The organism is Pseudomonas corni, from assembly GCF_057128765.1.
The window spans coordinates 57,941-173,283 of record NZ_JBSKHW010000003.1; the positions used below are offsets into that span (position 1 = coordinate 57,941).

Annotated in this window: 85 protein-coding genes (1 of these 85 cut by a window edge); 51 read left to right on the plus strand and 34 right to left on the minus strand. The window is 60.0% G+C overall.

Going from position 1 to position 115,343, the window contains the following annotated elements; translation table 11 throughout:
- Nucleotides 1-340 precede the first annotated feature (340 nt).
- The 4 genes from ACWKV9_RS07435 to ACWKV9_RS07450 are packed head-to-tail and all read right to left on the minus strand — an operon-like array spanning nucleotide 341 to nucleotide 5,276.
- Entirely contained in the window at nucleotides 341-1,366 is a 1,026-nt protein-coding gene (locus ACWKV9_RS07435) for an ABC transporter substrate-binding protein (protein ID WP_483835447.1), read from the minus strand.
- A gap of 9 nt (nucleotides 1,367-1,375) precedes the next feature.
- Entirely contained in the window at nucleotides 1,376-3,487 is a 2,112-nt protein-coding gene (locus tag ACWKV9_RS07440; protein WP_483835448.1) for a TonB-dependent receptor, read from the minus strand.
- Between the two features lie 11 nt (nucleotides 3,488-3,498).
- Nucleotides 3,499-4,263: an ABC transporter ATP-binding protein gene (locus tag ACWKV9_RS07445; protein ID WP_483835449.1), complete on the minus strand. Its 765-nt coding sequence runs from the start codon at nucleotides 4,261-4,263 to the stop codon at nucleotides 3,499-3,501.
- Nucleotides 4,260-5,276 (minus strand): FecCD family ABC transporter permease, encoded by a 1,017-nt coding sequence (locus ACWKV9_RS07450; RefSeq protein WP_483835450.1) that lies wholly within the window; start codon nucleotides 5,274-5,276, stop codon nucleotides 4,260-4,262. The genes ACWKV9_RS07445 and ACWKV9_RS07450 overlap by 4 nt, the downstream gene beginning before the upstream one ends.
- Nucleotides 5,277-5,853: 577 nt before the next feature.
- Here ACWKV9_RS07450 and ACWKV9_RS07455 point away from each other — a divergent pair.
- Nucleotides 5,854-6,462, plus strand: a complete 609-nt coding sequence (locus ACWKV9_RS07455) for an SCO family protein (RefSeq protein WP_483835451.1) — start codon at nucleotides 5,854-5,856, stop codon at nucleotides 6,460-6,462.
- Nucleotides 6,462-6,941: a copper chaperone PCu(A)C gene (locus ACWKV9_RS07460; RefSeq protein ID WP_483835452.1), complete on the plus strand. Its 480-nt coding sequence runs from the start codon at nucleotides 6,462-6,464 to the stop codon at nucleotides 6,939-6,941. Before ACWKV9_RS07455 ends, ACWKV9_RS07460 begins: the two co-directional genes overlap by 1 nt.
- 328 nt (nucleotides 6,942-7,269) lie before the next feature.
- Here the strand turns inward: ACWKV9_RS07460 and ACWKV9_RS07465 are convergent, their stop codons facing one another.
- The 4 genes from ACWKV9_RS07465 to ACWKV9_RS07480 all read right to left on the minus strand — a co-directional run bounded on the left by ACWKV9_RS07465 (nucleotide 7,270) and on the right by ACWKV9_RS07480 (nucleotide 11,270).
- Nucleotides 7,270-7,815, minus strand: coding sequence for a GNAT family N-acetyltransferase (locus ACWKV9_RS07465; RefSeq protein WP_483835453.1), 546 nt, complete (start codon nucleotides 7,813-7,815; stop codon nucleotides 7,270-7,272).
- Between the two features lie 51 nt (nucleotides 7,816-7,866).
- Nucleotides 7,867-9,228, minus strand: a complete 1,362-nt coding sequence (gene cysS / locus ACWKV9_RS07470; protein WP_483835454.1) for a cysteine--tRNA ligase — start codon at nucleotides 9,226-9,228, stop codon at nucleotides 7,867-7,869.
- Between the two features lie 203 nt (nucleotides 9,229-9,431).
- A complete protein-coding gene (locus tag ACWKV9_RS07475) occupies nucleotides 9,432-9,797 on the minus strand; it encodes a response regulator (protein ID WP_483835455.1) in 366 nt (121 codons plus the stop codon).
- 63 nt (nucleotides 9,798-9,860) lie between these two features.
- Nucleotides 9,861-11,270 carry an ATPase domain-containing protein gene (locus ACWKV9_RS07480; RefSeq protein ID WP_483835704.1) on the minus strand — a complete coding sequence of 470 codons (1,410 nt, stop codon included), beginning with the start codon at nucleotides 11,268-11,270 and terminating at the stop codon, nucleotides 9,861-9,863.
- Nucleotides 11,271-11,584: 314 nt separating this feature from the next.
- On the opposite strand from ACWKV9_RS07480, the gene ACWKV9_RS07485 reads away from it, so the two are divergent.
- From ACWKV9_RS07485 to ACWKV9_RS07495, 3 genes are all read left to right on the plus strand, one after another.
- Entirely contained in the window at nucleotides 11,585-13,015 is a 1,431-nt protein-coding gene (locus tag ACWKV9_RS07485) for an iron-containing redox enzyme family protein (RefSeq protein ID WP_483835456.1), read from the plus strand.
- Nucleotides 13,012-13,995: a methyltransferase gene (locus ACWKV9_RS07490; protein WP_483835457.1), complete on the plus strand. Its 984-nt coding sequence runs from the start codon at nucleotides 13,012-13,014 to the stop codon at nucleotides 13,993-13,995. Before ACWKV9_RS07485 ends, ACWKV9_RS07490 begins: the two co-directional genes overlap by 4 nt.
- A gap of 313 nt (nucleotides 13,996-14,308) precedes the next feature.
- A complete protein-coding gene (locus ACWKV9_RS07495; protein WP_483835458.1) occupies nucleotides 14,309-14,845 on the plus strand; it encodes a S1 family serine peptidase in 537 nt (178 codons plus the stop codon).
- A gap of 11 nt (nucleotides 14,846-14,856) precedes the next feature.
- On the opposite strand, the gene ACWKV9_RS07500 is transcribed toward ACWKV9_RS07495, so the two are convergent.
- From ACWKV9_RS07500 to ACWKV9_RS07520, 5 genes are all read right to left on the minus strand, one after another.
- On the minus strand, nucleotides 14,857-16,035 hold the full coding sequence (locus ACWKV9_RS07500) for an HlyD family type I secretion periplasmic adaptor subunit (RefSeq protein WP_483835705.1): 1,179 nt from the start codon (nucleotides 16,033-16,035) through the stop codon (nucleotides 14,857-14,859).
- Nucleotides 16,036-16,064: 29 nt separating this feature from the next.
- On the minus strand, nucleotides 16,065-18,224 hold the full coding sequence (locus ACWKV9_RS07505; protein ID WP_483835459.1) for a type I secretion system permease/ATPase: 2,160 nt from the start codon (nucleotides 18,222-18,224) through the stop codon (nucleotides 16,065-16,067).
- The gene (locus tag ACWKV9_RS07510; RefSeq protein ID WP_483835460.1) at nucleotides 18,221-19,648 is read right to left on the minus strand and encodes a TolC family outer membrane protein; all 1,428 of its coding nucleotides are present in this window, start codon (nucleotides 19,646-19,648) and stop codon (nucleotides 18,221-18,223) included. Before ACWKV9_RS07510 ends, ACWKV9_RS07505 begins: the two co-directional genes overlap by 4 nt.
- Before the next feature lie 107 nt (nucleotides 19,649-19,755).
- On the minus strand, nucleotides 19,756-33,576 hold the full coding sequence (locus tag ACWKV9_RS07515; RefSeq protein WP_483835461.1) for a BapA/Bap/LapF family large adhesin: 13,821 nt from the start codon (nucleotides 33,574-33,576) through the stop codon (nucleotides 19,756-19,758).
- A 591-nt stretch (nucleotides 33,577-34,167) separates the two neighbouring features.
- Nucleotides 34,168-34,977, minus strand: coding sequence for a phytanoyl-CoA dioxygenase family protein (locus tag ACWKV9_RS07520; RefSeq protein WP_483835462.1), 810 nt, complete (start codon nucleotides 34,975-34,977; stop codon nucleotides 34,168-34,170).
- Between the two features lie 533 nt (nucleotides 34,978-35,510).
- Between ACWKV9_RS07520 and ACWKV9_RS07525 the strand changes: the two genes are divergently transcribed.
- The 8 genes from ACWKV9_RS07525 to ACWKV9_RS07560 are packed head-to-tail and all read left to right on the plus strand — an operon-like array spanning nucleotide 35,511 to nucleotide 42,958.
- Nucleotides 35,511-36,362, plus strand: a complete 852-nt coding sequence (locus ACWKV9_RS07525) for a transporter substrate-binding domain-containing protein (RefSeq protein ID WP_483835463.1) — start codon at nucleotides 35,511-35,513, stop codon at nucleotides 36,360-36,362.
- 9 nt (nucleotides 36,363-36,371) lie between these two features.
- On the plus strand, nucleotides 36,372-37,019 hold the full coding sequence (locus ACWKV9_RS07530) for an amino acid ABC transporter permease (RefSeq protein ID WP_483835464.1): 648 nt from the start codon (nucleotides 36,372-36,374) through the stop codon (nucleotides 37,017-37,019).
- A complete protein-coding gene (locus tag ACWKV9_RS07535) occupies nucleotides 37,016-37,675 on the plus strand; it encodes an amino acid ABC transporter permease (protein ID WP_483835465.1) in 660 nt (219 codons plus the stop codon). Before ACWKV9_RS07530 ends, ACWKV9_RS07535 begins: the two co-directional genes overlap by 4 nt.
- 50 nt (nucleotides 37,676-37,725) lie before the next feature.
- Nucleotides 37,726-38,508 (plus strand): amino acid ABC transporter ATP-binding protein, encoded by a 783-nt coding sequence (locus tag ACWKV9_RS07540; RefSeq protein ID WP_483835706.1) that lies wholly within the window; start codon nucleotides 37,726-37,728, stop codon nucleotides 38,506-38,508.
- The gene (locus tag ACWKV9_RS07545) at nucleotides 38,505-40,889 is read left to right on the plus strand and encodes a xanthine dehydrogenase family protein molybdopterin-binding subunit (protein WP_483835466.1); all 2,385 of its coding nucleotides are present in this window, start codon (nucleotides 38,505-38,507) and stop codon (nucleotides 40,887-40,889) included. The genes ACWKV9_RS07540 and ACWKV9_RS07545 overlap by 4 nt, the downstream gene beginning before the upstream one ends.
- On the plus strand, nucleotides 40,886-41,716 hold the full coding sequence (locus ACWKV9_RS07550) for an FAD binding domain-containing protein (protein ID WP_483835467.1): 831 nt from the start codon (nucleotides 40,886-40,888) through the stop codon (nucleotides 41,714-41,716). Before ACWKV9_RS07545 ends, ACWKV9_RS07550 begins: the two co-directional genes overlap by 4 nt.
- Nucleotides 41,713-42,192 carry a (2Fe-2S)-binding protein gene (locus tag ACWKV9_RS07555; RefSeq protein WP_483835468.1) on the plus strand — a complete coding sequence of 160 codons (480 nt, stop codon included), beginning with the start codon at nucleotides 41,713-41,715 and terminating at the stop codon, nucleotides 42,190-42,192. Before ACWKV9_RS07550 ends, ACWKV9_RS07555 begins: the two co-directional genes overlap by 4 nt.
- A 22-nt stretch (nucleotides 42,193-42,214) precedes the next feature.
- Nucleotides 42,215-42,958 carry an SRPBCC family protein gene (locus ACWKV9_RS07560; RefSeq protein ID WP_483835469.1) on the plus strand — a complete coding sequence of 248 codons (744 nt, stop codon included), beginning with the start codon at nucleotides 42,215-42,217 and terminating at the stop codon, nucleotides 42,956-42,958.
- Nucleotides 42,959-43,452: 494 nt separating this feature from the next.
- Here ACWKV9_RS07560 and ACWKV9_RS07565 read toward each other — a convergent pair whose 3' ends face one another.
- Complete coding sequence (locus ACWKV9_RS07565; RefSeq protein ID WP_483835470.1) at nucleotides 43,453-43,968, minus strand: MarR family winged helix-turn-helix transcriptional regulator; 516 nt, start codon at nucleotides 43,966-43,968, stop codon at nucleotides 43,453-43,455.
- Between the two features lie 413 nt (nucleotides 43,969-44,381).
- On the opposite strand from ACWKV9_RS07565, the gene ACWKV9_RS07570 reads away from it, so the two are divergent.
- The 13 genes from ACWKV9_RS07570 to ACWKV9_RS07630 all read left to right on the plus strand — a co-directional run bounded on the left by ACWKV9_RS07570 (nucleotide 44,382) and on the right by ACWKV9_RS07630 (nucleotide 60,208).
- Nucleotides 44,382-45,647: an amidohydrolase/deacetylase family metallohydrolase gene (locus tag ACWKV9_RS07570; protein ID WP_483835471.1), complete on the plus strand. Its 1,266-nt coding sequence runs from the start codon at nucleotides 44,382-44,384 to the stop codon at nucleotides 45,645-45,647.
- A gap of 14 nt (nucleotides 45,648-45,661) precedes the next feature.
- Nucleotides 45,662-47,245: an oxalurate catabolism protein HpxZ gene (gene hpxZ, locus ACWKV9_RS07575; RefSeq protein WP_483835472.1), complete on the plus strand. Its 1,584-nt coding sequence runs from the start codon at nucleotides 45,662-45,664 to the stop codon at nucleotides 47,243-47,245.
- Nucleotides 47,246-47,425: 180 nt separating this feature from the next.
- Complete coding sequence (locus tag ACWKV9_RS07580; RefSeq protein WP_483835473.1) at nucleotides 47,426-49,033, plus strand: gamma-glutamyltransferase family protein; 1,608 nt, start codon at nucleotides 47,426-47,428, stop codon at nucleotides 49,031-49,033.
- Between the two features lie 654 nt (nucleotides 49,034-49,687).
- Nucleotides 49,688-50,401 carry a TetR/AcrR family transcriptional regulator gene (locus tag ACWKV9_RS07585; RefSeq protein WP_483835474.1) on the plus strand — a complete coding sequence of 238 codons (714 nt, stop codon included), beginning with the start codon at nucleotides 49,688-49,690 and terminating at the stop codon, nucleotides 50,399-50,401.
- Nucleotides 50,402-50,615: 214 nt separating this feature from the next.
- Complete coding sequence (locus ACWKV9_RS07590; protein ID WP_483835475.1) at nucleotides 50,616-51,674, plus strand: Rieske 2Fe-2S domain-containing protein; 1,059 nt, start codon at nucleotides 50,616-50,618, stop codon at nucleotides 51,672-51,674.
- Nucleotides 51,661-52,620, plus strand: coding sequence for a PDR/VanB family oxidoreductase (locus ACWKV9_RS07595; RefSeq protein ID WP_483835476.1), 960 nt, complete (start codon nucleotides 51,661-51,663; stop codon nucleotides 52,618-52,620). The genes ACWKV9_RS07590 and ACWKV9_RS07595 overlap by 14 nt, the downstream gene beginning before the upstream one ends.
- A gap of 89 nt (nucleotides 52,621-52,709) precedes the next feature.
- On the plus strand, nucleotides 52,710-53,945 hold the full coding sequence (locus ACWKV9_RS07600) for an FAD-dependent monooxygenase (RefSeq protein ID WP_483835477.1): 1,236 nt from the start codon (nucleotides 52,710-52,712) through the stop codon (nucleotides 53,943-53,945).
- A gap of 194 nt (nucleotides 53,946-54,139) precedes the next feature.
- Complete coding sequence (locus ACWKV9_RS07605; RefSeq protein ID WP_483835478.1) at nucleotides 54,140-55,360, plus strand: ABC transporter substrate-binding protein; 1,221 nt, start codon at nucleotides 54,140-54,142, stop codon at nucleotides 55,358-55,360.
- A 251-nt stretch (nucleotides 55,361-55,611) separates the two neighbouring features.
- Nucleotides 55,612-57,558: an ABC transporter permease gene (locus ACWKV9_RS07610; RefSeq protein WP_483835479.1), complete on the plus strand. Its 1,947-nt coding sequence runs from the start codon at nucleotides 55,612-55,614 to the stop codon at nucleotides 57,556-57,558.
- Entirely contained in the window at nucleotides 57,555-58,337 is a 783-nt protein-coding gene (locus tag ACWKV9_RS07615; protein ID WP_483835480.1) for an ABC transporter ATP-binding protein, read from the plus strand. Before ACWKV9_RS07610 ends, ACWKV9_RS07615 begins: the two co-directional genes overlap by 4 nt.
- Nucleotides 58,334-59,107, plus strand: a complete 774-nt coding sequence (locus ACWKV9_RS07620) for an ABC transporter ATP-binding protein (RefSeq protein WP_483835481.1) — start codon at nucleotides 58,334-58,336, stop codon at nucleotides 59,105-59,107. The genes ACWKV9_RS07615 and ACWKV9_RS07620 overlap by 4 nt, the downstream gene beginning before the upstream one ends.
- Nucleotides 59,108-59,351: 244 nt before the next feature.
- Entirely contained in the window at nucleotides 59,352-59,681 is a 330-nt protein-coding gene (locus ACWKV9_RS07625) for a hypothetical protein (protein ID WP_483835482.1), read from the plus strand.
- A gap of 155 nt (nucleotides 59,682-59,836) precedes the next feature.
- The gene (locus tag ACWKV9_RS07630) at nucleotides 59,837-60,208 is read left to right on the plus strand and encodes a histone-like nucleoid-structuring protein, MvaT/MvaU family (RefSeq protein WP_483835483.1); all 372 of its coding nucleotides are present in this window, start codon (nucleotides 59,837-59,839) and stop codon (nucleotides 60,206-60,208) included.
- 351 nt (nucleotides 60,209-60,559) lie between these two features.
- On the opposite strand, the gene ACWKV9_RS07635 is transcribed toward ACWKV9_RS07630, so the two are convergent.
- Entirely contained in the window at nucleotides 60,560-60,991 is a 432-nt protein-coding gene (locus tag ACWKV9_RS07635) for a nuclear transport factor 2 family protein (protein ID WP_483835484.1), read from the minus strand.
- 202 nt (nucleotides 60,992-61,193) lie between these two features.
- Between ACWKV9_RS07635 and ACWKV9_RS07640 the strand changes: the two genes are divergently transcribed.
- Nucleotides 61,194-61,388: a hypothetical protein gene (locus tag ACWKV9_RS07640; protein ID WP_483835485.1), complete on the plus strand. Its 195-nt coding sequence runs from the start codon at nucleotides 61,194-61,196 to the stop codon at nucleotides 61,386-61,388.
- 36 nt (nucleotides 61,389-61,424) lie between these two features.
- Here the strand turns inward: ACWKV9_RS07640 and ACWKV9_RS07645 are convergent, their stop codons facing one another.
- The 5 genes from ACWKV9_RS07645 to ACWKV9_RS07665 all read right to left on the minus strand — a co-directional run bounded on the left by ACWKV9_RS07645 (nucleotide 61,425) and on the right by ACWKV9_RS07665 (nucleotide 65,998).
- Nucleotides 61,425-62,528 (minus strand): catalase family protein, encoded by a 1,104-nt coding sequence (locus ACWKV9_RS07645; RefSeq protein WP_483835486.1) that lies wholly within the window; start codon nucleotides 62,526-62,528, stop codon nucleotides 61,425-61,427.
- A 129-nt stretch (nucleotides 62,529-62,657) separates the two neighbouring features.
- Nucleotides 62,658-63,947 carry an Nramp family divalent metal transporter gene (locus ACWKV9_RS07650; RefSeq protein ID WP_483835707.1) on the minus strand — a complete coding sequence of 430 codons (1,290 nt, stop codon included), beginning with the start codon at nucleotides 63,945-63,947 and terminating at the stop codon, nucleotides 62,658-62,660.
- A gap of 108 nt (nucleotides 63,948-64,055) precedes the next feature.
- Nucleotides 64,056-64,718, minus strand: coding sequence for a glycosyltransferase family 2 protein (locus tag ACWKV9_RS07655; protein ID WP_483835487.1), 663 nt, complete (start codon nucleotides 64,716-64,718; stop codon nucleotides 64,056-64,058).
- 164 nt (nucleotides 64,719-64,882) lie between these two features.
- Nucleotides 64,883-65,446: a type 1 glutamine amidotransferase domain-containing protein gene (locus tag ACWKV9_RS07660; RefSeq protein WP_483835488.1), complete on the minus strand. Its 564-nt coding sequence runs from the start codon at nucleotides 65,444-65,446 to the stop codon at nucleotides 64,883-64,885.
- Nucleotides 65,447-65,596: 150 nt separating this feature from the next.
- A complete protein-coding gene (locus tag ACWKV9_RS07665; RefSeq protein ID WP_483835489.1) occupies nucleotides 65,597-65,998 on the minus strand; it encodes a hypothetical protein in 402 nt (133 codons plus the stop codon).
- A gap of 190 nt (nucleotides 65,999-66,188) precedes the next feature.
- Here ACWKV9_RS07665 and ACWKV9_RS07670 point away from each other — a divergent pair, with 190 nt between their 5' ends.
- On the plus strand, nucleotides 66,189-66,518 hold the full coding sequence (locus tag ACWKV9_RS07670; protein ID WP_483835490.1) for a hypothetical protein: 330 nt from the start codon (nucleotides 66,189-66,191) through the stop codon (nucleotides 66,516-66,518).
- A gap of 1 nt (nucleotide 66,519) precedes the next feature.
- On the opposite strand, the gene ACWKV9_RS07675 is transcribed toward ACWKV9_RS07670, so the two are convergent.
- Complete coding sequence (locus ACWKV9_RS07675) at nucleotides 66,520-67,170, minus strand: DNA-3-methyladenine glycosylase I (protein ID WP_483835491.1); 651 nt, start codon at nucleotides 67,168-67,170, stop codon at nucleotides 66,520-66,522.
- 46 nt (nucleotides 67,171-67,216) lie between these two features.
- Between ACWKV9_RS07675 and ACWKV9_RS07680 the strand changes: the two genes are divergently transcribed.
- A complete protein-coding gene (locus ACWKV9_RS07680; RefSeq protein ID WP_483835492.1) occupies nucleotides 67,217-68,068 on the plus strand; it encodes a CAP domain-containing protein in 852 nt (283 codons plus the stop codon).
- Between the two features lie 112 nt (nucleotides 68,069-68,180).
- Here ACWKV9_RS07680 and ACWKV9_RS07685 read toward each other — a convergent pair whose 3' ends face one another.
- Nucleotides 68,181-69,077, minus strand: coding sequence for a LysR family transcriptional regulator (locus ACWKV9_RS07685; RefSeq protein ID WP_483835493.1), 897 nt, complete (start codon nucleotides 69,075-69,077; stop codon nucleotides 68,181-68,183).
- A 212-nt stretch (nucleotides 69,078-69,289) separates the two neighbouring features.
- Between ACWKV9_RS07685 and ACWKV9_RS07690 the strand changes: the two genes are divergently transcribed.
- The 6 genes from ACWKV9_RS07690 (at nucleotide 69,290) to ACWKV9_RS07715 (ending at nucleotide 77,459) form a co-directional block, all read left to right on the plus strand.
- Nucleotides 69,290-70,615 carry an MFS transporter gene (locus ACWKV9_RS07690; protein WP_483835708.1) on the plus strand — a complete coding sequence of 442 codons (1,326 nt, stop codon included), beginning with the start codon at nucleotides 69,290-69,292 and terminating at the stop codon, nucleotides 70,613-70,615.
- Nucleotides 70,612-71,886 carry a glucarate dehydratase family protein gene (locus tag ACWKV9_RS07695; protein ID WP_483835494.1) on the plus strand — a complete coding sequence of 425 codons (1,275 nt, stop codon included), beginning with the start codon at nucleotides 70,612-70,614 and terminating at the stop codon, nucleotides 71,884-71,886. The genes ACWKV9_RS07690 and ACWKV9_RS07695 overlap by 4 nt, the downstream gene beginning before the upstream one ends.
- Before the next feature lie 598 nt (nucleotides 71,887-72,484).
- On the plus strand, nucleotides 72,485-74,437 hold the full coding sequence (locus ACWKV9_RS07700; protein ID WP_483835495.1) for a putative bifunctional diguanylate cyclase/phosphodiesterase: 1,953 nt from the start codon (nucleotides 72,485-72,487) through the stop codon (nucleotides 74,435-74,437).
- Nucleotides 74,438-74,573: 136 nt separating this feature from the next.
- On the plus strand, nucleotides 74,574-75,500 hold the full coding sequence (gene coaA / locus ACWKV9_RS07705) for a type I pantothenate kinase (RefSeq protein ID WP_483835496.1): 927 nt from the start codon (nucleotides 74,574-74,576) through the stop codon (nucleotides 75,498-75,500).
- Between the two features lie 160 nt (nucleotides 75,501-75,660).
- Complete coding sequence (locus ACWKV9_RS07710) at nucleotides 75,661-76,881, plus strand: MFS transporter (RefSeq protein WP_483835497.1); 1,221 nt, start codon at nucleotides 75,661-75,663, stop codon at nucleotides 76,879-76,881.
- A 35-nt stretch (nucleotides 76,882-76,916) separates the two neighbouring features.
- The gene (locus ACWKV9_RS07715) at nucleotides 76,917-77,459 is read left to right on the plus strand and encodes a DinB family protein (RefSeq protein ID WP_483835498.1); all 543 of its coding nucleotides are present in this window, start codon (nucleotides 76,917-76,919) and stop codon (nucleotides 77,457-77,459) included.
- A gap of 177 nt (nucleotides 77,460-77,636) precedes the next feature.
- Here the strand turns inward: ACWKV9_RS07715 and ACWKV9_RS07720 are convergent, their stop codons facing one another.
- Entirely contained in the window at nucleotides 77,637-79,340 is a 1,704-nt protein-coding gene (locus tag ACWKV9_RS07720; RefSeq protein ID WP_483835499.1) for an acid phosphatase, read from the minus strand.
- Nucleotides 79,341-79,476: 136 nt separating this feature from the next.
- A complete protein-coding gene (locus ACWKV9_RS07725) occupies nucleotides 79,477-80,238 on the minus strand; it encodes a substrate-binding periplasmic protein (protein ID WP_483835500.1) in 762 nt (253 codons plus the stop codon).
- A 165-nt stretch (nucleotides 80,239-80,403) separates the two neighbouring features.
- On the opposite strand from ACWKV9_RS07725, the gene dnaX reads away from it, so the two are divergent.
- The 5 genes from dnaX to ACWKV9_RS07750 all read left to right on the plus strand — a co-directional run bounded on the left by dnaX (nucleotide 80,404) and on the right by ACWKV9_RS07750 (nucleotide 90,344).
- Nucleotides 80,404-82,554 carry a DNA polymerase III subunit gamma/tau gene (dnaX, locus tag ACWKV9_RS07730; RefSeq protein WP_483835501.1) on the plus strand — a complete coding sequence of 717 codons (2,151 nt, stop codon included), beginning with the start codon at nucleotides 80,404-80,406 and terminating at the stop codon, nucleotides 82,552-82,554.
- 67 nt (nucleotides 82,555-82,621) lie between these two features.
- Entirely contained in the window at nucleotides 82,622-82,948 is a 327-nt protein-coding gene (locus ACWKV9_RS07735; RefSeq protein ID WP_268800472.1) for a YbaB/EbfC family nucleoid-associated protein, read from the plus strand.
- Between the two features lie 267 nt (nucleotides 82,949-83,215).
- The gene (locus ACWKV9_RS07740) at nucleotides 83,216-84,244 is read left to right on the plus strand and encodes an NADP-dependent oxidoreductase (protein ID WP_483835502.1); all 1,029 of its coding nucleotides are present in this window, start codon (nucleotides 83,216-83,218) and stop codon (nucleotides 84,242-84,244) included.
- An 83-nt stretch (nucleotides 84,245-84,327) separates the two neighbouring features.
- The gene (recR, locus tag ACWKV9_RS07745; RefSeq protein WP_483835503.1) at nucleotides 84,328-84,930 is read left to right on the plus strand and encodes a recombination mediator RecR; all 603 of its coding nucleotides are present in this window, start codon (nucleotides 84,328-84,330) and stop codon (nucleotides 84,928-84,930) included.
- A 122-nt stretch (nucleotides 84,931-85,052) separates the two neighbouring features.
- The gene (locus tag ACWKV9_RS07750; protein WP_483835504.1) at nucleotides 85,053-90,344 is read left to right on the plus strand and encodes a dermonecrotic toxin domain-containing protein; all 5,292 of its coding nucleotides are present in this window, start codon (nucleotides 85,053-85,055) and stop codon (nucleotides 90,342-90,344) included.
- Between the two features lie 51 nt (nucleotides 90,345-90,395).
- On the opposite strand, the gene ACWKV9_RS07755 is transcribed toward ACWKV9_RS07750, so the two are convergent.
- The 4 genes from ACWKV9_RS07755 to ACWKV9_RS07770 form a co-directional block, all read right to left on the minus strand.
- Nucleotides 90,396-91,547, minus strand: coding sequence for an acyl-CoA dehydrogenase family protein (locus ACWKV9_RS07755; protein WP_483835505.1), 1,152 nt, complete (start codon nucleotides 91,545-91,547; stop codon nucleotides 90,396-90,398).
- Nucleotides 91,544-92,647: an enoyl-CoA hydratase/isomerase family protein gene (locus tag ACWKV9_RS07760; RefSeq protein WP_483835506.1), complete on the minus strand. Its 1,104-nt coding sequence runs from the start codon at nucleotides 92,645-92,647 to the stop codon at nucleotides 91,544-91,546. The genes ACWKV9_RS07755 and ACWKV9_RS07760 overlap by 4 nt, the downstream gene beginning before the upstream one ends.
- 641 nt (nucleotides 92,648-93,288) lie before the next feature.
- The gene (egtB, locus tag ACWKV9_RS07765) at nucleotides 93,289-95,436 is read right to left on the minus strand and encodes an ergothioneine biosynthesis protein EgtB (RefSeq protein WP_483835507.1); all 2,148 of its coding nucleotides are present in this window, start codon (nucleotides 95,434-95,436) and stop codon (nucleotides 93,289-93,291) included.
- A gap of 62 nt (nucleotides 95,437-95,498) precedes the next feature.
- On the minus strand, nucleotides 95,499-95,861 hold the full coding sequence (locus ACWKV9_RS07770) for a DUF427 domain-containing protein (protein ID WP_483835508.1): 363 nt from the start codon (nucleotides 95,859-95,861) through the stop codon (nucleotides 95,499-95,501).
- Nucleotides 95,862-96,051: 190 nt separating this feature from the next.
- Here ACWKV9_RS07770 and ACWKV9_RS07775 point away from each other — a divergent pair, with 190 nt between their 5' ends.
- The 3 genes from ACWKV9_RS07775 to ACWKV9_RS07785 all read left to right on the plus strand — a co-directional run bounded on the left by ACWKV9_RS07775 (nucleotide 96,052) and on the right by ACWKV9_RS07785 (nucleotide 99,760).
- Nucleotides 96,052-96,594 (plus strand): hypothetical protein, encoded by a 543-nt coding sequence (locus ACWKV9_RS07775; protein ID WP_483835509.1) that lies wholly within the window; start codon nucleotides 96,052-96,054, stop codon nucleotides 96,592-96,594.
- Between the two features lie 296 nt (nucleotides 96,595-96,890).
- Entirely contained in the window at nucleotides 96,891-98,567 is a 1,677-nt protein-coding gene (locus ACWKV9_RS07780; protein WP_483835510.1) for an MFS transporter, read from the plus strand.
- Nucleotides 98,564-99,760: an HlyD family secretion protein gene (locus tag ACWKV9_RS07785; protein WP_483835511.1), complete on the plus strand. Its 1,197-nt coding sequence runs from the start codon at nucleotides 98,564-98,566 to the stop codon at nucleotides 99,758-99,760. The genes ACWKV9_RS07780 and ACWKV9_RS07785 overlap by 4 nt, the downstream gene beginning before the upstream one ends.
- 123 nt (nucleotides 99,761-99,883) lie before the next feature.
- On the opposite strand, the gene ACWKV9_RS07790 is transcribed toward ACWKV9_RS07785, so the two are convergent.
- Nucleotides 99,884-100,609 (minus strand): dienelactone hydrolase family protein, encoded by a 726-nt coding sequence (locus ACWKV9_RS07790; RefSeq protein ID WP_483835512.1) that lies wholly within the window; start codon nucleotides 100,607-100,609, stop codon nucleotides 99,884-99,886.
- A 210-nt stretch (nucleotides 100,610-100,819) separates the two neighbouring features.
- On the opposite strand from ACWKV9_RS07790, the gene ACWKV9_RS07795 reads away from it, so the two are divergent.
- The 8 genes from ACWKV9_RS07795 (at nucleotide 100,820) to ACWKV9_RS07830 (ending at nucleotide 110,461) form a co-directional block, all read left to right on the plus strand.
- The gene (locus ACWKV9_RS07795; RefSeq protein WP_483835513.1) at nucleotides 100,820-101,740 is read left to right on the plus strand and encodes a LysR substrate-binding domain-containing protein; all 921 of its coding nucleotides are present in this window, start codon (nucleotides 100,820-100,822) and stop codon (nucleotides 101,738-101,740) included.
- Nucleotides 101,741-101,936: 196 nt separating this feature from the next.
- Nucleotides 101,937-103,130 (plus strand): CaiB/BaiF CoA transferase family protein, encoded by a 1,194-nt coding sequence (locus ACWKV9_RS07800; protein ID WP_483835514.1) that lies wholly within the window; start codon nucleotides 101,937-101,939, stop codon nucleotides 103,128-103,130.
- Nucleotides 103,127-104,065: a hydroxymethylglutaryl-CoA lyase gene (locus ACWKV9_RS07805; RefSeq protein ID WP_483835515.1), complete on the plus strand. Its 939-nt coding sequence runs from the start codon at nucleotides 103,127-103,129 to the stop codon at nucleotides 104,063-104,065. The genes ACWKV9_RS07800 and ACWKV9_RS07805 overlap by 4 nt, the downstream gene beginning before the upstream one ends.
- A 99-nt stretch (nucleotides 104,066-104,164) precedes the next feature.
- Complete coding sequence (locus ACWKV9_RS07810; RefSeq protein WP_483835516.1) at nucleotides 104,165-105,502, plus strand: MFS transporter; 1,338 nt, start codon at nucleotides 104,165-104,167, stop codon at nucleotides 105,500-105,502.
- 220 nt (nucleotides 105,503-105,722) lie between these two features.
- A complete protein-coding gene (locus tag ACWKV9_RS07815) occupies nucleotides 105,723-106,184 on the plus strand; it encodes an REP-associated tyrosine transposase (RefSeq protein WP_483835709.1) in 462 nt (153 codons plus the stop codon).
- 91 nt (nucleotides 106,185-106,275) lie between these two features.
- The gene (gene ku, locus ACWKV9_RS07820; protein ID WP_483835517.1) at nucleotides 106,276-107,190 is read left to right on the plus strand and encodes a non-homologous end joining protein Ku; all 915 of its coding nucleotides are present in this window, start codon (nucleotides 106,276-106,278) and stop codon (nucleotides 107,188-107,190) included.
- 68 nt (nucleotides 107,191-107,258) lie between these two features.
- Nucleotides 107,259-109,868, plus strand: coding sequence for a DNA ligase D (ligD, locus tag ACWKV9_RS07825; RefSeq protein WP_483835518.1), 2,610 nt, complete (start codon nucleotides 107,259-107,261; stop codon nucleotides 109,866-109,868).
- 251 nt (nucleotides 109,869-110,119) lie between these two features.
- Nucleotides 110,120-110,461, plus strand: coding sequence for a carboxymuconolactone decarboxylase family protein (locus tag ACWKV9_RS07830; protein WP_483835519.1), 342 nt, complete (start codon nucleotides 110,120-110,122; stop codon nucleotides 110,459-110,461).
- A 124-nt stretch (nucleotides 110,462-110,585) separates the two neighbouring features.
- Here the strand turns inward: ACWKV9_RS07830 and ACWKV9_RS07835 are convergent, their stop codons facing one another.
- The 5 genes from ACWKV9_RS07835 to ACWKV9_RS07855 all read right to left on the minus strand — a co-directional run.
- Nucleotides 110,586-110,921: a hypothetical protein gene (locus ACWKV9_RS07835; RefSeq protein WP_483835520.1), complete on the minus strand. Its 336-nt coding sequence runs from the start codon at nucleotides 110,919-110,921 to the stop codon at nucleotides 110,586-110,588.
- 351 nt (nucleotides 110,922-111,272) lie between these two features.
- Nucleotides 111,273-112,349: a nucleoside hydrolase gene (locus tag ACWKV9_RS07840; RefSeq protein ID WP_483835521.1), complete on the minus strand. Its 1,077-nt coding sequence runs from the start codon at nucleotides 112,347-112,349 to the stop codon at nucleotides 111,273-111,275.
- A 138-nt stretch (nucleotides 112,350-112,487) separates the two neighbouring features.
- Nucleotides 112,488-113,801 (minus strand): MFS transporter, encoded by a 1,314-nt coding sequence (locus ACWKV9_RS07845; protein WP_483835522.1) that lies wholly within the window; start codon nucleotides 113,799-113,801, stop codon nucleotides 112,488-112,490.
- A gap of 127 nt (nucleotides 113,802-113,928) precedes the next feature.
- Nucleotides 113,929-114,576, minus strand: a complete 648-nt coding sequence (locus ACWKV9_RS07850; protein WP_483835523.1) for an N-carbamoylsarcosine amidohydrolase — start codon at nucleotides 114,574-114,576, stop codon at nucleotides 113,929-113,931.
- Between the two features lie 150 nt (nucleotides 114,577-114,726).
- Nucleotides 114,727-115,343, minus strand: the 3' portion of a protein-coding gene (locus ACWKV9_RS07855) for an alpha/beta fold hydrolase (RefSeq protein ID WP_483835524.1). The gene runs 202 nt beyond the window's last position; 617 of the gene's 819 nt are visible here — the last part of the coding sequence; its start codon lies beyond the right edge, outside the window; the stop codon is at nucleotides 114,727-114,729.

Sequence of the window (115,343 nt, forward strand, 5' to 3'; positions counted from 1 at the left end):
TAGGAGCGAACTTGTTCGCGAGGCGTCGTGTCTGACACACCGCGTTGCCTAGCTCGCCAACAAGTTGGCTCCTACAGGATTTGCGTTGTTCATTAACCTGTCGGCCTTTGGCACGAACTCGGACCTGTAGGAGCGAACTTGTTCGCGAGGCGTCCTGCCTGACACACCGCGTTGCCTGGCTCGCCAACAAGTTGGCTCCTACAGGGTTTGCGTTGTTCGTTAACCTGTCGGCCTTCGGCATGAACTCAGACCTGTAGGAGCGAACTTGTTCGCGAGGCGTCGTGTCTGACACACCGCGTTGCCTAGCTCGCCAACAAGTTGGCTCCTACAGCGCGCGGTGCTACTTAACGGGCGGCAGGCCCTGGAGGATGAGTCGGGCATCGGCCTTGCTCAACGGGTAATCGAAAAACCGCTGATAGAACTCCACCGTTTTGGCGACCATATCCACATCCCCAAAAAGCTCAGGATGCAGCTGTTGCGCGGCCCATTGAATTTGCAACGCGACCTCGGTGCCGTAGCGATCCCACGGGAACACCCCGGCCGGATTATGCAGCACATGCCCGGATTGCACGGCCTTGAGCTGCGCCAGCAACGGCGCTTGGGCAGCCTGACTCAAATCACCCGCACCCGCCGCCAATATCACCACGTCAGGCTGCCAGGCCAGCAATTGTTCGGCGGAGACCACTTGCATATTGCCTTGAAGCCCCGTCGCAGCATTACGCCCGCCAGCGATGGTGATCCATTCGTCAATCAGCGTGTGGCTGCCATCGACCTTCAGCGGATTGACCGAAGCAATGTGCAGCACCCGCGGTCGTTGCTCGGTGGTCAACCCGACGACTTTGCTCTGTACGCTGGCAAGCTGTGTTTTCAGATACTGGTTGTAGGCCTCGGCACGCGCAGTCGGCTGCGCGCCGCCCAGTGCTTGAGCTGTCGCGAGCATCGAACGTTGCAGACCGGCCAAATCCGTGTAGCCCATGCGCATGACCGGCAGGCCCACTTGCTGATACGCCAGCGCCTGTCGATCCCCGGTGGAGGTAAACACCAGATCCACGCCGTCGGCCAGCAGCTCCTCGACATTGAATGCCGTGCCCTCGACGCTGATCGCCTGATTCAGGCTCGGCAGCACCTTGAACATCCACGGCTGACTGCGTGCATGGTTGACCGTCGCGACGATGCGCGGCCCCGCACCCAAGGTCATCAGCAGCACGTGGTGGGCATACCAGGCGTCGGCGATGCGCATCGGGTCACCGGGTACAGCGATCGATTGACCGCTGTCATCCACCACGCGCCGAGCGCTGTCGTCGTCAGCGCTTGCGGCCAGGCTGATGACTAACAGACAACCCGTCAGCCAGTGTTTCAGACCCATAACCACCACTTACAAGTCCACCTGAATCGACGCCTGCAGCATGCGCGGCGCGGCGACCGATGCGCTGGCATGTCCTGCGCCGGTGTAGCCGTTCAAGCCGCCGGGGACGATGTTGGTCCAGTAATGCTCGTTGCCAACGTTGGTCATTTCCAGACGATAAACCGTGTCCCGCTTCATCAGACGCGTGCTGTAACTGGTGCCGATGTCGAAGGTCTCGTAGCTGCCGACCCAGTGATCGTTGCTGTCATCAGTGGGGCGCGGGCCGACATAGCGGGCGTTGAGGTTAACGGCCAGGCCGGGCACCTGATCGATGCGGTATTCAGTCAAGAGGCTTGCGGTCACCCGCGACAGGCCGACGATGCGCGTGTCTTCAGTGCTGGCGTTGCCAGTGGACAGCAGCTTGGGGTCGAGCCAGGTGATGCCGCCGTACATTTTCAGGTTTTGCGTGACGTTGCCGTCCGCCAGGAACTCCAGGCCACGGTTACGCTGATCGCCAGCGATGGCATACACATTGTCGGCCTGGGTGTAGGCGAAGGGCCGCTTGATCTGGAACGCAGCCAGCGACAGATTCACTCCGCTGACTACCCACTTGCTGCCCAGCTCCCACATGCGGCTGCGGTAGGGCGCAAGGATGCTGCCGACGTTGCTGCTGCCCGCTGCGGCGCTGTCGCCTTGTTGCAGGCTGTCGGCATAGGTGAGGTAAAAAGTCAGGTCGTCGACCGGCTTGTATAACAGGCTGCTGGCGGTGCTGATCCCGGAATCTTTCGAGGAAGTGTGCACGCCGGCCAGGGTGTAGTTGTCAGCGGTCAAACGGCTCTGGCTACCACCGAGCATGACGCTCCACTGCGGAGTGAACGTCAGCGTATCGCCGAAGATGAACGAGCGCTGTTTGGCGTTGGCCGAGTGATAGCGATCGGTGAAGTCCGGGTAATTCGGTTCAGTGAAGTTGGCCGGATTGCTCAGCGACGCGCTGCCCAAGGTCTGGGTGCCGCCCGCCACAGGGTTGTAGTTGTCCCAGTCGAAACCGGTCAGGCCGAAGGTCAGCTCGTGCTGGATCGGGCCGGTGTACACCTTGCCGTTCAGGTTGGCCAGGTAGCTGTTGATGGTGAAGCGGCTGGCCGTGGCGCTGGACACCGAGGTGCGATAAGCGCCGCTGTTGTCGATCAGGGTGTTGGTCACGCCGGTAGATTCGCGGTCAGCGATCTGCCTCAAGGCGCCGACGTCGAGTTTCCAGTTGCCGTCGAAGTCGTGCTTGAAGTGCGCGCTGGCGGTGTCGGTGGTGTTGTTGTCCCCGGCGAAATTCTGTCCCAGGTTGCTGCGCGTCGCATCGGGCGCGTTGGGCAGCGTGACGCCAGAGGCCACGGCGAACTTGCCTGGCAGGCCCTTGGCGAGATAGTTGTAGTGACTGAAATTGGTCTCGATGACGCTGTCGTCGCTGATCTGGAGATCCGTCGCCAGGCTCACCAGTTGCCGCCGAAGTGTGCTGCCGGGCGCGTAGCTGTGGCCTTGCTCGTCGGCGACGTTGAGGCGGTATTTGATCCTGCCTTCGGGGTCGAAGGGGCCGCTCAGATCAGCCGCTTTCAACCAGCTCAAGCCGGTGCCGACGCTTGCCGTCACACGGTTGCGGGTGAAGTCGGTCGGGCGCTTGGACAGCAGATTGAAGGTGCCCGCCGGGTTCGCCGGACCGTACAACGAACCGGACAGCCCGCTCAGCACCTCCACGCCGCCCAGTTGTTCGGCCGGGTAGTCGGTGGTCGACACCACATTGAGCCCGTCAAGCCGGCTGTTCTGCACCACGCTGCCCTGCAAGCCGCGGGTTTGCGGGCGGGCACCGTCGGCCTGCACCGAGGGCAGATAACGGATGATGTCCTTGAAACTTTTGAGCTGCTGGCTGTCGATCAGATCACGGGGCACCACGCTGATGGAGTAGGGCGTGTCCTGCAGACGCCGCTGACCCATGGGGCCTACGGTGGCGGATTTGTCCCGTGCCTGTTGCGCGATTGAATCGTCGGGGCTGACATCGATCGGCGCCAGTTGCAATTCTTCGGCGTGGGCCAGTTGTACCGAAACGCCTAGCAACAGCGGCGCAAAAACAAGGTGGGGCGGGAGTGCACGTCTCATCGAAAGAAGGCTCAGCAAGGGATAAAAAATCGGTGTCCGTCGGCATCGATCTGCCGCACGGTAACGTCGTAAAGACGCTGCATCAGGTCGCTGTCGATGACGGCGCGCGGCTCGCCATCGGCAATCAAACGGCCTTCATGCAGGACCAGCACGCGGTTGGCGCAAGCAAGCGCCTGCTCGGGTCGATGGCTGCTCGACAACACGCTCAGGCCTTGATCGGCGAGGCGTTGCAGCAGGTCCAGCAAGCGCAACTGGTGGCCGTAATCGAGGCCCGTCACTGGCTCGTCGAGAATAACCAGCCGTGCCTTTTGCACCAGAGCGCGGGCGATCAGCACCAACTGACATTCCCCGCCGGACAGTTCGGTGTAAGTCCGCGATTGCAGGTGTTCGATGCCCAGTTCGGTAAGCGCCTGCGTCACCGCCTGTTCATCGGCAACGCCCGGCGCACGCCCAAGACCTGTGATCGGCAATCGGCCCTGAGCGACGATCTGCGCGACGCTGAACGGGAAACTCGGCACATGAGTTTGTGGCACGTAGGCCAGTTGTCGGGCGATGGCGCGACGGCTCAGCTTTGGAAGCGGTTGGTCGTCAAGCAGCACCTGTCCGGTTGCCGGTTTGAGCAGGCCGAGCAACAGGCGCAGGAGAGTGCTTTTGCCCGCGCCGTTGGCCCCCAGCAGGGCGATGTTGTCGCCGGGATGAATGCTCAGTGAGATGTCGTCGAGGATCAGTCGCTGGCCAATTCGAAAGCTCAAATGGTCCGCTCGTAGCAGCGTCATAGCCAGCCCTTGCGCACGCGGTGCAGCACCAGCACGAATGCAATCGCGCCGAACAGTTCGGTGATAATGCCCAGCGGAATTTCCCCGGCCGAGACGCTGCGCGCCACACCGTCGGCTGCCAGCAGAAACACTCCGCCCAGACACGCACTCACCGGCAGCAAGCGCACGTTGCTCGGCCCGACCAGCAACCGCGCCAGATGCGGCACCAGCAGACCGATCCACCCGACCATGCCAGCCAGGCTCACGGTCAAAGCGCAGATCAGCGTCGCCAGAATGATCACTGCGTAGCGGATTTTCTGTACCGGCATCCCAAGGCTGTAGGCCTCGTCATCGCTCAGGGACAGCGCGTCGATGGCACGCCCGCCAAGGCACAGCAGCACGATTGAAAGCGCCAATATCGGGGCAATCCACAGCAGTGTGTGTTGATCCACCGCACTGAGACTGCCCAGCAGCCAGTAGACGATGCTCGGCAGTTGATCGACCGGATCGGCGATGTATTGGGTCATCGATAGCAACGAGGTGAACAGTGCGTTGGCGACGATGCCGCCGAGTACCAGCAGCAGGATTGAGGAGGTTTGAAACATGTGCGCGATGCCGACGCCCACGGCCACGGCGATCAGCCCGGTGACGCAGGCCAGAAGCGCAATCGGCAACGCCTGCCAGTGCCAGATGATCCCCAGCGCTGCGCCGAATGCACAGCCACTGAGCACCCCCAGCAAACCCGGTGACACCAGCGGATTGCGAAACACCGCCTGATATGCCGCGCCGGAAACCGACAAACCAGCGCCCACCAACACGGCGGCGATCACACGGGGCAGGCGAGCGTCGATGATCAGGCTGTGCAGCAATTGGGCGCGGCCAGGGGGCAAACCGCCCAGGCCCAACGGCCGGATGACGAATTCAGAGAACTCGGCCAGTGAAATCGAATATCGGCCTGCCAGCAGCGCAAGCAACATTGCGGCACACAGCAGACACAGGCTGAGCCAGAAGGAGAAACGGGAAGAAGGGTGCATCGAACGCTCAATGTAACGGTATGTAAAAAAGTATATAGCGCTGGCGTTCTGGGTACTACGTGCAATCACCGCCTGGTAGAAATCTTCATCCAATTAACAAGGTCGACGCTGCATTTTGTAGGAGCTGACGAACAACGCGAGGCTCCGGGGTCGCGCTCGACCGATGCAATGTGTCTGACAAACCGCGATCGCAGCCTCGCGGTGCTCGTCAGCTCCTACAGGGAATGGGGCGAGGCGGGCGAATTGGTGTGTCGGGGACGACGGCTCGCTGTAGGAGCCAACTTGTTGGCGAGGCGGCTATGTGGGTGTGTCAGAGGTCTCGGCTCGCGAACAAGTTCGCTCCTACAGGGGGGCGTGCCTTCCAGAAGGCAGCCCAGGATCGACGCCGATGGCGGGGAGTTGCTGTTGAAGAGCGAGGTATCAAAGCCCTGATGACACAAGCTCTCGCACGGCCTGTGCCATTTTGTCGCACGGCACAAGTCGGCTGTGACATACCTTCGGCCGCTCTGAATGTTAAATTCTGCGCCCGCTCAACTTGCGTGGCGCCGCCTGTGGCCTGCGCGTGAGGAAGGTAAACATGAATGGATTACTGACCCGTCGCCGGGTACTCACCGGCATGAGTCTGCTGAGCATGGGTCTGCTCGCGGGCTGCGACGGTTCCACCAGCGCCTTGTCGTTCAAGTACGGCAAGGACCTGAGCAACAAGATCCTGGGCCGCACGTTCAAGCTCAAAGATGTGAATGGCGATGTGAAGCTGCTGTCCAGTTACCGTGGCTTGATGCCGATGATTTTTTTCGGCTTCACCCAATGCCCGGCTGTTTGCCCCACGGCATTGGCCAGGGCTGCGCAGGCGAAAAAACTCATGGGCCCGGATGGCGACACCCTGCAGGTGATATTCATCACGCTGGACCCAGAGCGCGACACGCCGAAGATGATCGACGCCTACGTCAAACAGTTCGACCCAAGCTTTGTGGCGTTGTCCGGCACTTTGGAAGAAACCGCCGAAACCGCGAAGGAATTCGGGGTGTTCTACGAGAAAGTCCCGCTGGGCGATACCTACACCATGTCCCACTCGGCCACCAGTTTCGTCTTCGATTCCCGGGGTAATCTGCGCCTCGGTCTGTCGCCGTCCCTTTCGGCCAAACAGTGCGCAGAAGACCTGCTCACTGTCATGGAGGTGTGCTGATGAGCACTCGGTTTTTTGCGGTAATTGGCCAGTCGTCTTTATTGGCGCTGCTCTTGGGTTTCAGTCTGAACGCTTCTGCTGAGACGACCGTTGATGACGCCTGGGTGCGCGCCACGGTAGCGCAACAAGCATCGACCGGCGCATTTATGCGCATCACGTCGACCACCGACAGCAAGCTGGTAGGGGTTCAGTCGCCAGTGGCCAAGATCGTGCAGATTCACCAGTCGAGCATGGTCAACGACGTCATGAGCATGAATGAAGTCCCCCAGGTTCCGCTGCCAGCGGGCAAGCCGGTGCAGATCGAGCCTGAAGGCTACCACATCATGTTGATCAACCTTGTGGGGCAGGTGAAGGAGGGCGATCAGGTGCCGCTCACCCTGACGGTTGAAAACGCTGACGGCGAGAAAGAGACGATCCAGGTAAACGCCACAGCCCGGGCGTTAAATGCTCCAGAGCATGGCGGCATGCACATGCATTGATCCAGGTGCCGGATCGCGAGCAAGCTGCGCTCCTACGGCCTCCGGCCAGAATCAAAAGCGATTTATGCCGCGACGCCATTTCGCTTCTGCCCGAAGGGCGTAGGAGTCCGGCTTGCCGACGATGGGCTGCGAAGCGGCCCCAGACCTCGCACCTCGTTTCTCCCTGACACACCGCATTCGCAGGTTTTACAGCCGCTGCGCGGTCGAGCGCGACCCCGGCAGATCGCGGACAGGTCCGCTTCCACTGATGTGTGCCTGACGTCTGGAACTCGATCGTTCCGATGCGCAGTCGCAACGATCAACTAAGGATTTGAGTAAAGCGCTGCCCTTAAACGTTCTTCAACCACTGCTCTCGGCTCAATTCCCATATTTCTTTGCCCAGGTCGCCACTGACGAACTGGCCTTCACTGACCGACACCAACCTCATGCCTTCGCGCTCCGACACCCGTCGTGAGGCTTGGTTGCCGATCGCTTTGGGGACCTGCATCACCGGGCGGTCCAGGGTTTCAAACCAATAACGGTTGACCACCGTGCAGGCCTCGCTCATATAGCCGAAGCCTTGCCACTGAGGTGCCAACCAGAAGCCACGGTTGTTGCCGGGTTGGTCGTATAGGGAAATGCTTCCGATCGCCTGCTCGGGTTCATCCGCCCGCCGAATCATCCAGTGCCACTCTTCGCCGCGCTCGATGGCAGGCAACGCTACATCTCGCACATAACACAGTGCGCCGTCGGCGGGGTAAGGCCAGGGCACTCGACTGTCCAGAAACCGCACCACCTCCCAATGAGCAAATAGCTGCTGAATGAGCGGCGCGTCAGCTAGTTGCAAGGGCGTCAGCGTCAATCGCGGGGTGTTGAATGTCGGTGTGCTGTCCATGGCGGTCCTTGGGTAATGGCTAAAAGAATGACAGCTATAAATAAGCGCCGGCTATAACGCCGAACTGCCTTTGTCGTTGACCTCCCACCCCAGAGCGGTCAGTTGATCACGCAACGCATCCGCCAGTGCCCATTGCTGCTCGCGACGGGCGATCAGACGCTGCTCAATCAGCGCCGCGATCGGGGCAGGCGTCTCATCTGCCGGAACGATCCACTGATCCAGTCCCAACCCCAGCGTTTGATCGAAGGCGTGCAACGTCGCTCGCCGATCGGCCGGGGGCAAGTCACTCTTGATCAATTCCCAAACCACGGCCAATGCCCGCGGAGTATTCAGGTCCTGATTCACCTCATCCATGAACCGTTTAGCAAAGCCCGCATCGACGTTGCCGCCCTCTGGCCATGAGACGAAGTGTCTGCGCAGCTTGCCCAGTGCGACGACCGCGCCTGCCAGACCCTCATCGGTAAACCGAAGCGTGCTGCGGTAATGCGTGGTCAGGCACAAATACCGGTAAGCCAGTGGGTCGATCTCTCGCTTGATCAGCGATTGCAGACGCAGAAAATCACCGTCGGACTTCGACATTTTCCCGTGTTCCAGGGTCAGAAACGCCCCATGCAGCCAGAAGTTGGCCGGACGAGTACCGTGGCAGGCTTCGCCCTGCGCTATTTCATTGCTGTGATGCACGCTGACGTGGTCTTCGCCGCCGCAGTGAATATCGAACCAAGGACCCAGGTATTTGGCAGACATGGCCGAGCACTCGATGTGCCAACCAGGGAACCCGATGCCCCACGGGCTGGGCCATTCCATCTGTCGCTTGCTGCCTTCGGGGCTGAATTTCCATAAAGCAAAATCGGTGGGCTGGCGTTTGTCTCCAACCGCCACACGCGTTCCGGCCCGCAGGCCGCTGGCGACGAGTCGTGCCAGATAGCCGTAGTTGTCCTGTCGCTGGGTGTCGAAGTAAATCCCGTCATTGGTGCGATAGGTGAAGCCCTTATCTTGAAGAGTTCGAATGAAGTCGATTTGCTCCTCAATGTGCTCAGTGGCGCGGCACCAGAGCGTTGGTTCAAGCAAGTTGAGATCGCGGCAGTCCTGCTTGAAGGCCGCAGTGAAACGTTCGGCGATAGCCCAGGCAGACTCACCGCTGCGGCGGCTGCCTTTCTCCATTTTGTCCTCGCCGTCGTCAGCGTCGGAGGTCAGGTGGCCGACGTCAGTGATGTTCACCACATGCCGCACGCTGTAGCCGTGGGCCTGCAGCGTGCGGCGCAGCAGGTCCTCGAAAATGAACGTGCGCAGGTTGCCGATGTGCGCGAAGTCGTACACGGTCGGCCCGCAGCAGTAGAGGCCCACGTGTCCGGGTGTCAGCGATTGGAACGCACGCAACGTTCGAGTCCATGTGTCGTAAAGCGCCAGGCTCATCGGTCAACTCCTTGTGGTGCGCGATCTTTGTTCAAACAATGGACAAAAAAAATGGCCACCGGGGTAAGCGGGTGGCCATTGGTATGCGTGCTCGATCAGTCACACGTACGCCATGGCCGCGTGAGACAGTCATTGGAGAAGACGGTGATGTTCGGAATAATATTCATGCTCTGCACGCTAACCTCGCTAAAGCCCGGCGTCAATCAACCAGCGGCAGCAACCGTCTGTTTGACTGCCGCCACCACTTCATCGATGTCGAAAGGTTTTTCGAAGACGTTGAAAAACAGATCCGGTCTCGCTCTGCCGAGGTGGGCCTGGGCGCCGCTCATCAACATCATCGGAGTCGCCTCCATACCGCCTCTTTTTCGGACGGCCTCGGCGAGCTCGATCCCGTTCATGCCGGGCATCATGTAGTCGGTGATGATCAATTCCGGACGCTCACGATCCAAGATGTCCAGCGCCTTCTGGCCGCTACCGGCCTTGACCGTCAGATAACCTTCGTCTTCCAGCGCGTAGCTCAAAATGTCTGCGATCAGGTATTCGTCGTCGATTATCAGAACGGTCGTCATATAGCACTCATCCGGCCCGATGCCGCATGAGTTCGAAAACGTGATACCGACCGTTGCACGGGTTCAGTCGCCAATTGCATGCTGGGAAACCTTTTTGACGTCTATACCTTGATTGCCGATGACAACCTCTAGCAGGGAAGGGTCATAAGCGCTGTCTCTTATCTTAAGTATGGACAACAGCCTTTTAAGTTCAGCAGCATGCTGATCAAATCTGATTAACAGCAGGTTATCGACGATTCCCGACAAATCCGGCGCCGGTGCGTCGATTTGTGAGCCCAGCAAGCTTTGCACTTCCCACGATGCCATGACCGTTACCCCACGCCCGCGCAGCTCGCCCGTCAAGGCGGTGAACAGGTCGAGCACCCGGCCTTTGTCGGCGGCAACCCGGCTCATCCCGCCGAGGCTGTCGAGAAATACACGCTTGATGTTCTTCTCTTCAACAATGCGCAGCAGGTCGAACGCCAGTCGGTCGATCAACCCGGCGGTGGTCGGGTTCCAGACAATCGTCAGTGCGCCTGATGCTTCCATGGCGCGGAAGTCGCAACCCAGCGCTGATGCTTTAATGCGCAGGCGCTGGGGCGTTTCATAAAAACCGAAGTGCAGGCCGGGCGCTTGGGGCGTGGACTCGCCAAGAAACTGAATGCCGAACGAGGTCTTGCCTGAGCCCGAAGGTCCAGCGACCAAAGTCACCGACGACTCAATCAGGCCGCCGCCGACCACTTTGTCCAGGGAAGGAATTCCGCTGGGCTGGTACGCAAGGGCTTCGTTGTCCAGCGTCGCGGGTTTCAACACGCTTTCAAGGCGGGGATAAACGGTGATGCCTTGATCGGTGATTTCGAACTCATGGACCCCAGACACCGCGCCGCTGCCACGGGTCTTGCGCAGCTTGATACGGCGAACGGTGCGCGGCCCGATGGATTCTTCACCCAGCTCGATCACGCCGTCGACCATGGTGTGCTCGGGACTGCCGTCATCCAGTTGCGAGCTGGTGAGAAACAGTACGGTGCAGCCGGCGAAGGCAGCATGACCCTGCAGCTCGGAGATGAATTTTTTGGTGTCGATCGGCGATTCAGCCTTGGAGCGAGCGTTGAGCAAGCCATCGACGATCATGACGGTGGACTTCTGCCGGGTGATTTCGCGCCGCAGCAGCTTGACCACGTCTTCCAGTCCGTCGTTCTCCAGCGTGTCGAACGCGCTGACGAACTGAATGTCGGCGCCGATCCGTGTTTTGTCGAAGAAACTCAAGGTCGACAGAAACTCGAAGAGGCGTTCATGGGGTTCGGCCAGCAGCGTGGCAAACAGGACTCGACCACCATTGCCCACATGGTTGAACCCAAGCTGGTTTGCAAGGATGGTTTTGCCCGAGCCCGGACGACCTTGAATGATGTAAGAAGCGCCGGCAATCAGGCCGCCCTTCAACAGCGTATCAAGCCCTTCAATGCCACTCTGAAGGCGTTTTAGCTGATTCAAAATTAAACCCTCTGCTGGTGTTAATCAGCCTGTTGAAGCGTGCAAGTTGTCCCGCACTTTTGCGTGTGCGCCATTCTTCCCCGTTTGGCCCTGATTTCCAAGCACTTGAAGCTTAAATCCCTTGCAGCTGCGCCGGAACAATCCATATGAATTCACTATTTCGCCGAAGCCCTTCCTACGAGCGTCCTTTGTGCCGCTGATCCGGGAATTTTCAAACTGCGATGAATCTTGTTCAGGTGGCGTACTCATTCCTATAAGAGCGACAGAGCACTGTTGCCAGAATTGCCTCTTGCACGTTTGATACTGCCAGGACCTCTATGACTTCTCTTCAGCCCATGACAGGCGCGCCTCTCAGCCGACCGAACCTTGCCGGCCAGGGTCAGGTGAAAGCCATTTACGACGCCTTGATGCAGCCCGATGCCGACATTGAGCGCGCAGGGGCAATTGCTTTTCTAAACCAGCAATTGACTCAATCCCAGCACGTAGCGTGCGATATGCCTGACGGGCCTGAGCATTTGGAAGCCTGGATTGCCGACGGTGTCGCCGGTGTTGCCGAGCAATATGCCGCTTATCTGGCGTCGCGCCATGCGGGCGAGCCTCGACGGTTTTTCTCCAGCAAAAGCCATGCGATGTACTTCATTCAGCACGTCGCGCCGACCAAACTGGTGGACGGTGCCTGGCTGTTCGGGCTGCTGGAGCATTGGGCCGATTACCGTTTTCATGGACTGGTGCGTACCTACCTGGAAGAGTTGGGTGACGGCGACCCCGCGCTCAATCATGTGTCGCTGTACCGCAAATTGCTCGCCGACCTCGATTGCGAACCCGGCGACAGCCTGGACGACGACTTGTACCTGCAAGGGGCGATTCAGCTAAGCCTGGGCCTTAACAGTGGGCAGTTTTTGCCGGAAGTCATTGGCTATAACCTGGGTTACGAGCAACTGCCGCTGCACCTTCTGATTACTTCGTTCGAACTCAACGAACTGGGGATCGACCCGTATTACTTCACCTTGCACGTGACCATCGATAACGCGAGCACCGGCCATGCGCGCAAGGCTGCGCAAAGTGTGATGGCGCTGTTGCCAATGGGCCCCGAGCGCGACGATTTCTATCGACGGATCGGTCAGGGCTATCGGCTGAACGAGCTGGGGCTGGGCACCAAGGCGGTGATTGAGTCCTTTGAGCTGGAGCAGGAAGTGATCGGGATGCTGGAGCGCAAGCGCACCTTTGGCCAGCACATGCATTCCGATTACTGCCGCCTTGATGGCAAGACGGTTAACCAATGGCTGGCTGAGCCTGCGCAGATACCGGCGTTTCTGGACGTTCTGCAAAATCGCGGCTGGATCAAGCGTCATCAAGACCCCGCTGACAGTCGCTTCTGGCAATTGATCGAGGGCGCGGGCGCGCCGATGTTTGGGGTTTTCAGTGGTTACGAGAAACAGCTGCTGTGTGATTGGATCAGCGGTGACTGGCAGCCTGCGCAAAGTGAGCGGGCTGCCAAAGCCAATGCGTTCAGATCGCGATTCCGTAAAACCGCGACGGCGCACCTGCCTGCGCACACGCATTTGGATACCAGTGACCCAGACGTGCAAGCGTTGACCCGCCAATTGAACGAAGCCGAACCGGGATCAATCATGGCGCTGCTGATCGAGCATGTTTCACCGGCGCGGCATGCGACCCCGGCCGGGTTACAGGCAACGAGGTTGTTCGTGCAGCACATGGCCGATCGCACCAAGGGGCAGCACGCATGAGCGACGACGTGATAGCACACGATGAGCAAACGCCAGTGGCGCATCAGTCTCTTGAACATGAGGCGCTGCTGACGCTGGGCCAGACATTGGGTGATGGCGGCTATCGATTCATCACCCCCACGCCGTTGACCCATCAGCGGGTCAACGAACGTGAGAGCAACCAAAGCGCGCAAACGCTGGGAGCGATCTTCGGCTGGAACCGTCCATTCGCATCAGGCGTGTTGCCCCCCGAACTGGAAACCAGCCTGCTGGGCAGCGGCATCATCGAACGTCAGGGCGATCGGTTCATCAGTTGCGTGAGGTGGTCGACGCTCAACCACCTTTTGCTTCTGCATTCAGCGTTCCCCACCACGCAGGAGGATTCGGTTTTTTTCGGCCCCGACACTTATCGCTTCGCTCAGTCCATCGAACGACAGATCGACGCGGCTCGACAGCCTATCCGCCGCGCAGTGGACATCGGCTGCGGCTCCGGCGCGGGTGCGCTGGTAATCGCCAGGGCCTGTCCCGAGGCTGAGGTGTTGGCCGTGGACATCAATCCCAAAGCGCTGGCGTTTACTCAGGTCAATGCGCAGCTGGCAGGTTTGGCCAGAGTTCATGCACTGCACAGCAACATTCTCTCGGGCGTGGACGGCAGTTTTGACCTCATCGTCGCCAATCCGCCTTACATGAAGGATTCAAAACAGCGCGCTTATCGCCACGGCGGCGATGCCTTGGGTGCCGATCTATCGGTGCGAATCGTGCGCGAATCGATTGACCGTTTGTCGGATGGCGGCGTGCTGGTTTTGTACACCGGTGTTGCCATCGTCGAAGGCCGTGATCCGTTCATCGCAAACGTACAGGATTGCCTTGAAACACAAGGGTTCCGGTGGTGCTACAACGAACTGGACCCCGACGTTTTTGGTGAAGAATTGCTCGAGCCGGGGTACGAAAGGGTGGAGCGGATCGCTGCTGTCGAACTTGTGGTCACCCGCATCGGCTAATGCTCTGGGCCGCACCTCAGCGGATTGGGGATAGCATAAATCTCTCCAGCTATGCCGTAAGTGTTTGAATTCAAAGGATTGGATCCAATGCATACAGTCCGACGAGTGACCGTAGTGGCACATTGCTTTTAGGGTGGCGCAATGACATATTTGCCTCCCCTAAATTTACTTTGTGAACAAAATGTTATCGTTCAAGCCACTTCTGGTAGCCTGCGTGCTGCTCAGCGGTTGCAATGGAATGCCCACCGCTTTTATCCAGGATCCCGTTTACGACCAAGCCTTTGTAGTTCATTCCGGAGGACCGCTGCCCCTGATGCTGATGGGAAGCGCCGTCCAGTGGAATGAGGAATACGCGGTCACCGTCAAACACATTCCTTATCTGAACGGGTCGGTCTACCAAGGCAGGGGCGATATCCAGTTCTTCAAACACAGCGCGCCGTCTGCGCCTCGCTGGCGTGAGTTCCGGGCTGGCGAGCAGCTGACCGCAGTGGGTTTCAATCCGTTGTATTTCCCGGTCAAGGGTACGGGCAAAGCGTTGCCTGCCCTGGTGCGCCTTGATGCCAAAGATGGCGGCGTGCTGTACGGCACCCACGACGGCCCAACGGCCAAAGGTATGTCGGGCGGCCCTGTGTTTGCCGAAGACGGCGACGCTGTTGGCATCAACGTCGCGTACCTGACCCAGGGCGACCTTCGCGAGCTTGACCGCGCTGATCTGGTCGACAAGCCACGAGTCAGCATTTTCATGCCGTACAACGAAATCAATAAAGAGTGGCGCCGTTTTCAAAATGTACTGCAGGCAGAAGCGCTGCAGCGACAGATCAAAAACGGTGGCGCCGTCACGACTCGTTGAGTTCAGGCTGATCATCGCTCGCGCAAGGCCTCCTTGGCCCGGTTCAGTGGTTTGATCAGATAATCCAGAATGGTCTTCTCTCCGGTACGGATGTCCACCGTGGCAATCATGCCGGGGACGATGGCGAAGGTTTTGCCCGCCTTGTTGCGCAGGACATCCGCCTTAGTGCGGATGTACACCCGGTAGTAGAAAACCTCTGGCTTTGCTTCGTCCTGAATGGTGTCTGGCGAGATGGTCACGACCTTGCCGTCCAGACTGCCGTAGATGGAATAGTCGTAGGCTGTGATCTTGACCTTGGCTTCCTGGTCGGGGTGGATAAAGGCGATGTCACGGGGCGCAATGCGAGTTTCGATCAGCAATTGCTCATCCAGCGGCACGATCTGCATCAACTGGCCATTGGGCGGCACCACGCCGCCGATGGTCGTCACTTTGATGTCCTTGACGATGCCGCGCACCGGCGAGCGCAGGGTCAGGCGCGACAGCGAATCGGCCCGCCCGCGTACCACCTCTGACAGTGTGTCGGCTTCGGCACTGGCTTTGGCCAGATCTTCGCGGGCCCGCACCATGTAGTCCGACCGCGCCTCGGTGGCTTTGAGTTCAAGCTCCGAGCGCTGGCGATTGAGACGGATCACCTCGACCCGGCTGGAGGCGCCAATCTTCGCCAGGTTTTCGGTGATCTCCAGTTCGCTGCGCACCAGTTTCAGCGAGTCCTGGATGCCCGCGAGCGTGGATTCCAGACCGCGACGTCGAGTGTTGTACAGCTCGGTTTCAGCGCGGGTCAATTCGGGCCACGCCGCCAGCGACGGTGGAAACTTCAACGGCTGGCCGCTGGACTCGGCTTGCAGGCGGGCGACGCTGGCCACCATGGCGCGGTATTTGACTTCGCTTTCCCCGACGTTGGACTGGCTCCTGACTGGATCAAGCTGTGCCAATATCTGGCCGCGCTCAACCAGCGTGCCTTCGGACACGTTCATCTGGGTGACGATCCCGCCTTCCAGCGACTGAATGACCTGCTCCCGTGAGCTGGGCACCACCTTGCCGGTGCCGGTGGACACTTCCACTACCTGAAACCACGCCGACCAGCCCAGAAAGCAGGCAAGCATCAGCGCACAGACCCAGACCACGCGGGTCGAGCCGCGCACGTCAGCTTCGTCGGAGCCATCCAGATAAGAAGCAGGTGCTGCCGGCATACGAATCGCAACAGCATCAGACGCAGCGTTCATGGCCGAGCTCCATTGGGTTGTCTGAGACGGGCCAGCGCCGCGTCACGTTTGTCGTCGATCACGATCCGGCCAGCGTCCACGACAATGATGCGGTCCACTCGCTGCAACACACTGACCCGGTGGGTGGCGATGACCAATGTGCGGCCTTCGCTCCACAGTTCCAGATCGTCCAGCAACTTGCGTTCGGTGACGTCGTCAAGCGATGCAGTCGGCTCGTCCAGCAGCAAGACTTGCGGCTGGCGCAGCAACAGCCGCGACATCAAGAGACTTTGCCGCTGGCCGCCGGAAAGCCCTTGGCCGCCTTCGAGGATCAGATGATCAAGGCCCTTGGGCAGTTGGCGGATGAAGTCGAGCGCGCCGCTGATTGCCAACACCGACACCAGTTCCTGATCGCTGGCCTGGCCTGCGCCCAGAGTCAGGTTGTCGCGCAGGGTGCCGTGGAACAGACGTGCATGTTGCTGCAGCAGGCCGACGTCGCGGCGCAGGTCGGCCGGGTCGATGTGTGCCATGGCGATGCCGTCGAGGGTGAAATGACCGGTGGCCAGATCCATCGCGCCCGCCAGTCCTTGCAGCAGCGTGGACTTGCCCGCGCCGTTGCGGCCGAGGAGGGCGATGCGCTCGCCGGGGCGTATTTTCAGCTCGCTGATTTCCAGGACTGGGGACGTTTCTTCGGCGTAGCGAATGCTGACATTTCTCAGGTGATAGTCGCCGCGAATCGCCGGCATGTGCACGCGCTTGCTGCCTTCGGGATGATCCACCGGCAGTTGCATCAGACGGTTCAAACCCTGCAGCGCGACCTTGGCCTGTTGCCAGCGAGTCAGCACATGGGTCAGCTGCGCCATGGGCGCCATCATCCGCGAGGCCAGCATGGAAGCGGCGACCAGACTACCGGTGGTCAGGTCTCCTGCGATCACCATCGGCGCGCCAAACACAATGACCACGGCGAACACGCCGCTCTGCACATTCTGGGTCCAGGCCACCAGGCCATTGGTCAGCGTGCGCAGTTGCAAGCCGCTGTCCGCAGTGGCGGCGTTGTAGTGATTCCACTGCTCCTGAAAACGCTGCTCCGCCTGCAGGCATTTGATGTCGTCCAGACCTTGCACGCTCTCCACCAGCATGGCATTGCGCAGGGCGGATTCGCGCATGTTGGCGTTGGCCAGCCGTGCCAGTTTGCGCTGATACATAAAGCCCGGTACCACCATCAGCACCAGTGCCACCAGCGGGATCGCCACCAGCGGTCCGCCGATCAGATAAAAGATCAGCAGGAATAACAAAAAGAACGGAAAGTCCGCCAATGCCGTGGCGGTGCTCGAGGTGATCAGGTCGCGGATCTGCTCCAGTTCGCGCAGTTGCGCAATGAACGAGCCAGTGGATTTGGGACGTGCTGAGTTGCGCAGTCGCAGCGCATGGCCGTAAACCAGATCAGACACGCGCAAGTCCGCGCGCTTGCCCAGCAGGTCAGTGATGCGCAGACGCATGATGCGCATCACGAAGTCGAAGATCACCGCCAGCATCACGCCGCTGAACAACACATACAACGTGGGCAGGGATTCGGCGGGGATTACCCGGTCATAGACCTGCATGGAAAACAGCACGCCGGCCATGCCCAGCAAATTGGCGACCAGCGACGCAATCATCACATGGCCGTAGGGACGCAGATCACGCAGCACGATGCGCCGAAACCAGTGCTCGTCAAACGGCTGCACGTAGTCATCGGTGCGCACATCGCTGAGCGGTCGCGCCGGACGCAGGATCACCGTGCGGCTTAGTTGTTCGCCCAGCGCCTGCAACGGCATGCGGTTTTGCAGGCCTTGATCGCCGCTCAGGACGATACCCACCTGTTCATCGTCGACGCTTTGCACCACGCCGACCTGGCCGTCGTGAAGCTCGACCACCAACGGCATGCGCCAGCGATTGAGATCTTTGGGCAACTTGCCAGCGAACTTGATCGTCAGCCCGGCCTGTCGGGCCATTTGCCGCACCACGTCGTCAAGTTTGCGGTCATGGCGCAGGGAAGCGATGCGCACGGTTTCTTCAGAGACGTTGATCCGGTAATGCCGTGCCACCAACAGGATCGCTTCCATCCATTGATCGTAATCAGGCGCCGCGGGGCCAGGCTCCGGCGGAGCGGTAGTAATCATGACGGCGTCGTTCATGGCAGTATCCTCACACCCTGCACCGTCCTGTCATCGAGCCGGAACGCTCGACGCAGGCCGCCGCTGTTGTATAGGCAATCGATTTGCAGGCGACGCATGTCGGCCACCGTGTTGGCCAGATCAAAGCGCGACTGGTGGATTTCCTGCTCGGCATTGAGCAAGTCCAGCAGCGGGCGCGTGCCCAGGTCCAGGTATTGCCTGCCGTACAGAGAGCGGGCTTCGCTGATGCTGGTCTGGCGCTGCTCCAGTGCGCCGAGACGACGTGACAGGCCGGCCGTTTGCGCCTGGGCTTCGGCCAGACCTTGAGTGGCTTCCAGGCGCGCCGTGTCCTCGGCCGAATCGGCGGCCGTCAGCGCATAACCGGCAGCGCGGCTGCGGGCACTGATCGCGCCGCCCTGATAGATCGGCACTTCGACGTTGAGGTAGATCCCGGCCTGGGTCCTGTCGGCGTAGGGGTTGTTCTGGTTGTAGTTGTTGTCAAGGTAGTGGTTGATAGAGGGTTCGAGTGACACCGTTGGATACGCCTGGGACTTGGCGACGGCAAGTTCCGCCTGTGCCTCGTTGCGCTGGGCGAGGGCGGCCAGCACAGCGGGCAGGGCATCGATCGATGAGTCTGGGTATTCGCAGGCCTTGGCTGCTGCGATGGGAAAGCCGTCGGAGACCTCGGCGCTGGTGGTGCGCCCCATCAGGTTGTTGAGGGTCGCCTGCCAGCGTGCGTATTGCGCTTTGAATTGCTGCAGCGTCGCGATCCCGCCTTCGGACCGCGATTGCGCCTGCACCACATCCGATCGGGTGCTGGCGCCCATGTCGCTGCGTTGCTGGGCCAGCAGGACGATGTCGCCAATGCCTTTGATTTGCGCTCTGGCGATTTCCAGCAGATTTCGGTAACGCTGCACCTCAATGTAGGCGTAGGCAGTGTCGCGGGCGACCTGGTCGATGGACACTAGAATCTGCGCCTGACTGCGCGCGACCCTGGCTTTTGCGGCTTCGACGGCGTTCGATACTTTGCCGAAGTCATACAGCATCTGCTTGAGTGAAATGCTCAACGACTGACTGTCACCTTCAACGCTGTTACCACTGCTGTAACCGGAGCGCACGCCGCCACTGATCTGCGGGTAGTAACCGGCTTCGGCCACATTGATACCTTCGGCCTGCTGATACAGCGCGCCGACCGATTGGCCGATACTGGGGTGCCAATCGACGGCCTGCTGAATGGCTTCGTCCATGGGCAGGGTTTGCGCACTGACAGTGGCCGGTGCGGTGGGCATCTTGCCGTTACGGGCAGGAGCGCCGTTTCGGGTGGGGCGGTGTTCCTGTAGTTGGCTGGGGCTCAGGTTCCGGAGTGCGGGGGCGATATGCTCATCGGCACTCGTTGCATTACGACTGGCGAGCAGCACGCCCATCGCCAATATGGCAATGGGCATGTGCCGGATAACACAGGCTGACTTCACATAAATCCCTTACTGTCGGGCCCTTGCGCGCTGCTCGGCAGCGCGCGTTTCCTGGTTGTTTTCTGCTGCTGGCGCGTGGCTTAAACCACCTGCACGCCGTTCTGTACCCAAAGATGGTGGGTCGGGTCCTCCTGAGGTGTGTATTGGGTGTATTCCAGTCCGGCGGCCAGGTGCGTGCCATCGGCAGACCACTCGCCGGTCATGTGTACGCTGTCCTGCTGCGTACCCTTGATCAGCAACGTGCTGTGGTCGGCCTCGGTGATTGCGACCAGGTCCGACAGATTCAGCGTGAGCTTCACTGCGCTGGTCGCGTTGAGGTCGATGACTTCGATGTTGTGCAGGCGGGCCTGCAAATTCCCGAGGTCAATGGACGCATCGCCGCCTGCCCACAGCAGGGTGTCGGTGCCCGTGCCGCCGTCGACCGAGGCGAAGTGCTGATCGGTGATGATTAGCGTGTCGTTGCCCGCCCCGCCGTTGAGGGTGATGGCGCCACCCGCGTGATCAACGTTCAGCGTGTCGTTACCGTCGCTGCCCTGAATCACGACGTGATTGTTGACCGCCTCCTGAGTGGTGAGTGCTGCTGTTGTGGCGCTGTCATCGACCAGGCTGAACGCCGCCACACTGGCAACCGCGCTGGTGCCGGCCTGATGCAGGTCGATGGTCAGCGTCGCCGTGTCGGTGGTGCCGTTCGGATGGGTCAGTTGGTAAGTGAAGGTATCGGCATGGCCTACGGCTGCGTCGGTCAGACCGGCCTTGAGCGCGTAGGTGTAGCTGCCGTCAGCCTTGACCAACAGGGTGCCGTAGGTGCCGACCACACTGGTGCCGTTGTAGCCCGGCAACACGTAGGCGCCCGATGCCAATACCGCCAGTGAGGTAAGGGACGACCCCAATACATCAGGCCCTGCGCCTGCGGTGTCGGTGAACAGGTTGCCGGACACCGGCGTGCTGCTGCCGATCACGTTCTGGTTGGTCACGGTGGCATCGTTGATCAGGCCGACCGTCACGGTGTTCAACAGCGCAACACCGGTGACGGAAACGTTGACCCGGTAGGTGCCTGGTGTCTGATCTTCGACGGTCACGCCGTAGGTGCCGCCACCCAAAGTCAGTAGCGTTCCACCGGCCCAACTCTTGACCAACACATAGCTGCCGGTGGTGGTGTCGAGTTTGTAGAGCGCCAGAGTCAACGTCGGCAGCAGGTTCAGCAGGCTGACGGGCTGCACGGTCAGGGTCAGGTCGCTGACGGTATTGGCCGCCACATTGAAGCTGTAGGCGCCGGAGATAGAACCCAGCACCGCACCGGCGGTGCCCAATGTCGACACATCGTGGGTCACCGGATGAACCAGCGTGACATTGGTGGTCGCCACGTCATTGGTGGCATCCACCACCACCGCTGGCGCTGCCAGATTGGTGTTATTCCAGACTTCCACTGCTTGCGGGCTATCGATGCGCACATACAGCGTGGCGGAATCGCTGAGCCCGTTGCCGTGTACCAGTTGGTAAGTGAAGACATCGACCTTGCCGACGCTGGCTGCGTTGCCGTTTGGCGTGTAGCTGTAATTGCCCTGGCCGTCGATCGTCAGCGTGCCGTAAAGCCCCTGCACAGTCGTGCCCGCCGAAGCGTTGACGAACGCGCCCGCTTTGAGCACTTGCAACACCGCGCCGTTGTCGGGACCGGTGATGTCGCGCGTGCCGTCCGTGCCGATGTCCGTGATCACGTTGCCGGTAACAGCCGCACCCGCGACCCCGTTGAACTGGGTCAGGCTGGTGACGTCCATGTGCAGGTTGGAGTTGACGACCTGCAACAGGGTTAGCGACGCAGTGCTGGCAACCAGACGGTAATCGCCAGCGATCAAGGTGCCCATATCGACCACCAGACCAGTGCCACCGAGCAGGGCCAGATTGATTGGCGAACCATTCCCCGCCACACCGATCGTCACCCAGGCGCCCGTCGCATCCTTGACTTGCAGCGTATAGGTCCCGTTGGATGCCAATTCCAGAATGTTGCCCGTGGTCAGCGTCAGGGTGGAGTGAGCCGTCTCGCCGCTGTTGACCGTGAAGGCAAACGCCTTGGTTTGCGTGCCCAGGCCCAGAACGGTGAGGAAGCTGTCCGCGTAATTGCGCACCGTTGTCGCCGGTGTGAGGGTCACGGTGGCCGTCGCCAGATTGTCGCTGGCGATGACCGGCAGATTGACGTCGATGTCTGGCGCCGTGACGTTGGTGCTCGGCGAGACGTTGCCCTTGATGTCAGCGAGCGTGACTTTCAACACCTCGCCGTTGATCTGCGCGCTGTTCAGAGTGAGGGTGAACGTGCCGTTGGCCGCAGCCGTGCCGGTACCGATGGTGGTCCCGGCGGCGTTAGTGACGGTGACGATCGAGCCCGCTTCCGCGTTACCGGTCAGGGTCAAGCCATCTGCACTAACCAGAAGCGCACCCGCAGCAGGCGGTGGCGTCAGGTCTGGCGCAGTGGCATTGATCGGTGCCGACACGTTCAGCGTGGCGTCGAGTTGGGTGATGCTCAACACCTCGTTATTGATTTGCGCGGGTATCGTGACCGAGTAGGTCCCGTTGGCCGCCACGATAGCGCTGCCCAGCAAGGTGCCGTTGGCGCTGCGCACGACGATCTGATCCCCGACGATGCCCGTCCCCGTGACCAATGTGCCGCTGGCATTGACGACGCCTGTCGCGGGTGCGACGGGCGCAGTGATGTCCGGCGCGGTGATCCCCAAAGAAGGCGAAACGTTGTTGGAGCCGTCATTCAGACGCACCGTCAACGCCTGGCCATCGGCCTGAGCGGTGCTCAACGTCACGGTGAACTGGCCGTTGCTGCCCACCAGTGCGCTGCCCAACAATTCGCCGCTGGCGCCATACACTTTCGCGGTGGTGCCCGCTTCGCCCTGTCCGCTGACGGTGGTGCCATTGGCAGCCACACTCAGATTGCTGGCGATCAATGGCGCGGTGATGTCGGCAACGACGAGCGTTCCAGGTGCCGAGACGTTGGTGGCGGCGTCGGTCTGGCGCACGGTGAGGGTTTCGCCGTTGAGTTGAGCCGCGGTGAGTTGCACGGTGAAGACACCGTTGGCGCCCACTAGCGCATTGCCCAGCGGATTACCCAGGTTGTCAGTGACGACGACTCGGGCACCCGCTTCGCCAGTACCGCTCAGTTGCAGGCCGTCGTTGCTCAGTGCCAGATTGCCCGGCGCGTTGGGTGCGGTGGTGTCCAGTACGTTAAGCGAGACGGGCAGGGAGGTGTTGTTCGCCCCGTCCGTCAGCGTGACGTTGAGGGTGCCGCCGTTGAGCTGAGCAGCCGACAGGGTGATGTTGAAGGTGCCGGCGGCACCGACCGTGCCAGTGCCGAGCACATTGCCCGCGCCGTCGCGTACCGTCACCGCTGCGCCGATTTCGCCAGCTCCGCTCAGTTGCAGGCCGGTCCCGTTCAGCGCCAGATTGGTCGCGACCAATGGCGGGGTGATGTCCGGCGCGTTGATAGGCGTTGCCGGTGAATCCAGACCTGCACCTGCGCGGTCAGTCTGCACCGCCGTCAGCACTTGGCCGTTGGCTTGTGGCGGATCAAGGGTCACGCTGAAGGTGCCACTGGTCGTCACGTTGGTGGTCCCCAGCACCAGACCTGCCGCCGATTTGATGGTGACCAGTGCGCCGACTTCCCCGGTGCCGGTCACCAAAGTGCCCGTGGCGTTGATGACCGGATTGAGCAGCGCCGCAGGCGGTGTGGTGTCCAGCGCCACTACCGTGGTGGGTACGGAGCTACCGCCCAGCGCCGTGGTGGCGGTGACTTGCAGGGTTTCACCGTTGGTCTGCGCGGTCGGCAGCACAATCGTGTAGCTGCCATTCACAGCGATGCCGGTACTCAGTGGCAGTCCATTGCTGCCGTACACAGTGACCGTGCTGCCAACGGCGGCTGTACCGGTGACGGTCAGACCGTCGGCTGAAAGCACAGCGCCAGGTGCAGCGGGAGGAGGGGTCAGAGGTGCGGTAAACGGCGCCGGCAATGAAACGTTGCCCGCAACGTCGGTCTGGATCACGCTCAGCACCGTCAATGGGGCGACGGGGGTCGCAAAGGTGAACGTGAAGTTTCCGTTGGCATCGACCAGCGCGTTGCCCAGCACCGTGACTCCCGAGCGGATGGACACGGTAGCGCCTGCTTCGCCGTGGCCTGCCAGTTGGGTGTAGTTGGCACTGATCGTCAGCAGCGTGACGGCATCCGGTGCAGTGCCGTCGTGGGCATTGAAGCTCAACGGTGCGGAGGTGTTGTTCGCCGCATCCCTGGCGACAACGGTCAAGGGTTGGCCGGCGTTTTGCGGCGTGGTCAGCGTGACCACATAATTGCCGGTCCCGTTGGCCTGGGTGGTTCCTACGCTGACACCACCTGCGAATACCGTGACAAAGCTGCCCGCTTCGGCAGTCCCGGTCACCGTGTTGGCGGTCACGGCTGTGACCGTTGGCACGTCCGGCGCAGTGACATCCGGTACCAACAACGTAGCCGGTGTAGCGAGTACGTTGCCCTTGGCATCGGTCAGCGTGACACCCAGTTGCCCGCCATTGAGTTGTGCAGTACCCAGGGTGGCGCTGAAGTGGCCATCGGCGCCAACCGTTGCGGTGCCGATTACCGTGGTGCCGCTGAGCACTTTGACGCTGGCGCCGATCTCACCGTTGCCTTCGACCACCAGCCCGTTGGAGCTGAGGGTCAGACCGGTCGCGAGGGTAGGGGCCTGAACGTCCGGAACGGTGTAGCTCAGATTGGCGGAGCCGTTACCGGCGCCATCTTCCTGGACGACATTGAGTACCTGGCCGTTCAGCTGCGCCGGGCTCAATGTGACGCTGAACGTACCGTCGCCAGCCACCAGCACCTGACCCAGTTGCACGGGCGGGATGGCGCTGCTGTAGACGTGTACGGTTGCGCCCGCTTCACCGGTACCGCTCAGCGTCACGCCGTTGGCGCTCAACGAGAGGATGGTCGGCGCCGCAGGTGCGGTGGTATCAGGCGCGATGAGGGTTACGCCGGTTGACGGATTGCCAGTCGGGTCTTGTTGAATGACCGTCAGGGTTTCGCCGTTTCTTTGCGGCGTGGTCAGTTCGACACGGAAGCTGCCGTCGCTGGCGACCAGGCCGGTGCCGACGGTGTCCCCAAGATTATTAGTGATCACCAACCTGGCACCCGGCTCGCCGGTACCGGTGACAATGCTGCCCGTCGCGTCGATCGGCGTGATCGGGGTCAATACCACTGGCGCAGGCGGTGTGGTGTCTGGCGCGGGCAGGGTCCCTGCTGCCGATGTGTTGTTGGCCGTGTCGGTCAGCACCACGAGCAAGGTCTGGCCGTTGAGTTGCGCGGCGGTCAATGTGATGGAGAAATGGCCGTCAGCGCCGACCGTGCCGGTGCCCACGGACGTCCCGCCCAGTGGCGTGATGCTCACGGTGGTGCCGGCTTCCCCGGTGCCGGTCACTGTCAGGCCGTCATTGCTGATGAACAGGTCCACTGGCACGCCAGGTGGGGTCAGATCCGGCGCAGTGACCGGGACTGACGTGCTGACGTTGCCAGGAGGATCGGCCTGCTGAACCTGCAGAATCTGGCTATTGATCTGTGGTGTGGTCAGCGTAACGCTGAAGCTGCCGTTTCCGAGCACCAACGTGGTACCGATCACCACTCCACCTGGATCACGCACGGTCACGGTTGCGCCGGGCTCGCCGGTGCCTGTCACTACCACGCCCGCGTTGTTGATCGCCACGCCAGCCAATGGAGCCGGTGGCGTGAGGTCCGGTGCAGTGAGGCCGATGCTTGGCGATACGTTGAGCGAAGGGTCGGTCTGAGTGACAGTGATCGCTTCGGCGTTTTTCAGTGGGACGGCCAGTACCAGCGTGAAGGCGCCGGTGTCACCGACGATAACGCTGCCAATGGAAGTGCCCGCGCTGTTGCGCACAATGACAGTCGCACCGGCTTCGCCACGACCGGTAATGGTCGCGCCGTCGCCTGCGATGGCCACGCCGGTCAATACCAGCGGTGCGGTGGTGTCGATGGAGGTCTGCACAGCAGGCGAGACGTTGCCGCTGGCATCGGTCAGGGTTACGGACAGTTTTTCGCCGTTGGCCTGCGGGCTCAGCAGATTGACCTGGAAGGTCCCATCTACTTGAACCACGCCAGTGCCGAGCACCAGACCTGATACATCCTTGACCGTCACTGTCGCACCGGCTTCGCCAGTACCCGAGACGACCAGGCCGCTGGCGCTGACGCTGACGCCAGCAGCAGCGAGGGGTCCGACGAGATCCGGCGCAGTCAGGTTGACCGCAATCGATTCGTTGCCCTTGGCATCGGTCTGATCAAGGCTCAGCACCTGGCCCGCTGTCTGCGCAGGGTTGAGGGCCACCGTGAAGGTGCCGTCAGCTGCAACCAACGCGGTACCCAGCACTACACCGCCCTGACCTGCAACCGAGACAGTCGCCCCGGCCTCGCCACGACCGGTGAGGGTGATGCCGTTCGCCGCCAAATGGTAGTCGGTGATCGGCGCAGGAGGCGACGTGTCATTGGCCACGATCTGGGTCGGCAGCGAGTTGAGGCCATCGCTGCTCGATGCACTGACCGACAGCGTTTCGCCGTTGATCTGCGCGGTGCTCAGGGTCACGCTGAACGTGCCGTCGACGCCTGCCAGCGCGGTGCCCAGTTGCACGCCGTTAAGGCTGCGCACGGTGACGAGAGTGCCAGCGCCTGCGGTGCCGGTCACGGTCAGGCCGTCAGCACTGAGTACCAGGCCAGTCGGTGCGCTCGGCGCCAGGATGCCAGGCGCTGTGACCGAAGTCGCAGGCGAAACGTTGAGCGCTGCGTCGGTCTGAACCACGTTCAGCGCGTCACCGGCAGTGACGCCGGGAGCAAGCGTCACGCTGAAAGTGCCGTTGCTGGCAACGGTGCCGGTGCCGATGACAACACCCAAAGCGTTGGTCACGCTGACGGTGGCTCCGGCTTCACCCAAGCCGGTGAGGGTGGCGCCATTCGGGGCTACGGCCAGATTGCTGACCGGTACAGGGGCGGTCAGGTCAGCGGCTGTATAAGGAACCGCTGCCGACAGATTGCCCGCCGCATCGGCAGCCTTGACGCTGAGCACTTGGCTGTTGAGTTGTGGTGCATTGAGTGTCACCTGGAACGTGCCGTTGTCCGCCACAACCGCTGTGCCCAACACACGACCTTGTGCATCGGAAACCGTGACGGTGCTGCGGGCTTCGCCCAGACCAGTCAATTGCAAGCCGCTGGCGTTCAGGCTCAGATTGCTTGGATCAACGGGTGCTACGAAGTCCGGCGCGGTGACATTGACCGCAGCGCCTTCGTTGCCCGGTGGATCTTCCTGGTTGACGGTCAGAATTTGCGCGTTGTTTTGAATGCTGTTGAGCGTCAGGCTGAACGAGCCACTGCCGTTCACCAGTCCGCTGCCCAGCACCAGGCCCCCCGCGCTGCGCACGAAAACCGTGGCGCCGGGTTCGCCGTGACCGGTAACCGTCAGGCCGTCGGCGTTGATCACCACATCGGTCAAGGCCGCTGGCGGGGTGATGTCCGGCGCGAGAATGCTGCCCGCCGCCGACACGTTGCCGCTCGGATCGGTCTGGGTGACTTCAAGGGTCTGCCCGTTGTTTGGCACCGGCGACAGCGTGACGCTGAACAAACCGGTAGTGCCGACCACGGCGGTGCCCAGCAACACGCCGTTGGCGTCCCGCACGTTGACCGTTGCGCCAGCTTCGCCATGACCTGCCAGGGTCACGCCGTCGCCGGTAATGGTCAGATCAGTCACTGCCGCTGGCGGTGTGCGGTCCAGCGTTGCGACGCTGGTGATCGGAGAAAGATGGTTGGCGCCGTCCACCAGTTGCACTTGCAGGGGTGCGCCAGTCAGTTGAGGGTTTGGCAGGGTGACCTGGAAGTTGCCGCTCGGATCGACGGTGCCGGTTGCCAGCAAATTGCCGGAGGCATCGCGCACGTTGACGGTCGTGCCAGCCTCGCCTTGGCCTGTGACCACCGTGCCGCCAGCGTTGATGGAGACCCCGGTGGGGGCGAGCGGCGATGACAGATCCGGCGCGATGGTGCTGCTCGGTTGCGATTCGTTCAGCTTCAGGTCGGTTTGCCGGACCGTCAGGGTTTCGGCATTGAGCTGAGAGGGCGACAAGGCGATCGAGAACAGGCCGTTGCTGTCAACGATTGCGCTGCCGATCACCGCGCCCGCTGCGTTTTTCACGGTCACGGTGGCACCGGCTTCGCCGCGGCCACTGAGGGCGCTGCCATCGGTGCTGACCAGCAGATTGGTCGGCGCATCCGGCGCGGTGGTATCACCGGCCGTCAATGTGCCCGGCACAGAGGAGACGATGCCGTTGGACGCGGTAACGTGGAGGATTTGGCCATTGAGCTGGGCCGATCCCAGAATGACCGAGAATGTGCCGTCGCTGCCCACAAGGGCGGATCCCAGGACAGCGTTGCCAGTACCGGCGACGGTAACAGTGGTGCCCGCGACGCCGACACCGGTCAAGGTAAAGCCATCGACCGACAGGGCCAGGTTGGTCGGCGCTGGCAAGCCAGTGCCATCGGGCCCGCTCAGGGTCACGGGAGTCGAATTCAGACCAGCGCCGTCCGTGGAGATGACGGTCAGGGTGTCCGCAGTGACCGCGTTGGTGGTCAGTTCTACGACGAACACGCCGTTGGCGTTGATCTGTCCGATGCCAAGCACTAGCCCGTCGCCACGGGTGATCGTCACGGTAGTTCCGGCTTCCCCGGTCCCGGACACAGTGTGGCCATCCGGACTGATCACCAGGTTGGCAACGGCCACCGGCGGCGTTACATCCGGCACGGGGTAGGAGAACGGTTGCGAGGCATTGCCTTGGGCGTCGGTCACTACTAGCGACACGGTTTGCCCGTTGAGTTGTGGTGTGCTCAGCGGCACGCTGAAGTCGCCGTTGATATCAACCGGCGCGGTGCCCAGCACATTGCCAGTAGCGTCTCGCACTGTGACGGTGGTGCCTGGCTCCGCAGTACCCGTCAACAGGGTGCCGGTTGCGTCGACCGCCAGATTCCCCGGCGCAGCGGGCGCACTGAGATCAGGGGCCTGGAAGCTGACGTTGGGTGAGGCGTTGGTGCCGTCGGTGGCGCTGACGCTCAGCTGTTGCCCGTTCAGTTGCGGCGGGCTCAGGAACACCGAGAACGTCCCGTCAACGGCCACCACCGCAGTGCCCAGTTGGACATTGTTGGCGTCGCGCACGATCACAGTACTGCCCGCTTCACCGGTACCGGTGAGCGATGCGCCGTTAGGGCTGATCTGCAGACCGCTCGGGGTGGAAGGTGGCGTGTTATCAATGGCGTTGAAAGCAACCACCACCGAAACATGGCCTACAGCGTCCGACTGGCTGATCTCAAGCGGCTGACCGTTGCGCTGAGCGCTGGAAAGGGTAATCGAGAATGAGCCGTCGCTCGCTGCCACCGCGCTGCCCAGGGAAACCCCGTTGGCGTCACGGATGGTCACGGTGGCGCCCGCTTCACCGGTGCCGGTAATGGTGATGCCATCAGCAGCACGTACCAGAATGATCGGCGCATCGGGTGCCTGAATGTCAGGCGCATCCAGTGGTGAAACCGGAGAAGTGTTTTGCGCAGGGTCGGTTTGACTGACGCTGAGCGCTTCGCCATTGACTTGGGCAGGCGTCAGGTTGACGTCGAAGTGACCATTGGCGCCAACAATGGCGATGCCCAGGACCACACCCTGGCTGTTGACCACTTTAACTGTCGCGCCGATTTCGCCGTTGCCGCTGACAATGGCGCCGTTGGCGGAAATCGACAGGTTGGTCAATGCAGCTGGCGGGGTGGTATCGGTCGCCGTGGCAACCACCGCGACCGAAATATTGCCCGCCGCATCCGCCTGAACCACCTGCAGCGACTCGGCATTGGTTTGTGCTGTGCCTAGCGCGACGCTGAAAGTGCCGTCGCCATTGACCACTGCAGTGCCCAATACCACGCCATTGGCATCACGAACGGTGACCGTCGCACCGGGCTCGCCGATACCGCTGAGCACTTCGCCCAACCCATCGAACGCCAGACCGGTGACGGCTCCCGGCGCAAGCGTGTCGTTCGTCGTGTAAGGAACCTGCGCAGTATTGCCAGTGCCATCGACTGCACTGATCTGCAGGGTCTGGCCATTGTTTTGCGGGCTGTTGAGGGTGACGCTGAACGTGCCATTGGCGCCGACCACTGCCGTACCGAGCACGGCACCCGTGCTGTCGGTGACGGTGATGGTGGATCCGGCTTCGCCATTACCCGTCAGCAACGTACCGGCGCTATCAACATTGATATTGCTCGGCAGCAGTGGACCGTCCAGGTCCGGCGCGATGATCGCCAGCGGGGCGCTGCTGTTGCCAGCGGCATCGGTCAGGGTGACCTGCAGCGATTGTCCATCGATCTGCGGGTTGGGAAGGGTGACCGCAAAGCTGCCCGTGGCCGCCACAACCGCGGTGCCCAACACATTGCCCTGTGCATCCTTGACGGTGACTGTGGCACCGGGCTCACCCCGTCCACTCACCACCAGGCCATTCGGGTTTATTGCCAACGCGATCGGTTGGTCCGGTGCGGTGACGTCGGGAGCAGGTAACAGGGTCGGCACCGATTCTGCGCCGTTTGGCGCAACCGCCACGACTTCGAGCAGTTCCCCGTTGAGCTGAGGCGCGGTCAGGGTCACGTCGTAAGTGCCATTGGGCGCAACAACGACGCTGCCCAGCACATTGCCGTTGGCATCACGCACTTCAATGGTGTTGCCAGGGGTGCCGTTGCCGGTCACGTGAATGCCGTCGGCGCTGAGCACCGGATTGACCGGCGCAACAGGGCCGCTGCCGTCTGGCACGGTCACATCAGTGGCGGTGGAGGCATTGCCTGCAGCGTCCGCCTGGGTAACGGCAAGCACGACGCCTTCTGCCACTGGCGGAGCAAGCGCGATGATAAATGTACCGTTGGCTGCAACCGTCCCGCTGGCCAGGACGTTGCCGTTGGCGTCACGCACAGTAACGGTATCGCCCGCTTCGCCTTTGCCTGAGAGGGTCGCGCCATCTGGGCTGACCTTCAGATCGGTCACAGGAGCCGGTGCGGTACTGTCCGGCGCTGTCACCAGCACAGCTGCCGTGCTGTTGCCGCTGGCGTTGACCCCGTTGACGTCCAGCACTTCGCCGTTGACTTGCGGCGAATCGAGGGTGACTGCGAAGGTGCCGTCCGCCTCGACCCGGCCCACGCCAATGACTTGCCCTGAGGCGTTGCGTACGAAGATGCGCAGGCCGGGTTGACCGGTGCCGGTCAGGGTCAGGCCGTCGATCGACACCGCGAGATTTTCCGGTGCGAGAGGCTGGCTAAGATCCGGCGCAGAAACCGCTACGTTATCGGACACGTTGCCAGCTGCGTCTGTCAGCGTGACGGTCAACGACTGGCCGCCGGTCTGAGCAGGGGACAGCGGGACATTGAACAGACCATCAGCGCCGACGATACCGGTTGCCAGGATATTGCCGCTGGCGTCGAGAATGGTCACCGTCGCGCCCGCTTCACCACGGCCGCTGAGCTGAGCGCCATTGCCACTGATGGCAACATCGGTCGGGGCCGCTGGAGGGGTTGTGTCGACCGGGGGCGTTGTGCCGACATCCGGTGCTGTGACCGCACTGGCGGCGGAGGCATTACCGGCAGCGTCGACTGCGCTCACGGCAAGGTTTTGTCCCGCGTCCTGCGCGGGGCTGAAGGTCAGGGTGAACGTGCCATCGGCCGCGACGATCGCAGTGCCCAGCAGCGTTCCGTCTGCCGCGCGCACTTGCACGGTGGCGCCGGGCTCTGCAGTGCCGGTCAGTTGCGTGCCATCGGCGTTGAACACCAGTGCGCCGGGTGCGCCGGGGGCTGTGGTGTCGGCGGCGGTGACGGGGACTTGCGCAGAAGCGTTGCCGGCAGCGTCGGTCTGGCCGACGGAAAGGGTCTCACCGTTGGTTTGCGGGGTGCCAAGCGGAACGGTAAACGTGCCATCTGCGGCGACGATAGCGCTGCCTAATACGTTGCCATTGCTGTCACGCACGGTCACGGTGGCGCCTGCTTCACCGGTGCCGCTGAGGGTCAGGCCATCGGCGCCGACTGCCAGATTGCCTGGGCCAGCAGGAGCTGTGCTGTCGGCAGCCGTGACGGGGGCTTGCGGTGAAGCGTTTCCAGACGGGTCAGTCTGGCCGACAGAAAGTGTCTGGCCGTTGGTTTGCGATGTGCTGAGCGGAACCGTAAAAGTACCGTCCGCACCCACCACAGCGCTGCCCAATACGTTGCCATTGGCATCACGCACGGTCACGGTGGCGCCTGCTTCACCGCTACCGGTGAGGGTCGAGCCATCAGCAGCGACTGCTAGGTTGGTCGGTGCAGCAGGGGGCGTGGTGTCGCCCTCGGTGACTGCGGTGACAGGGACTTGCGGCGAAGCGTTGCCCGCAGGGTCGGTCTGGCCGACGGACAGGACCTGCCCATTGGTTTGTGCGGTGCTGAGCGGGACAGAGAACGTACCGTCCGCCGCCACGACAGCACTGCCAAGCACATTGCCGTTGGCATCACGCACAGTGACGGTGTCGCCTGCTTCACCTCTACCGGTCAGGGTCAAGCCATCGGCGGCCACTGCCAGATTGGTTGGGCCATCGGGAGCGGTGGTGTCAGCTGCAGTGACGGGGACTTGTGCCGAGACGTTGCCAGCCGGATCAGTCTGGCCGACAGAAAGCGTCTGACCGTTGGTTTGCGGTGAACTGAGGGGGACGGTAAAAGTACCGTCCGCACCCACGACAGCGCTGCCCAATACGTTGCCGTTGGCATCACGTACGGTCACAGTGGCGCCTGCTTCGCCGCTCCCGGTAAGGGTCGCGCCATCGGCGGCCACTGCCAGATTGGTTGGGCCAGCGGGAGCGGTGGTGTCAGCAGCTGTGACGGGGACTTGTGCCGAGACGTTGCCAGCCGGATCAGTCTGGCCGACAGAAAGCGTCTGACCGTTGGTTTGAGGTGAGCTGAGCGGGACCGTAAAAGTACCGTCCGCACCCACGACAGCGCTGCCCAACACATTGCCATTTGCATCGCGCACGGTCACGGTGTCGCCCGCTTCACCGGTACCGGTGAGGGTCGAGCCATCGGCAGCGACTGCAAGATTGGTCGGGCCAGCCGGAGCTGTCGTATCAGGGCTGGTGATCGGTGTTGCGGGGGAGACGTTACCCGCGGTATCCGTCTGGTCAACCACCAACGGGGCACCGTTGAGCTGTGGCGCATTCAAGGGGACAGTGAAAGTGCCATCCGCCCCTACCACTGTAGATCCGAGCAGATTGCCACGGGTGTCGCGCACATTGATCGTGGCCCCGGCTTCGCCGATACCACGTACGGTCAGCCCATCGGCCGAGACCGTGACATTGCCCGGTGCAGTGGGCGGGCTAACGTCACCGCCACCACCACCACCACCACCGCCACCACCACCGCCAGATGCTGCCGCGGCGCCGCCCGCGCCCAATAGCGCCAATCCGGCAATGGCGAACTCGGGCGTAGCGCTGCCCACTACACCAACACCGGCGAGCAAGGATTCAAGGGAGGAGATTTCTTCGAAGGTGAAGCCGGCAAAAGCTTCGCGGCTGTACTGCGCTTGCCAAAGGGTTCCGTCTTCAGCCTGGAACACCATGTCGCTGCCAACACCATTGGGATCAGTGTTGAAGAAGTTGCTCACGGTGATGTGTTCACCGGATTTGAGCGTGACCGTCAGGTCCTGGCCGTTGCGAGTAACCGTAGCCACCTCTCTGGGCGACACCGGCATTTGCACAACGCTTGATTTTGAAAGTTGTACGTTACCCCAGGCATTTGCAGAAATTTCGGATGTGGATTTATCGGCGACTACAATATTGTCCATAACGGCTCCTGCCATTTCCATACGCGCGCGCCAGACTTCGGTGGTCCTGGCTTGCGCTAAAACAGCTGACACTCAAACGAGTGGTGTCAGCTGAATCTTTTTTAACCAAACAGAGATGTTTGGCATCCATCCGGATAGTCATCGGTATAGCAAAGAAAAATAATCTGGCGAGTCCGGTAGGGCCTTTCGCAGGACTGGCGGGCAGGACGTAAACGTTTTTTAAACAGGATATTGACGCAAACCAGGCCCCTGGGAGGGGATTCGAAAATGGCGAATTGGCCAGCATCGACGGGGGAATTGCTGATTGCAGGATGCAATCAAAACGCCATAAGTGGGCGTCAATTTGACGCTAAAAATTTGGCGTGTTTATTTTCAAAAATCGGATAAGTGGTTCATGGACGGGGGGCTAAGCAGCGAGATTTTTTTCAAATGTCGAAACTTGGTCAAACGGATGACGAATCGGGGGACGGGAAAGGCCAAAACGCGGTTTTTGACAGCGCGCCGTCTCGCAAACGTTTGCTCGAAAAGCAACACGATCACAAGCTGCGGGCTGAGCCGCGACTGGATCCTATGATCGTGAGCCAGCGTTGCTCACCCGCCTTTGACTTCACCATCGCGATACTGGCCCCACGCCTGATGCAATTGCTCCATCGACGGCGCATCGTAGTCGCAGGTTGGCAGCGCCTCGGGGTCCCAGTGCCCAAAGTGGTCCTCTCCGCGGACCAACGTGGCGCGGCGGCGGCCGATCGTCGAAGTAACGTGGGTAGGAATGTAGAAAAACGCAAAACCGATGCGTCGGTCATCGGTGGTGTTGCAACGCGAGCTATGTGCGGTGCGCTCGTGGTGCAGTGAAAACTCTCCGGCATTGAGTGGCATTTCAAGGCCCAGGCTGTCGTCCACGCCGATCAGCGCTTGCCCCTTGGCGAGCATGTTGTCTTTGGCGAAGGTTTCCTGATGCTGGTAATCCGGCTCCCGATGCGAACCGGGCAAAATGCGCAGGCAACCGTTTTCCGAGGTTGCATTGGTGAAGCCAACCCAGACCGTGACTTCTTCATGGGGCGACAGACCGAAGTAGGTCGAGTCCTGATGCCATGACACATAGCGCGGATCGTTGGCGTTCTTGGCAAATACCGAAGCACCGAACAGGAGGATATTGTGGCCGATCACATCTTCCACCGCATCGAGAATCCTCGGATTGCACGCCAACTCCACAAAGGCCGGTGAGGCCAGATGAGCTTTTATCTTCAGCGAGCGATTGGCGTCTTCACCTACATGCGCTTCATACGCTTCGATGCGCGCTCGATAGCCGGCTGCGTCTTCCGGGCTCATGGCTGTGAAAGGGTAGGCGTAGCCATGGGACTTGAAGTGTTCGACTTGCGCCGCTGTCAGGTGCTTGGTCATAGGGTCCTCTATCGTCAGGGCTGGGAGTATCAACGACCCGTAAGCCAGAACCGTGCCGAAAAGTCAGCGCCTGAATAAAGCCGCTTGAAAACAGGTACATAGAGGATAAGAGGTGAGTGGCGTCTATATGGGCTATACCCCGTATCTGAACAGATAGATATTTCCTTGATAAATAAACCTCTGAAATAAATCCATACAAAACAGTTAATTGGGTATTTTTTAGTTGGCTATCTCCAGCCATATCGAGATCTGCGTGTATCTCTATCTCAATAAAAACAGGCCGTTTAATCTGTGCTTTTGAGAGGCATACCCCGTATATCCCGGATTATTTTGGTGCGCAGTCTCATCGTTTCCCGCCCGCTAGCGGTCGTTGAAATTTCGCCACCCAGTCTCAGGCCCGGTAAACCGAGCGTCCGCGCTGTACGATAATAGGTGGCATGCCACTTGCTTTGTTCAAGGTAAGCGCTCGAAAGCGCTGCCAGCCCGGACCATTTCGATGGACCGACCTCACACGGACTCAGCAAGGAAATTCCATGACTGCTCTACTGCACAAGCTCAAGCGTCGGATGCGTATCAGTAAGTCGGTGCTGGCCCTCGCGGTGGCGATGACCGCAGCCCTGGCCAACACTGCCATGAGTCATGCGGCCACGATTGACGAGGTCAAAAGCCGTGGTTATCTGCTTGTGGCCACAGAGGATGACTATCGTCCGTTCGAGTTCATGCAAGACGGCAAGGCCACCGGCTACGACAACGAGTTGCTGGCGCTGGTGGAAAAATCCTCCGGCGTGAAGATTCGCCAGCAAGTGCTGCCATGGGCCGGGATTCTGCCAGGCGTCACTACCGGTAAATACGACATGGCGCTGTCAGCGGTACTGGTCACGGCGGCTCGCAAACCTACGTTTGACTTCACTTCGCCAACCGCTCAGACCGCGACCTTTTTTGCGACGAAAAAGGGCAGCAGTATTCTCAAGCCTGAAGACCTGATCGGCAAAACTGTTGGCGGCGAAACCGGCAGCGCGATGCTTACCGACCTCAAAGACTTCGACGCCAAACTCAAAGCCAAGGGCAAAGGCCTCAAGGAGATCGTCGAGTACCACGGCTATCCCGAGGCGTATCAGGATCTGGCCAACGGGCGTCTGGACGCGGTTGCCAACACCGACTTGTCGTTGAATGACCTGGTCAAGGAGCGTGGTGACATGTTCGTCATCGGCCAGGCAATCGGTGAACCGACCTACCTGGCGTGGGCTGTGGCGAAGGGCAACGCCGGTGTTCTGAAAATGGTCGACGACGCGCTGCTTGAGTTGCGCAAGAACGGCGAAATGTATCGCCTGCAGAAGAAGTGGCTGGGCGAGAGCCATGAAAACATGCCCGTCAACGTCAACTGATCGACGCCCATGACGGCATACGACTACTGGAGCATCCTGCTGGGTGCTCTGTCGACGATAGGGGTTTCGCTGGTCAGCATTATTGTTGGCGTGCCCCTTGGCCTTGGCCTGGCGTTGATTCGCTGGGGCAAGGTGCCGGTGGCGCGGCAAGCGGTGTTCACGTACGTCAGCATCATGCGTTCGTGCCCGGCAGTGACGTTGATCTTGCTGATCTTCTTCGCGCTGCCACAGTTCGGCATATCGCTGGACCCTGCCAGCGCTGGCATCCTGGCGCTGACCCTGTCCACCGCTGCGTTCAACTGCGAAATCTGGCGCGGTGCATTGATCGCTTTTCCCAAACAGGAATACGACGCCGCGCTGGCATTCGGCATGCGCCGCAGCTTGCGCCTGCGTTTGATCGTGCTGCCACAAGTGTGGCGCTCAAGCCTTCCCGGGCTGGTCAATGAAATGACCATGCTCCTCAAATCCAGTCCTGCCGTCGCGGTCATTGGCATGGTGGAAATCACCCGTGCGGCGCAACGGGTAGGTGCGCGAACTTATGATCCGCTGCCTCCGTTCATCTTTGCCCTGTTGTTGTATAGCGTGATCGTTTACCTGTTGATTCGCTTGCAGCGTCGGCTCGAACGGCGCAGCAGTGCTCATGAGGTGACGGCATGATCAACGACTTCCTGACCATCTGGGGCCAGTTGCCGGATATCGGCAGCGGCTTTCTCAACACGATCATTCTGGTCAGCATCGCCGCCACCGCCTCCTTGCTGCTGGGCATGTTACTGACGCCAATGCTGATGTCCTCGCGGCCTGGCATCGCCCGCATCGCCAACACATTCTGCGATGCCATGCGCTGCGTGCCATTTCTTCTGTTCGTGTACCTGATCTACTTTGCGCTGCCCTCCATGGGCATTCGTCTTTCCAACTGGAGCAGCGGGGTGCTGGCCCTGGTGTTGTACAACTCGGCTTATATGGCGGTGCTGTTGCGCGCGGCCTGGCAGGACTTGCCCGCCGACACCATCGAATCTGCCCGGGCGTTTGGCTTTCACGGGGTCAGTCTGATGCGCCGCATCATCATGCCCCCGGTGGTCATGCGCGCGATCCCAAGTCTAGGTAATCAGCTGATCCAGATCGTCAAGGACAGCGCGTTCCTCTCTATCATCGCGGTGACCGAACTGACCAGCGTGATGAACTCGATCCAGTCCACTTACTTCATTCCTTTTGCTGCGTTTCTCTCGGCGGTGCTGCTGTATTGGGTGCTATGCCTGTGCATCGAGATCCTGACCAGCCTTCTGACTCGTTATGCCGAGGAGCGTCGAACGTGAATGCACTGCAACCTTCCCCCAGCGATCTTGCATCGACCGCGCAGACCAAAGTGCTGCAACTGCAGGGCATCTCCAAGTGGTTTGGCGACAACAACGTGCTCAAGGACGTCTCGCTGGACGTCATGAGTGGGGATGTCGTGTGCTTGCTGGGGCCTTCCGGTTGCGGCAAATCCACGCTGCTGCGCTGCATCAACTGGCTGGAACAGCCCAATGCCGGCAGCGTGTTTTTAAAAGGGCAACGCATGGGCGTGCACAAGGGTGGCGTAAAGATGAACGATGCGGATCTGGCGCAGATGCGTTCGCGCATCGGCATGGTGTTTCAGCACTTTGCCCTGTGGCCCCACCTCAGCGTGCTGGACAACATCATGCAAGCGCCGCTTTACGTGCAAAAGCGCGACCGCGATGAGGTTCGTCGGGAAGCACTGGCTCTATTGGCACGGGTCGGTCTGGCGGAGAAGGCTGAGGTGTTTCCGGCGCGGTTGTCCGGCGGCCAGAAACAACGCGTCGGCATTGCCCGGGCGCTGGCGATGAAGCCCGATATTCTGCTGTTCGATGAGCCTACCAGTGCGCTAGACCCCATGTTGGTCGGTGAGGTGCTTGAGGTGATTCGTGGTCTGGCAAGCGAAGGCGCGACCATGGTCATCGTTACTCACGAGATGGAGTTTGCCCGCCAGGTCGCCAGCCATGTGGTGTTTATGGACGCAGGGGACATTGTCGAAAGCGGTCCCCCGGCTGAATTCTTTTGCGCGCCTAAAACCGCGCGTGCGCAACAGTTTCTGTCGCGCTTTCACAGTGGCGCGGCACATGCCATGCCTCAGGGAGGCCCGCAATGACTGTTCAGTCGCAACCATCCGGCCAAGGAATCGGCGCTTCATTGCCGCGCAAGGAAGATGATCGCTTCATGCGCGGTCGTGGCAATTACATCGGCAATATCCGCTTCCCCGGCATGCGCGATGTCGCATTCGTGCGCAGCCCGGTCGCCCATGGACACATCCTGGAGATCGAAAAACCTATCGGCCTTGAAAGCTCGGTCTACACCCTGGACGACCTGGTCGGCGTCAAACCCATCGTCGCCAACTCCGGTTTGCCGGGCTTCAAATCCTCTGAGCAGCCGGTGCTGGCCAGCGGCAAGGTACGCCAGGTGGGCGAGATGATCGCCATGTGTGTGGCCGACACCCGCGCCGAAGCCGAGGATATCGCTGGCGCGACCTTCGTCGATTTCGATGAGCTGCCTGCGGTGGTCGACATGCTTGCCGCCCGTGAGCCGGGCTCGGCGCTGGTGCATGAACACTGGGGTGACAATGTCTTTCTGGAAACCACGGTGGACGCCGACCTGGACGAGATTCGCCAGCGCGCTTCGATTCATGTGCATCGCGTGCTACGCACTGCTCGACAGAGCATGGCGCCAATGGAAGGCCGTGGCGTGGTCGCCTATTGGGATCGCCGCCTGAGCCAGTTGGTGGTGTACACCTCGGCGCAGATGCCGCACATCAACCGAACTGGCCTGGCCGGCTGTCTGGGGCTGGACGAAGGCAGCGTGCGGGTGATCTCCCCTGATGTCGGCGGCGGCTTCGGCTACAAGGGCATCTTGCTGCCTGAAGAAGTCTGCGTGGCCTGGCTGGCGATGCATCTGGATCACCCGGTGCGCTGGATCGAAGACCGTCGCGAACAACTGGTCGCCAACGCCAACTGCCGAGAGCACCACTACGACATTCACGCCTACGCCGACAAAGACGGCCGTTTGCTAGCGGTCGATTGCGAGGCGCATGTGGATTCCGGCGCTTATTCTTCTTACCCGTTTTCGGCCTGTCTGGAAGCCGCCCAAGTGGCGAGCATCTTGCCGGGGCCCTACAAAATGGAACGCTACCGTTGTCGCACCTGGTCGGTGGCCACCAACAAACCGCCGATCCTGCCTTATCGCGGCGTGGCCCGCACCGGGGTGTGCTATGCCATCGAAACGGTGATGGATGCGATTGCGCTACAAGCCGGGCTTGAACCGTTTGAAGTGCGCTTGCGCAATCTGGTGCAACCCCAGGAGATGCCCTACGACAACATCACCCGCAAGCATTTCGACAGCGGTGACTACCCGGAGGCGGTTCGCCGGGCGATCAAAGCCATCGACCTGCCAGCCGTTCGCGCCCGCCAGCAACAGGGCGAAGCCGACGGTCGATTGATTGGCGTCGGTCTGGCAGTGTTTTGCGAGCAGGGCGCCCACGGCACTTCGGTGTATTTCGGCTGGGGCATCCCAATGGTGCCGGGTCGCGAACCTGCGAGCCTGCGCCTGACACCGGACGGCATTCTGGAGATCCGTGTGGGCGTTCACTCCCACGGGCAAAGCATGGAAACCACCTTGGCGCAGATCGCCAATGAGGTGCTTGGGGTCGATCCGCAGCGGGTGCGAATCGTCTTTGGCGACACCGGCATGACGCCTTATTCCACTGGCACCTGGGGCTCGCGTTCCATCGTCATGGCCGGTGGCGCAGTGGGCCAGGGCTGCAAACTGTTGCGTGACCGCCTGCACCACGTAGGCGCCTATTTGCTCAAAGATCCTCTGGACAGCGTGACCTGGAGCGAAGGCGGCGTCTGCGGGCCGTCTGGCCACGTCGGCCTTGGTGAGCTGAGCCGCATCTGGTACCTGCAACCTCAGCGTCTGCCGCCCGATACCCACGAAGGCGGGCTGGAAGTGCACACCACGTATCAGGCGCAGCGCGACACCGGCACCTTCAGTTATGCCTGTCACGCCGTGGTAGTGGCGGTCGATCCGCAGTTGGGCAAAACCGAAATTCTGGATTACGCCATCGTCGAAGACGGCGGCAAGCTGATCAACCCGATGGTCGTCGACGGTCAGGTGTATGGCGGTGCAGCCCAAGGGATCGGCACGGCGCTGTATGAAGAGATGCCCTATAGCAAAGAAGGCCAGCCTTTGGCCTCGACCCTGGCTGATTACATTTTGCCGGGCGCCACCGAAGTCCCTTCGATCCGCATCGAGCACATGGAAACCCTGGCGCCGTACACCTCGTTTGGGCAGAAGGGTATTGGTGAAAGTGGCGCAATCGGATCACCTGCTGCCATTGCCAATGCCATCAACGACGCCTTGCGCCCGCTGGGGGTTGAAGTCTCGCAATTGCCGTTGTCGCCGCGTGTGGTATTCGCCGCGCTCAGCAGTAAACAGCGCCAGGCCGCGCCCGCCGAACCGATGGAGGTAGTGTCATGAAAGCTGTGGCTTTTGATTACCAGTGCCCGACCAGTGCCGCCGACGCCGTGCAACTGCTGCGGGCCAGCGAGGGCATGGGCAAGATCGTTTCGGGCAGCCAGTCGCTGGGCCCGATGATGAATTTGCGTCTGGTGCAGCCTGAGCAATTGATTGACGTGCGGCGTCTGGCCGAACTGCGCGACGCGGTGGAGGAGTCGGGCAGCATCCTGCTGGGCGCCGCCGTTACCCACGCCAATATCGAAGACGGCATTGTCCCGGACCCTTCTCAGGGCCTGATGCCCTACGTCGCGCGCGGCATTGCTTATCGGGCCGTCCGCAATCGCGGAACCCTGGGCGGCAGTCTGGCTCACGCTGATCCTGCCGCCGACTGGGTAAATGTCATGGCACTGCTCGGTGCGGAGATTCTGCTGTTGGGCCCCGATGGAGAGCGCGGCATCAAGGCCGAGGCGTTCATGCTCGGCGCGTTCACCACCGAGCTGGCGGAAGACGAAATTATCCGTGCCGTGCGCATCCCGCGACTGAGTGTCGGCGCGCGCTGGAGCTACTACAAATTCAATCGCAAAACCGGCGAATTCGCTGAAGCCATCGCGGCGTTCGTCGATGATCCCCAGCGCGGTGTGCGTCGGGCAATCATCGGCGCAGTGGACGGCTCACCTCAGGTGATCGAAGACGCGAGTGCGCTGATCGATGGCTGGGAGGATACGCTGGCCGATCCGTGGTTGCTGGCAGCAGGCATCGAGCCGGACAGTTATGAATACCAAATCCATCGGGTGGCGCTGCAACGTGCCGCCGAGCAATTGTCTTGCCCACGCGGAGCCTTGTCATGACGCAATTGAAACTGACGGTCAACGGCAAGGCGATCAGCGCCGAGGTCGAACCGCGCACACATCTGGCGGATTTTCTGCGTGAAGAACGCGTGCTCACTGGCACCAATATTGGCTGTGAACAGGGTGTGTGCGGGGCGTGTACGGTGATGATCGACGGCGCACCCATGCGTTCGTGCATTGTTTACGCCGCAGCCTGCAATGGCGCCGAAGTGCGCAGCATCGAGGACTTCGACCAAGACCCTGTGATGACTCAGTTGCGTGCCGCGTTCACCGCCGAGCACGCGCTTCAATGCGGCTACTGCACGCCGGGCATGCTCGCCACCGCACGCGATATCGTGCTGCGCATTCCTAGCGCCGATGAGGCGCGTATTCGCCACGAACTGTCGGGCAACCTGTGCCGATGCACCGGTTATGTAGGGCTGGTCAAGGCCATCACCCGTGTTCTTGATCAGCGGCGCGAGCTGTCGCCAGCCTGATCCCATTACGAGGTAACACGCCGTGGATATCGAACAAAGTTTCAGCGTCCCGTTCAGCCCTGAGCTGGTCTGGAAAAGCTTTCTGGACGTGGAGGGTATCGTCACCTGCCTGCCAGGTGCCTCGCTTACCGAGCCGCCGAAGGGTGATGAACTGGCGCTGGCGATGACCGTCAAACTGGGCCCGATCGTCGCGGCGTTCAAGGGGGAGGGGCAGATGAAACTTGATGAGGGCACCCATAGCGGTTTGGTCAGCGGTCAAGGCAATGACCGCAAGAGTGGTTCGCGGGTCAAGGGTGAGGCGAAGTTTGAGTTGCTGCCGGAAGGCGCTGGTACGCGGGTCAACGTGGTGGTGGATTACTCGATCACCGGGACGTTGGCGCAGTTCAACCGTGGCGGTATCGTGCGGGAGCTGGCGACTCGCATGACCGATGCGTTTGCGCTCAATCTCAAGACCCGACTGGAGGCGGCGAATGAAGGGGTGGTTGAGGTTGGGCCTGTTGTTGGGGACGAACCGGTCGCTTTGGGTGCTCCGGTTGCTGCGGATGCCTCGGTGGTGGAGGATTTGCGCGTCCAGTGCGCAGCGCCAACTTCGCTAACCACGGCTGACCCTCTCGCCGCACCCTACCAGGCCCAACCCAAGCAAGCTCGCCCGGCAGCCGCGCCACCGCTGGACCTGGGCAACATGTTCTGGAGCGTAATGCTCAATCGTCTGCGCAGCCTGTTCGGCCTCAAACCCAAAACCCGCTGCCCAACCTGCGGCAAGTGATCTTGATCGTCCTCGCACGCTAAATTCGTGGGAGCGGACCTGTCCGCGATATAGGTGTTCCGCCAATACATTTCCGGTGCCCGACGCTCAGTCTTCGCGGACAGGTCCGCTCCCACAGGTTCATGTTATCCATCCGTTGATCGATAACTGAAAGGTCGCTTTTGATTCTGGTCGAAGGCCGTAGGAGCCTTGCTTGCAGGCGATGGGCTGCCTAGCAGGTCTAAACCAGCCAGGGCGGTTTTACCTGGTCCACCGCGTGCACCGGTTCTGCTGCCGCTTCGCGCCAGATCGCGGGACAAGCCACGCTCCTACGCCTTCGGCAGAAGCGGTTCGCGGGGAACGATCAAGCCGCGATGAAAAGCTGTGAATTCTGCTCACACCCTCACACTCACACTCACACTCACACTCACACTCACACTCACACTCAAACTCAACCTCACACCCAACCTCACACCCACACCTACCCTCACACCCACACCTCACACCTGACCCCCTCAATCATCCCGGCCAAGCTTGAACGGGGCGCTGCCGACGTCGTTGTTGGCTTCCACCAGGCGGATCAATTGCAGCATGAACAGCGCCCGTTGTTCTTCAGGGATCTGCTCGATGGTGCGGTCGTGGGCGCGTTGTACGTTCACGTTCATCTTCTTGAGCAGGTAAAGCCCTTTGCGGCTGAGTTTGACCAGCTTGACCCGACGGTCTTCGGTGCTCTGCCGGCGTTGGAGCAAACCGCGAGCCTCAAGCCGTGGGATGACTTCAGCGACGCTGGTGCGTTCCAGCCCGATCTCATGGGAGAGGGTGTTCTGGTCCATCTCGCCGTGGGTGCCCAGCGCTGTCATCAGGCTGTACTGCACGGGCGTGATGTTGAATTCGCGGGTTTCATCCAGGAACAGCCCGCAGTGAATCTGGTGCAGGCGGCGAATCAAAAAGCCAGGGCGTCCCAGCAGCGCCGAGCGGCCCAGGGCGGTGCTCAATTCTGTCTGGAGGTCATCGTCTTGCGTCGTAGTCATGGGTCGCGGATAAACCTGTTGTCAGTGGAGCCGTCAGGCCGAAAAACCAGGTCGGTACGTTGGAAACCGAAGGTCCGGATTATAGGGTAAAAAGTGGCATGCCTCTTTGTTTTACGGCACGTTTCACCGCCATGTTTCCCGTGATTATGCCTGCCCGCACGCGCAATGGGAGTCTGCCTGATGTGTGGCATACCTCCGAGTGCGCGAGCATGGTGCGCGCAGGCTCTAAACGGTGCAGAAATCAACGTTTTGAAATCCTGTATAAACACATAAAAGAAGGTATGCCACGTTTATTTATATACAGATAAATTGATCTATTACAGATAGATAGCCTAAAGATCAGCGGAGGATAGGAAGAGCTGGCACACCGATTGCGTCGCATCTTGCACCCAAGACTCTCCCAGAAGACTTCCATGAAAACGATCCTTCTTTACGGTGGTCGCGTTATCGATCCTGCGAACTCCATTGATACCCTCTGCGATGTATTGATCGAAGGGGATCGCATCAAGGCCGTCGGCAGTTTGATCGATAGCGACGCGGCTAAAAGTGCTGAACTTATCGATTGCACCGGCAAGCTGGTGTTGCCCGGTCTGATCGATACTCACAGCCACGTTTATCAGTACGTCACCGGACGATTTGGCCTCAACGCCGACATGTGTGGTGTGCATTCGGGCGTTACTACGCTGATCGATCAGGGTGGGGCCAGCTGCATGACCTTGCCAGGCTTTCGCAAGTTCATTGCAGAGCCAGCTGACACGCGTGTGCTGTCGTTTCTGTCGGCATACCTGGTCGGTGGGCTTGAAGGCCATTTCTACCCTGAACTGTATCGCCCCGAATGCGCGGATGTGGCGGCGACGGTCAAGTCGGCACTGGCCAACAGCGATATCGTCAAAGGCATCAAGGCCCATGCCGAACTCGGTGGTTTTGCCCGCTGGGGGCTGGACGTGATGAAAAAAGCCGCGCAGATCGGCGAACAGACTTCGCTCCCCGTTTACATCCATTTCGGCCAGTTGTGGCCGATGCCGGATCAGCCCGAATATGACATCGACCCGGACAGCATTTTCCCCCAAGTGCTTGATCTGCTGAAGCCGGGTGATGTTCTGGCCCATCCCTTCAGTCGTCACCCCGGCGGCTTCGTCGAACAGAATGGCCAGATGCATCCGCTGGTCAGCGAGGCCATCGAGCGCGGTCTGAAAGTCGATGTCGGCCACGGCTCGCACTTCAGTTACAAGATGGCGGCGAAGGTGATCGATGCCGGTGTGGTGCCCGATACGCTTGGATCGGACATGCACGGCTACAACACAACCGTGCCCGCGCCTGCAGGCACGGCGGACGAGCATCCGGATGAAGAACACCTGTTTACCGGCACCTCGCGTTTCAGCCTGGTGTCGACCATGGTCAGCATGATGGCGCTGGGTTTGAGCCTTGAGCAACTGGTGCCGATGGTCACCAGCAACGCCGCAAAACTGGCAGGCATGAGCGATGAAATCGGCACTCTGGGCGTGGGTCGGGAGGCCGATGTCAGCGTGCTTAGTGACGAGGAGGGCGCATGGTTGCTGCGCGATAACGAAGGCACGGAAGTGATTGCGCGGCGCATGCTGCAACCGGTGTTCTGCCTGCGGGCCGGCAAACGTTTTGATGCTGTCGCGCAAATCCTGCCTGTCCCTCGTGTCGCCTGACGGTAGGCCTGCCCATGAATCACGATTTGAATCCGGCTGACGTTCAACGATCTGACCTACACACAGCGCTGGATCGGCTGTACGCGGTGAGTCCGATATGGACCGACGTGGCCAGTGCCAGAGAGGCGGTGGGCCTGGAGCCGATGACGCTGCTGCACGCCGGGCCGCCGTTCGCCAACCCCGGCCAACCCAGTGCGCCGGTGTTGTCGTCCGCTGTGTTGTGCTGCCTTTATGAAGGCTGGGCTAGCACCGAATCGGACGCCGAAGCGATGATCGCCGATGGCCGCGTGCGCCTGCTGCCCGCTCAAAATTACCGCATCGTCACACCGCTTGCTGCGGTGATATCTCCCTCTACCAGTCTGGTGAAAGTGAGTGATACCGCGCAGTGCAATAGCCCGTGCTGTTGGTCTTTGCTGAGCAGCGGATTGGGTCCGCAACTGCGTTTTGGCTCGCGAAACCCGGCGATCTTGCAGCGCATGGCCTGGCGCGATGAACATCTGGCCCCGGTCCTGCGCGATGTGCTGCAACACTCGCCGATAGCATTGACCCCTCTTGCCATTGCGGGTTTGCGAGGTGGCGATGATTTGCACAGCCGCACGACGTTTGCGACAGCAGCGTTGCTGGAAGCGCTGTCGCCATCGCTTGAGGTCGCTGATGTGCAAGCCATGCTTGCGACCACGCCACTGTTCTTCCTGACGTTGTGGATGGCCGCCTGTTATCTGATGCTCGATGCGACACGCAGCAATGACTCCTCGCCAGCCGCAAAGCTGGTGCTTGCCTTGGCGGGCAATGGCATCGACGCCGGTGTGAGGCTGGCGGACGCGCCTGAAGTCTGGATCACTGCGCCAGCCCATGTGCCCCAAGGGCCTAGGATCACGGCCACAACCGTCTCCGCCTGCCCGATGTTGGGCGATAGCGGCGTCATCGATGCTGCAGGGTTCGGCGCTCAAGCCTGGTTCCATGCCCGCGAAGCTGCCAGCGATATGCGCGGCTGGTTGCCGGGATCATCCGAGCGAAAGCCGCTCTGGTTGGTCGGCAGTCACCCCGATTTCATCGAATTTGGCCTGGGCAGTGCGATAGATGGTGCTCAGGTTTGCCGCGATCAAACCGCGCCCTCTGTCGCCATTGCCATGCTCGACGCTGGTGGTGAGCAGGGTCTGCTGGGGCGTGGCGTGTGCCTTACTGATCCTGCGCTGTTCGGCGCCGAGCCAGTACCGGCTCCGTTGGTCAACGACGCTCGAACCCTGGCCGGATTGAATGAGGCGTTCGAACGCTATGAGCGCGCACTGACTGGCAACGATGTGGCAGTGCTCGACGAGTTGTTCTGGAACAGCCCCCACACCTTGCGCTACGGCGCGAGTGAGCATTTGTATGGATACGATTCGATTCAGGCGTTTCGGCGTGAGCGTCCCGGAAAGGGGCTCGATCGCACGATACTGGAACGTTCGGTGACCAGTTTCGATGACGCTTTTGCGGTCACCAATATCGTCTTCAGTCGCGAGGGCCATGCACGTCTGGGTCGGCAAACCCAAAGCTGGGTGCGCATCGGCGGAAATTGGCGGATTGTTGCGGCCCACGTCAGCTGGATGGACCGATGAGCACGCGATTGCAGACAAGGTTTAAGCGGCGCCGTTATGGCGCAGGGTTTCGGTGTGCTGCCGTCGCCCGCTGACGCGTCTACGCGCCGAGTCTGCGCAATGTCCGCCGGACCATGAAGGACGTATTCGATCTCGCTTGTTGCATCACCAACCTATCTTTAAACCTCCCGGGAAATCCTGATGCCGCATATTCTCAATCCTGTTCGTGGTACCCGCGCCATGGCCGTGGCGCCGCACGCGCTGGCGGCACAAAGCGCTTTGGCGGTGATGCGCGAAGGTGGCAACGCGGTCGAAGCGATGATTGCGGCGGCCGCCACCATTGCTGTGGTGTACCCGCACATGAACAGCCTGGGAGGTGATGGTTTCTGGTTGATCGCCAAACCGGGCGAAAAACCCCTGGCGCTGGACGCTTGCGGCAGTGCAGCGGCAGGCGCGTCACTTGAGAGCTATCGCGATCTGGGTTTGCAGAGCATCCCGTTTCGCGGAGGGCTGGCGGCCAATACCGTGGCGGGTACGGTCTCTGGCTGGGAGGCGGCGCTGGACTGGCAGCGTGGCGCACTGGCCGGTCGGCTGCCCCTGAACCGTTTGTTGGGCGATGCCATTCAATATGCGCGTGATGGTATCCCGGTTACCCGCAGCCAGAGCCGCTGCACGTCCGACAAACAGGCTGAACTGGCGTCGGTCACCGGGTTCAGCGATACCTTTTTGCACGACGCAGCGGCGCCGCTGACCGGTCAACGGTTCCGCCATCCGCGACTGGCCGACACCCTTGAGCGTCTGGCCACTGCCGGTCTGAGCGACTTCTATCGCGGCGATCTGGCACGCAGCATCGCTTCGGAACTGGAAGCAGCGGGCAGCCCGCTGCGCCTGATCGATTTGCAGGGGCAACGGGCCGATTGGCGCGAAGCGTTGGTGCTCAGCCATTCCCGAGGAGAGGTGTATAACTTTCCACCGCCGACCCAGGGGTTGGTCTCGCTGCTGATTCTGGGGCAACTCGACCGCCTGCTGACCCCGGAAATGGACGCCTTGGGTGCGCCATTCGTGCATGCCTGCGTTGAGGCGACCAAGCGCGCGTTTGCGATCCGCGATCAACACATCACTGACCCTGCACACATGAGTCAAGACGCCCAGGCTTTTTTGACCCCGGCACGGCTCGACGCCATGGCCAGCGCTTTTGATCCTCAGCACGCCGCGCCGTGGGGCAAAGGTGTGGGCCCTGCCGATACGGTGTGGATGGGCGTGGTGGACAACGAAGGTGTAGCGGTCAGCTTCATTCAAAGCCTTTACCACGAGTTTGGCAGCGGTATCGTTTTGCCTACCTCGGGTTTGAACTGGCAGAACCGGGGCTGCAGTTTTTCTCTCGATCCGGCTGCGCGCAATCCATTGACGCCGGGCCGCAAACCCTTCCACACGCTCAACCCGGCAATGGCTCGCCTCAACGATGGCCGCACGCTGGTTTACGGCAACATGGGCGGCGACGGACAGCCGCAATCCCAGAGCGCAGTGTTCAGCCGAATCGTGCATTTCGACATGAACCCGCAGGCGGCCATCGACGCGCCCCGCTGGTTGCTCGGCAGAACCTGGGGCAATGCCAGCGACAACCTCAAGCTGGAGGCGCGCTTTTCTGCCGCGTGTGTCCAGGAACTGAAAACCCTTGGGCACGATATAGAGATCCTTGAGGATTACGACGAAAGCATGGGCCATGCCGGCGCGATCATTCGCCATCCGGACGGTCTGCTCGAAGGAGGCTGCGACCCTCGCAGTGACGGGGCCGTGGCCGGATGGTGATCTCCCGGCTCCCGCAAAACCCGGGAACGAGCGCTGGCGTGGACCGCGTCCGCACGAGGCTGGCAACGGGTTTTACCTGATACACCGCACTCGCCAGCTTCGTCCGAATGCGGCCCGGACCAAGCCTCGCTCCTACAAGTTCGGCGGATACGTGAACGATCGTTATTGCGATTGCCATATGGCGTTTCGATTGAAGATCGCGGCGCTTCTGCCGAAGGCGTAGGAGCCTTGCTTGCAGGCGATGGGGCGCGCAGCGGCCCTGAATAAGTGGGTTGAATCAGGCACACCGGATCCACAGGTCTTACTGCCGCTGCGCGCCAGATCGCGAGCAAGCTGCGCTCCTACGGCCTGCGGCCAGAATCAAAAGCGCGATCGCAGATGAGTGATCATCCACGGGCTACGCTCCAACAGGTCCTCGCCAGCTTCGCGGACAGGTCCGCTCCCACGGGTTTTCGATCTTGGCTTCCACGGGGTCGCGGCTGATTCGTAGGCACGCTTTGTTTCAACGGGTTGTGTTCTGCTGTGCTGGCACGAACGCTGCTAAGATTTAAAGAGTTAATCAATTAATTAATTTTTTCGCTGATGTCATGCCCTTCAACGCGAGCGTTAAAGGGCAGTGAGCAACTGATTTGACTCTGAATATGGCAGGTATCGATGCAGACGATTATGGGCCGACGCGGCACTGCGCCCTTGCCGGTGGGACAGGGCAAGGCCAAGACCAAAGCCAAGAAAAAAGGACCGGGACGCCCCGAAGGCGCCAGCAATGTACGCGACGAAATCCTCGACGCCGCTGAAGAGTTGTTCGCCAACCTGGGCTACGCAGGCACGACGCTGCGTGAGGTTTCGCAGCAAGCCAAAGTCACTCAGGCGCTGATCAACTATTACTTCGGTTCCAAGTACGGCCTGTTTGAAGAGGTGTTCCTGCGGCGCGGTGCTGCCGTTTCGGACGAGCGACTGAAAAACCTGGAAGTGCTGCAAGAACAGGGCGAGCCCTTGGAGGTGCGGCAAATTGTCGAGGCTTTCCTGCTGCCCACCGTCATCCTGCGCACAAGCGTGCAAGGTCGACATTTCCTGCGTCTGCAAGCGCGACTGCACACCGAGCCGCCAAATATTTCCTACGCCTTGCGCGACAAAGCCTACGGGACCTCGACCCAGCGCTACGTCGATGCACTCAAAGAAGCGGTCCCCGGCCTGACCGATCTCGACGCCAACTGGCGGATCACCCTGATGGTCGGCACCTACCTCTACGCGTTCTCTGACAGCCACCGCATGGAGGACCGTTTGCCGGACGGCCAATACGATCCCGATGACTGGAAGTCTCTGATCCATCAGGTCACCAGTTTTGTGGTGGGCGGCATGTCCGCCTGAGGCATGACAGCAGACTGCGCACCAAACTGGACGCAGACTTGGCACCGACTCCACCAAAACAGTGCCCGCTGCCAGAGCGGGCGTGACGGCCAGGTCAGTAAAACTCATAGAAATCAATCATCTAAAAATTCATCGTGGCTTGGCACGCCTTCTGCTACCTATTAATTAACGAGTTGATTAATTAATTTGCATCCTGATTAGCAGAGGCATCGTGATGAACCTGATCGCTGTTTCATCTCACCAACCGATTACCGCCAACGACGGCTGCCAAGACCCTGTTTTGCTCAACGATTGGCATGTCGTGGGCTATAGCAGTGATTTCGTCGAGGGCTCTATTTATCCGGTGCGGCTGCTGGAGCGCGAGCTGATTGTTTGGCGCAGTGCCGATGGCCAGGTGCATGTCTGGGAAGATCTGTGCATCCACCGCGGCGCCCGGCTTTCCAAGGGTTGGATCAAGAACGATTCGGTGGTTTGCCCTTATCACGGCTGGCAATACGACGGCAGTGGCGCCTGTACGCTGATGCCAGCCGCGCCGGATGAAAAGCCGATGAAAAAGGCCAAGGCATTTCCTTACTCGGCAGTGGACCGGTACGGTTTTGTCTGGACATGCCTGGGCGAGCCAGCTGAGGACATTCCAGTGTTTCCCGAGTGGGAAGACGACCGCTTCATGAAAGTCCACAGCGGCCCGTATATCTACGACGCCAACGGCTTTCGCGCTGTCGAGAACTTCATCGACGCCTCGCACTTTCCATTCGTGCACGCCGGCCTCAACGGTGTGATGGACAAACCGGATCGCCTTGACCCCTACTCGGTGGAAGAGGTCGACTCGGGGCTTCGCTCCTCCGAGGTGCGAGTATTCCAGCCGTTTGGCGATGCCCGGGGCAAGCCGCTGGTGGCGTTTTACACCTACCACACGTTCCGTCCGCTGGTGGGTTACTTCTCCAAACGCACCCAGGATTCGGATGCTGAAGGCAACGTCATCAGCGATAAGTCCGACACTTTCGCCACGCTGTTCACCGTGCAAGCGCTCGACGCGAAGCACAGTATCGTGCGCGTGTGCGCTGCCATGGACGTTATGCCTCGGCCTGATCCGCAGGCGGTGCGCGAGCGTGCCGACGTGGTTTTTGGTCAGGACCGCGACATCGTCGAAAGCCAGCGCCCGGAGCGCATCCCGCTCGAACTGCGCTACGAGTTGCACCACCGCACCGACCTGATGGGCCAGCGTTATCGCACCTGGCTGCGCAACAAGGGCATCAGCTATGGCGTTATCTGACGGCGTGCTCAAGGTCCGGCTGCAGGCCATCGAATACGGCGCGCCGGGGATCAATTTATACACCTTCGAATCCCTCGATGGCCTGCCGTTGCCGGTCTATGAGCCCGGCGCGCACATCGACGTCGCCATGGGTCCGGAAACGTTGCGCCAGTATTCATTGCTGTGGCCTGCGGTGAATCCTGCTCAGTACCGCATCGCCGTGCAGTTGTCGGAAGCAGGGAAGGGCGGATCACGGCAGCTGCATTTTGAATCCGTCGTGGGCGCGACCTATGACGTGTCATCGCCGCGTAATCATTTTCCGCTGCATCCCAGCGACGAGGAGTTTCACCTGTTTGCCGGAGGGATCGGCATCACTCCGATTATCTCGATGTATCGCCGGTTGAAAGCCGACGGCCGCAAGGTGTCCTTGTACTACTGGGCCAGCGGTCCGGAACACATGCTGTTTCATGGGCAACTGTGCCGAGAGGATCACAGCGTGTACCTGTTCCATACCCGCACCGCAGCCGTCGCGCCGCCGCGTTTGAAAGACCTGCTCCGCACCTTGCCGGACAGCGCACAGCTTTACTGCTGCGGCCCGCAGGGGATGATCGATGAGTTTGACCGCCTGACCCTCGAACGACCGGAAGCCAACACCCATCGTGAACGTTTCAGCGCCACCACCGACGCCCTGCAACCGGGCGACAGCTTTCGCGTCCGGCTGCAGCGTTCAGGTCTGACGCTGACCGTTGCTGCCGACCAAACCTTGTTGCAGGCCTGCGAAGCAGCGGGGGTCGATGTGGCTTATTCCTGCGAGGAAGGCGTGTGTGGGGCGTGCGAGGTCAAGGTGTTGGCCGGCCTGGTGGAGCACCGTGACACGGTGCTGACTCCGGGCCAACGCCAGCGCAACGAAAGCATGATGATCTGCTGCTCGCGGGGCGTGGGCGACGCGTTGGTACTGGATCTGTAAAGCCCGTTTTTTTTGAGCGATTAATTAATTGCTCGGCCAATTATTACGACGCGCTGTGACGATCTTATCGCACAGCAGGAGGAAGACCCATGGATCGAGCATTGCGAGTCGGCATCATCGGCGCCGGTATCGGCGGCGTCACCCTGGCCCGCGCCCTTGAGCAGCGAGGCATCGAAGCGCGCATTTTCGAGCGCGCGCCGATGTTCGGCGAAGTCGGCGCAGGCGTGCAGATGACCCCCAACGCGGTCAAGGTGCTGTCGGCGCTGGGTCTGGAAGATCAGCTGAAAAAGATTGGTTTCCTGCCGCACGCCATGGTGGGGCGCAACTGGAAAACAGCGCGCGAACTGTTCCGCACGCCGCTCAAGGAAAGCTGCCCGTCGCTGTACGGCGCCGAGTTTTATCACGTCCATCGTGCTGACCTGCACGCCGCTCTGGCCAGCGACATCAAGCCCGGTCAGGCGACATTCGGCGCCTCGTGCAACGGATTGATCCAGCACGGTAATACCGCTGTGGCGCAGTTCGCCGATGGCACCGAGCTCGAAGCCGACCTGATTGTCGGCGCCGACGGCGTACGTTCAGTGATCCGCGAGCAGTTGTGGGGCCAGGAAGCGGCCAACTACACCGGCCATATGTGCTGGCGCGCGCTGGTCAATGTCGACAAGCACCCGCTGCCGTTTGTCAGCCCTGATTCCAGCTTCTGGATGGGCCCCAAGGGCCACGTGGTGACGTATTACGTGAAGGGCGGTTCGATGGTCAACATCGTGGCCGTCAACGAAAGCCCCGCGTGGGTCGAGGAGTCCTGGAATGCCAAGAGTACTCAGCAAGAGATGCTTGCCGGGTTCGAAGGCTGGCACCCGAACCTGATCGAACTGTTCAAGCGCACCGATCCCGATGCGATCTTCAAATGGGGGCTGTTCGATCGCGATCCGATGAAGACCTGGTCCAAGGGCAACGCCACGCTGCTCGGTGACGCGGCTCACCCGATGCTGCCGTTTTTGTCCCAGGGCGCGGCGATGGCCATCGAGGACGGTTACGTGCTGGCGCAGTCTCTGGCGTTTCACGGCCCGCGCCAGTTGCAGCAGGCCTTGGGCGCCTATGAACTGGAGCGTTTGCCGCGTACCAGTCGGGTCCAGCTCGAAGCCCGCGAACGCGGACGCACTTATCACCTGCCGTCTGCCTGGTCGCAGCTCAAGCGCGACATGACCTACCGCTGGCGACAACTGCTCAATCCCAACGCCGTGGGCATTCAGGCCAACTGGGTTTACGAATACGACGCCCGGGATTGCGAGGCGCGGTTTGCTCAGGCGCAGAAGATTTCGGCCTGAATTTGCGCTCGTTTATCACTGCGTCGAGCGACCAGCCCGGCGCGGTGCTGAACCGGTTCCGGCGCGCTTAAAACAACAAGCCTGATTGGCATACTCGTTGCTCGTTAATTAACTGCCCATTTAATAATGGTCGTCCGAGCCTGGAACGCCCTAATGCTGTGCAAGCCTTTCACCTGATCAGCTTGGAGAGAACCATGATTACGCGTGCACGTTTCACGAAATCGAGCCTGTTGGCAGGCTTGATCGCTCTGGCCGTCAGTGGCGTCGCCTGGTCGGCGGACACCATCAAGATCGGCGACATCAACAGCTACAAGTCGCAGCCTGTGTTCACCGACGGCTACAAGAAAGGCATGGAGCTGGCCATCGAGCAGATCAACGCGGCGGGCGGGGTGGAGGGCAAAAAACTTGAGCTGGTCACCCGCGATGACAACGCCAACCCCGGCGATGCGATTCGTCAGGCCGAAGACTTGATCAACCGTGAACACGTCGATGTGCTCGCCGGTGCTTTCTACGCTCACATTGGCACAGCGCTGTCCGATTACGCCAAGCAGAAGAAGCGTTTTGTGCTGATCACCGAAGCCCTCAGCGACAACATCGTCTGGAGCGCGGGCAACCGCTACACCTACCGCCTGGATGCTTCGACGTACATGCTGACTTCGGCGCTGGTGGACGAAGCGGTCAAGCTCAACAAGAAGCGTTGGGCGCTGGTGTACCCCAATTATGAGTTCGGCACCGCTGCGGCCAGTGCCTTCAAGGCCATGCTCAAGGCTCGCCAGCCGGACGTGGAATTCGTGACCGAGCAAGCGCCGCCGTTCGGCAAAGTCGATGCCGGCAGCGTGGTCCAGGCACTGGTTGACGCCAAGCCGGACGCGCTGTTCAACGCCCTGTTCGGCGCTGACCTGGCCAAGTTCATCCGCGAAGGCACCACCCGTAACTTCTTCGGTGAGCAGTTGCCGGTGCTCAGCATCATCACCGGTCAGCCTGAATACCTTGAGCCGCTGAAGGACGAGATTCCGCAAAACTGGACCGTCACCGGTTACCCCTGGTACAGCATCGACACGCCAGCGCACAAAGCTTTCGTCGACGCGTACCACGCCAAATACGGCACCGAAAACCTGCGCTTTGGCTCGATCATCGGTTACTCGGCCATCCAGTCCATCGCGGCCGGTATCAAGGCGTCTGGCGGCAAGACTGATTCCGAATCGATGGTCGAGGCGTTCAGTGGCTTGAAAGTGAACACCCCGGACGGCCCGCTCGAATACCGCAAGATCGACCATCAAGCGACCTGGGGTTTGTACGTCGGCAAGCTGGCGGTGAAAGACGGCTCAGGCGTGATGGTCGATTACACCTTCAAGCCCGGCGCCGGGTTGCTGCCGTCGGATGACGAAGTGCGCAAGTTGCGTCCGGCTGAGTGAGGCGTAGTTTTTGATTCTGCCCGGAGGGCGTAGGAGTCCGGCTTGCCGACGATCTGCCGCGAAGCGGTAGTAAAACCGGTGCATGGGGTGGGTCAGACACCTCGCGATGTCTGGACCGGGACCGCTGCGCGGTCCATCGCCTGCAAGCAGGGCTCCTACGCCTTCGGCAGAAGCAGATACCAACACATCTCTACATCGTTGCACCGCCCGTAACAAAAGCAACACAGCATCACCTTGCAATCGAGGACCTCATGGACTTTTCAGCTTTTCTTGCTCAGTTACTAAACGGCCTGGCAGAGGCCTCGTCGCTGTTTCTGGTGGCGTCGGGGTTGTCGTTGATTTTCGGGGTCACCCGGATCGTCAACTTCGCCCACGGCTCGTTCTACATGCTGGGCTTGTACATCGCTTATTCGGTGGTCGAACACCTGATGGGCTCCCTCGGCGCGGCCGGGTTCTGGCTGGGTCTGGCGCTGGCTGCGATCTCGGTCGGGTTGATCGGCGCTGTGGTCGAAATCGTCTTGTTGCGGCGTATCTACAAAGCGCCGGAATTGTTCCAGTTGCTCGGCACTTTCGCGTTGGTGTTGGTGATCAACGATGCCGTTCTGGGTTATTGGGGCGCGGAAGAACTCCTCGGCCGCCGCGCCCCCGGCTTGAGCGGATCGGTAGATATCCTCGGACGGCAATTCCCCACGTACAACTTTTTCCTGATCGCAATCGGCCCGGTCGTGCTGGGGCTGGTGTGGCTGTTGCTGGTGCGCACACGTTGGGGCGTGCTGGTTCGCGCGGCCACTCAGGATCGCGAAATGCTTGGCGCCTTGGGCGTCAACCAGGCGTGGCTATTCACCAGCGTGTTCGCCCTCGGCGCTATGCTCGCCGGGTTGGGCGGGGCGGTGCAGTTGCCCCGCGAACCGGCGAGCCTGACGCTGGATCTGCGTGCCATCGGCGAGGCCTTTGTCATCGTCGTGGTCGGCGGCATGGGCTCGCTGCCCGGCGCTTACGTCGCCGCGTTACTGATCGCTGAAATCAAGGCGCTGTGCATCGGTCTGGGTACGGCCACGCTGTTCGGCATCACGATTTCGTTTTCCAAACTGACGCTGGTGATCGAGTTTCTGGTCATGGCGGTGGTGTTGGTGGTTCGCCCGTGGGGGTTGATTGGCAAGCCCCAGGCCACCAGTCGCAACTCGGCGCCCATCGAGGCACCGATGCGGCCCGGATCGCCGACCTTCAAATGGCTGATCGGCGGACTGTTGCTGGTGCTGGCCGTGCTGCCGTTGCTCTCGACCTGGCTGCCGTACGCCAGCGTGCTGACCCAGGATGTGCTGGTGACGGTGCTGTTCGCGGTCAGCCTGCACTTCATCATGGGTCCGGGCGGTATGCATTCGTTCGGCCATGCGGCGTATTTCGGGCTCGGCGCTTATGGTGCGGCGATCCTGTTCAAAGTGCTGACAATGCCCATGCCCCTGGCGTTCGCCTTCGCGCCGTTGGTAGCCGGGTTTGGCGCGCTGATTTTTGGCTGGTTCTGCGTGCGGCTGTCCGGCGTCTATCTGGCGATGTTGACACTGGCGTTTTCGCAGATCGTCTGGTCGGTGGTGTTCCAGTGGGAAGACGTGACCGGCGGCTCCAACGGCATCACCGGCATCTGGCCTTCGAGCTGGCTGGACGGCACCGCCTATTACTACCTGACCCTGGTGCTGGTCGCGGCGAGCGTGTTCATCGTGCGACGGATTCTCTTCGCCCCGTTTGGCTACAGCCTGCGGGCCGCGCGGGATTCGGCGCTCAGGGCGGATGCGATCGGCATCGACGTCAAGCGCGTGCAGTGGATGGCGTTTGTCATCGCCGGGCTGTTCGCAGGTCTTGCCGGGGCGCTGTATATCTTTTCCAAGGGCAGCATTTCCCCGGACGCCATGGCGGTCGGCAAGTCGGTGGACGGTCTGGTGATGGTCTTGCTCGGCGGCATTCAAAACCTGCTCGGCCCGGTAGTCGGCGCCAGCGTGTTCAGCGTGTTGCAGGACTACATCATGCGCGCCACCGATTACTGGCGAGCGGTGTTCGGCGGGGTGATTCTAGTGTTGGTGCTGGTGTTCCCTCAGGGTATCGCCGGCTTCTTCCAGCAAGTGGGCGAGAAGTGGCGCGGCTGGCGTGCAAACGCTGCGGCCCAGCGTGAACCGCTGTCCCCGGCAATGGAGAAACAGGCATGACGCTGCTTGAAGTACGTGATCTGAACAAATCATTCGGCGGCGTTCGCGCGGTGGACGGCATCAATTTCGACCTGCATGAGGGCGAGTTGCTGGCCTTGATCGGCCCCAATGGCGCTGGCAAGTCCACGACGTTCAACATGGTCGGCGGGCAGTTGAAGGCGTCCGGCGGTTCGATCCGATTGATGGGCCAGGAGCTGGTCGGTATGCGCCCGCGAGATATCTGCCGGATGCAGGTCGGGCGGACTTTCCAGATTGCTGCGACCTTTGCCTCGCTGACGGTGATGGAGAACGTGCAAATGGCGCTGCTCTCACACCATGGCCGAGCGTTTTCGCTGTTCAGGTCGGCGCGCAAGCAATATCGGGAGGAGGCGCTGGATTTGCTGGCTCAGGTCGGCATGCTCGCTCACGCCGAGAGGCCGTGCAGCGAGTTGGCCTATGGCGACGTCAAGCGCGTGGAGCTTGCCATGGGGCTGGCCAATGACCCCAAGTTGCTGCTGATGGACGAACCCACTGCTGGCATGGGGCCGGAAGAGCGTAACGATTTGATGGCCCTGACCAAGCGGCTGGTGGTGGAGCGCAAGATGGCGGTCTTATTCACTGAACACAGCATGGACGTGGTGTTCGCCTACGCCGACCGCATGATCGTGCTGGCGCGCGGCCGGCTGATCGCCGAGGGTGCTGCCGATTACATCCGCAATCACCCGAAGGTGCAGGAAGTGTATTTCGGCACCGGCAAGACCTTTGAAAAAGAGCTGACGTCGTCGGAGGTTCCGGTATGAGTGCAGTGCTTGAAAACCTGTCTCCGGCAACCACCGCCGCAAACGCCGAGCCTCTGCTTGAGGTGTCCGATCTCAACGCCTGGTATGGCGCGGCACAGATACTTTACGACGTGAGCCTGAATGTTCGGCGCGGCGAAGTCGTGGCCTTGATGGGGCGCAATGGCGCGGGCAAATCCACCACGCTCAAAGCGTTGATGGGGATGCTGGCGCGGCGTCGCGGCACTATTCAGTTCATGGGCCGTGACGTTGCTGCCCTTGAGCCTTTCCAGTTGTCGCGCCTGGGGTTGGGATTTGTGCCCGAAGACCGCCGGGTGTTCACCCACCTGACCGTCACGGAAAACCTCGAAGTCGGGCGTCAGGCGAATCGGCGATGGCCCGATGGCACTGAAGCGCTGAACTGGACGCCTGCACAATTGTTCGAGTTTTTCCCCAATCTGGGGGAGATGCAGGACCGTCCCGGCGGACAAATGAGCGGAGGCGAACAGCAAATGCTCACCGTCGCTCGGACCTTGATGGGTAATCCTTTTCTGATTTTGCTGGATGAACCGTCCGAAGGTGTGGCACCGGTGATCGTCGAGCAAATGGCGCAGATGATCCTCGCGCTCAAGGCCAAGGGCGCGAGTATCTTGCTGTCCGAACAAAACCTGCATTTCGCCGAACTGGTCTCGGATCGAGCCTATGTTTTGGAGAAGGGCCAGATCCGCTATCAAGGCAGTATGTCGGAGTTGGCGGCCAATGAAGAGGTCCGCAAGGCTTATCTGACGATGTAGCGCGAGCGCCCGGCGCGCCTACTGGGTATGTCAAAAGCCTTCGCGGGCAAGCGCGCTCCTACAGCGATTTGCGGCGATTGCACGGATCTGCGTCGAACGCCAAAGCATGTAGGAGCGCGCTTGCCCGCGAACAGGCTGGTTTATCCAACAGCTCCCTCGTTGCTGAAAGAGTCACAGTGCTGGCCCCCTGATTGTAAATTCTTAGGCAAACTCGCTTCCTTTTCAGAACGTTAGGTGCGGCTGCATGCGGATTTGTCTATTGGTGCTGGTGTTGGGGAGTTTTTCGGGTGCTGCGTTTTCGGCACAGGCAAAGACGCTGAGCAAGCATGATCGTTATGTCTGCAACTGGGGATCGGGCGTTGCCGGATCGGCGCAAGCCTCCAAACTGTCCCGCGTCTCGCTATATGGGGCACGCAATAAAGTCCAGGCGCGTAAATATGCTCAGCCGTGGATGCGCATGATGGCGCTAGGCATTACCGAGCAAACCTACGACAGTTCATCGCGTCTCAAGCCTGCGGCAGTCAAGCAAACCTACTATGAAGATTGCATCAAACACGAAATGGCGCGTCGATAAAGAGGTGGTAATGGATTGCGGATTACACCCGTTTCATGCGCGGGTTAAACATGAAAGCGGCTTGAATCGAATTAATAACGGATGACTCTTGGCTTTTGAGGCGTTAGCATTGTGTGTGCGTAACGCGCTCCCCCTAAGTCAATGGAATTTAATCAATGTCTCGTCTCGCCGAATTTCGCAAACTTGAACAGCAACTCGCTCAACATCTGGCAGAACTAGAATCGCTTAAAAACGATTCCGGTCTGCAGAAAGAAATTGAATTCGAGACCAAATTGCGCGCACTGCTGGGCGAGTACAGCTTCAGTCTGAAAGACGTCATCAATATTCTTGATCCACAGGCCTCCCGCCGTTCCCAGCTGCAAGCTGTTGCACCGGTCAAAGCCCAGCGCAAAGCACGCGACATGAAGGTTTACAAGAACCCTCACACTGGCGAACTGGTAGAAACCAAAGGCGGCAACCACAAGCTGCTCAAACAATGGAAAGCCGAGCACGGTGCAGACACCGTTGAATCGTGGCGCTCTAACTGATTCCCAAAGCCGCATTCGTGCGGCTTTCTTTTTTGCATTTGTCAGCCGTTTTGATGTGACCAGTTGTTTCAAAGTATCCACAGTTTCACAGTAATTCATTTGAATGAATGTGGACTGTCTTATCTGGCGTCCGTCAGCGCACCTCAAACAAATACTCGGCGACGGCTTTTGTTAACGCATCGTCAGCACCAAAGCTTCCCTCTCTAACACTCACTGGCTATTGGCTAACACTGCCGTGAATGTCACGCCATGCTCAATATTTGATGCCCGGCTAACAAAGCCGCTACAGGTTTTGGCAGTAGTGTAGAGACTGGCTCTGCCGCACTCGGCAACAGAGCCCTCGTTCGTCAATCAGAACTTGAATGCCTGACGACCGATCAGCAGCCATTTACCGCCCTGTTTTTGCCAGATCTGAAAGTTCTCGATTTCAGTAGGGACTTTTTTTCCGCTGTTGTTGGCTTGGGCGGAGAAGTGGTTGCGCACCAGTGCGACGTCGCCGCTCATGTTGATAGTCTGGTTAAGCATCTTCAGATCATCAAAGCCGCTGACACCGGTATCAATGTCGGAAATGAATTCTTTCTTGGTCTGGACCTTGCCGCTGGAATGGCCGTAAGTCAGGTTCTCGGCGGTCAGTGCTTCAAGTGCGGGAATGTCGTGGTGCCACATGGCCTGGGTAAGTTTGTCGACTGCAGCAGCAACATCCTGTTCACCGGGGGCGCTGGTGGCGGATGCATAGCCACTGAACAGACACAGAAATCCAACTAGCAATTTTACTTTTCTCATGGGTATTTCCTTATTGTTGTTGTAGGACATGACCGAGTTTTAATGCGCTCGTATGTCATCATACAACTGCGTGCCTACGCAATAGAGTTAACGTGGGGCTCGGCTTGATTCAATGACTGGCGCACGCGCGCCGGGGAACCTGGCGGCTTGATCCGTTGCCCCTATATTTAACGTCATTCAATTCGCCGAGCAGAGAATAGCCATGCGAGAAATCATCAACAAGGAACCGTGGTGGGCTGCGCCGCCCACGCCAGGTCAGGACGAGTCCGAACTGGAGTGGGGCTGGCTAGTGATATACAGCGAGGGAGAGCCACGGTTTGAGTTCGTCAAACAGCGGCCTTCAGAGAGCGAGATCCGCAACCGCAAAAGTTGCCGGATCACCCCCCAATCAGATTAAGAGGCGCCTATCGTTCGGGCGCCTCACCTACCGGCATCAAGCATCATCGAGCGAACGTGGTTCATGCATCGGACAACCGTTGTGCTGGCTTCGAAACCCGGCCGAATGCTCATACGCCGGTTTGCGCACCCGATTCACGCCGCCCAGTGGACGATGCGCAGCAAGACCATGCCACGGGCTGAAGCTCATGCCCTCATCGATGGCCTGTTTACGTGCCTCGGTCCACGAGCCTTGACGCGGCACTTCGATGCGCGCCACGGTCACGAACGGGCTCAGTTCCTCGTCCCATGGCACGGACGCGTCTTCGATAGGCATCTTGTCCAGATCAGTAGCCAGCTGTACGCGCACTTCCCACACGGCGTCGTTGTTGGCAAAAAATATCTGCACCGCTTCGCGCAGGCCGTCCGGTTTGTCATCGAGATCGATCTTTTGATCGGTCAGCTCAGTCAGGTTCGCAGACACTGGTACCACGCTGATCTTGGCGTAATAAGGGCCGTACAGCACAGGCACCACGGTGCTGAAGGTCTCGCCCAGGATGTGGGTGAGCGGATGGCCGCCAAGGCTTTTCAAGGTCCCGCTTTCCCCACCGACAGCTTCTACCGCCGTCTCGATGCCGCGCAGCACGGCGGAGAACGCTTTTTTCATGCCCGGCGCTTTGTCGGTGGTCTTGGCCAGCAGCTTGAGCGTCTTGAGAAATGCCTTGGGGTCCGATGCTGTAAACGCTTTGGCGTTTTGCATGACGAAATCCTGCGTCACTGCGCCTTCACCGCCGGGCAGTCGTTCGCCTTCGACGCCAATAATTTTGATCGCCAGACCACGCGGCGTGGAGACTTTGTCATCCAGGATGTCGCCGGGATTGGTCGAAAAGCGCATGGCGACAGGCAATGTGCCTGGCGTGGCGAAAGCACCTTGGGCCAACACCGATCGCAGGCCGTCCAGAATATGAATATGGCCGTGCAACAAACCATGGGCCTTGGCATGAACACTGCGCACAGCGTGGCCGGAATCCTGGTAAGTGGTTTCGAGGATGTCATGCATCGCGTCGACCAGACCCTGGCTGGTTTCAGCCTCATCTTCAGGAATCTGTTCGAACGACGGTTGGAATATCAACGGCTGGAGATTGCTGCTTATCACGGTCATGGGCGCTACTCAGTCAGATTGATCCGGTGCCAGCGCGCAGTGCAGTTCTCATCGACTTTTGCACACTGGTAATCACCTGACTCGTCCTGTGTAGCGCGGTTCAGTCAACTTGACGGATGTCCCTGCCTGTCAATCCCGGAACATCCCGACCAGCAAAATCAGATTCAGGCTGACGATGAGCAGCGCGATAAACCAGGCGCATATTGTGAGGGATCTGCCGGTGACCAGATTGCCCATTAGCTGCTTGTCGGAGACGAAACGCACCAGCGGGATCACCGCAAAGGGTAGCTGCATTGACAGAATGACCTGGCTCAATACCAGCAGTTTGGCTGTGCCACTGGCGCCATAAATACTGGTCACGATAATCACCGGAATGATCGCCAGCCCACGGGTGATCAGGCGCCGCAGCCAGCCAGGGATTTTCAGGCGCAGAAAACCTTCCATGACAATCTGCCCGGCCAGCGTCGCGGTCACCGTGGAGTTGATGCCGGAAGCCAGCAGTGCCACGGCAAACAGGGTCGAGGCCATTGCTACACCGAGCATTGGCGAGAGCAAATGGTAGGCCTGCTCGATTTCGACCACATCGGTTTTTCCGGCTTTGTGAAACACCGTCGCGGCGGTGATCAGAATCGCCGCGTTGACGAACAGCGCCAGCATCAACGCGATGCTGCTGTCGGTGACGGCCCAGCGCAGACCGATCTTGCGACCGGCGTCGGTGCGCGGGTAGGCGCGGGTCTGGACGATGGAGGAGTGCAGGTAAAGGTTATGGGGCATCACCGTGGCGCCGATAATGCCAATCGCCAGGTACAGCGCCGCTGGATTGGTGATCACTTCAGTTTGTGGAATGAAGCCTGCGAGCACTTCAGCGAACACCGGGTCCGCGAGGAACATCTGGATGGCGAAGCAGACGAAAATAAGCGTCAGCAAAGCAATGACGAATGCTTCCAGCGCACGAAACCCTCTGTTCATCAGCAGCAGAATCAGAAAAACATCCACCGCCGAGATCACTGCGCCCCACACCAGCGGGATGTCGAATAGAAGATTTAGCGCGATGGCAGTACCGATGACTTCTGCCAGATCACAGGCGATGATCGCAATTTCGCAGGCCAGCCATAACGCCAGACAGACAGGTCGGCTGTAACGCTCGCGGCAGGCGCGCGCCAGATCCCAGCCTGTGGCAATGCCCAGCCGTGCCGACAGGGCTTGAAGCACAATTGCCATGAGGTTGGAAAGCAGCACAACTGAAAGAAGCATGTAGCCGAACTGCGAGCCGCCAGCGATATCGGTCGCCCAATTGCCGGGGTCCATGTAACCCACCGCAACCATGTAGCCGGGGCCGGTAAACGCCAGCAGCCGTTTGAACCAATTACCGGTCTGGGGCATGGCGATACTGGCGCTCATCATGCCGCCGCCCAGCATTGATTCAGAGGCGCGCGCTTCGTTTTCGCTTGGTGGCATCGAATGTCGCCTGGGTGGTAAAGAACAAGGGCGTAAAAAACACCCTACAGGACTGCCGAAAAACCCGCATCAACCGGCAGTCAGAGTGGCCAGGGATTTTAGATAATCACCGAAGCCTTCGCGGCATCGGCAGCTTTTTCGTGCGCTGGTTCTGACGCGATTGGCGGCGGTCCAGGTGATGGTGGCGCCGCTGCGTTCGAGATCTTCAATCAGGTGAACATCCTCGTGAGCGGGCAGCGCACGGAATCCGCCAGCCCGGACATAGGCTGCGGCACTGACACCAAGATTGGCGCCGTGGATATGTCGATGGCCGTCGACAGGGGTGTAGTGAGCGTCGTAACGCTCGCGAACGGATTCCGAATGCTCGGACCAGTCTGCTACCTCCACCACGCCACATACTGCGTCGGTGCCGAACCTGACTTGGTCAGCCAGCCATGAGTAAGGCACCACGGTGTCGGCATCGGTAAACGCCAGCCATTTTGCGCCGCGCTCCAGCATGAGGCTGGCACCTTCGGCGCGGGTCATGCCGACGTTTCGATGGGTGCAATTATGGATCAATACGTCATGACGCTGCGCAACGTGCATCGAGCCGTCGTCACAGGCGTCCAGCACAATCAGGATTTCTATGGACTCATGTGCCAGGTCCTGGTGAGCGGCGGCCGCCAGCAACGACTTGATGCAGTCGTCCAAAACCATTTCTTCATTATGCGCAGGAACAATGATTGCGATCATCGGCAAGTCTCGTCGCGGCGCAAGCGACGGTCGCGTTGGCCTTATGATGTCGAGGGCGTGCTCTGGAATTGGTTTCAACTATTTGCCGGGCGACGGACCGCGGGTAGGTCACCCGGTCAAACGGATGGAACCGGCGAGCTGAACGTCGCCGGTCCGGGGTAACGTCAAGCCGCTGCGACGGCTTTGGCGATGGCTTCGCTAAACGCTGGCAAGTCATCGGGAGTGCGCGAGGTAATCAGGGTCCAGTCGTTGGCGCCGCATTGTTTGACTGGCTCATCCACCCAGCCAGCTGCTCCGGCATTCTCCAGATCAAGGCGCACGCTTGGGTATGAGGTCAACGTCTTGCCTTCGATCACGCCAGCGTTGATCAGCAACCATGGGCCGTGGCAGATCGCAGCTACGACTTTACCGGCGTCAGCGAACGCTTTGACCAGACGCTGCGCATCGGTGTCCTGGCGCAAGGTGTCGGCGTTTACCGTGCCGCCCGGAATCACCAGTGCATCGAAATCGGCAGCGTTCAGGCCAGCCAGTTTGCTGTCGGATTCGACGGTTTTGTCTTTCTCGGTGTCTTGCACGAAGGTCTGAGTGGTGCCGCCTTTGCTTGAGGCGTGAGTGACGGTGGCGCCGAAACCGCGCAGGGCTTCCAGCGGCTTGACCAGTTCGTCGCGCTCGATGCCGGTGTTGGAGGTGATGATGAGGATTTTCTTGCCTTGCAGTTGGGTACTCATTGCGTCATGCCCTTATCGTTAATGTCGTAGTGAATGCATTCGTCACTGAAGCGAACTTCGGCGGCGCTGACATTGGGAGGGCGGGGCGAAACTGAAAGTTCAGCCCGATTGATCGAGCTGTCACTGGCAAGAGGCAGTTGACGATTAAGGTCAGGTGTCGCGCAACAGGTCGTGGGCGTTCAGCAGTTCGTAGGCGATTTCAGGGCGTTTTTCCAGGCCGCGGCGAATGGCAGTGGGGATTGATTGACGGGTCTTGCGACACAGACCGGCCTGCGCCTGGATTTGAAATCCGATGCCGCGCACGGTGCGCACTTCGTTCAAACCGGGGGCGATGCTGACGCGGATGCCGAGTTGCTCGTACATGCGTTGTTGCAGGTGCTGCAGGTCGCTGAGGCTGGTGATGTTTTCCAGACGCTCGAGCAAGCGTTTCTCCTCAGCGCGCGTCAACCAGAGGATGCGCAGGTCTGCACCGGGCAGTTCAAGCAGCCGATCACGCTCGCAATCGCAAGCGCCGGGCGGGCAGGGTGAGCGGGTCGGTGGGTTAGCGTTCATGGGCTGGCATCATAGCGATGGATCGATCAGTTTGACCATTACCAACGCCTACCTCTGTAGGAGCGAACTTGTTCGCGAGGGGCTAATGCGGTGTGTTTGGCGTGACGCCTCGCGAACAAGTTCGCTCCTACAGGGATTTTTGTTGTCCATACGTCCGAGAGCGACATTTTTGTGTGGATGAGGAGCGGCGATGAATAGGTTTATGAAGGGCTTGGCGTGTCTGGCGGTCACTGCTGCAGCGAATGGATTGTTGGGTATCGCGATCGCATCGGCTGGGGCAAGTGCTCCGGCTGCAGCGGGCGTGGGTATTGGCTCCGGCGCCAGCAACAATGGCAACGGCGGCGTCACTGGCACAGTCAACGGCAACCGTAATCCGAGCCGACGCAACCCCGACGTGCAACAGCCGTCAACCTCCGAAAGTCGGGGCGCCGGCACCGCCGACACTCTGCAACAGCAGCGTCAGCAAAGCGGTGAGCAGATGATCCAGGAGCGCAAAGGGCAAAGCAGCGATACCCGCTGAATCACGCCCGATCAAACACCGAGCGGTCAAAGGTCATGCGCCTCTGGCTGATCTCAGCACGACAAACGCATCCTGTCAGATGATCGTTCACCAGACCCATCGCCTGCATGAAGGCATAGATGGTTGTCGGCCCCACGAAGGTCCAGCCGCGTTTTTTCAGCGCCTTGGACAGGCGGATCGAGGCGGGAGAAATCGGGTTGGCGGTCCAGTAATCCAGATCGAGCACTGCTGGCCGTTCATCATCGGCAGGCTCAAACGACCAGAGCCACGCCGCCAGTGAGCCGGTTTCATCGATCAGCTCTCGTGCGCGTCTGGCGTTGTTGATGGTCGAGAGGATCTTGCTGCGGTTTCTGACGATGCCCGCGTTGCCCATCAACCGTTCGACATCTGCTTCGGTGTAGGCCGCCACGGTGTCGATGTCGAAGCCGTCGAAGGCCTCACGAAAATGCTCGCGCTTGCGCAGAATGGTGATCCACGCCATGCCCGCCTGGAACCCTTCGAGACAAATCTTCTCGAACAGCAGAACGTCGTCACTTACGGGACGGCCCCATTCGCTGTCGTGGTAATGCAGATATTCCGGCGCTGCCGAACGCCACTGGCAGCGCGTGGCGCCAGATTCGTCAACCATCAAGCCGGGGGCAATCGTGGTCATTGAGCAATCCTCGCGATATTCTCGGCACACCTTAAAGGAGACTTTCATGCGCGTCGCATCGTTCTTGGCACACTTGATTGCGCTGTCGTCGGGCCTGGCATTCGCCGCCGTGGCGGCTGGGAGCGAAGAAACGCAGTTGGTTCAGTCGATCAACACCTATCGTAGCCAGGCGCAGCGTTGCGCCGGGCAGGTTTCCCAAGAGTTACCGCCGTTGACGGCAGATACTCGCCTCATCCTTCCGGCCACCAGCAGCGGGGATTTACAACAGGCACTGGCGCGCGCGTCTTACCCGATGGTCAGCGTGCAGGCGATTACCTTGTCCGGTCCTCGGGATGCGCAATCGGCGATGGCGGTGGTTCAGGAAAGCTTCTGCCAGGTGGTGCTCAACCCGCAATTTATCGATGTGGGCGTGAGTCGGGAAGGGCGCGATTGGCGCATTGTGCTGGCGCGTCCCTTGTTGACGGCCGGGCTGGGGAGCTGGCAGACCGAGGGGCAAAAGGTGCTGGAACTGATTAACACCGCCCGCGCTCAGCCGCGTACTTGTGGCGCTCAGTCCTTCACGCCCACGGCGCCATTGGCCTGGAACGCAAACCTGGCGACCGCAGCCCAAGGTCACAGCCGGGCAATGGCCAACCAGAACTTTTTTGATCACTTGGACCGTGATGGCCGTACCCCCGGTGACCGGGCGGAACTGGCCGGGTACATCGGGCAGCAAGTGGGCGAGAACATCGCCGCTGGCCAGGACACCCCGCGCAAAGTCGTCGACGGTTGGCTTGCCAGTCCGGGGCATTGCGCCAACCTGATGAACCCGCAATTCAAGGAATTGGGCGCGGCCTATGCCACCGATCCGAAAAGCGATGCCGGGGTGTATTGGACGACCGTATTCGGCGCGCAGTGAAGAGGTTTTGATAATGATGCTTGCCTCTGTAGGAGCCAACTTGTTCGCGAGCGATTAAAGCGGTGTATCTGGCACAACCCCTCGCGAACAAGTTCGCTCCTACAGAAATCGGCTACAGCCCGGCTTTTGCCGCACCGCGAATCGCTTCCAGCAGCATCGCAAATGCCGGGTTGTCGTTATCGGCGCCCCAGATCAGGTGCAATTCGCTTTGCACCCCTTCACCCAGATCAATGTCGCGAAACACCACGTCCTTGAACACCACGCTGGTCGCACATCGTGGGACCAGCGCCAGCCCCATGCCGGCGTTCACCAGCGCCAGAATCGTCAGCGACGAACCCAGCCACTGCACGTACTGCGGCGCCACACGAGCGGAGCGCAGCATGCCGGTGAGCAATTCGTTGAACGGCGGATAGGCTGCGTGCGAGTACATTAAAAACGGCTGCTGATCGAGATCTGCCACCGCGACGCTCGACGCACTGGCCAGCGGATGGCTGCTCGGCACCGCCAGCACGAACGGCTCACGCACCAGACATTCGGTCTCGTATCCAGGCTCCAGCAGCGGCGCGCGCACGATGCCCAGATCGATTCGCCGCGCACGCAACGCTTCGTGCTGCTGATAGGTATTCATTTCCGAGAGGGAGATTTTTACGTGGGGCTGTTTGAGCCGCGCTTCGGCGATGACTTTGGGCAGAAACTCATACACCGCGCTGCCCACGAAGCTGATGGATACAGTGCCGATGTCGCCCTCGGCAAAGCGCTTGGCCGACACCGCCGCCTGCTGCGCGCGCTCCAACAAATTTTGCGCTTCAACAAAAAATGCCCGACCCGCCGCCGTCAACGCTACGCTGCGGGTACTGCGAGTGAACAACGCGACGCCCAAGTGATGTTCGAGCAACTGGATCTGCCGACTGAGCGGCGGTTGAGTCATGTTCAGACGTTCCGCAGCGCGGCGGAAATTCAATTCTGTCGCGACGGTGGTGAAGCAGCGCAGCTGAGCGAGTTCGAACATTGATTCAATCCAGGTATCAATCAAGTGCCAATCTAGATTAGACGGTAACAATCAGAGCGTACATGATCAGGGTGTTCCCACAAAAATAATGATCGGGAGTTCGGCCCTTGAATCACATCCCCCTGAACGGCGCGCAGTCAGCAGACGGCGATACTGTCCTCGCCCGCGCTGCCGCCAAAGTAAAACGGCACGTGTTGCCCCTGTTTGTGGTGATGTTCATCGTCAACTACATCGACCGAGTCAACATCGGTTTCGTGCGCAGCCACATGGAAACCGATCTGGGTATCGGCGCCGCGGCCTATGGTCTGGGCGCTGGCTTGTTCTTCATCGGTTACGCCTTGTTCGAAGTTCCGTCCAACATGCTGCTGCAACGCTATGGCGCCCGCGCTTGGCTGACGCGGATCATGTTCACTTGGGGCGCTGCGGCGATGTCCATGGCGTTCGTCCAGGGTGAAACGAGCTTTTATGTCCTGCGCTTCATTCTGGGCGCCGCCGAAGCGGGCTTCTTCCCCGGCATCATTTATTACTTCACCCAGTGGCTGCCGTCGACAGAGCGCGGCAAGGCGATGGCGATCTTCCTCAGCGGCTCGGCCATTGCCTCGGTGATTTCCGGCCCGGTGTCGGGCGCGCTTTTGAACGTCAGCGGTTTGAGTCTGCACGGCTGGCAATGGATGTTTCTGATTGAAGGGTTCGCCTCGATCATCCTCTGTGGCTTCGTCTGGTTCTGGCTGCAATCTCACCCGCGTCAGGCCAAATGGCTGACCGATGAAGAGAAGGACGCACTCGAAGGCGCCATCGCCCAAGAGCAGCGTCAGCGTGAAGCAACCCAGACTGTCAAACCGTCGATGTTCAAGCTGCTGGCGGATCGGCAAATCGCGCTGTTCTGCTTTATCTATTTCTCCATCGCACTGACCATTTACGGCGCCACGTTCTGGCTGCCGAGCATGATCAAGAAGATGGGCAACATGGGCGACTTCCAGGTCGGGCTGTTCAACTCGATCCCGTGGATCATCTCGATCATCGCCATGTACGGTTTCGCCGCCATGGCCGCCAAGTGGAAGCACCAGCAGGCCTGGGTCGCACTGACCCTGGTGATCGCCTCGTTTGGCATGTTCATGTCCACCGTCGGCGGGCCGATCTTTGCCTTCGTCGCCATCTGTTTTGCCGCCATCGGTTTCAAGGCCGCATCTGCTTTGTTCTGGCCGATCCCGCAGGGCTATCTCGACGCACGCATCGCAGCAGCAGTGATTGCCTTGATCAACTCCATCGGCAACCTTGGTGGCTTCGTTGCTCCTACGACGTTCGGCTTTCTGGAGCAAACCACCGGCTCGATCCAGGGTGGCCTGTACGGTCTGGCCATTACCTCGCTGGTGGCGGCGGTGGTGATCTTCTTCGCCCGCACCACGCCCAAGGGCGATACCCCGAATTCACTGATGGGAAAGTCCGCACCGGTGGCCAAACCCGCCGCAGAGTCCGGGAAACCCCTCGCCCAGAATCGCCACGTATTAACCCCTGATCAATCGGGAGCAGTCTCTTGAAAATCACTCGCGTAACCGTCACCCCCATTGCCTTTCGTGATCCGCCGTTGCTCAACGCCAGTGGCATCCACGAACCTTTCGCGCTGCGTTCGATCATCGAGATCGAAAGCGACAACGGCTACATCGGTCTGGGTGAAAGCTACGGCGACGCTCCGGCGCTGGCGATCCAGCAACAATTGCAAAGCCAGTTGATCGGGCTTGATCCTTTCAATCTCAATCATTTGCGGGCCATTGTTCAGGCTACGATTGCCGCGAATAAACCGGCGAGCATTGCCGGGGCGGAACTGGCGCCGGGTTCTCATGCCAGCAAAGCAGTGAGCAATGCCTATTCGGCGTTCGAAGTCGCGTTTCTGGACTTGCAGGCCCATTACCTGAACGTGCCTCTGGTGGACCTGTTGGGCGGGGCGATTCGCGACGAAATCCCGTTCAGCGCCTATCTGTTCTTTAAATACGCGCAGCATGTTGATTCCCCCTACAAGCCTGACAACTGGGGCGAGGCGCTGAATGAGGAGCAAATCGTCGCTCAGGCCGGGCGCATGATCGAGGCGTACGGCTTCAAGAGCATCAAGCTCAAGGCCGGTACGTTGCCGCCTGAGCATGAGGTGTCGTGCATCAAGGCGCTGAAAAAAGCATTTCCCGGTTATCCGCTGCGTATCGATCCCAATGGCAACTGGTCGTTGGAGACATCCATTCGAATGGCCGAGCTGCTGGGCGACGATCTGCAGTATTACGAAGACCCGACGCCAGGCCTTGAGGGCATGTCCGAGCTGCACAAGCGCACCGGTTTGCCGTTGGCGACCAATATGGTGGTGACCGATTTCGACGAGTTCCGCCGCAGCGTGGCGCTCAATAGCGTGCAGATCGTGCTCGCCGACCACCATTACTGGGGCGGCCTGCGGGACACCCAGGCGCTGGCGAAAATGTGCGACACATTTGGCCTGGGCGTATCGATGCATTCCAACTCGCACCTGGGCATCAGCCTGATGGCCATGGCTCATGTCGCCGCCTCGGTGCCCAATCTGGATTACGCCTGCGATACCCATTACCCGTGGCAAGAACCGGACGAGGAAGTGATCAAGGGTGGCAAGCTGCCGATTGTCGACGGCTGCGTGAAAATCACCCGCGCCGCCGGGCTGGGTCTGGAAATCGATCAAGATCAGCTGGCCAAATTGCACGAACAGTTCCTGACCTGCGGCATCCGCCAGCGTGACGACGTGAAGCAGATGCAGCGCTACAAGCCGGACTGGCAAGCGGTAAAGCCTCGCTTCTGAGTGAATTGCTGGCATTTTCTGTAGGAGCCAACTTGTTGGCGAGGCGGGTTTTGCGGTGTATCTGGCGTGACGCCTCGCGAACAAGTTCGCTCCTACAGGGCCTGGCGGTAAAGCCTCGCTTCTGAGTGAATTGCTGGCATTTTCTGTAGGAGCCAACTTGTTGGCGAGGCGGGTTTTGCGTGTATCTGGCGTGACGCCTCGCGAACAAGTTCGCTCCTACAGGGCCTGGCGGTAAAGCCTCGCTTCTGAGTGAATGAATGTGTGTGTTTGCCCGGTCAATGGCCTGATTCTTCAGGCGTGACCGGGCTTTTTTTTGCATGACGCAGATCGTTGGTACGCCCAGGATCAACGTGGGAGCGGACCTGTCCGCGAAGGGCGCGGTGCAGTCCACCCATTTTCATCGGCAGACCCACCGAACTCGCGGACAGGTCCGCTCCTACTGGGCCTGCGCTCAGGCAAACATGCTATCGGTCGGGAATATTACAGAACGGTGAACAGAGGCCGATGGTCATGGACAGGTCGTGGGTATTTCTCTCGCGACTTGACCGATCAATTGCCGGAATTCGTCCCGGTGCAGTTTTTGAGTCCTTGACCGTTGATGAAAAAAAGCCTGCCTGGCCACCTTAAAGCGCTGATGTCCGTGCCACGCGACAATCCCCGGCTGCTGAAAGCGCAGTTCGTCGCGTTGTCCCGTCAGTTGCCGATGATGTACCTGATCCTGCTGGTCAACACCCTCGCGTTGGCTGCGACCCATTACGCCACCGCGCCGCGCTGGCTGGTAATCGATTGCCCGCTGTTGCTGACCCTGGTGGGCGGATGGCGCGCGCTGATGTGGATGCGTATCCGCCGGGAATTGCCAACGCCTGAAAAAATCCTAAGCACCCTGATCCGCACCAACCGACTGTCAGGGCCGATTGCAGTGGGTTTCACGGGCTGGTCACTGGCGTTGTATCCCTACGGTGATGTCTACGCCCAGAACCATGTGGCGTTTTACATGGCGATCACCGTCATCGTCTGCATCTTCTGCCTGATGCACCTGCGTCCGGCGGCGCTGACCACGGCGGCGGTGGTCAATATCGCGTTCGTCGCATTCTTCGCCTCCACCCATAACCCGATATTCATTGCGATGGCGGTGAACGTCTTTCTGGTGACGGCGGCCATGTTGTTTGTGCTGCAAAACCACTACCGCGATTTCACCCGCCTGGTGAACATGCAGGCCAGCAGTGAACGGTTAAGCGATGAAAACCAGCGGTTGGCCAATCAGGACAGCCTGACCGGGCTGCCCAACCGTCGGCAGTTTTTCACTGTGCTCGACACCCAACTGGACCTCGCCGCCAATGGTGACTCCCGTTTGGCGGTGGGGTTGATCGACCTCGATGGTTTCAAGCCGGTCAACGATATTTATGGCCACCGCGTGGGGGACAAACTGCTGGTGCAGGTCGGCCAGCGGCTGCAGGGCTTTGTAAGCGCTGAGGTTCATCTGGCCCGGCTCGGTGGCGACGAGTTTGGATTGATCATGTCGGGGTCGATCAGCGATGGCGGCCTTCGCAGATTGGGTAACGCCGTCTGCGATGCCATCCGCGAACCGTTTTCGATGGGCGATATCCAGATTCAGATCAGCGCGTCGCTGGGGGTAGTGATCTTCCCGGACATGGCCACCTCCAGCGTTGAAATCTACGAATACGCCGATTACGCCCTGTACCAAAGCAAGAAGGTCACGCCGGGCAGCATGTGCCTGTTCTCCGGAGTTCATTATCAGCAGCTCAACCGCGACGTACTGACTGAGCAGGGCCTGCGCCGGGCCAATATCGTCGAAGAGTTTGCGGTGGTATTTCAGCCCATCATCGACATCCGCACCCAGCGCACGGTGGCGTTTGAAGCCCTCGCGCGCTGGGTTAGTCCCGAGCTTGGCAGCGTTGCGCCTTGTCACTTCATCGCGGTGGCCGAGCGCATCGGCCTGATCAACCGGCTGACCTTGCCGTTGCTGGAAAAAGCCTTGGACACCGCGCGGTCCTGGCCGCAGGACGTGCGCCTGTCGTTCAATCTCTCGGCCCACGACTGCGGTTCCGAAGAAGCCGTGCAATTGATCATGGCAGTGGTCAGGCGCAGTCAGTTCGACCCGCGACGGCTGGACTTCGAGATCACCGAAACCGCCGTCATTCAGGACATCGTGCAGACCCAGCGCGCCATCAGCCTGTTTCGGCAACTGGGGTGTGGCATCTCGCTGGACGACTTCGGTACGGGCTATTCCAGCTTGAGCCAGATCCATGCGCTGTCGCTGACCAAACTCAAGATCGACCGCAGCTTCATTACCAACATTCATCAGGACCCGGCCAGCTACAAGATCGTCAAGTCATTGCTGGCCCTCAGCCAGGACATGGAGCTTGAATGCATCACCGAAGGCGTCGAAACCGGCGAGGAACTGCAAGCCCTGAAATCACTTGGCTGCACGCTGGTACAGGGCTATCTGTTTTCCGAACCGCTGGCAGCAGACAAGGTGGCGGGGTGGTTGCAACGCGATCCGCCTGTTGCCGTCAGGGATGCGTCCTGAAGGGCTGGAAGTAACGTTTCAGCCGCCTAGCTCGAGCCAATAACCCGAGGCAAATCAAATAAATCTGCCGCCGTTTTGACCGATGGGATAGTCTTCGCACCATTGTCGATACAGACACTTGGACGGAAAGCTATAGATGGCGCCTGATGACTATCTCGTAATGACCAGCAAGGAATGGGCGGGGCTGCGCGCCAATACGCCGCTGACTTTGTCTGAAGAAGAACTGTCGGCGTTGCGAGGCGTAAACGAAGATATTTCCCTGGAAGACGTTTCCAACATCTACCTTCCGTTGTCCCGATTGATCAACCTGCACGTCAGCGCCGCCCATAACCTGTCAGGCATCAAGGACACGTTTCTCGGGCGTCCGGCGCATAAACAAACATTTGTGATCGCCGTTGCCGGCAGTGTCGCCGTCGGCAAAAGCACCTTCGCCCGGGTATTGCAGGCGCTGATGGCGCGCTGGCCCGATCATCCGCGGGTCGATCTGGTTACCACCGATGGTTTCCTGCATCCCAACGCCAAGCTTAACGGCGAAGGCATCATGCACCGCAAGGGCTTTCCCGAAAGTTACGATCGCAAGCGCATGGTGCGGTTTTTGTCCGATCTCAAGGCTGGTGCTGCGCAAATCAGTGCGCCGGTCTATTCCCACATCAGTTACGACATCGTTCCCGACCAGTTTCAAACTGTCAGTCAGCCCGACATTCTGATTTTCGAAGGGCTCAATGTGCTGCAGACCGAAGGCGATAGCAGCCAGAAGCCCGGCAGCATCGTTTCCGACTTTTTCGATTTTTCGATTTACCTGGATGCCGACGAATCCAACATCGAGCAGTGGTACGTGGAGCGCTTTTTGATGCTGCAGCAAACGGCGTTTCGCGCGCGCGGCGCTTACTTCCGCGAGCTGGCGGACCTCGATCCGGCCAAGTCTCCGGACGCCGCGCGCAAGATATGGCATGACATCAACCGCCCCAATCTGCTGGAAAACATTTTGCCGACCCGCGAACGCGCCAACCTGGTGGTGCGCAAAAGTGCGGACCATTCGGTGAAAGAGCTTTGGTTGCGTTGATGTAAAAGCCGATTCAACTGTAGGAGCCAACTTGTTGGCGAGAGGGCTTGACGGGTTTGCCGGCGATGCCCTTCGCCAACAAGTTGGCTCCTACAGAAAAAGTAGTTCCCCCCACTGCTGTGGCTTTGCCTGCCGAATGGATTTCATCAGGAGCCTGACCATGCGCATGAATGCTTTGATCGTGGTGCTGCTCACCGGTCTGGTGGCAGCGACCTATGGCTTCGGGATTTACCTGTTTGCCCAGCTGGTGCCAGACATGCGCGCCAGCCTCGGGTTCGACATTACCTACGTTGGAGCCATCACTGCCGCCGGGCAATTCGGTTTTCTGCTCTGCGCGTTGTTGGCGGCCTGGCTGACCCCGCGATTGGGCGGCGGCCGGGTAATCTTCGGCTCAGGGGTGGTGTGCGGCGTGGCGTTGCTCCTGATACCGCTTTCGCACAACGTGTTCGTGATTGGCTTGTTGCTGACCGTGCTGGCGGGGACTGCTGCCACGGTCTTTGTGCCGATGGTCGATGTGCTGTCCCGCGCCGTTGCCTATCGCTATCGCGGGATGGCGATGGGGCTGGTCTCCAGCGGCACCAGTTATGGCGTGTTCATCAACAGTTTGCTGGTGCCGATGTACGCGCCACAGGGCGAGTGGCGCACGGTCTGGTGGATCGTCGGCTTGATGACCGTGGTCATTTCGATAGCAGTGTTCGTCGTGTTCAGGCGGGCGCGACTGTTTATCAAGGCTGACGGCCAATCGACTTTGGCGGCGGCCTCGGCGACCGTTGACCAGACAAGCTCCGCGGGCCCGAGCCCGTTGATGCAGCCCTGGGTACTGACCGTCTGGTCGATGAATTTCCTGATTGGGTTTTCCACTTTTCCGTTCCAGAACTATCTGTCTTCCTACCTGCGCACCGAGCTGGGCTTTGCGGTTGAGCGCACCGCGCAGATCTGGGCGGTCATTGGTTTCGTTGGGATGTTCGCCGGGCTGGCCGTGGGGTGGCTATCTGACCGAGTGGGCCTTCGGGCGGCGATGCTGCTGGTGTACGTCAATGTCGCGCTGGCGGCGCTGATCTTCGTCTTCCACCCGATGGGTTATTGGCCTCTGTTGGCGGGCATTCTGTTCGCCATCGCTTTTTATCCGATCTTCGGCCTGATACCGGCGTACGTGTCCAAAATGGCCAGTACCACTGCGCTTGCCGTGACGATTTTCGGGATTGCCAACATCATGCAGGGGGTGGGCGGCATGATCGGCAACTACTGCGCCGGGCTGCTGGCCAGCGCCAGCGGGACATTTGTCGGTGTGTATGGCGCCATCTGCGTGGTCGCCGTGTTGCTGGGTGGGCTGACGTTGCGCTTGCCAAAGACCGTAGACAGCGATCACGCAAATCAGTAGCGTCGCCCCACCATTGTTAGCCAGAGCGCTCGAACGTGAACCGCACCCAGCACTTGCAACTGATGGCCCGCTATAACCAGTGGATGAACGACAAGCTGTACGCGGCGGCCGCTACGCTGTCCCAGGATCAGCTGTTTGCAGACAACAAAGCGTTCTTCGGCTCGCTGTTCAACACGCTGAATCACCTGCTGGCGGCCGACATCATCTGGCTCAAGCGTTTCGCTCGCCATCCGGCGCAATGGCCAGCGCTGGCGCCCGTCCTGCAACTCGACAATCCTCAAGGGCTGGACCAGCGCTTGTTCAATCAGCTGGATCAATTGACCCTCCAGCGACAGTGGCTCGATCAACTGATCATAGACTGGACTGCCGCGCTGTCCGACGACGACCTGGATGTGACACTCCATTACGCCAATACCGCTGGCGTTCAGCACCGTCGTAATTTTTATGGGCTGCTGACGCACTTCTTCAACCACCAGACCCACCATCGCGGCCAGGCCACTACGTTGTTGTCTCAGGCAGGCGTAGACGTTGGCACCACCGATCTGCTGGCGTTGATTGCCAATGAGGTGGAGGGCTAAACGTTCGTTGCCACGCTCTTCGGTGGACAAGCAGAGCGTTGGACCCTGGTGCGGTCCCTGCAGGAGCCAACTTGTTGGCGAAGCGGTTTACCAGATGGATCAGGTATGGCGTCTCGCGAACAAGTTCGCTCCTACAGTTTGATGACCTTCGTACCGTCCTTGATCATGCCGTGGCCGTCAAACGAACCGCAACGCATTGGTCAGATCACCCATCGGGGTTTGCCCGCGGGCGGTCATGGCGTTGTCGCGTTCGCTCAAGCCGTTGAGTTTTTCCAGGTCGTGTACGCGGGTGATCAAGCGCAGGATCGAGGCCGTGTCGTAAACCGTGTGATCCACCGTGCCTTTGCGCGCGAACGGTGAAATGACCAGCGCCGGAACGCGGGTGCCCGGTCCCCAGCGGTCGCCCTGGGGTGGGGCGACGTGATCCCACCATCCGCCGTTCTCGTCCACCGTCACCACAATCACCATGTTTTCCCACTGCGGGCTTTCGCGCAGCACCTTGATGGCGCGGTCGATGTGCCGGTCGCCGGACGCAACGTCAGCGTAACCGGCGTGCATGTTCAGATTGCCCTGGGGCTTATAAAACGACACCGCCGGCAACTTGCCCGCCTGGGCGTCCGCGAAGAACTTATTGGTGCTGACTTCATCGCCCAAGCCGCCATCACGCAGGCGCTTGCTGCGCTCTTGCGGATTGTCCGGGCCTTGCTGCTTGAAGTAATTGAAAGGCTGATGGTGGTACTGAAAATTCGGGATCTTCGGAATGCCGCCCGAATCCTTGAACTGATCCAGCGTCGCCTGCCAGGCACCGGCGTACCACGCCCAATCCACGTTCTTTTTCGACAGCTTGTCACCGATGTGTTCGTGGCTTTGCGGCACCAGCACGTTAGCCAGGTCCGGTTTGGAATAGTCCGGTTTCTCGGGATCGCGTAGCCAGGTAGGCCAGTAGGGCGGGGCGAGGGTGTTAACCCCATAGCCATCCGGGGTCAAGGCGCTGGGGCCAAACTGCGGCGGGCCTGTCAGAGCGCTGGCCGGGGATTTCTCCAGTGGTTTGAGCCGAAAGTCATGGGGGTCGTCGCTTTCCAGTGCAGCAATCTGTGATTTGGCGGCTGAATGGGCGGCGTCCGGATAAAACGGTGCCGTCGCCGCGATCAGATACTGGTGATTGAGGAACGAGCCGCCAAAGGCACCCTGAAAGAAGTTGTCGCAGAGCACGAACTCTCTGGCGACGTCCCACAGTCGCAGGGAATATTGCGACTGACTGTAATGGCCCATGGGCAAGCCGCCGGAGTCCGCCCAGGCGACAAAGCCATCATTTTTGCCGCCATTGATCTGCATCTGGTTCTGGTAGAACACATGCCACAAATCTCGCGTCACCAATCCCAGCGGCAGGTCTTCACCGTTCGGTCCTTTGAGCGGGTAGGGCGCATTGGGCAGGTTGTCCTGGAACTGCACGCCGGTGGCATAGGTCACGCCGTCCACGGTCTGCGGGCCCACTTGCAACATGCCGCCCCAGGCCGGGGGCAGGGTTTGCAGCAGCTTGCCGTCGCGGTCGCGTTGTTGATAGTCGCCAGGCTTGAGCGCAGACAGCGGTTTCTCGACACCGGGGAAATTGCCGAACAGGTTATTGAAACTGCGGTTTTCGGCGTAGATGACCACGATGGTTTTGACGTTGTCATGCAGCGCCCGGTCCAGATCCGGCCCCGTCAGCAAGGTTTTCTGCGTGCTGTCGGTGCTCGCACCGGCTTGCTTGGCGTTGACGTAACCACTGAGCGTGGCGCCTGCGCCCAACACTGCAACGCCCCCTAAAAAGCGGCGTCGACCGGTATCAACAGGTGTTTCGCTGGCGGGCGGCGTCGAAGGGGATTGTGGTTCATCGCTCATGGCTCTACCTGTTCGCTGGGCCGAAGTTGTTTCAAATGATTTCGACGCAGCCTAGCGAGGCAGTGTGACGGTCTTGCTACAGCGCAAGCACGCATCGCCACTGACGCATAAGCTCAGGATGGCGACGGGCGTGCGATCATTGCGGCTCGGCAGGGTTACCCGATTGCGTGTTGTAACGCTCGACGATGCGTTCGATTTCTCCGGACATCTTCATACGTAACAACGTGCGCATGATGCGCTGCGCCGGGACATCGGGGTCATTGCGCACCACGCAGCCAACGGGTTGTTCATCGATGGTCCACACGGCGGTCAGCTTGTCGGCGTCGAGTCTGCCGCGGTTGTACCAGTCCAGGGACCATTGCGTGTCTACCGCATACCGATAGCGATACGCTGCCAGCTTTTGCAAGACTTGCTCCTGCAGCCGTGCGTCTTCGCGTATCAGGTCACGGCGTTCGAAAAGAGGGTCAAGCGCCGGATACTCATAGCCCAGGACAGTTCCGATGTGGTCGCCCAGGATGTCGCTGGGCTGGACCGACGCCGAGTTCCAAGAGGTACTGATCAGAACGTTGCGCTGATTGAGCAGCGGCAGGCTCCAGGTGTAATCGCCCGACATGCCGGGCAACCAGGATTGCGCGGCATAACACAGCACATCGACCTCACCCCGATCCAGCGCCGCTTGCACGCGCAAGCGGGGATAGACGCGGTATTGAGGGGTCCGGTCAATCTGGTGCGACAGGCTTTGCATGATGTCGAACAAAATACCGGCGGTCGGGCCATCGCGGCCCACCTGCATCAGCGGCATCGACCAACTGTCTGCCACCGAAAACCGCAGCGACGGCCCAGCCGTCACGGCCGAAGCGTTCGTTAGCACTAAAGCACTCATTACCAACCGACGCATCCGGGACCCTCAAAGTGAGCAACGCTGTGCTGCGGGCCAGTGTAACGTTTGAACAACGGCATGAGCGTAGCCATATTAAAGCCATAACCCACGGACATCGGATGCAATTTTAGTGCTGCTCCGCTAGCATTGCGCTCTTCCGCTTCCCAGTCGCGACGGTTTTCGATGAGTTATCAGGTTCTTGCACGTAAATGGCGTCCGCGCTCGTTCCGCGAAATGGTCGGCCAGACCCATGTGCTCAAGGCCTTGATCAACGCGCTGGACAGCCAGCGCCTGCACCACGCCTATTTATTCACGGGAACCCGTGGCGTTGGCAAGACCACCATCGCGCGAATCATCGCCAAGTGCCTGAACTGTGAAACCGGCATCACTTCTACGCCATGTGGCGAGTGTTCGGTATGCCGCGAGATCGACGAAGGCCGCTTCGTCGACCTGATCGAGATCGACGCCGCGAGCCGGACCAAGGTCGAAGACACCCGCGAGCTGCTGGACAACGTGCAATACGCGCCCAGTCGTGGACGCTTCAAGGTCTACCTGATCGACGAAGTGCACATGCTTTCAAGCCACTCGTTCAATGCGCTGCTCAAGACCCTCGAAGAGCCGCCGCCGTACGTCAAATTCATTCTGGCCACCACCGATCCACAAAAGCTGCCGGCGACCATCCTGTCGCGCTGCCTGCAGTTCTCCCTGAAAAATATGACACCTGAACGCGTGGTCGAGCATTTGACCCATGTGCTGGGCGTTGAAAACGTACCGTTTGAAGATGACGCGCTGTGGCTGCTGGGCCGCGCCGCCGACGGCTCGATGCGCGATGCCATGAGTCTGACCGACCAGGCGATTGCCTTCGGCGAAGGCAAAGTCATGGCCGCCGACGTGCGCGCCATGCTGGGGACGCTGGATCACGGTCAGGTGTTCGACGTGCTGACGGCGCTGATCGACGGCGACGCGCGCAGTTTGCTCGAAGCGGTTCGGCACCTGGCCGAGCAGGGCCCGGACTGGAATGGCGTGCTCTCGGAAATTCTCAACGTGCTGCACCGCGTGGCCATCGCTCAGGCGCTACCCGAAGGGGTCGACAACGGCCATGGTGACCGCGATCGGGTGTTGGCACTGGCCCAGGCCTTGCCCGCCGAAGACGTTCAGTTCTATTACCAGATGGGCCTGATCGGACGACGCGATCTGCCATTGGCGCCGGACCCGCGAGGCGGCTTTGAAATGGTGCTGTTGCGGATGTTGGCGTTTCGTCCTGCCGACAACGATGACGCGCCCAGACAGTCACTAAAGTCAGTGGGGATCAGCCCGGCCACGGCTGATTCCCAAAAAACGGTGGCCGGTGCAGCGAACGTTGCCCCGGCGGTTGCCGCCGCTCCGGCCGTTATTGCCCCAGCCCTGATGCCTGCTCCGGCGGCTGTCGCGCAGCCCGTTCCTGTTGCCAAACCCGAGGTCGCGGCTGCGCCTGCCGAAGAAGTCGACCTGCCGTGGAACGAGCCGAAAATTGCCCAGCCGGTAAACGCCCCACCGGCCGAGTCCGATCAGGCGCCCGCCGATGAGGAAATCCCCGAGCCGGTGCTCGACACAGTGGCCGAGCAGCCAGACCTGACGCCGATGCCGACGCCAGCCCCTGCCAGCCCGGTCCCGGATGCACCGGAAGTGGAGTCGCCGGAGCAAACGCAAGCGGCTGCCGAGGTGGTCACCCCATCGATGCTGGAAACCGTGCCCGACGCGGTTGCCTATGTGCCAGCACCCATGGACCGCGACGACGAGCCGCCGCCGGACGACGACTATTACGAACCGGACGTGGACATTGATCCTGCGTCCTACGCGTATCTGGATGACCTGGCCCATGAGACCGTCGAAACCGTCGAGGCGGTGGAAGCTGAACCTGAATTGCTGCCTGCTTCCGCGCCGGCCACGGGTCTGGCGTTGGAATGGCTGGAGCTTTTTCCCAAGCTCCCGGTCTCGGGCATGACCGCCAGCATCGCCGCCAACTGCACATTGATTTCCATGGACGGCGACAACTGGCTGCTGCACCTGGACCCGGCCCATAGCGCCCTGTTCAACGCGACCCAGCAACGCCGTCTGAACGATGCGCTGAACCAATTTCATGAACGCACTCTCAATCTGAGTATCGAGCTGATCAAGCCCGAGCAGGAAACCCCGGCGCAGGCGGGGGCGCGTCGACGCGCTGACCGCCAGCGTCAGGCTGAGGAATCCATCCACGGTGATCCGTTCATCCAGCAGATGCTGCAACAGTTCGGTGCTGTGATCCGCGAGGATACAATCGCGCCTGTGGATGCTCCGGTAGCACAGACCCATTAATGACCGCGAGGCGCTAAGCTGTTTAGCGCCTCGTCAATGACCCGATCGACTTCTGAGGAGAACTCTCATGATGAAAGGTGGCATGGCTGGCCTGATGAAGCAGGCGCAGCAAATGCAGGAAAAAATGGCCAAGATGCAGGAAGAACTGGCCAACGCTGAAGTGACTGGCCAATCAGGTGCAGGCCTGGTGACCATCGTCATGACCGGCCGTCACGACGTCAAGCGCGTCAGCCTGGACGACAGCCTGATGCAGGAGGACAAGGAAATCCTTGAAGACCTGATCGCTGCCGCCGTCAACGACGCCGTGCGCAAGATCGACGCCGCCAGCCAGGAAAAAACTGCCAGCATGACCGCCGGCATGCAGCTGCCGCCAGGCATGAAGCTACCGTTCTGACACGGCGCTAAGTGCACCCGAATGCCAGGCCATGTGCCTGGCATTTTTTTGCCAGAATTTTGTTCTCTGTAGGAGCGAACTTGTTCGCGAGGCGTTGATTCTGGTTCGCTGCGGGCAGCGGTATCGCCAACAAGTTGGCTCCTACAGAATCTATCCGCTTTTGAATGAAGCATGTCATACGGATCGGCCCGATCCAACCGAACGCCTCCGGACCATCACGGTCTGCTCTTCATACCCCTTCAGTATTCATTCAGGAGTCGCATCCCGATGTCCCAGGAATTGGTCCTCAATCAACGTATCGTACTGGCCTCCCGGCCGCAGGGCGCGCCGACGCCGGAGAATTTCCGTCTCGAACGCGAAGCCTTGCCCGACTTGCAGGACGGTCAGGTGCAATTGCGCACTCTTTATCTGTCTCTGGACCCCTATATGCGCGGACGCATGAGCGACGCGCCGTCCTACGCGCCTCCGGTCGAGATCAATGGCGTGATGGAAGGCGGCGCGGTGAGCGTGGTCGAGCAATCGCGCAACCCAGACTTCAAAGAAGGTGATCTGGTGGTCGGGCAGACCGGCTGGCAAACCCACAGCGTGTCCGACGGCAAAAACCTCACGGCCATGCCCAAGGAATTGCCCAGCCCCTCCATGGCCGTTGGTGTGCTGGGCATGCCGGGCATCACTGGTTACATGGGCCTGATGCACATCGGTCAGCCCAAAGCCGGTGAAACCCTGGTCGTCGCAGCAGCATCCGGCGCTGTGGGTTCGGTGGTCGGGCAAATCGCCAAACTGCACGGGTTGCGGGTGGTCGGTATCGCAGGCGGTGTCGACAAATGCCGCTATGCGATGGACGAATTGGGCTTCGACGCCTGCGTCGATCACAAGAGTGAGCATTTCGCCGAGCAACTGGCCGAAGCCTGTCCGAGCGGTATCGACATCTATTTCGAGCTGGTAGGCGGGAAAGTGTTTGAAGCGGTTCTGCCGCTGCTCAATCAGCACGCGCGTATTCCCCTGTGCGGGCTGATCGCGCAGTACAACGCCACTAGCGCGCCCGACGGCCCGAATCATCTGCCATTGCTGATGCGCACCTTGCTGACCAAGCGCGCGCGGATTCAGGGATTCATCGTTTACGAAGAGTATTACGAGCGCATGGACGAATTCATGCAGGCCATGATTCCATTGGTCCGCGACGGCAAGGTCAAATTCCGTGAAGACGTGGTCGATGGGCTGGAAAATGCCCCGGACGCCTTTATCGGCATGCTCGAAGGTAAAAACTTCGGCAAGCTGGTGGTCAAGGTCTCATGACCCTCAATTGACGCTGACCAGAGGCGCGGGTATAAACCGCGTCTCGTTTTCTTGTCGGAGCTTTCCGTGATGAGCTTGGCCCAATGAGCTTCAGCCCCCTGATCCGCCAATTGATCGATGCACTGCGAACCTTGCCGGGCGTTGGTCAGAAGACCGCCCAGCGCATGGCATTGCAGATGCTGGAGCGCGACCGCAGCGGCGGCACGCGTCTGGCTCAGGCCCTGAGTCAGGCGATGGAGGGTGTAGGACATTGCCGTCAATGCCGCACGCTGACCGAGGATGACCTATGCCCACAGTGCTCCGATCCGCGTCGGGATGATTCTCTGTTGTGTGTGGTTGAAGGCCCGATGGACGTGTACGCGGTGGAGCAGACTGGCTATCGCGGTCGCTATTTCGTGCTCAAGGGGCATCTGTCGCCCCTGGACGGTCTGGGCCCCGAAGCCATTGGCATTCCCTTGTTGATGGCGCGGATAGAGGAGCAGGGCACCTTCACCGAGGTGATTCTCGCTACCAACCCCACAGTCGAAGGCGAAGCCACTGCGCACTACATTGCTCAGTTGTTGAGCAAAAAGGGCCTGATCGCTTCGCGCATTGCCCATGGCGTACCGTTGGGCGGCGAACTTGAGCTGGTCGACGGCGGCACGCTGGCTCACTCATTTGCAGGCCGCAAGCCTATCTCGCTGTAAATCTGCGCAATAAAAGCTTTCGCGAGCAATATGTAACTCATTGCCCGTGACGTTTCGTATTCAGTCCTTTTGATCCGTGCCTGTCCCTTTGTTCCGGGCACGATTTTCAAAAGGAACTGAATATGACTCCCCCGCTTACCCCCTATTTTGATTCTGAGCTGCTCAAATCTGTCTTCGCGACGGATCTAGGCGTCGCTGCGTCCTCGCGACGTATCAGCGAAGAGCAGCGCAGCTGGCTTCAAACCCTCGTCGATGCCTCCGATGGCCTGTCACAGACAGGTGCGCCGCGCGTAGATCGACTGCTCAGCCAGTCCAGCGAATTCGTCGGCAGCGAACTACCAGGTGCGTTGCTGATCAGCCACGAGGACAGCGAAGACCCCCAGGTTTATCTCTACACGCTGCTATACGGAATTGAGCCGTTCGATGACCGCAAGTCCCTCCTCGAATACCTGAAGGCGGGCATTGACTCCGCTGGACAGGCGTTGTCAGACCTTGAAGTCGAGCTGTTGGACGCCCCGGTATTCGAGTCCTGGATGGGCGCGATCGTCGACGTCCAGATCGACGCCGTGAACGCGTTCTCCCAGCAGATCGAGTCGCTGCCGACTTTGCGCAGCGCCATGACTGAGCTGCTGCAAAACAGTGTAGACCGCCCTTCACCTGAGATTCCCTTCGATATCAATTGGGTCCAGTTGCAGATTGCGCAGCAGAGCAACACTGCCGACAGTTCGACGGGCAGCGAGATCATCGGCACTTGCAGCCTGCTTGATGCCGCGCTCGACACCTACGTTGGCACGGCTTTGACGGCAGATCAGTCTTTTGTCTTTCTGGATGGCAACGGCCAGACGCTCGATGCCAACTGGTCCAAACCCTATCGTAAGATGCTCAGTGGACTCACCAGCGCTTTGACGGGATCGTTTGAGCGCACGTTGCAAACCTACTGGCGAGGCCACACGCTGTCTTTGCGCCGAGACAAAGCCGTATTGGCGCTCGCTGAGTCCATGCGTCAAGCCTTGCTGGACAACAGAGCCAACAGCAAGCTCACCCCCCGACAGTTTGCTGACCTGCGCGCGTTGTTGCCCGGCCGTGTGATTCACAATGATCTGGGAATCACTCGCATCAGCAAGCTGGCAGCCATGTTTCCCGGACAGGAACCGCTCAAGCTGGTGGGCCTGTTTACCGTCGAGTTCGTCGATCTGGATGACCAAAGCGTGTGGCTGTTCTCGGCTGAAACCGGCCTGCGTGGTTTCGACGACCGAAGTGCATTGCTTGCGCACATCAGTACCGCCGCGGGTCGCGAGTTCATGTTCAGGCATCTGTCATTCAATGACCATGTGCTGGCTACCTGGAGTGGCCCGCTCGACCTGGCCTACGAGCCGTACGACGCGCAAAAGGGCGACCTGGCGTCTCATCTTGTCGACGGCATCATCGGCTTTCAGCAACGCAACCTGAAATTCGTCCTCGCCCGCCACTACCGTGACCACCACGAAGCACAGGTGATGGTCGATGATGCGCTGGACGTTCGACGATTGCTGGATTCGCGCCTGCACGCGCGTAACGACAGCGGCCGTTGGCGGCAGATCCCGCGTTCATTCGTACCTGAAGCGAAGGCGGCAGACGCTGTCGGTGAGTCGTCCATCGTCGCGCCAACCCTCGCCACTGGCGTGCAGGTAGCCAGCGCGGCAGTGACTTCGCTCCATACGACCAATACGCAAGAAGACACGTGGGTGTCGCAGTTACAGGCGCTGGATGCTGAGCTGCTGCACGTGCGCACGAGTCGCCCCGGGATTGAAGCGTGCGCTCGTCGGGTGCTGAATACACAACTGTGTGTGCTGGCTGACGGGCGATTTGATGCTCGGGATGTGCAACTGCGCCTGCCTGTTGATAAGGCCGATGAGCCAGCGGAGACGATCAGCCTGGTGAGTTGGCTGCTGGAGCGTGTATCAGGGGCGCGCGTGGTGGATCTGCCGAAGGGGACGCAGGTATTCGTGCCCTCCCAGGTATGGGTATCCGGCTACTTTACCGCGTCGATGCAGCGCCTGACCCTCAACCGGTTGATCAAACGCGCCCACGCGCTGTTTCCGGCCAGTTACCTCAAACAGATTCGCGAATCTCACGTGTGCGTGGTGCGTGAAGGCGACCGTCAGACCGATCTGCGGCAGCTGAGTTGTGACATCCGCACGCGGCAGTTGCGCCTGCAACTGGCAATGGAAAAGTATCGTAGGAGACTCGATTCCGGTGTTCTCGACATGCTGCAACAGCTGCTGGACCGGCCAGCTCAATCGGTGCGCTCGGCGTTGGGTAATCGGCAAGTCCACGTGTCGAGCCTGAGCATCGAGTACGACTCCACGCAGGCGGCCGTTGCGCTAAGCAATGCGTTTGTGTTCCATCGCCCTGCGGACGCTGACGGACCGTTGGTGTTTTGGTCAGCGATCAAGGGGCTACGGATTTACAGCTCATTGAAAGAGATGACGCACTACCTCAACCGTTGGCTGCGCAAGCAGGACGAAAGCGTGCGCTGGCAGAGCCTGCTGTCAGAGGAGGATGCGCTACGGATTAATACGTGGTTACAGCAGCCAGCTTCGCCGGATATCCGATTGCAGACACAACCTATCACGGAGCCTTTCATCCAGGTCCTGCAGGGCGGCGAGGACCATCGGCAGTACAAGGCCATTGAGGCAGCCTATTTTTTCGCCATGCGTCGAAAGCTCGACAGCAAAGCCTTTGTGGCACTCTCCCGAGACGCCGAGGCGCAGAACGTTACAGCCGCAACGCTGGACGCCTTTACCCTCAGCCTGGAATCACTGCTGCTCAGTGCCACGCTGCCCACTTGGCTGAGCAGCGCCTCCAATTTCGACCTGGCGACGTATTGCGAACTCCTGAGGCTGTATTTCAAGGTCGAAAGCCAGGGCCGGGACTTTTTGTTTGGTATCCCCAAGCTCAAGGAGTTTGCCAAAGACAAGCTGGTCAGCCAGTTAGCGGCGGACTTCCCCGGACAGTGGATTGAACCGGACACCGTTCTGGTCAAGCATTTTCGTTATTTGACGCCGGGCGTCGTGGGCACCAATAGCCCGCTGGGCGTTCCCGCAGCGACTGAAACCTACGAAGAAACACTGACCGATTTTGTGCTCAACCATTTGGGCGCCGACAAGGGCTTTTCGCTCTCGGTCTCAACCACTGATCCGCTCAATGTTATCGATGTGCTGACGCCGCCGTACCTGAGCGCGCTGGCCCGCAAGCTCGATGTGGGTGGCAATTTCCAGAAGCTGCTGGAAGAAAAGCTGAGCGTTCACTCACCGGATTACGCCGACCGGTTTGAACGATTTTGCTGGCAGTTTCCGGTGCAAATGCTTGAAATGGCGTTCGAGCAGAAACTCGAGGGCGTAATCAGCGAACGGGCCTGGTGGTATATCCAGCAAGTCATCGAAATGCCAGACGCGCTGGCACGCCAGCCAGTCGATGGCGTGGCCGTTGCGCTTCGGCCATTCGCGTTGATCGCAGCGCCTGGCATGCAAGCTGATGTGGCGATCGGAATGTATCTGTTTGGCGCCGATGACCCCGAGCAAGGTCCGTTGGTCTTGCATGCCATTTTTCACGATGATTTCTGCTTCAAGGAATACGCCAACGAAGCTGCATTGATGAAGGATCTGCACCACAATACCAGCCTGCAAAAGCTGGTTTTACAGCGCCTGAGCCCCCAAGCCCGAGCGCGATACGATTTTGGTGGCTTCGGCGGAGCCCATTTACCTACCGGCCTCGTCCCGCCTCTGGAGTTGCCGGCGAGCGTCCCATTGCCCCCAACGCTCGGCAGCGAGTCAGTCATGGGCAACGCCGTCCTGTTCTTCTTTGAGGACACGCTGCGTGCAATGAAGAACCTGGCGCAAAATCAGACGGTGACCACCGCACAATCCGATTGGGCTTCCTTTACCTACCTGTTGACCCTGACAGGCGAGCAGGTGCTGACCTTCCTTCCCGGCAAGCTCGGCATGCTGGTGTCCGCGTGGCAGAGCCAGTCGTGGTTCAAGTCGTCTTTCACCTCGGCAACGACCGAACGCTGGGGCAAGGCCATTTCGGAATTTGGTGCAGGGTTGGCGATGCTGCTGTCCCAGCGCACCGCCCGTGAAGAAGAGCGGGAGGTTATGGCGCTTGAGGAGATCACAGAAGAGGCTTCGCGAGAGTTGCCTGCAACCGATACCGCGCCGGCACCCAATTTTTCATGGGGCAACGGCCAACTGTCAGCTGACCTGAAGGCGCGCTTACGCGCTTTTGAAGTCAACGACATCGAGTTGCAGGTGTTGCGAAAGGATCCGTTGCTCAATCTGTATCTGGGCAACACCGCGGACAAGCGTTATGCCTCGATAGGCGGCAAGGTGTTTCAGGTTCAGCAGGTCGAGGGCACCTGGCGGGTGGTTGGCCGCCACACCCGGGCCAGCGGCCCACCTTTGCGCCTGAACCCACAGCAGCACTGGGAACTGGACCTCAACTGGGGACTATTGGGTGGCGGTGCGGCCTATACCCGCATGAAAGCGTCGGCGGCTGACGCCAATGTGGCTGAGGTGTTTATCACCCAGGCGCGGGGTATGACGGAGATTCGTGCGACGAATCGCGACTATGCGCGACGCATCGGACAAGCCCATCTACAGGCCAAGCGCTACCTGGAAAACGTGCTGGATAATCTGAAATTCCCGGACACCGACGCGGCTCTGGATACCCGTACGGAGACGCTCATCAAGGATTTCTTCGGGGTGACCACGATCAGCCCAGCGCTGCGCCTGTCATTGCAGTCCTCGGCCAAGACCCTGTTCGACGAGGTGGTCGACTATTCCCTGGCTCCATGGTCGTCTCCACGGTTTGTGGTGGGCATCAATAAGCCTGGCTATGAGCAAACGCTGGGGATGACGGTAAAGGCGGACCCTGAGCGGCGCATTTTTTTAACCGAGCGATTCTTCCGCACGCCGGGATTTGCGCTGGCTGATGCGGCGCATACCGGGGGGTTCGACGCCGGGGCTCATCATCGGGCGACCATCCTGATCCACGAGATCTCGCATCTGGCACTCAATACTCTTGATATCGCGTATGTCGAATCCCCGGCACCGTTCATTGATCTGTTACGAGACTCCAACTTGAACGGGGCCTTGATCAAGGCGGGTGTCAGCGACATACAGCAGAGATATCTGTCTCACCGAACGCCCAGGCACCGGCTGTTTCAAATGCTTAAGGGAGGGGTCTGGACCGATTTGGACGAAGGTGACGGCGAGCCTTATCAGACTATTCTGGACCTCACCGACACCGTGGATCTGGATGAGGCCCGAGGGGTATTTCTTGACCATGAGCAGGTCCGTTGGACCCTCATGATGAAAAACGCCGATTCAGTCGCGCTGTTGATGACGTTACTCGGACGTATGCCTTTCAGTTGATCGGGGCCTGGAGCGGGCGTGCGCGTTCAGGCGCAGGCCGCTCCGGCATGCTCAAAGACTGTAGTGGCGCAGTTCCCGGGCGATCAGCAGGCGCTGGATCTCACTGGAGCCTTCGTAAATCTGCGTGATCCGCGCGTCCCGGTAGTAACGCTCCACCGGGTAATCCTCCAGATAGCCGTAACCGCCGTGGATTTGCACGGCTTTGGAGCACACCCATTCGGCCATTTCCGAGGCGAACAGTTTGGCCTGTGAGGCCTCGGACAAGCAGGGTTTGCCTGCCGTGCGCAAACGGGCGGCGTGCAGGATCAACAGGCGTGTGGCGTTGATGCGCGTGTGCATGTCGGCCAGCATATTGGAGACGCTCTGGTGTTCGATGATCGGCTTGTCGAACTGCACCCGCTCACGAGCGTAAACCAGCGCTGCGTCAAAGGCCGCGCGGGCGATGCCCAGGGCTTGCGCGGCAATGCCGATGCGTCCGCCTTCAAGGTTGGACAAGGCAATCGACAACCCTTTGCCGCGCTCACCCAAAAGGCTGCCGGCGGGTACGCGGCAATTGGTCAGGGTCACGGCGCAGGTGTCCGAGGCGCGAATGCCCATCTTGTGTTCCATGCGATCAACCGTGAAACCGGGGTTATCGGTGGGGACCAAAAACGCTGAAATGCCCTTCTTGCCCAGGTCCGGATCGGTCACCGCGAACACGATGGCCAACTGGGCGCGTTTGCCGTTGCTGACAAACTGTTTGGCGCCGTTGATCACCCATTCGCCGTCTTGCAGTTCGGCGCGGGTACGCAGGTTATGCGCCTCGGAACCGGCCTGCGGCTCGGTCAGGCAAAAACAGCCGATCGCCTTGCCGCTGGCAAGTTTTTCAAGCCATGTCTGCTTTTGCTCGTCGCTGCCGTAATTGAGCACCGGGCCGCAGCCCACTGAACTGTGCACGCTCATCAGCGTGCCGGTTGCTGCGTCGCCTGCGGAAATCTCCTCCACGGCGAGGGCGTAGGCGACGTAATCGATGTAAGTGCCGCCCCATTCTTCGGGCACGATCATGCCCAGCAGCCCCAGATCAGCCATCTTGCCGACCACTTCGTCGTCGATCCAGCCAGCCTTTTCCCAGGCTTGCGCGTGGGGGGCGATTTCGTTTTTGGCGAAGTCACGCGCCATGTCGCGAATCATGACTTGTTCTTCGGTCAGTTCCAGATCGTTCATGTCAGGGCCTCTTGACCGCTGAAGAAACTGGCGACGTGCTGAGCGTCGAGCGCGCTGACGTGAGCCGGGTTCCAGTGCGGTTTCTTGTCTTTGTCGATAATCAGCGCGCGAACGCCTTCTATCAGGTCGCCGCGCTCAAACCATTGCTGGTCCAAGTGCAGCTCCAGGGCGAAGCACGCTTGCAGTGGCAGATGCCGCCCACGGCGGAGCATTTCCAGGGTGACGGCCATCGCCAAGGGAGAGCGAGTCTCCATGATGTCGGCGGTGCAGAGGGCCCAATGGTGGGTGTCGAACAGTGTCACGGCACGTAGTTGTTCGATGATGCTGGCGATGTCCGGCAATCCAAAGAAATGATCGATCGTCGGTCGCAGGACCGCCAGTCCTGGGTCGGGCAATTGCTGACTGCCGATGCTTGCCAGCACCCCTTGCAAATCCTTGAGCGGGTTGGTTTGCCAGATGAGAGCGTCCAGCTGTTTGTCCAGCCGGGCCAGGTCCTGACTGCGCAGGTACCAGTCCGCCAGACCGCAGTACAGCGCGTCCGCCGCCTGAATCTGCACCCCGGTCACGCCCAGGTACACCCCGAGCTCTCCCGGCAGCCGTGGCAAAAAGTAGCTGGCGCCGACATCCGGAAAATAGCCGATGGCAACTTCCGGCATCCCCAGCCGCGTGCGCTCGGTGACGACCCGCAAATCCACCGCCTGCGCCAGACCCATGCCGCCGCCGAGTACCAGACCGTCCATCAGGACCATTACCGGCTTGCGGTAGTGATGCAGGGCCAGAATCAGGGCGTACTCCTCTTCAAAGAAGTCCTGATGCAAGGTGCCGTGGTTGTTGAAACTGTCGTAAAGCGCGCGAATATCGCCGCCCGCGCAGAAGGCTTTTTCCCCCGTGCCGCGCAGTACGACAGCATAGATCTGATCATCCTGCGCCCAGGCATCGAGTTGCGCGTGAAGGCAACGGACCATGTCCAGATCGATGACATTCAATGCGTTTGGACGGTTGAGGGTGAGATGGCCGATATGATTGCGAACTTCGGCCAGTACGTAATCGTGGGTGGATCGTGCAGTGGCAGGCTGGGCCGGTACTACCTGTGCCGTCATCACGGACTCCCTGTTGTTGTTCTGTTTTTATTCTGATGGGACATTGCAACGCTCGGTAATGTCTTGAGAAATCGCTGGGTCTTGAAGCGAGGCTTGCTCGCAAAGAGGGTAGTGCATTCGCAGAGCTGTGCTGGATGCTAACAGCGCAGATTTGCAAATGACAACGAACAATCCTGCAACGGGGCTGGGCATAAATGCATCAGGCCAGGGGGGCGGTCTGAACAGTCGCGGTGAAACATTCACGACCGGTTCCCGGCCGATCGCCTGCAAGCAGGGCTCCTACGCCCTTCGGGCAGAAGCAAGAGCACGATACCGCGACCAAGGGCGTAACGCGCATGCCATTGCTTCTGGCCGGAGGCCGCAGGAGTCTGGCTTGCCGACGATCTGGCGCGAAGCGGCAGTTAGCCCTGCAAATGCGGTCGGTCTGAACAGTCGCGGTGAAACATTCACGACCGGTTCCCGGCCGATCGCCTGCAAGCAGGGCTCCTACGCCCTTCGGGCAGAAGCAAGAGCCGGGATTCGGCGCGATGTGGAACGGGTGACACATCCTGTAGGAGCCAACTTGTTGGCGAGGCGACCTTGAGGGATATCCCCAAATTGCCGTCTCGCGAACAAGTTCGCTCCTACAGATCGTTGACCGGTTACGCCTGCAGACTGAACAACGCCACTTCCGGAGACTCGCTGATCCAGTGTTCACTCACCGTCCAGCCAGCGCGGGCGGCGAGGGCGGTAAAGGACTCTACGGTAAATTTGTGTGAGTTCTCGGTGTGCAGCCGTTCCCCAGCTGCGAAGTGGAAACTGTGGCCCGCCACTTTCACCACCTGCTCCACTTGGCTGACCAGATGCATTTCCATGCACGCCTGCTCTGCATTCCAGACCGCCAGATGCTCGAAGGCATGGACGTTGAAATTCCCCATCAGTTCGCGATTGATACGCGTCAGCAGATTTTTATTGAAGCGCGCGGTCACGCCTTCGGCATCGTCATAAGCAGCCACCAGCGTGGCGGCGTCCTTGACCAGGTCCACGCCAACAATGAAATGCGCGTTCGTGCCCAGCACATCATGGGCGGCATGGAGGAAATCAACCGCCTGATCGTGGGTGAAGTTACCGATCGTCGATCCGGGGAAAAAGCCCACGCGGGTATGCCCGTTAGCTTCTTGAGGGAGCGTCAGCACACGGGTGAAGTCGTCGACTTGGGGCGCGACGATCAGCTGCGGATAGCGCTGACGCAATGCCAATGCTGCTTTATTAAGCGCCGTGGCGCTGATGTCGATGGGCACGTACACCGCGATATGCGGCGCCGCATCCAGTACCAGACGGGTCTTTTCACTCGCGCCGCTGCCAAATTCAATCAAAGCGGCACCCTGTGGAATCGAGGCGGCGATCTGCGCGGCGGTGTTTTTCAACAGACCGGTTTCTGCGCGAGTCGGGTAGTACTCGGCGGTTTCACAAATGGCTTCGAACAGGTCTGAACCGTTGGCATCGTAGAAATACTTTGGCGACAGATTCTTGGTCGGTGCCGACAGGCCAGCGATCACGTCGCGGGCAAATTCGCTGTCATTGGGGTTGACCACTCCAGGCTGACGACTGTCCCGGGCCAGACGCAACCCGGACACCATCCAGCGTTTATCCGCGTGGAAAAAATTGCGGTACGTCACCCGGCAATGATCCGGTGACGTCACGCTGGCGCCGCCACGCAGCACCATTTGGTTGACCATGAATTTGCCATTGTACTCACCAACCGCGCCCATCGACGGCTTGAAGCCGGGATAAGCACTGTAAGCGCTCTGCGTCCACTGCCAGGCCACATCGTCCACTTGCTCCAGCAACCCGGCGCGAGCGGCTGCTTCCCACTCAGCCTCTGTGGGCAGGCGAGCGTCGGCCCAATTGGCGAACGCCGCGGCTTCGTAATAACTGATGTGCGTGACCGGCGCGGCGGGGTCGATGTCTTCGAGCCCGCGCAGGGTCATGCGTTTGAAGCCGTTGTCGTCGTGCTGCCAGTACAGCGGCGAATTCCAGCCGTTCTCCTGGATCAGCGTCCAGCCTTCGGACAGCCACAGCGCTGCGGTGTGATAGCCGCCGTCTGCAATGAAGCTCATCCATTCGCCATTGGTAACCAGCCGATCACTGATTTCAAACGGTTGCAGGTACGTGGTGTGGCGGGGTCCTTCGTTGTCGAAGGCGAACTTGGCGCTGCCATGGCCCATTTGCGTCAGGCCGCCCGCCAATGGCTTGAACTGACCACGACGGCCCGGAGCGTCCGCAGGCCAATGCACATCATAGGCTGGTTTGAGCGACGACAGGCTGAGCAGATGAAGAATGTCCATCAGCAGCAATTCCTGATGCTGTTCTTCATGGGCCAGGCCCAGTTCGATCAGGCTCGCCAGCTCGCTGGATACGCCGGCCATCAGCAGATTAGCCATGTGCTCATCGACATGCTTGCGATAGGCCAGGACTTGATCCACACCAGGGCGCGTCATCAAACCGCGCTGTGGGCGAGGGTGACGTGGGCCGACGGCTTCGTAATAAGAGTTGAACAGGTAATTGAACGCCGGATCGAACGGCGCGTAATCAGCCAGGTTCGGGGTCAGCAAAAAGGTTTCGAAGAACCAGGTGGTGTGAGCAATGTGCCATTTGGCCGGGCTCGCGTCGGGCATCGACTGGACGACCATGTCCTCGGGGCTGAGTGGCGCGACGAGACGCTCAGTGCGACTTCGCACGCTTTGATAGCGTGCGCAAAGGTCGTTGCTGGCGGGTGCATCGCGTAGCTCGCGTGAATGGCGCGTCATCGGTCTTTCTCCGGGCCTGCTTTGTGTGTGAACCCCAGTGCGCACTTACTGCCATGCCGTGTTCAATCGACGGAAATCGCCACCTTGTCAGGGTAAAAGGCGACGTGGCCTTCGATGTCCTTCACGGCGGGATAGACGTGTTCGTAAGTCCAGACTGCGTTTTCAGCGGTTTTGGCGCCTGCTTTTAGGCTGAAATAGCTGGCGTCGCCTTTGTAGGGGCAATGGCTTTGATGCACGGTCTTTTCGTAATGTTCAATCGAAATATCCGAACGGGGTATGTATATAACCGCCGGGTATCTAGCCTCTCTCAGCTCTAGTGCCTTACTGCTCCTGGCAACCAGCATATCGTTGAAATGCACGCTTACCGTGCCCGAAAGCGGGGCAATGGTGATGGGATGATCAGGACCTGGGATCTTCATGGACATGAATCCTCGTGGTGAGAAAGGGCGAATCGACAAGTAAAGACTATTGACTCCTGCCTGTCCGGTGCTGCCGACGGAGTGTGTGGGTGATGTCATAAAAACCAGAAACGTCCGACACCGTTTACGTTGGTGATGTCACGGGCTTGTGCAAATATCCCCGGCCGCATTGCCAGCCAAACAGCACGGACCGCTTATGTCTTTTTTTGACGTTCTGATCGTGGATGATCAGATTATTGCCCTGGACCACCTCAATCCTTTCATACTCCCGATCGACAGCAAGCTAGCGGGCAGGGCGCTGAAAATAGGCGTGCGATTCAGCAATCATTGTTTCACTCGCGGGTACGATCCCGCCTTCCATCCGACCGGGCACCCGATTCTCATGGACGCCGGGCGGCGAGCGCGTAGCTATTGCCCGATCCGTTACCGTCTATCTCTGGGCCTGCGTGAGCTGATTTCCGGTTTCGTCGATTTGCGCACTAAGGTAAGCCAGACTGCCCACAGACGAAACTGGGTCTATTCGATGACGATCAACGACCCACAGGGTCCTTATCACGTGTTTTTTGAGCTGCGCCGCACTCCGGTTGCCGATCGGCAGCGCTGGGATCTCAACATGGTGGTTGAGAGCGCATATCCTGAGAGCCCCCTGCGGGCTTCTCCAAACATTCTTGGCAAGATTTCATTCGTGCTGCTCTGCGCGAAGGTCTTTACCGGCAAACCGGTCTCAACCAAACGCTGAAACGAAAAAAGGTGCCATCAGGCACCTTTTTCGTATTGGGTAAAGCTATCCGGACACCGCTTGGCTTGCGCCTTGGATCACCTTGCGTGATCACTGGATTTCTCCAGCCAGGAAGCGCTCGATCTCATCCGGTCAGTCGCTTCGTTCGCGCATTATATCTATGGTCAAGCAATAGGCAAGCTGTGAACAAGTCTCGCCAACTGTCCTGCGCCGTTCTGCGAAACCGCTATATGTATAGATTGTGAGTATTATCCTCCCGCGAACGGTCTCAGGAACGAATTCATCAGGTCTGCTCAATGAACGATAAGTACAAGCCCCATGACTGGGCGCCCCACGAGCGACCGACGATACCGGGGTCTCCTTCGACTCCGTTGCACTCCACGCCCAAGCGGGTGGCGTTTGCGCTGGTGGGGATCATCGTTGCCCTGACCGGCGGCCTGGGCAATGCACTGGTGGTGGCCAACCTGCCTTATCTGCAGGGCCCGCTGGGCGCAACGCAGGCGGAGATCGCCTGGCTGCCAGCGGCGTATGTCATGACTAACGTGTCGATGAACCTGTTGCTGGTGAAGTTTCGGCAGCAGTTCGGTTTGCGTGCGTTCACCGAAGTGTTTCTGGTGCTGTACGCCCTGGTCACGTTCGCGCATCTCTTCGTCAATGATTTGAATTCAGCCATCGCGGTGCGCGCCGCCCACGGCATGGTCGGCGCTGCCCTGAGTTCGCTTGGCCTGTATTACATGATTCAGGCCTTCCCGCAGAAGTGGCGGATGAAAGCCCTGGTGTTGGGGTTGGGCACTGCGCAACTGGCGATACCGCTCGCCAGGCTGGTATCCGAAGATTTGTTGCAAATCGCAGAATGGCGCGGGTTGTATCTGTTCGAGCTGGGCATGTGCCTGTTGTCGCTGGGTTGCGTCCTGACACTCAAATTACCCCCCGGCGACCGATTCAAAGCTTTTGAACCGCTGGATTTTCTGACCTTTGCCTTGCTGGCGACAGGGTTTGCATTGCTGTGTGCAGCGCTGTCCCTGGGGCGTATCGAATGGTGGTTCGAAGAGCCCTGGATCGGCATGGCGCTGGCCGGCTCCATCGTGTTGATCCTCGCGGGCCTGGCGATTGAGCATAATCGCCAGCGCCCTTTGCTGATCACTCGCTGGTTGGGCAGCGGCCGGATACTACGGCTGGCGTTGGGTGTGATCCTGTCGCGTATCGTGCTTTCGGAACAGGCCACCGGCGCAGTAGGCTTTCTGCAAAATCTCAACATGGGCAGCGAGCAACTGCACACGCTGTATTTCTTTATGTTGATGGGCAGTCTGGCGGGCTTGGTAGTCAGCGCGCTGACGATTAACCCTCAGCATTTGTTACTGCCGCTGATCATTGCACTGGCGCTCATGGCCACCGGTTCTTTGATGGACAGCTTCTCCACCAGCCTGACGCGTCAGTCCAACATGTACCTGAGCCAGTTTTTGCTGGCGTTTGGCGGTACGTTTTTCCTCGGGCCGACGCTGATCCTCGGCATCAGCGGGGTGATCAGCAACCCGCGCAACATGGTCAGCTTTTCGGTGCTGTTCGGGATCACCCAAAATGTTGGCGGCTTGATCGGCTCGTCACTGTTGGGCACTTTTCAAGTGGTGCGGGAGAAATTTCACTCCGGCCATATCAACGAGCATTTGTCGCTGATCAACCCGCTGATGCAATCGCGTCTGCAAAGCGCCAGTGGCAGTTACGCCTCAGCGCTGGCCGATCCTTCGGCGCAGACCAGCCAGGGTATTCGCTCGCTGGCGGCCATCGCTTCCCGTGAGGCCAATGTCCTGGCTTACAACGACGTGTTCATGCTGATTGCCGTGATCGCCATTTTGACCATGATCTGGATCAGCACCCGCGCGGTCTGGATGTGGATGACCACCGAACCCGTGGCACCGTTTACCCCAAGCACACCGACACCTCCTGCTCAATCCATTGGCGCTAACCCTTCATGACAGAACCGACAACGCCGCCGTCCGGCAACGCTGAAACGTCCACCCAGCAAGCATCTCAAGGCCCGGCACCGGCGCCCGCGGCGATGCCTTCTACCAACAAGCCGCGTTCGGCCCGGGTGCGGCTGGTGTCGTCGATCCTGTTTGGTGGCATCGCCCTGGCAGGGGTGCTCATCGTTCTGTATGCCTGGCAACTGCCGCCGTTCAGCAGCCCCATCGAGAGCACTGAAAACGCCTTGGTGCGCGGGCAAACCACGCTGATCGGGCCGCAACTGAGCGGTTATGTGTATGAAGTGCCGGTGCAGGATTTCCAGTGGGTCAAGCAGGGCGATTTGCTGGTGCGTATCGACGACCGCATTTACAAGCAACATCTGGATCAGGGATTAGCGCAGTTGGGCGTTCAGCAGGCGGCGCTGGCCAATAATCTGCAACAACGGCGCAGTGCCGAAGCAACGATCCTCCAGCGTCAGGCGGCGGTTGAAAGTGCTATCGCCCAAGGTCTGAAAGCGGCGGCCGACTTGAAACGCAACAGCGCCCTGGTCAGCGACGGCTCAGTGTCCAAAAGCGAGCTGGACGTGACCCGCGCCGCCGATGCCCAAGCCAAGGCGGCAGTGGCCGAGGCCAAGGCGACGCTGGAAATTGCCCGCCAGGACCTGCAAACCGTGATCGTCAATCGCGGGTCGCTTGAGGCATCGGTGGAGAACGCCAAGGCGACCATCGAGCTGGCGCGCATCGATTTGAGCAACACCCGCATCACAGCGCCCCGTGACGGACAGTTGGGGCAGATCGGCGTGCGGTTGGGGGCATACGTCAATTCCGGCGCGCAACTGATGGCGTTGGTGCCGCGTCCGCGCTGGATCATCGCCAACATGAAAGAAACACAGATGGCCAACGTGCGTCTGGGCCAACCGGTTACCTTCACGGTGGATGCGCTGGAGCATTTCAAGATGCACGGTCGGGTGCAGCGGATCTCACCAGCAGCAGGCTCTGAATTCAGCCTGTTGCCCGCAGACAATGCCACCGGCAACTTCGTGAAAATTGCCCAGCGCATCCCGGTGCGGATTACGGTTGATGGTGATCAACCCGAGGTTGATCGCCTGCGACCGGGGATGTCGGTGGTGGTCAGCATCGACACCAGCCAGGACGGCGACGTGCCGCCGGACCCGGTGGATGGGACGATCGATCCGGTGCGGTAATGTTGCGGCAGACATCGTTTCTGTAGGAGCGAATTTATTCGCGAGAGGCCTTAAACCGGTGCCAGCCTTGACGGCCGCTCGCGAATAAATTCGCTCCTACAGAAGTGCGTCAGCGATGGTGCATTAGCTCTTCCACAACGTTTTGCCAAGGAACGTCAGGGTCCGGTCCCACGCCAGTTGCGCCCACACCGGATCATATTGAGTACCGGCAATACGCCCGAAGCCGACCGCTGTTTCGTTGGCAAAGGCATGGTGGGCGAGGTAGCGATGGAACTCTGCCTCGACGCCGCCTTCACTCAGTTTGGTTTCTAGCGCATCGACCGTTTCAGCCGGGAAGAACAGATCCTGGGTTGCCCAGTGCGCCAGTACCGGCACCTTGATAGCGGTGGCGTCCAGATATTCCAGAGGCGGGCAGCCGTACCAAACCACGCCCGCAGAAATTTCCGGAATGGCATCGAGCGCCAGCAGGGTCAATGCACCGCCCATGCAGAAGCCTGTCACTGCGACGTTGGGCGTGTAGCCCTTGAGGTATTGCACGGCGCCTTTGATGTCTTGGGTGGCCGCATCACTGAAGTCCAGGCCGTCCATCAAGTGGTGAGCTTCTTCTTCCTCCACTGTCGACTTTCCGCGAAAAAGATCCGGCACCAGCGCCAGATAGCCCGACGCTGCGAGTCGGTCGGCCACGCCCCGGATCTGATCGTTCAAGCCCCACCATTCCTGAATTACCACCACCGCTGGCGCGCCTTCGGTTTTTTCCGGGCTGGCCAGGTAGCCGCTCACTTCTTTGCCGTCGGGGCGACGATAGGTAATCATTTTTCCAGCGCTGGGCAGAGCCGATGGGTGAGTCATAGTGATCTCCTGTTCATTGGGGGATTGATGCAATGGAACGCGCCTGAGCATACCGCGAGTTGTTCAAAGCAACGCTTATGTCTACGAGCCGGATCAATCATCAGGGTTCAGCGCTTTGATGCACAACGGCGCCGATCGAGATGGCATAAGTCTGCGCGGCCAGTGCAAATGGCACTATCCTCTCGTCCACTTCGCCGCCGAGAGTTCGCCATGCTGCACAAAAGCCTCATCCGTCGCCTCGACCTGATCACACTGCAGCTGTTTGTCGCCGTCCACGAAGAAGGCACCCTGACCCGCGCCGCTGCTCGCGAGGCGATTGCGGTGTCGGCGGCGAGCAAGCGCCTGATGGAACTGGAAGAGGCGTTGGGTATTGGCCTGTTCGTGCGCAATGCCAAGGGCATGACCCTGACTGCTGCTGGCGAAACCCTGCTGCACCACGCCCGGCGCATGTTGTTCGATGTAGAGAAAATGGGGCTGGAACTGGGCGAGCATATTCAAGGGCTGCGCGGCTACGTGCGGATGCTGGCGAACCTGTCGGCGATCATTCAATTTCTGCCTGAGGATTTGCACGCGTTCGTCGCCAGTCATGCGCAGGTGAAAGTTGATCTGGAGGAGCGCCCCAGCGGCGGGGTGGTGCAGGGGATCGTCGATGGCGTCGCTGATATCGGCATCTGCTCCGAAGACACCAATGTGCAAGAACTGGTCAGCGTGCCCTATCGCCGGGACAAGCTGGTGGTGGTGATGCGTGGCGATCACCCGCTGGCCACGCTCGTGCAAGTGGGGTTTCCCGAAACCCTGGAGTTCGATCAGGTAGGGCTGCATGCCGCAAGCTCCATCAATATGCGCATCCACGCAGCGGCCAGAGCGGCGGGGCGCATGCTGCGTCTGCGGATTCACGTGCCGGGTTTCGACGCCGTGTGCCGCATGGTTCAGGCCGATATGGGCATCGGCGTACTGCCACAACAGGCTTACGAACTGTTCGGACGTGCGCTGGGCCTGACTGCCGTTCCGCTGAACGATGACTGGTCAGAACGTACGTTGATCCTGGTCACGCGCGAGCATGAGTCGCTGTCGCCGGTGAGCCGGTTGCTGTTCGAGCATTTGCGGATGCCTGACGCAAATCGTCTGTAGGCGCGAACTTGTTCGCGAGACGATAGACCTGCGCCCGCGCCGCTCCGGCTCTCGCCAACAAGTTGGCTCCTACAGGGGATCAGTAAATCCATCCCTTCGCGTTTCGCGAACGCCCATTGCCATCTGACGGTTGGATTGTCCGACAGCTTGTCCCTTAGTCTTGGTCCAAATTCCAAGAAAGACTGAGGTACGAACCATGACTGCCCCTCTCACCGGCATTCGCGTGATCGAAATCGGCACGCTGATCGCCGCCCCGTTCGCCGCTCGCCTGATGGCTGAGTTCGGTGCCGAAGTCATCAAAATCGAATCGATGGGTCAGGGCGATCCTCTTCGTAAATGGCGAAAACTCCACGAAGGCACCTCCCTCTGGTGGTACCTGCAGTCGCGCAACAAAAAATCCCTCGCGCTTAACCTCAAATCTCCCGAAGGCATCGCCATCGTCAAGCAGTTGGCCGAGAGCACCGACGTGCTGATCGAAAACCTGCGGCCCGGTGCGCTGGAAAAGCTTGGCCTGGGCTGGGACGTGCTGCACGCGCTGAACCCGAAACTGACGCTGGTGCGGATTTCCGGCTACGGCCAGTCCGGGCCTTACCGTGATCGCCCCGGCTTCGGCGCCATTGGCGAGGCCATGGGCGGCATTCGCTACACCACCGGCACGCCGGGTTCTCCACCGGCGCGAGTGGGCGTCAGTCTGGGTGATTCACTGGCCTCGATGCACGCGGTCATGGGCGCGCTGATGTCGTTGCTGCGGGTGAAAACCGGGCAGGGCGACGGTCAGATTGTCGATGTCTCTCTGGCTGAAAGCGTGTTCAACGTCATGGAAAGCCTAGTGCCGGAATACGACATGATGGGCCACGTGCGTGAGCGCAGCGGCGGTGCGTTGCCGGGCATCGCGCCGTCCAACACCTACCCCACCGGCGATGGCGCGTACGTGGTCATCGCCGGTAACAGCGACCCGATCTTCAAGCGCCTGATGAACGTCATCGGCCGTAATGACCTGGGTGAAAATCCTGAGTTCGCCCATAACGATGGCCGCGCGGCGCAAAGCAACATGCTCGACGACGCTATCAGCCAATGGTCTTCCAGCCTGCCCATCGATGACGTGCTGAAGGCGCTGGAAACGGCTGAAGTTCCAGCCGGGCGCATCTACAACGTGGCCGACATCGTTGCCGATCCGCATTACCAGGCGCGGGACATGATCCTCGATGCCCAGTTGCCGGGCGGCGCCAGCGTCAAGATGCCGGGCATCGTGCCCAAACTGTCCGAAACCCCAGGCGGCGTGAACTGGCAAGGCCCGAGCCTGGGCCAGCACACCGACAGCGTGCTCGACAGCCTGGGCTTGAGCGCCGCCGACATCGAACGCCTGAAGACTGAAGGGGTGGTGCAATGATCACTGATTTTTCCGAGCGCCTGATCGTTCAAGAGGTGTCCCCCCGTGACGGCCTGCAGATCGAACCGAAGTGGGTCGAGACCGCCGACAAAATCGCGCTGATCGATCAGCTGTCGCTGGCAGGATTTTCCCGCATCGAAGCAGGATCGTTCGTCTCGCCCAAAGCGATTCCGGCACTGCGAGATGGTGATGAAGTGTTTCGTGGCATTCGTCGCCAGCCAGGAGTGACCTATGTCGCGTTGATCCCCAATCTCAAGGGCGCTCAACGTGCTCTGGAGGCCGGGGCCGATGAGCTGAACCTGGTGATGTCCGCCAGCCAGACTCATAACCTGGCGAACATGCGCATGCGTCGCGAGCAATCGCTGGCGGCGTTTGGCGATGTGGTGACGCTGGCCCAGGGCACGTCCGTGAGCCTTAACGGCTCGATCGCGACAACGTTTGGTTGCCCGTTCGAGGGCGTGATCGACGAAGACGTGGTGCTGCAGATCGTCGATGCGTACCTGGAACTGGGCATGCAGGGCGTGACCCTGGCTGACACCACCGGCATGGCCAACCCGCGTCAGGTGTATCGCCTGGTTCAACGGGTACTGCAACGCCTGCCCGCGTCGGCACTGACCCTGCATTTTCACAACACCCGAGGGCTTGGATTGAGCAACGTGCTCGCAGCCTACGAAGCAGGGGCGCGGCGCTTCGATGCGTCTTTGGGCGGGCTAGGTGGCTGTCCGTTTGCGCCGGGGGCGTCCGGCAATATCTGCACCGAAGACCTGGTAAACCTGTGCCAGGAAATGGGCATCGACACCGGCATCAACCTGCCGCATTTGCTCACGCTGTCCCGCCGTCTACCCGACCTGCTTGGCCATGAAATGCCCGGTCAGGTGGCCAAGGCCGGGCGCAACTGCGACCTGCATCCTGCACCGGACAATTTGCCAGCCTGAACGCCACTGCAACACGCCGTAAACCCGGGCGCCTGAGCGTCCGGCCAGACAACAAAAACAAACGGGCACCCACCGGGAAGCCCGCCTGGAGAAACTGCAATGACGCTCTCTGCTCTGAATCCCGACCGCAGCCTCCCCGAGGTAATCAGCGCGGAAAAAGCCCTGATTCGCAAGGTCGCCTGGCGCATCATGCCGCTGATCATGGTGTGTTATCTGTTCGCGTTTTTCGATCGCATCAACATCAGCTTCGCCAAGTTCCAGCTGCAAAGTGACCTCAGCCTGAGCGACACCGCTTATGGCTTGGGCGCCGGGTTGTTCGTGGTCGGTTACGTGCTCTTTGAAGTGCCTAGCAACATCATGCTGTACAAGGTTGGCGCCCGGCGCTGGATCGCCCGGATCATGATGTCCTGGGGCGTCGCCACCGCTTTGATGATCTTCGTCACCAGTGAATGGCAGTTCTACACGCTGCGGTTCATCATCGGCGCGATGGAAGCCGGTTTCGCACCGGGCGTGCTGTATTACCTGACGCTGTGGTTTCCGCAAACTTATCGGGGGCGCATCACTTCGACGTTGTTCCTGGCATCGGCCTTTGCCGGATTGATCGGCGCACCGGTGTCGGGGCTGGTGCTGGGCCACATGGACGGCGTCATGCAGATGCGCGGCTGGCACTGGCTGTTCCTGCTGGGCGGCATCCCGTGTATCGGACTGGGTTTCGTAGTCTTGAAAGTGCTCAAAGACAAAGTCACCGACGCCCATTGGCTGACCTGCGAAGAAAAAACCTATCTCTCCAGCCGTATTGCTCACCACGAGCCGAACAAGCACGGTGGCTCGCTGCTGACTGCATTGAAAATGCCTGGTTTTCTGATGCTCGGCTTTATCTACTTCCTGATTCAGGTGGCGTCCTATGGCTTGAATTTCTGGGCACCTCAGCTGATTCGCAGTGCCGGGACGGAAAGCCCGGTGATCATTGGCTTGCTCACGGCGATCCCGTACATCTTCGGGGCGATCAGCATGGTCGTGGTGGGGCGTTTGTCAGATGCCACGGGTGAGCGGCGCAAGTTCGTTTGCGGGCTGGTGGTGCTGGGGGCGGTTGGTTTCTTCAGCGCCGGCATCTTTGCCCAGCACACGGTGTTCCTGATCGTCGCCCTGGCCATGCTCGGCGCCGGAATCGTAGCCTCCATTCCAGCGTTCTGGACCTTGCCACCCAAGTTGCTCGCAGGTGCTGGCGCAGGAGCGGCTGGCGGTATCGCACTGATCAACACCCTGGGCCAGTTCGGCGGCATCGTCAGCCCGGTGATGGTCGGCAGCATCAAAGATCTGACCGGCAGCACCACGCCAGCGTTGTATGTGATCGGGGTTTCGAGCCTGCTGGCTGCGGCGTTGCTGATGTGGGCCTTGCCCGCGAAGTTGCGAACTTTGGATAAGCATGAGGATTGATTGATGCCGAGGGCGGCTTCAGTGACGCAGATGCCCCCCGCCAAAACCGCATCGCAGCCTTCGGCAGCTCGTCAGCTCCTACAGGTATCCGCGTTCATCTGTAGGAGCTGACGAGCCGCCGAAGGCTGCGAGCGATCTGCCTGACACACCTCGAAATGCAGTCTTCTCGCAATTGGTACATTCATGCCTAATCTGGGTTCATGTCGAAGCCAGGGAGGGCATAGGAGTGCATGACTTCAATGGACACCAATTACGTAAAGGTCGTTATTCGGGCGTTGGGCACGTCTATCTGCTCACTACGGTTACCCATCAGCGACAACCATTTTTTGCCGATTGGCGCCTGGGTCGCATCGTTGTCCATCAACTTCAGTACATGGAGCGCGAAGGACTGATCCGATCCATGGCCTGGGTCGTGATGCCTGATCATCTGCATTGGCTTATCACTCTTGAGCAAGGTTCGTTATCGGCGCTCATGTCCCGATTCAAGTCTCGAAGCAGCCAAGCTTTCAAAGATCGAACGGGCCACCCAGGGGCCGTCTGGCAAAAGGGCTACCACGACCGAGCGCTTCGCCGTGACGAAGATCTGCAACAGGCAGCACGCTATATCGTTACCAATCCCCTTCGCGCAGGACTGGTAAACCGCGTCGGCGACTACCCACTCTGGGACGCTATCTGGTTGTAAATTCCGTTTTCTGCTTCACCCGTCACCCCGTCGAAACTTTTCCCCCCGCACCCCGGTCACTGCTAGACACAACCCCTCAAGGAATAAGGCAATGGCTCGGGCAATCTGGAAGGGCGCGATCAGTTTCGGGCTGGTGCATATTCCGGTGGCATTGGTTTCTGCCACGTCGCGGCAGGGTGTCGACTTTGACTGGCTCGACAAGCGCAGCATGGACCCGGTGGGCTATAAGCGCATCAACAAGGTCACCGGCAAAGAGATCAACAAGGAAAACATCGTCAAGGGCGTGCAGTACCAGAAGGGCCAATACGTGGTCATCAGCGAAGAGGAAATTCGCTCGGCGCACCCTAAGTCGACCCAGACCATCGAGATTTTTGGCTTTGTCGATGCCGACCAGATCCCCCTTCAAAATATCGACACGCCTTACTTCCTGGCCCCCGACAAGCGCGGCGAGAAGGTTTACGCGTTGCTGCGCCAGACCCTTATCGACACCAAAAAAGTCGCTTTGGCCAATGTGGTCATCCGCACCAGCCAGCACCTGGCGGCAGTCATGCCGCTGGAAGAGGCGATTGTGCTGGTGCTTCTACGCTGGCCAGCCGAAGTACGCAGCCTCGATACGCTGGAGCTGACCAAAGAGGTGACCGACGCCAAACTCAGCAAAGCCGAACTGGAAATGGCCAAGCGCCTGGTTCAGGACATGAGTGCCGACTGGCAGCCAGACGAGTACCGTGACACCTTCCAGGAACAGATCATGGAACTGGTCGAGACCAAGGCCCGTGAAGGCAAGATCGAAGACGTCGAGACCGATGCCGGAGAAACCGAGCGCAAGTCTGCCGATGTGATCGATCTCACCGAATTGCTCAAACGCAGCCTGGGCAGCAAAGGCAGTTCTGCCAAAACCACCAGCAAATCCAAGCCTGCCAGCAAGAGCAAAACCGCCGCCGCAGACGAAGCAGTTCCGGCCAAACGGCGTGCCCCTGCCAGGAAAAAAACCACCAAGGCGTCCTGAGCGCCTTCATCCGGTGAGCGCCATTCACAGGTGAAGATCCGTCAGCCGGTGCAGAGGGTTAATCGATCATGGCCAAGCCTGTCAGCGAATACACGCGCAAACGTAATTTCGACGTCACTTCAGAGCCAGCTGAAACTGCGGTTAAACGCGGGTCCAAAAACAAGAATCAGGCCTTGAGCTTCGTCATCCATAAACACGATGCCCGAAACCTGCATTACGACTTTCGCCTGGAACTCGACGGCACGCTGAAAAGTTGGGCGGTGCCCAAAGGCCCTAGTCTGGACCCGAAAAACAAGCGCTTGGCCGTTCACGTCGAGGATCACCCCCTGGGCTATGGCACCTTTGAGGGCAGCATCCCTGAGGGCCAATATGGTGCGGGCGACGTGATCGTGTGGGATCGCGGCGTATGGCAGCCCCATGGTGATCCGCAGCAAACCTACAAGGACGGCAAACTCAAATTCACCCTGATTGGCGAGAAACTCACCGGCGAATGGGCGTTGGTGCGCACTCGTCTGCGCGGCAGCGGTGACAAGGAGCAGTGGCTGCTGATCAAGGAAAAGGACGAGGCCGTGCGCTCGCAGGATGAGTACGACATCGTGGTTGACCAGCCGCAAAGCGTGGTCAGCGGCGCAACGGTGGGCGATGGCAGAAAGAAAGCTTCCGCAGCCCCATCCCGCAAGACAGCCAGCAAAGCCGGCGCACCCAAACCGGCTGCAAAAAAAACGCGGGGCAAAAAGGCGGCTGTCCCGCAAAAACTTGCGCCGCAGCTGGCGACCCTGGTGGACACCCCGCCCGCAGGCGATTGGTTGTACGAGATCAAATTTGACGGCTACCGGATCATGACGCGCATTCTGGGGGGCGAGGTGCGGCTGTTCACCCGCAATGGCCATGACTGGACCGAACGTTTGCCCCTGCAGGCCAAAGCGCTGACGGCGATGAAGCTTGGCGATGGCTGGCTGGACGGCGAAGCAGTGATGCTCAATGACGCCGGGCTCCCGGATTTCCAGGCGCTGCAAAATGCGTTCGAAATCGGCCGCAGCAAAGATATCGTTTACTACTTGTTTGACGCGCCGTTTCTCGATGGCGAGGACCTGCGCCAGGCGCCGGTTGAGGACCGTCGCGCGGCCCTGAAAAAGCTGCTGGGCAAGCAGCGCAGTCGACTGCTGCGGTTCTCTGATGCCTTCGCGGCCAATCACCGCGATATCGTCGAAAGCGCCCGCGCATTGTCGTTGGAGGGCGTGATCGGCAAGCGCGCCGGCAGTGTCTATGGGGCCAAGCGCAGCCCGGACTGGATCAAGCTCAAGTGCAAGCAGCGCCAGGAATTTGTGATCGTGGGCTACACCCGGCCACAAGGCACGCGCACCGGATTTGGCGCGTTGTTGCTGGCGGTCAACGAGGAGGGCGCCGGATTGGTGTATGCCGGGCGAGTCGGCACCGGGTTCAATCAGAAAATGCTTGATGAGATGTACGAGCAGATGAAGGCGCTGGAGCAGGATGCCTCGCCGTTGGAGAAGAAACTCACCAGCGCCCAGGCGCGCGGCGTGCACTGGATCAAACCGGAGTTGGTGGGGGAGGCCGAGTTCGGGGAATGGACCCGCGAAGGCATTATCCGCCATGCCTCGTTCATCGCATTGCGCACCGATAAACCGGCCAGCGAAGTGGTGCATGAATACCCGAAGACACCCAAGGACGTGAAGCCCCCGTTCAAGTCCAAGGCGTCGATAACCGCCAATGAAAAGGATGGAAAAGCTGCTCCCGCCAAGCGCGCTGTGAAGGGAAAAGTCGAAGTCGCCGGGGTGGTAATCAGCCATCCAGAACGAGTTATCGACAACGAGAGCGGCCTGCACAAAATTGATCTGGCGCATTTTTATGAGTCGATTTCCGACTGGATTCTGCCGCATCTGGTGCATCGTCCGGTGGCACTGGTGCGCTGTCCGGAAGGCGTCGAGGGCGAGCAGTTTTTCCAGAAGCATTCAGACCGGCTGGCAATCCCTAACATCAAGCAACTGGACCCCAAACTTGATCCCGGCCACGCCCGGCTGATGGAAATCGACAGCGTCCAGGCGCTTGTCGGTGCTGCGCAGATGGGCACCATCGAACTGCACACGTGGGGCGCGACCAGCGACAAAATCGAAACGCCGGATCACTTCGTTCTCGATCTGGACCCGGACCCTGTATTGCCGTGGCGCAGCATGATCGAAGCCACCACCATGACGCTGGCGGTGCTGGACGAGCTGGGCCTTGAGGCGTTCATCAAGACCAGCGGCGGCAAGGGCATTCACATCATCGTGCCGCTGGCGCGGGGTGCCGACTGGGAAACGGTCAAGGGTTTCAGCAAAGCGGTTTCGCAGTTCATCGCCGACAAGTTGCCTGAGCGATTTACCGCGGTGATGGGGCCGAAAAACCGGGTCGGGAAAATCTTTATCGACTACCTGCGCAACACCCGTGGCGCCAGCACTGCGACGGCCTATTCCGTGCGCGCACGGCCGGGATTGCCGGTGTCAGTGCCGATCACTAGGGACGAATTGACGACGCTCAAATCCGCATCGCAATGGAACGTCGCTAATCTTCAGGCCCGGCTGCGCAAGCTCAAGTCCGACCCTTGGGCTGGTTACAAAAACAAACAGCGGATTACCAAGAAGATGTGGAAGCAGTTGGGTGCGACGCCGCCGGGTTAGGGTTGCGCAAATCTGTAGGAGCCGACTTGTTGGCGGGACAACAGTGCGCAGAACCGGGAAGGCCGCCTCGCGAACAAGTTCGCTCCTACAGGGCGTGGTGGGGCGTGATACGTGGACTAGAGTGAAAGTACTGCGTTGGCATCCATTTGAGACCCAAAAAAATGAGCCAAACGCACAATTTTTGCCTACTGCCACTGGCACAGACTGCCCTGAATCGGCGCAGTCAGTCGCCGTTCTCAGGAGATGCCCTCATGTTCAGCAACTGGTCAGACCTGGTTGTTACCATCAAAACGTCCTTCGGCGCACTGTCCAAATCCAACCCGAAAATGGTCAAGGCCTACATGACGCTGGGTGACGCTGCAGCCGAAAACAACGTACTGGACGCCAAGACGCGGGAGCTGATTTCCCTCGCGGTGGCGATTACGACCCGCTGCGACGGGTGTATTGGCGCGCATTCTGAAGCTGCGATCGCGGCTGGCGCCACCCGTGAAGAAGTGGCTGCCGCGCTGGCCACGGCTATCTCGCTCAACGCCGGGGCGGCTTATATCTACTCGCTGCATGCGCTGGAGGCGTATGACGCGTTGAAGAAGTAGAGCAAACCTGTAGGAGCGAACTTGTTCGCGAGAGGGCATGACAGATACACCGCGGTGTTGGACTCGCCAACAAGTTGGCTCCTACAGAGTGATTCGGGTTGAACCCGGCGCCTTTTGTTCACTGTCACGCCACCGAACTGTGCGTATCACCTTGCTCTGCGGGATAGAACTCGCCATCGAGATTCAATTCGGTCAGACGCGCGCGCACGGCGTCTTCTATTTCCATGACGTTGGCTGTGTCGTCGATGTCATCGGGGACCAGCCACACGCGGGTGACGTTTTGGCCGTGGGTGCCTTCGCTGAGCATGTCGTGAGTGAACAGTTGGTTGGCGCGCCACAGACACAGTTGGTCTTCTTTGGGGCCGTGTTCGGCAAGTGAAGAGGCTGATGACAGCCAGATTTCGTTGAAGGCGCTGAGGTCGGCGTCGTTCAGTTCTGCCAGAGAGATCAGGGTTTTCATGACGGTTCCTCGTGGGCGGGTGCATAGACTCTGAGCGTGGGGATGCTCAGGCGTTCCCGCTAACGAAGGGTAGAAGACAAATCAGCAGGCCGGGAGCGTTAATCCATCCGAGGCGTGCGCCCACACCTGTAGGAGCCAACTTGTTGGCGAGCCTGACGCTGCGGTGTGTCAGGAATAACCGGCTTCTGTAGGAGCCAACTTGTTGGCGAGCCTAACGCTGCGGTGTGTCAGGAATAACCGGCTTCTGTAGGAGCCAACTTGTTGGCGAGCCCGACGCTGCGGTGTGTCAGGTATGGCGCCTCGCGAACAAGTTCGCTCCTACAGGTATTCAGCCCGGTCTGAGGGATGGGTTCAGTGCTTCACCGGCGCAGGCAACGTCACCAGCGACACGTATTCATCCCAGAACGCCTTCTGGTTGATGCCGTAAACCACTTTGGCCTTTTGCGTGCCCACCGGCGCGCCTTTTTTGTAGGCCATCGAACGGCCGTAATCCGGGCCGAAATGCGCATCGACATCAACCCACACGTCTTTGGATTCCGTCACCAGTTCCGGATGCACCAGGTACAGCGCGGGCAGGCTGTCCCACGTGAAGCTGTGGTACGCCGGGTCCTTGTCGAACTCTGGGCCGAGCACGGCTTTGTAGAGGTCCGGGATCACGCCCTTTTTGGCGATGACGCGGTTATAGACAGACGCATCGAAGGTGACCTTTTCACACACGTCGTTAGGGAATATCACGTGCTCGACAGTGGAACGCAGGACGATGCGTGCTGCTTCCGGGTCGAACCACCAGTTGAATTCTGCCGCCGGGGTGGTATTGCCGGGGATTTCCATCGCGCCGCCCATGTACACGATGCGTTTGATCAGCGGCACGATTTCCGGCGCGGTGCGAATCGCTAGCGCCACGTTGGTTAACGGCCCGACCGCCAGAAGCGTGACTTCATGGGGGTTGCGCTTGACGCTGTCGATGATGAACTGCGCGGCCGACTCGTTGCGCAGTTTGGTATGGGTGGCCAGGCCATCGGGTGGCGCAACCAATTGCGAGGGGGAGGTCGGGCGCGGGTGTTTGAACGCGCCGGGCCAGCCGGAGCCGAACAGCGCCTGTTCCTGAGGGTACGTGGCAAAGTCATGCAGCAATGGATAGGCCGCGCCGGAATACACGCCGACGTCCTTCTCCACGCCCATGCGCTCGACTGCCTTGAGCGCATCGACTTGTGCCTGATCGACCCAGGCATTCCCGCTGACCAGCGTCATGCCCAAGAGGTCGATCTTCTTCTGCGCGTGGAGTTGCGCGAGCATGATGAAGGCTTGGCCGTCATCGTTGAGCACGTTGAAGTCCGTGTCGAAAATCACCTTCTCCGCCGCCTGCAGCGAAGTGGCCGACAGGCCGACGGCCAGCGCCAAGGCACAGCTTTTAAAAAATGCCTGCATGGTTGATGTCCATTTTTCCATAAAGAATGGGATGCCCTGTAGGAGCGCGCTTGCCCGCGAAAACGGTGTGTCAGACAACGAATGGTTTGCAGACACACCGCAATCGCGGGCAAGCGCGCTCCTACAACTAAAACGCGATCAGCGATTCACCAGCTTGGCCGGCAACGCAATCACCAGAAAGCTGCTGAGAATCAGACACCCGGCGAAGAACCACAACGCCCCGGCGCTGCTGCCGGTTACGTCGATCGCGATGCCCATCATCGAGTTACTGACCAAACCTGCAATGTTCGCCAACGAGCACGCCAGAGCAAAGCCGGTAGCCGCCGCACGACCCTTCAAAAAGGTCGCTGGCAGACTGAAGAACACCGGCACTGCGCCAATGATCGCCGCCGAAGCAATGGCGAACAGAATCACTGTCATCACGACGCTGTGGGTGAAGTACGTGCTGGCAGCCATTGCCATCGAACCGATCCAGAACGGCACAATGATGTGCCAGCGACGCTCGCGACGACGGTCTGAGCTTGCGCCGATCATCAACATGCCGATCAACGCTGCTACGCTTGGCAGGGCGGTCAGGATGCCAATGTGGAAGGTGTCGACCACACCTGCGTTCTTGATGAACGTCGGCATCCAGAAACCCATCGCATACGCGCTGAGCAGGATCGAGAAATCGATGCCACCGAGCATCCAGACCTTCAGGTTGAAAAAGCCGTCGCGGAAGCTGTGTTTGCTGTCTTTGCCTTCTGCGTCGTCCTGGCGCAGCTCGCTTTCCAGCAGGGCCTTCTCGCTGGCGTCCAGCCACTTGGCCTGTTGCGGATTGTTCGGCAACGCCCAGAACGTAAGGACGCCCAACAACACGCTCGGAATGCCTTCGATCAAAAACAGCCACTGCCAGCCGCGCAGGCCGCCGGTCATGTCGAAATGGCCCATGATCCAGCCTGACAACGGGCCACCGATCACACTCGAAAGCGGCAAACCGATCATGAACAACGCGATGATCCTGCCCCGTCGATAGGTTGGGAACCAGGTGGTCAGGTAGAACAGCACCCCCGGCAGAAAGCCCGCTTCGGCGGCGCCGAGCAAGAATCGCAGCACGTAGAACTGAGTGGAGGTGGTCACGAACAGAGTGCACACCGAGAGCAGGCCCCAGGTGATCATGATTCGGGCGATCCAGATCTTTGCGCCGACCTTTTCCAGCACCAGGTTGCTTGGCACTTCAAACAGGATGTAGCCCACGAAAAACAGCCCGGCGCCCAAGCCGAACGCGGTCTCGCTCAAATGCAGCTGATCAAGCATCTGCAGCTTGGCGAAACCGATGTTGATGCGGTCCAGGTAAGCCGCCAGGTAGCAGAAGCACAGGAAGGGAATCAGCTTCCAGGTGATCTTCTGGTAAAGCGCCTTGATCGGGTCCGCGGCGATTGTCGCAGCGGTTTGTATGTTCGCAGAGGGCATCGGGTGGCTCCTGGCCTGTTATGTTTTGTACGCCGCACCTGTAGGAGCCAACTTGTTGGCGAGACGATTTATGTACACCCACAAATCCGTCTCGCGAACAAGTTCGCTCCTACAGGTCATGCGTCACTTACCGCTTGTGGCTTGCCGCTTGAAACTGCTGTATCGCTTCTTGCTTGGCCACCACATCGCCGTACTTATTGTCGATGTCGAACAAATTTGCCTCATGGGGCGCTGAATGCCGATCCCCCACGCATTCACGCACGACGATAGTGCGGAACCCATGCTGCACCGCATCCACTGCCGTTGCCCGAATGCAGCCGCTGGTCGAACAACCGGCCAGCACCACGGTATCAATGCCCTGAACGTGCAACAGCGAGGCCAGCGAAGTACCGAAGAACGAACTGGCGTATTGCTTGCTGATCACCACTTCATCGGCGGTGGGCAGCACTTCTTCACAGAATGCCGCCAGTGGATTGCCTTCGACCATGTCCTTCATCACCGGGGCTTTGATGACCCACATACCGCCGTCGATGAAATGCTTCGGGTGATAGCGGATATTGGTGTGCACCACCAATACGCCGTGCTCACGGGCACTGGCCAGCAGCTCGACGCTTTCGGCCACCGCAGTGACCACGCCCGGTGCATACAGCGGCGCGCCTTCCTGGGTGTAGCCCTGCATGAAATCGATCATCAACAGCGCGGCTTTTTTGCCGAACCCAACGCGATTGCCCCACACGCCCTGATAGTTGGCGTCTGCACTTTGCTCTTCACTCATGGCGCTCTCACTGTGCAATTAATTGTTCAAGCCAACGCCTGAAAGCTGTAGGAGGGCGCTTGCTCGCGAGACGCCAGTACAGGCGATGCATCGTCACTGCCTGAAGCACCCATCGCGAGCAAGCTCCCTCCTAACTGATTTCGTCATTCATCAGGTCAGTGGCTGGCCGAGGAAATCGCCGAACGCGACGAAGAATCCTGGCAGGTTGTCCCACGGGATCATGTGCCCGGCGTTCTCGACGCGGGCGATCATGATCTGCGGTTGCAACTGGCGAATTTCCGCTTCGTCCTCCGGCAGAATCACACCGCCCCGGCCCGCGACAATCAGCAGCGCAGGGACCGGCAAATTCGGCAAGTCCTGGTGGAAATCTTCGTCATGGAAATCGTTGAACGCCTTGACGATGGCCGGCTCGTAGCAGGTGTGCAGCCATTCGGCGCGCAACTGCAGTTGCTCCTCGGTCCAGGTGGCGCAGAACGCGCGCATGTCATCGGCGCTCATGCCGTTCTGCGACTGACGAATCGAGTCCACGTACCAAGGCAGTTTTGCCGGGTATTCCCGACGCCCAGGCCCCGAAACCGGCGGATCGATCAGCACCAGGCTTTTCAGGCCGCGCGGGTTACGTACCGCACTGCGTACTGCAAAACGCGCGCCCATGGAGTGACCGGCCAGGTGATAACTGTCCAGGTGCATCGCCTCGGCAAACGCTGCAATATCGTCGGCGCAGGTGTCAACGCTGTAGTCCAGATCCGGTCCGGTGGAGGACAGCC

Bases quoted from the DNA above. Each gene is read 5' to 3' on its own strand.
- ACWKV9_RS07435 (WP_483835447.1), bottom strand. From the start codon at position 1,366: ATGGGTCTGAAACACTGGCTGACGGGTTGTCTGTTAGTCATCAGCCTG.
- ACWKV9_RS07440 (WP_483835448.1), bottom strand. From the start codon at position 3,487: ATGAGACGTGCACTCCCGCCCCACCTTGTTTTTGCGCCGCTGTTGCTA.
- ACWKV9_RS07445 (WP_483835449.1), bottom strand. From the start codon at position 4,263: ATGACGCTGCTACGAGCGGACCATTTGAGCTTTCGAATTGGCCAGCGA.
- ACWKV9_RS07450 (WP_483835450.1), bottom strand. From the start codon at position 5,276: ATGCACCCTTCTTCCCGTTTCTCCTTCTGGCTCAGCCTGTGTCTGCTG.
- ACWKV9_RS07455 (WP_483835451.1), top strand. From the start codon at position 5,854: ATGAATGGATTACTGACCCGTCGCCGGGTACTCACCGGCATGAGTCTG.
- ACWKV9_RS07460 (WP_483835452.1), top strand. From the start codon at position 6,462: ATGAGCACTCGGTTTTTTGCGGTAATTGGCCAGTCGTCTTTATTGGCG.
- ACWKV9_RS07465 (WP_483835453.1), bottom strand. From the start codon at position 7,815: ATGGACAGCACACCGACATTCAACACCCCGCGATTGACGCTGACGCCC.
- cysS (WP_483835454.1), bottom strand. From the start codon at position 9,228: ATGAGCCTGGCGCTTTACGACACATGGACTCGAACGTTGCGTGCGTTC.
- ACWKV9_RS07475 (WP_483835455.1), bottom strand. From the start codon at position 9,797: ATGACGACCGTTCTGATAATCGACGACGAATACCTGATCGCAGACATT.
- ACWKV9_RS07485 (WP_483835456.1), top strand. From the start codon at position 11,585: ATGACTTCTCTTCAGCCCATGACAGGCGCGCCTCTCAGCCGACCGAAC.
- ACWKV9_RS07490 (WP_483835457.1), top strand. From the start codon at position 13,012: ATGAGCGACGACGTGATAGCACACGATGAGCAAACGCCAGTGGCGCAT.
- ACWKV9_RS07495 (WP_483835458.1), top strand. From the start codon at position 14,309: ATGCTGATGGGAAGCGCCGTCCAGTGGAATGAGGAATACGCGGTCACC.
- ACWKV9_RS07500 (WP_483835705.1), bottom strand. From the start codon at position 16,035: ATGCCGGCAGCACCTGCTTCTTATCTGGATGGCTCCGACGAAGCTGAC.
- ACWKV9_RS07505 (WP_483835459.1), bottom strand. From the start codon at position 18,224: ATGAACGACGCCGTCATGATTACTACCGCTCCGCCGGAGCCTGGCCCC.
- ACWKV9_RS07510 (WP_483835460.1), bottom strand. From the start codon at position 19,648: ATGCCCATTGCCATATTGGCGATGGGCGTGCTGCTCGCCAGTCGTAAT.
- ACWKV9_RS07515 (WP_483835461.1), bottom strand. From the start codon at position 33,576: ATGGACAATATTGTAGTCGCCGATAAATCCACATCCGAAATTTCTGCA.
- ACWKV9_RS07520 (WP_483835462.1), bottom strand. From the start codon at position 34,977: ATGACCAAGCACCTGACAGCGGCGCAAGTCGAACACTTCAAGTCCCAT.
- ACWKV9_RS07525 (WP_483835463.1), top strand. From the start codon at position 35,511: ATGACTGCTCTACTGCACAAGCTCAAGCGTCGGATGCGTATCAGTAAG.
- ACWKV9_RS07530 (WP_483835464.1), top strand. From the start codon at position 36,372: ATGACGGCATACGACTACTGGAGCATCCTGCTGGGTGCTCTGTCGACG.
- ACWKV9_RS07535 (WP_483835465.1), top strand. From the start codon at position 37,016: ATGATCAACGACTTCCTGACCATCTGGGGCCAGTTGCCGGATATCGGC.
- ACWKV9_RS07545 (WP_483835466.1), top strand. From the start codon at position 38,505: ATGACTGTTCAGTCGCAACCATCCGGCCAAGGAATCGGCGCTTCATTG.
- ACWKV9_RS07550 (WP_483835467.1), top strand. From the start codon at position 40,886: ATGAAAGCTGTGGCTTTTGATTACCAGTGCCCGACCAGTGCCGCCGAC.
- ACWKV9_RS07555 (WP_483835468.1), top strand. From the start codon at position 41,713: ATGACGCAATTGAAACTGACGGTCAACGGCAAGGCGATCAGCGCCGAG.
- ACWKV9_RS07565 (WP_483835470.1), bottom strand. From the start codon at position 43,968: ATGACTACGACGCAAGACGATGACCTCCAGACAGAATTGAGCACCGCC.
- ACWKV9_RS07570 (WP_483835471.1), top strand. From the start codon at position 44,382: ATGAAAACGATCCTTCTTTACGGTGGTCGCGTTATCGATCCTGCGAAC.
- hpxZ (WP_483835472.1), top strand. From the start codon at position 45,662: ATGAATCACGATTTGAATCCGGCTGACGTTCAACGATCTGACCTACAC.
- ACWKV9_RS07580 (WP_483835473.1), top strand. From the start codon at position 47,426: ATGCCGCATATTCTCAATCCTGTTCGTGGTACCCGCGCCATGGCCGTG.
- ACWKV9_RS07585 (WP_483835474.1), top strand. From the start codon at position 49,688: ATGCAGACGATTATGGGCCGACGCGGCACTGCGCCCTTGCCGGTGGGA.
- ACWKV9_RS07590 (WP_483835475.1), top strand. From the start codon at position 50,616: ATGAACCTGATCGCTGTTTCATCTCACCAACCGATTACCGCCAACGAC.
- ACWKV9_RS07595 (WP_483835476.1), top strand. From the start codon at position 51,661: ATGGCGTTATCTGACGGCGTGCTCAAGGTCCGGCTGCAGGCCATCGAA.
- ACWKV9_RS07600 (WP_483835477.1), top strand. From the start codon at position 52,710: ATGGATCGAGCATTGCGAGTCGGCATCATCGGCGCCGGTATCGGCGGC.
- ACWKV9_RS07605 (WP_483835478.1), top strand. From the start codon at position 54,140: ATGATTACGCGTGCACGTTTCACGAAATCGAGCCTGTTGGCAGGCTTG.
- ACWKV9_RS07610 (WP_483835479.1), top strand. From the start codon at position 55,612: ATGGACTTTTCAGCTTTTCTTGCTCAGTTACTAAACGGCCTGGCAGAG.
- ACWKV9_RS07615 (WP_483835480.1), top strand. From the start codon at position 57,555: ATGACGCTGCTTGAAGTACGTGATCTGAACAAATCATTCGGCGGCGTT.
- ACWKV9_RS07620 (WP_483835481.1), top strand. From the start codon at position 58,334: ATGAGTGCAGTGCTTGAAAACCTGTCTCCGGCAACCACCGCCGCAAAC.
- ACWKV9_RS07625 (WP_483835482.1), top strand. From the start codon at position 59,352: ATGCGGATTTGTCTATTGGTGCTGGTGTTGGGGAGTTTTTCGGGTGCT.
- ACWKV9_RS07630 (WP_483835483.1), top strand. From the start codon at position 59,837: ATGTCTCGTCTCGCCGAATTTCGCAAACTTGAACAGCAACTCGCTCAA.
- ACWKV9_RS07635 (WP_483835484.1), bottom strand. From the start codon at position 60,991: ATGAGAAAAGTAAAATTGCTAGTTGGATTTCTGTGTCTGTTCAGTGGC.
- ACWKV9_RS07640 (WP_483835485.1), top strand. From the start codon at position 61,194: ATGCGAGAAATCATCAACAAGGAACCGTGGTGGGCTGCGCCGCCCACG.
- ACWKV9_RS07645 (WP_483835486.1), bottom strand. From the start codon at position 62,528: ATGACCGTGATAAGCAGCAATCTCCAGCCGTTGATATTCCAACCGTCG.
- ACWKV9_RS07650 (WP_483835707.1), bottom strand. From the start codon at position 63,947: ATGCTGGGCGGCGGCATGATGAGCGCCAGTATCGCCATGCCCCAGACC.
- ACWKV9_RS07655 (WP_483835487.1), bottom strand. From the start codon at position 64,718: ATGATCGCAATCATTGTTCCTGCGCATAATGAAGAAATGGTTTTGGAC.
- ACWKV9_RS07660 (WP_483835488.1), bottom strand. From the start codon at position 65,446: ATGAGTACCCAACTGCAAGGCAAGAAAATCCTCATCATCACCTCCAAC.
- ACWKV9_RS07665 (WP_483835489.1), bottom strand. From the start codon at position 65,998: ATGAACGCTAACCCACCGACCCGCTCACCCTGCCCGCCCGGCGCTTGC.
- ACWKV9_RS07670 (WP_483835490.1), top strand. From the start codon at position 66,189: ATGAATAGGTTTATGAAGGGCTTGGCGTGTCTGGCGGTCACTGCTGCA.
- ACWKV9_RS07675 (WP_483835491.1), bottom strand. From the start codon at position 67,170: ATGACCACGATTGCCCCCGGCTTGATGGTTGACGAATCTGGCGCCACG.
- ACWKV9_RS07680 (WP_483835492.1), top strand. From the start codon at position 67,217: ATGCGCGTCGCATCGTTCTTGGCACACTTGATTGCGCTGTCGTCGGGC.
- ACWKV9_RS07685 (WP_483835493.1), bottom strand. From the start codon at position 69,077: ATGTTCGAACTCGCTCAGCTGCGCTGCTTCACCACCGTCGCGACAGAA.
- ACWKV9_RS07690 (WP_483835708.1), top strand. From the start codon at position 69,290: ATGTTCATCGTCAACTACATCGACCGAGTCAACATCGGTTTCGTGCGC.
- ACWKV9_RS07700 (WP_483835495.1), top strand. From the start codon at position 72,485: ATGAAAAAAAGCCTGCCTGGCCACCTTAAAGCGCTGATGTCCGTGCCA.
- coaA (WP_483835496.1), top strand. From the start codon at position 74,574: ATGGCGCCTGATGACTATCTCGTAATGACCAGCAAGGAATGGGCGGGG.
- ACWKV9_RS07710 (WP_483835497.1), top strand. From the start codon at position 75,661: ATGCGCATGAATGCTTTGATCGTGGTGCTGCTCACCGGTCTGGTGGCA.
- ACWKV9_RS07720 (WP_483835499.1), bottom strand. From the start codon at position 79,340: ATGAGCGATGAACCACAATCCCCTTCGACGCCGCCCGCCAGCGAAACA.
- ACWKV9_RS07725 (WP_483835500.1), bottom strand. From the start codon at position 80,238: ATGCGTCGGTTGGTAATGAGTGCTTTAGTGCTAACGAACGCTTCGGCC.
- dnaX (WP_483835501.1), top strand. From the start codon at position 80,404: ATGAGTTATCAGGTTCTTGCACGTAAATGGCGTCCGCGCTCGTTCCGC.
- ACWKV9_RS07735 (WP_268800472.1), top strand. From the start codon at position 82,622: ATGATGAAAGGTGGCATGGCTGGCCTGATGAAGCAGGCGCAGCAAATG.
- ACWKV9_RS07740 (WP_483835502.1), top strand. From the start codon at position 83,216: ATGTCCCAGGAATTGGTCCTCAATCAACGTATCGTACTGGCCTCCCGG.
- recR (WP_483835503.1), top strand. From the start codon at position 84,328: ATGAGCTTCAGCCCCCTGATCCGCCAATTGATCGATGCACTGCGAACC.
- ACWKV9_RS07750 (WP_483835504.1), top strand. From the start codon at position 85,053: ATGACTCCCCCGCTTACCCCCTATTTTGATTCTGAGCTGCTCAAATCT.
- ACWKV9_RS07755 (WP_483835505.1), bottom strand. From the start codon at position 91,547: ATGAACGATCTGGAACTGACCGAAGAACAAGTCATGATTCGCGACATG.
- ACWKV9_RS07760 (WP_483835506.1), bottom strand. From the start codon at position 92,647: ATGACGGCACAGGTAGTACCGGCCCAGCCTGCCACTGCACGATCCACC.
- egtB (WP_483835507.1), bottom strand. From the start codon at position 95,436: ATGACGCGCCATTCACGCGAGCTACGCGATGCACCCGCCAGCAACGAC.
- ACWKV9_RS07770 (WP_483835508.1), bottom strand. From the start codon at position 95,861: ATGTCCATGAAGATCCCAGGTCCTGATCATCCCATCACCATTGCCCCG.
- ACWKV9_RS07775 (WP_483835509.1), top strand. From the start codon at position 96,052: ATGTCTTTTTTTGACGTTCTGATCGTGGATGATCAGATTATTGCCCTG.
- ACWKV9_RS07780 (WP_483835510.1), top strand. From the start codon at position 96,891: ATGAACGATAAGTACAAGCCCCATGACTGGGCGCCCCACGAGCGACCG.
- ACWKV9_RS07785 (WP_483835511.1), top strand. From the start codon at position 98,564: ATGACAGAACCGACAACGCCGCCGTCCGGCAACGCTGAAACGTCCACC.
- ACWKV9_RS07790 (WP_483835512.1), bottom strand. From the start codon at position 100,609: ATGACTCACCCATCGGCTCTGCCCAGCGCTGGAAAAATGATTACCTAT.
- ACWKV9_RS07795 (WP_483835513.1), top strand. From the start codon at position 100,820: ATGCTGCACAAAAGCCTCATCCGTCGCCTCGACCTGATCACACTGCAG.
- ACWKV9_RS07800 (WP_483835514.1), top strand. From the start codon at position 101,937: ATGACTGCCCCTCTCACCGGCATTCGCGTGATCGAAATCGGCACGCTG.
- ACWKV9_RS07805 (WP_483835515.1), top strand. From the start codon at position 103,127: ATGATCACTGATTTTTCCGAGCGCCTGATCGTTCAAGAGGTGTCCCCC.
- ACWKV9_RS07810 (WP_483835516.1), top strand. From the start codon at position 104,165: ATGACGCTCTCTGCTCTGAATCCCGACCGCAGCCTCCCCGAGGTAATC.
- ku (WP_483835517.1), top strand. From the start codon at position 106,276: ATGGCTCGGGCAATCTGGAAGGGCGCGATCAGTTTCGGGCTGGTGCAT.
- ligD (WP_483835518.1), top strand. From the start codon at position 107,259: ATGGCCAAGCCTGTCAGCGAATACACGCGCAAACGTAATTTCGACGTC.
- ACWKV9_RS07830 (WP_483835519.1), top strand. From the start codon at position 110,120: ATGTTCAGCAACTGGTCAGACCTGGTTGTTACCATCAAAACGTCCTTC.
- ACWKV9_RS07835 (WP_483835520.1), bottom strand. From the start codon at position 110,921: ATGAAAACCCTGATCTCTCTGGCAGAACTGAACGACGCCGACCTCAGC.
- ACWKV9_RS07840 (WP_483835521.1), bottom strand. From the start codon at position 112,349: ATGCAGGCATTTTTTAAAAGCTGTGCCTTGGCGCTGGCCGTCGGCCTG.
- ACWKV9_RS07845 (WP_483835522.1), bottom strand. From the start codon at position 113,801: ATGCCCTCTGCGAACATACAAACCGCTGCGACAATCGCCGCGGACCCG.
- ACWKV9_RS07850 (WP_483835523.1), bottom strand. From the start codon at position 114,576: ATGAGTGAAGAGCAAAGTGCAGACGCCAACTATCAGGGCGTGTGGGGC.